The 114,946-nt window shown below is 62.9% G+C and carries 107 protein-coding genes, 2 tRNA genes, 1 pseudogene and 1 riboswitch (2 of these 111 cut by a window edge); of the genes and pseudogenes, 43 read left to right on the forward strand and 67 right to left on the reverse strand.

Annotated elements, in window-relative coordinates; genetic code table 11:
* From KR227_RS02465 to pth (KR227_RS02495), 7 genes are all read left to right on the forward strand, one after another.
* Positions 1-92: the 3' portion of a class II aldolase/adducin family protein gene (locus KR227_RS02465; RefSeq protein ID WP_218363556.1), read on the forward strand. The gene continues 559 nt to the left of window position 1, outside the view; only the last 92 of its 651 coding nucleotides appear in the window; its start codon lies beyond the left edge, outside the window; the stop codon is at positions 90-92.
* 427 nt (positions 93-519) lie between these two features.
* Positions 520-2,277 (forward strand): L-fucose isomerase, encoded by a 1,758-nt coding sequence (locus KR227_RS02470; RefSeq protein WP_218363557.1) that lies wholly within the window; start codon positions 520-522, stop codon positions 2,275-2,277.
* Between the two features lie 40 nt (positions 2,278-2,317).
* Positions 2,318-3,691, forward strand: a complete 1,374-nt coding sequence (locus tag KR227_RS02475) for a rhamnulokinase family protein (RefSeq protein WP_218363558.1) — start codon at positions 2,318-2,320, stop codon at positions 3,689-3,691.
* An 11-nt stretch (positions 3,692-3,702) separates the two neighbouring features.
* Positions 3,703-5,049, forward strand: coding sequence for an L-fucose:H+ symporter permease (fucP, locus tag KR227_RS02480; RefSeq protein WP_255549018.1), 1,347 nt, complete (start codon positions 3,703-3,705; stop codon positions 5,047-5,049).
* 66 nt (positions 5,050-5,115) lie between these two features.
* A complete protein-coding gene (locus KR227_RS02485; RefSeq protein ID WP_218363559.1) occupies positions 5,116-5,544 on the forward strand; it encodes an RbsD/FucU family protein in 429 nt (142 codons plus the stop codon).
* Between the two features lie 99 nt (positions 5,545-5,643).
* A complete protein-coding gene (locus tag KR227_RS02490; protein ID WP_255549078.1) occupies positions 5,644-6,639 on the forward strand; it encodes a LacI family DNA-binding transcriptional regulator in 996 nt (331 codons plus the stop codon).
* A gap of 66 nt (positions 6,640-6,705) precedes the next feature.
* Entirely contained in the window at positions 6,706-7,248 is a 543-nt protein-coding gene (gene pth, locus KR227_RS02495) for an aminoacyl-tRNA hydrolase (RefSeq protein ID WP_218363561.1), read from the forward strand.
* On the opposite strand, the gene KR227_RS02500 is transcribed toward pth (KR227_RS02495), so the two are convergent.
* Entirely contained in the window at positions 7,245-8,741 is a 1,497-nt protein-coding gene (locus KR227_RS02500) for an FtsX-like permease family protein (protein ID WP_218363562.1), read from the reverse strand. The two genes, pth (KR227_RS02495) and KR227_RS02500, sit on opposite strands and share 4 nt — an antisense overlap.
* The gene (locus KR227_RS02505) at positions 8,738-9,484 is read right to left on the reverse strand and encodes an ABC transporter ATP-binding protein (RefSeq protein ID WP_218363563.1); all 747 of its coding nucleotides are present in this window, start codon (positions 9,482-9,484) and stop codon (positions 8,738-8,740) included. The genes KR227_RS02500 and KR227_RS02505 overlap by 4 nt, the downstream gene beginning before the upstream one ends.
* A 130-nt stretch (positions 9,485-9,614) precedes the next feature.
* Between KR227_RS02505 and KR227_RS02510 the strand changes: the two genes are divergently transcribed.
* The 4 genes from KR227_RS02510 (at position 9,615) to KR227_RS02525 (ending at position 13,346) form a co-directional block, all read left to right on the forward strand.
* Positions 9,615-10,379: a sensor histidine kinase gene (locus tag KR227_RS02510; RefSeq protein ID WP_218363564.1), complete on the forward strand. Its 765-nt coding sequence runs from the start codon at positions 9,615-9,617 to the stop codon at positions 10,377-10,379.
* Positions 10,376-11,029 (forward strand): response regulator transcription factor, encoded by a 654-nt coding sequence (locus tag KR227_RS02515; RefSeq protein ID WP_218363565.1) that lies wholly within the window; start codon positions 10,376-10,378, stop codon positions 11,027-11,029. Before KR227_RS02510 ends, KR227_RS02515 begins: the two co-directional genes overlap by 4 nt.
* Positions 11,030-11,051: 22 nt before the next feature.
* Positions 11,052-11,552 carry a thiol peroxidase gene (gene tpx, locus KR227_RS02520; protein ID WP_151530087.1) on the forward strand — a complete coding sequence of 167 codons (501 nt, stop codon included), beginning with the start codon at positions 11,052-11,054 and terminating at the stop codon, positions 11,550-11,552.
* A 312-nt stretch (positions 11,553-11,864) separates the two neighbouring features.
* Positions 11,865-13,346, forward strand: a complete 1,482-nt coding sequence (locus KR227_RS02525) for a sodium/glutamate symporter (RefSeq protein ID WP_218363566.1) — start codon at positions 11,865-11,867, stop codon at positions 13,344-13,346.
* A gap of 101 nt (positions 13,347-13,447) precedes the next feature.
* On the opposite strand, the gene KR227_RS02530 is transcribed toward KR227_RS02525, so the two are convergent.
* The 3 genes from KR227_RS02530 to KR227_RS02540 form a co-directional block, all read right to left on the reverse strand.
* On the reverse strand, positions 13,448-14,902 hold the full coding sequence (locus tag KR227_RS02530) for a glyceraldehyde-3-phosphate dehydrogenase (protein ID WP_218363567.1): 1,455 nt from the start codon (positions 14,900-14,902) through the stop codon (positions 13,448-13,450).
* Positions 14,903-15,089: 187 nt separating this feature from the next.
* Positions 15,090-15,269 (reverse strand): hypothetical protein, encoded by a 180-nt coding sequence (locus tag KR227_RS02535; protein WP_151530084.1) that lies wholly within the window; start codon positions 15,267-15,269, stop codon positions 15,090-15,092.
* A 152-nt stretch (positions 15,270-15,421) separates the two neighbouring features.
* Entirely contained in the window at positions 15,422-16,423 is a 1,002-nt protein-coding gene (locus KR227_RS02540) for a nitronate monooxygenase (protein WP_218363568.1), read from the reverse strand.
* Between the two features lie 31 nt (positions 16,424-16,454).
* On the opposite strand from KR227_RS02540, the gene pth (KR227_RS02545) reads away from it, so the two are divergent.
* A complete protein-coding gene (pth, locus tag KR227_RS02545; RefSeq protein WP_370625139.1) occupies positions 16,455-17,120 on the forward strand; it encodes an aminoacyl-tRNA hydrolase in 666 nt (221 codons plus the stop codon).
* Positions 17,121-17,137: 17 nt separating this feature from the next.
* On the opposite strand, the gene KR227_RS02550 is transcribed toward pth (KR227_RS02545), so the two are convergent.
* Positions 17,138-18,088: a Sir2 family NAD-dependent protein deacetylase gene (locus KR227_RS02550; protein WP_218363570.1), complete on the reverse strand. Its 951-nt coding sequence runs from the start codon at positions 18,086-18,088 to the stop codon at positions 17,138-17,140.
* Here KR227_RS02550 and KR227_RS02555 point away from each other — a divergent pair.
* Positions 18,087-19,721 carry a peptide chain release factor 3 gene (locus KR227_RS02555; RefSeq protein WP_151548919.1) on the forward strand — a complete coding sequence of 545 codons (1,635 nt, stop codon included), beginning with the start codon at positions 18,087-18,089 and terminating at the stop codon, positions 19,719-19,721. The genes KR227_RS02550 and KR227_RS02555 overlap by 2 nt on opposite strands.
* 308 nt (positions 19,722-20,029) lie before the next feature.
* On the opposite strand, the gene KR227_RS02560 is transcribed toward KR227_RS02555, so the two are convergent.
* On the reverse strand, positions 20,030-20,644 hold the full coding sequence (locus KR227_RS02560) for a DUF4282 domain-containing protein (RefSeq protein WP_218363571.1): 615 nt from the start codon (positions 20,642-20,644) through the stop codon (positions 20,030-20,032).
* Positions 20,645-20,886: 242 nt separating this feature from the next.
* Between KR227_RS02560 and KR227_RS02565 the strand changes: the two genes are divergently transcribed.
* Together KR227_RS02565 and pnuC are read left to right on the forward strand one after the other, a co-directional pair.
* Positions 20,887-21,972, forward strand: coding sequence for a hypothetical protein (locus KR227_RS02565; protein ID WP_218363572.1), 1,086 nt, complete (start codon positions 20,887-20,889; stop codon positions 21,970-21,972).
* 36 nt (positions 21,973-22,008) lie between these two features.
* A riboswitch (FMN riboswitch) is annotated at positions 22,009-22,134 on the forward strand.
* A 149-nt stretch (positions 22,135-22,283) separates the two neighbouring features.
* Entirely contained in the window at positions 22,284-22,991 is a 708-nt protein-coding gene (gene pnuC, locus KR227_RS02570) for a nicotinamide riboside transporter PnuC (protein WP_218363573.1), read from the forward strand.
* A gap of 199 nt (positions 22,992-23,190) precedes the next feature.
* On the opposite strand, the gene KR227_RS02575 is transcribed toward pnuC, so the two are convergent.
* From KR227_RS02575 to KR227_RS02610, 8 genes are all read right to left on the reverse strand, one after another.
* Positions 23,191-23,496 carry a hypothetical protein gene (locus KR227_RS02575; protein WP_218363574.1) on the reverse strand — a complete coding sequence of 102 codons (306 nt, stop codon included), beginning with the start codon at positions 23,494-23,496 and terminating at the stop codon, positions 23,191-23,193.
* A gap of 272 nt (positions 23,497-23,768) precedes the next feature.
* A complete protein-coding gene (locus KR227_RS02580; RefSeq protein WP_218363575.1) occupies positions 23,769-24,857 on the reverse strand; it encodes a 3-hydroxyisobutyryl-CoA hydrolase in 1,089 nt (362 codons plus the stop codon).
* A gap of 181 nt (positions 24,858-25,038) precedes the next feature.
* Positions 25,039-25,950: a polyphosphate kinase 2 gene (gene ppk2, locus KR227_RS02585; protein ID WP_218363576.1), complete on the reverse strand. Its 912-nt coding sequence runs from the start codon at positions 25,948-25,950 to the stop codon at positions 25,039-25,041.
* 106 nt (positions 25,951-26,056) lie between these two features.
* Positions 26,057-26,383, reverse strand: a complete 327-nt coding sequence (locus KR227_RS02590) for a putative quinol monooxygenase (protein ID WP_151530073.1) — start codon at positions 26,381-26,383, stop codon at positions 26,057-26,059.
* A 41-nt stretch (positions 26,384-26,424) separates the two neighbouring features.
* The gene (locus KR227_RS02595; RefSeq protein WP_218363577.1) at positions 26,425-28,221 is read right to left on the reverse strand and encodes an ABC-F family ATP-binding cassette domain-containing protein; all 1,797 of its coding nucleotides are present in this window, start codon (positions 28,219-28,221) and stop codon (positions 26,425-26,427) included.
* A 64-nt stretch (positions 28,222-28,285) separates the two neighbouring features.
* Positions 28,286-29,233, reverse strand: coding sequence for a 4-(cytidine 5'-diphospho)-2-C-methyl-D-erythritol kinase (locus KR227_RS02600; protein ID WP_218363578.1), 948 nt, complete (start codon positions 29,231-29,233; stop codon positions 28,286-28,288).
* Positions 29,230-30,150 carry a 16S rRNA (adenine(1518)-N(6)/adenine(1519)-N(6))-dimethyltransferase RsmA gene (gene rsmA / locus KR227_RS02605; RefSeq protein WP_218363579.1) on the reverse strand — a complete coding sequence of 307 codons (921 nt, stop codon included), beginning with the start codon at positions 30,148-30,150 and terminating at the stop codon, positions 29,230-29,232. Before rsmA ends, KR227_RS02600 begins: the two co-directional genes overlap by 4 nt.
* A 143-nt stretch (positions 30,151-30,293) precedes the next feature.
* Positions 30,294-31,433: a resuscitation-promoting factor gene (locus tag KR227_RS02610; RefSeq protein WP_218363580.1), complete on the reverse strand. Its 1,140-nt coding sequence runs from the start codon at positions 31,431-31,433 to the stop codon at positions 30,294-30,296.
* A gap of 456 nt (positions 31,434-31,889) precedes the next feature.
* Between KR227_RS02610 and KR227_RS02615 the strand changes: the two genes are divergently transcribed.
* Positions 31,890-32,762: an HAD family hydrolase gene (locus KR227_RS02615; RefSeq protein ID WP_218363581.1), complete on the forward strand. Its 873-nt coding sequence runs from the start codon at positions 31,890-31,892 to the stop codon at positions 32,760-32,762.
* On the opposite strand, the gene KR227_RS02620 is transcribed toward KR227_RS02615, so the two are convergent.
* From KR227_RS02620 to rsmI, 5 genes and pseudogenes are all read right to left on the reverse strand, one after another.
* Positions 32,747-33,571 (reverse strand): TatD family hydrolase, encoded by an 825-nt coding sequence (locus KR227_RS02620; RefSeq protein ID WP_218363582.1) that lies wholly within the window; start codon positions 33,569-33,571, stop codon positions 32,747-32,749. The two genes, KR227_RS02615 and KR227_RS02620, sit on opposite strands and share 16 nt — an antisense overlap.
* A gap of 4 nt (positions 33,572-33,575) precedes the next feature.
* Positions 33,576-35,408 carry a methionine--tRNA ligase gene (gene metG, locus KR227_RS02625; RefSeq protein ID WP_218363583.1) on the reverse strand — a complete coding sequence of 611 codons (1,833 nt, stop codon included), beginning with the start codon at positions 35,406-35,408 and terminating at the stop codon, positions 33,576-33,578.
* 95 nt (positions 35,409-35,503) lie between these two features.
* A complete protein-coding gene (locus tag KR227_RS02630) occupies positions 35,504-36,766 on the reverse strand; it encodes an alpha/beta fold hydrolase (RefSeq protein WP_218363584.1) in 1,263 nt (420 codons plus the stop codon).
* A 123-nt stretch (positions 36,767-36,889) separates the two neighbouring features.
* A complete protein-coding gene (locus tag KR227_RS02635) occupies positions 36,890-38,770 on the reverse strand; it encodes a BCCT family transporter (RefSeq protein WP_218363585.1) in 1,881 nt (626 codons plus the stop codon).
* 321 nt (positions 38,771-39,091) lie between these two features.
* A pseudogene (gene rsmI, locus KR227_RS02640) lies at positions 39,092-39,967 on the reverse strand (16S rRNA (cytidine(1402)-2'-O)-methyltransferase); the annotation flags it as partial.
* Between the two features lie 140 nt (positions 39,968-40,107).
* Between rsmI and KR227_RS02645 the strand changes: the two are divergent.
* Entirely contained in the window at positions 40,108-41,778 is a 1,671-nt protein-coding gene (locus KR227_RS02645) for a dolichyl-phosphate-mannose--protein mannosyltransferase (RefSeq protein ID WP_218363587.1), read from the forward strand.
* Here the strand turns inward: KR227_RS02645 and KR227_RS02650 are convergent.
* The 18 genes from KR227_RS02650 to KR227_RS02735 form a co-directional block, all read right to left on the reverse strand.
* A complete protein-coding gene (locus KR227_RS02650; protein WP_255549019.1) occupies positions 41,775-42,488 on the reverse strand; it encodes a zf-HC2 domain-containing protein in 714 nt (237 codons plus the stop codon). The genes KR227_RS02645 and KR227_RS02650 overlap by 4 nt on opposite strands.
* A complete protein-coding gene (locus KR227_RS02655; RefSeq protein ID WP_218363588.1) occupies positions 42,485-42,889 on the reverse strand; it encodes a DoxX family protein in 405 nt (134 codons plus the stop codon). Before KR227_RS02655 ends, KR227_RS02650 begins: the two co-directional genes overlap by 4 nt.
* Before the next feature lie 106 nt (positions 42,890-42,995).
* Positions 42,996-43,775: a fructosamine kinase family protein gene (locus KR227_RS02660; RefSeq protein ID WP_218363589.1), complete on the reverse strand. Its 780-nt coding sequence runs from the start codon at positions 43,773-43,775 to the stop codon at positions 42,996-42,998.
* Between the two features lie 76 nt (positions 43,776-43,851).
* The gene (locus tag KR227_RS02665; protein WP_151530059.1) at positions 43,852-44,238 is read right to left on the reverse strand and encodes a hypothetical protein; all 387 of its coding nucleotides are present in this window, start codon (positions 44,236-44,238) and stop codon (positions 43,852-43,854) included.
* Between the two features lie 320 nt (positions 44,239-44,558).
* Positions 44,559-44,972, reverse strand: coding sequence for a hypothetical protein (locus KR227_RS02670; protein ID WP_218363590.1), 414 nt, complete (start codon positions 44,970-44,972; stop codon positions 44,559-44,561).
* Between the two features lie 11 nt (positions 44,973-44,983).
* On the reverse strand, positions 44,984-46,225 hold the full coding sequence (locus KR227_RS02675) for a Na/Pi symporter (RefSeq protein ID WP_255549020.1): 1,242 nt from the start codon (positions 46,223-46,225) through the stop codon (positions 44,984-44,986).
* 732 nt (positions 46,226-46,957) lie between these two features.
* Positions 46,958-47,242: a hypothetical protein gene (locus KR227_RS02680; RefSeq protein WP_218363592.1), complete on the reverse strand. Its 285-nt coding sequence runs from the start codon at positions 47,240-47,242 to the stop codon at positions 46,958-46,960.
* Positions 47,243-47,273: 31 nt separating this feature from the next.
* Entirely contained in the window at positions 47,274-47,486 is a 213-nt protein-coding gene (locus tag KR227_RS02685) for a hypothetical protein (protein WP_218363593.1), read from the reverse strand.
* 293 nt (positions 47,487-47,779) lie between these two features.
* Entirely contained in the window at positions 47,780-48,064 is a 285-nt protein-coding gene (locus KR227_RS02690) for a hypothetical protein (RefSeq protein WP_218363594.1), read from the reverse strand.
* A 31-nt stretch (positions 48,065-48,095) separates the two neighbouring features.
* Positions 48,096-48,308, reverse strand: coding sequence for a hypothetical protein (locus KR227_RS02695; RefSeq protein ID WP_218363593.1), 213 nt, complete (start codon positions 48,306-48,308; stop codon positions 48,096-48,098).
* A 288-nt stretch (positions 48,309-48,596) separates the two neighbouring features.
* Positions 48,597-48,800 carry a hypothetical protein gene (locus KR227_RS02700; RefSeq protein ID WP_218363595.1) on the reverse strand — a complete coding sequence of 68 codons (204 nt, stop codon included), beginning with the start codon at positions 48,798-48,800 and terminating at the stop codon, positions 48,597-48,599.
* Positions 48,801-48,912: 112 nt separating this feature from the next.
* Positions 48,913-49,125 (reverse strand): hypothetical protein, encoded by a 213-nt coding sequence (locus KR227_RS02705; protein ID WP_218363596.1) that lies wholly within the window; start codon positions 49,123-49,125, stop codon positions 48,913-48,915.
* A gap of 434 nt (positions 49,126-49,559) precedes the next feature.
* Positions 49,560-49,844, reverse strand: coding sequence for a hypothetical protein (locus tag KR227_RS02710; RefSeq protein ID WP_218363597.1), 285 nt, complete (start codon positions 49,842-49,844; stop codon positions 49,560-49,562).
* A 214-nt stretch (positions 49,845-50,058) separates the two neighbouring features.
* Positions 50,059-50,131, reverse strand: a tRNA-Ala gene (locus KR227_RS02715).
* A gap of 34 nt (positions 50,132-50,165) precedes the next feature.
* A complete protein-coding gene (gene glpR / locus KR227_RS02720; RefSeq protein ID WP_218363598.1) occupies positions 50,166-51,347 on the reverse strand; it encodes a gephyrin-like molybdotransferase receptor GlpR in 1,182 nt (393 codons plus the stop codon).
* Between the two features lie 208 nt (positions 51,348-51,555).
* Complete coding sequence (locus KR227_RS02725; protein WP_370625144.1) at positions 51,556-52,149, reverse strand: GNAT family N-acetyltransferase; 594 nt, start codon at positions 52,147-52,149, stop codon at positions 51,556-51,558.
* 145 nt (positions 52,150-52,294) lie between these two features.
* Positions 52,295-53,587 (reverse strand): gephyrin-like molybdotransferase Glp, encoded by a 1,293-nt coding sequence (glp, locus tag KR227_RS02730; RefSeq protein WP_151530054.1) that lies wholly within the window; start codon positions 53,585-53,587, stop codon positions 52,295-52,297.
* An 80-nt stretch (positions 53,588-53,667) separates the two neighbouring features.
* Positions 53,668-54,594, reverse strand: coding sequence for a UTP--glucose-1-phosphate uridylyltransferase (locus tag KR227_RS02735; RefSeq protein WP_218363599.1), 927 nt, complete (start codon positions 54,592-54,594; stop codon positions 53,668-53,670).
* An 81-nt stretch (positions 54,595-54,675) separates the two neighbouring features.
* Between KR227_RS02735 and KR227_RS02740 the strand changes: the two genes are divergently transcribed.
* The 3 genes from KR227_RS02740 (at position 54,676) to mscL (ending at position 56,814) form a co-directional block, all read left to right on the forward strand.
* Positions 54,676-55,278 carry a 5-formyltetrahydrofolate cyclo-ligase gene (locus KR227_RS02740; RefSeq protein WP_218363600.1) on the forward strand — a complete coding sequence of 201 codons (603 nt, stop codon included), beginning with the start codon at positions 54,676-54,678 and terminating at the stop codon, positions 55,276-55,278.
* A 68-nt stretch (positions 55,279-55,346) separates the two neighbouring features.
* Complete coding sequence (locus KR227_RS02745) at positions 55,347-56,111, forward strand: SAF domain-containing protein (protein WP_218363601.1); 765 nt, start codon at positions 55,347-55,349, stop codon at positions 56,109-56,111.
* A 190-nt stretch (positions 56,112-56,301) separates the two neighbouring features.
* Positions 56,302-56,814, forward strand: coding sequence for a large conductance mechanosensitive channel protein MscL (gene mscL / locus KR227_RS02750; RefSeq protein WP_218363602.1), 513 nt, complete (start codon positions 56,302-56,304; stop codon positions 56,812-56,814).
* A 100-nt stretch (positions 56,815-56,914) separates the two neighbouring features.
* Here the strand turns inward: mscL and KR227_RS02755 are convergent, their stop codons facing one another.
* The 7 genes from KR227_RS02755 to KR227_RS02785 form a co-directional block, all read right to left on the reverse strand.
* The gene (locus tag KR227_RS02755; protein ID WP_218363603.1) at positions 56,915-57,175 is read right to left on the reverse strand and encodes a hypothetical protein; all 261 of its coding nucleotides are present in this window, start codon (positions 57,173-57,175) and stop codon (positions 56,915-56,917) included.
* Positions 57,175-57,774, reverse strand: coding sequence for a molybdenum cofactor biosynthesis protein B (locus tag KR227_RS02760; RefSeq protein ID WP_151530048.1), 600 nt, complete (start codon positions 57,772-57,774; stop codon positions 57,175-57,177). The genes KR227_RS02755 and KR227_RS02760 overlap by 1 nt, the downstream gene beginning before the upstream one ends.
* Positions 57,775-57,819: 45 nt before the next feature.
* A complete protein-coding gene (locus tag KR227_RS02765) occupies positions 57,820-59,289 on the reverse strand; it encodes a S1C family serine protease (protein WP_218363604.1) in 1,470 nt (489 codons plus the stop codon).
* Positions 59,290-59,384: 95 nt separating this feature from the next.
* The gene (locus KR227_RS02770) at positions 59,385-60,938 is read right to left on the reverse strand and encodes an ATP-binding protein (RefSeq protein ID WP_370625145.1); all 1,554 of its coding nucleotides are present in this window, start codon (positions 60,936-60,938) and stop codon (positions 59,385-59,387) included.
* A 20-nt stretch (positions 60,939-60,958) separates the two neighbouring features.
* The gene (locus KR227_RS02775; protein WP_151548952.1) at positions 60,959-61,651 is read right to left on the reverse strand and encodes a response regulator transcription factor; all 693 of its coding nucleotides are present in this window, start codon (positions 61,649-61,651) and stop codon (positions 60,959-60,961) included.
* Between the two features lie 289 nt (positions 61,652-61,940).
* Positions 61,941-62,114, reverse strand: coding sequence for a 50S ribosomal protein L32 (rpmF, locus tag KR227_RS02780; protein WP_151530045.1), 174 nt, complete (start codon positions 62,112-62,114; stop codon positions 61,941-61,943).
* 15 nt (positions 62,115-62,129) lie between these two features.
* Positions 62,130-62,396 carry a type B 50S ribosomal protein L31 gene (locus tag KR227_RS02785; RefSeq protein ID WP_018019288.1) on the reverse strand — a complete coding sequence of 89 codons (267 nt, stop codon included), beginning with the start codon at positions 62,394-62,396 and terminating at the stop codon, positions 62,130-62,132.
* Between the two features lie 644 nt (positions 62,397-63,040).
* Between KR227_RS02785 and rpmB the strand changes: the two genes are divergently transcribed.
* From rpmB to KR227_RS02815, 6 genes are all read left to right on the forward strand, one after another.
* Positions 63,041-63,277 (forward strand): 50S ribosomal protein L28, encoded by a 237-nt coding sequence (gene rpmB, locus KR227_RS02790; protein ID WP_151530044.1) that lies wholly within the window; start codon positions 63,041-63,043, stop codon positions 63,275-63,277.
* A gap of 3 nt (positions 63,278-63,280) precedes the next feature.
* On the forward strand, positions 63,281-63,445 hold the full coding sequence (gene rpmG / locus KR227_RS02795) for a 50S ribosomal protein L33 (RefSeq protein WP_151530043.1): 165 nt from the start codon (positions 63,281-63,283) through the stop codon (positions 63,443-63,445).
* Between the two features lie 3 nt (positions 63,446-63,448).
* Complete coding sequence (gene rpsN, locus KR227_RS02800) at positions 63,449-63,754, forward strand: 30S ribosomal protein S14 (RefSeq protein ID WP_151530042.1); 306 nt, start codon at positions 63,449-63,451, stop codon at positions 63,752-63,754.
* Positions 63,755-63,767: 13 nt separating this feature from the next.
* On the forward strand, positions 63,768-64,013 hold the full coding sequence (rpsR, locus tag KR227_RS02805; RefSeq protein ID WP_026161376.1) for a 30S ribosomal protein S18: 246 nt from the start codon (positions 63,768-63,770) through the stop codon (positions 64,011-64,013).
* A 191-nt stretch (positions 64,014-64,204) separates the two neighbouring features.
* Positions 64,205-65,167 (forward strand): putative nucleotidyltransferase substrate binding domain-containing protein, encoded by a 963-nt coding sequence (locus KR227_RS10895; RefSeq protein WP_218363605.1) that lies wholly within the window; start codon positions 64,205-64,207, stop codon positions 65,165-65,167.
* Positions 65,167-65,838: a TetR/AcrR family transcriptional regulator gene (locus KR227_RS02815; RefSeq protein ID WP_151530040.1), complete on the forward strand. Its 672-nt coding sequence runs from the start codon at positions 65,167-65,169 to the stop codon at positions 65,836-65,838. The genes KR227_RS10895 and KR227_RS02815 overlap by 1 nt, the downstream gene beginning before the upstream one ends.
* On the opposite strand, the gene KR227_RS02820 is transcribed toward KR227_RS02815, so the two are convergent.
* From KR227_RS02820 to KR227_RS02835, 4 genes are all read right to left on the reverse strand, one after another.
* Positions 65,835-66,683, reverse strand: a complete 849-nt coding sequence (locus KR227_RS02820) for a CoA ester lyase (protein ID WP_218363606.1) — start codon at positions 66,681-66,683, stop codon at positions 65,835-65,837. The genes KR227_RS02815 and KR227_RS02820 overlap by 4 nt on opposite strands.
* A 93-nt stretch (positions 66,684-66,776) precedes the next feature.
* Positions 66,777-68,363 carry a bifunctional phosphoribosylaminoimidazolecarboxamide formyltransferase/IMP cyclohydrolase gene (gene purH, locus KR227_RS02825; RefSeq protein WP_218363607.1) on the reverse strand — a complete coding sequence of 529 codons (1,587 nt, stop codon included), beginning with the start codon at positions 68,361-68,363 and terminating at the stop codon, positions 66,777-66,779.
* An 82-nt stretch (positions 68,364-68,445) separates the two neighbouring features.
* Complete coding sequence (purN, locus tag KR227_RS02830; RefSeq protein WP_218363685.1) at positions 68,446-68,997, reverse strand: phosphoribosylglycinamide formyltransferase; 552 nt, start codon at positions 68,995-68,997, stop codon at positions 68,446-68,448.
* A 60-nt stretch (positions 68,998-69,057) separates the two neighbouring features.
* Entirely contained in the window at positions 69,058-70,587 is a 1,530-nt protein-coding gene (locus KR227_RS02835) for a DUF6350 family protein (protein WP_218363608.1), read from the reverse strand.
* Between the two features lie 470 nt (positions 70,588-71,057).
* Between KR227_RS02835 and KR227_RS02840 the strand changes: the two genes are divergently transcribed.
* Entirely contained in the window at positions 71,058-71,774 is a 717-nt protein-coding gene (locus KR227_RS02840; RefSeq protein ID WP_151548958.1) for a M23 family metallopeptidase, read from the forward strand.
* Between the two features lie 126 nt (positions 71,775-71,900).
* Here KR227_RS02840 and KR227_RS02845 read toward each other — a convergent pair whose 3' ends face one another.
* Positions 71,901-74,402: a UvrD-helicase domain-containing protein gene (locus KR227_RS02845; protein WP_255549022.1), complete on the reverse strand. Its 2,502-nt coding sequence runs from the start codon at positions 74,400-74,402 to the stop codon at positions 71,901-71,903.
* Positions 74,403-74,536: 134 nt separating this feature from the next.
* On the opposite strand from KR227_RS02845, the gene KR227_RS02850 reads away from it, so the two are divergent.
* Positions 74,537-74,836: a chorismate mutase gene (locus KR227_RS02850; RefSeq protein ID WP_151530035.1), complete on the forward strand. Its 300-nt coding sequence runs from the start codon at positions 74,537-74,539 to the stop codon at positions 74,834-74,836.
* A gap of 82 nt (positions 74,837-74,918) precedes the next feature.
* Here the strand turns inward: KR227_RS02850 and KR227_RS02855 are convergent, their stop codons facing one another.
* The gene (locus KR227_RS02855) at positions 74,919-76,400 is read right to left on the reverse strand and encodes an NAD-dependent succinate-semialdehyde dehydrogenase (protein ID WP_218363609.1); all 1,482 of its coding nucleotides are present in this window, start codon (positions 76,398-76,400) and stop codon (positions 74,919-74,921) included.
* Positions 76,401-76,639: 239 nt separating this feature from the next.
* On the opposite strand from KR227_RS02855, the gene KR227_RS02860 reads away from it, so the two are divergent.
* From KR227_RS02860 to KR227_RS02875, 4 genes are all read left to right on the forward strand, one after another.
* Positions 76,640-78,721: a fructose-specific PTS transporter subunit EIIC gene (locus tag KR227_RS02860; protein ID WP_218363610.1), complete on the forward strand. Its 2,082-nt coding sequence runs from the start codon at positions 76,640-76,642 to the stop codon at positions 78,719-78,721.
* A 170-nt stretch (positions 78,722-78,891) separates the two neighbouring features.
* A complete protein-coding gene (locus KR227_RS02865) occupies positions 78,892-79,614 on the forward strand; it encodes a DUF1707 domain-containing protein (protein WP_218363611.1) in 723 nt (240 codons plus the stop codon).
* A gap of 257 nt (positions 79,615-79,871) precedes the next feature.
* Positions 79,872-81,512, forward strand: a complete 1,641-nt coding sequence (pgi, locus tag KR227_RS02870; RefSeq protein WP_218363612.1) for a glucose-6-phosphate isomerase — start codon at positions 79,872-79,874, stop codon at positions 81,510-81,512.
* A 168-nt stretch (positions 81,513-81,680) separates the two neighbouring features.
* On the forward strand, positions 81,681-82,913 hold the full coding sequence (locus KR227_RS02875) for an MFS transporter (protein ID WP_218363613.1): 1,233 nt from the start codon (positions 81,681-81,683) through the stop codon (positions 82,911-82,913).
* On the opposite strand, the gene KR227_RS02880 is transcribed toward KR227_RS02875, so the two are convergent.
* Positions 82,910-83,737: a DNA-formamidopyrimidine glycosylase family protein gene (locus tag KR227_RS02880; protein ID WP_218363614.1), complete on the reverse strand. Its 828-nt coding sequence runs from the start codon at positions 83,735-83,737 to the stop codon at positions 82,910-82,912. The two genes, KR227_RS02875 and KR227_RS02880, sit on opposite strands and share 4 nt — an antisense overlap.
* Before the next feature lie 110 nt (positions 83,738-83,847).
* Positions 83,848-88,734, reverse strand: coding sequence for a DEAD/DEAH box helicase (locus tag KR227_RS02885; protein WP_218363615.1), 4,887 nt, complete (start codon positions 88,732-88,734; stop codon positions 83,848-83,850).
* 34 nt (positions 88,735-88,768) lie between these two features.
* Here KR227_RS02885 and KR227_RS02890 point away from each other — a divergent pair, with 34 nt between their 5' ends.
* The 4 genes from KR227_RS02890 to KR227_RS02905 all read left to right on the forward strand — a co-directional run bounded on the left by KR227_RS02890 (position 88,769) and on the right by KR227_RS02905 (position 91,253).
* Positions 88,769-89,527 (forward strand): 3'(2'),5'-bisphosphate nucleotidase CysQ, encoded by a 759-nt coding sequence (locus KR227_RS02890; protein ID WP_218363616.1) that lies wholly within the window; start codon positions 88,769-88,771, stop codon positions 89,525-89,527.
* Positions 89,528-89,632: 105 nt separating this feature from the next.
* Positions 89,633-90,433, forward strand: a complete 801-nt coding sequence (locus KR227_RS02895) for a thymidylate synthase (RefSeq protein ID WP_151530026.1) — start codon at positions 89,633-89,635, stop codon at positions 90,431-90,433.
* A 24-nt stretch (positions 90,434-90,457) separates the two neighbouring features.
* Entirely contained in the window at positions 90,458-90,961 is a 504-nt protein-coding gene (locus KR227_RS02900; RefSeq protein ID WP_218363617.1) for a dihydrofolate reductase, read from the forward strand.
* A gap of 46 nt (positions 90,962-91,007) precedes the next feature.
* Positions 91,008-91,253 carry a mycoredoxin gene (locus tag KR227_RS02905; RefSeq protein WP_218363618.1) on the forward strand — a complete coding sequence of 82 codons (246 nt, stop codon included), beginning with the start codon at positions 91,008-91,010 and terminating at the stop codon, positions 91,251-91,253.
* A 75-nt stretch (positions 91,254-91,328) separates the two neighbouring features.
* On the opposite strand, the gene cobF is transcribed toward KR227_RS02905, so the two are convergent.
* Both cobF and KR227_RS02915 read right to left on the reverse strand, forming a co-directional pair.
* Positions 91,329-92,081, reverse strand: a complete 753-nt coding sequence (gene cobF / locus KR227_RS02910; RefSeq protein ID WP_218363619.1) for a precorrin-6A synthase (deacetylating) — start codon at positions 92,079-92,081, stop codon at positions 91,329-91,331.
* A gap of 14 nt (positions 92,082-92,095) precedes the next feature.
* A complete protein-coding gene (locus KR227_RS02915; RefSeq protein WP_218363620.1) occupies positions 92,096-92,377 on the reverse strand; it encodes a hypothetical protein in 282 nt (93 codons plus the stop codon).
* Positions 92,378-92,764: 387 nt separating this feature from the next.
* Here KR227_RS02915 and KR227_RS02920 point away from each other — a divergent pair, with 387 nt between their 5' ends.
* The gene (locus KR227_RS02920; RefSeq protein WP_218363621.1) at positions 92,765-93,583 is read left to right on the forward strand and encodes a hypothetical protein; all 819 of its coding nucleotides are present in this window, start codon (positions 92,765-92,767) and stop codon (positions 93,581-93,583) included.
* 112 nt (positions 93,584-93,695) lie between these two features.
* Here the strand turns inward: KR227_RS02920 and KR227_RS02925 are convergent.
* From KR227_RS02925 to KR227_RS02955, 7 genes are all read right to left on the reverse strand, one after another.
* A tRNA-Arg gene (locus tag KR227_RS02925) sits at positions 93,696-93,768 on the reverse strand.
* 135 nt (positions 93,769-93,903) lie between these two features.
* Entirely contained in the window at positions 93,904-95,262 is a 1,359-nt protein-coding gene (locus KR227_RS02930; RefSeq protein WP_218363622.1) for a cation:proton antiporter, read from the reverse strand.
* Positions 95,263-95,420: 158 nt separating this feature from the next.
* Positions 95,421-96,266 carry a hypothetical protein gene (locus tag KR227_RS02935; RefSeq protein ID WP_218363623.1) on the reverse strand — a complete coding sequence of 282 codons (846 nt, stop codon included), beginning with the start codon at positions 96,264-96,266 and terminating at the stop codon, positions 95,421-95,423.
* A 149-nt stretch (positions 96,267-96,415) separates the two neighbouring features.
* Complete coding sequence (locus tag KR227_RS02940; RefSeq protein ID WP_218363624.1) at positions 96,416-98,080, reverse strand: cation acetate symporter; 1,665 nt, start codon at positions 98,078-98,080, stop codon at positions 96,416-96,418.
* A 15-nt stretch (positions 98,081-98,095) separates the two neighbouring features.
* Positions 98,096-98,455 carry a DUF485 domain-containing protein gene (locus KR227_RS02945; RefSeq protein WP_218363625.1) on the reverse strand — a complete coding sequence of 120 codons (360 nt, stop codon included), beginning with the start codon at positions 98,453-98,455 and terminating at the stop codon, positions 98,096-98,098.
* 333 nt (positions 98,456-98,788) lie between these two features.
* Positions 98,789-101,191: an HAD-IC family P-type ATPase gene (locus KR227_RS02950; RefSeq protein WP_218363626.1), complete on the reverse strand. Its 2,403-nt coding sequence runs from the start codon at positions 101,189-101,191 to the stop codon at positions 98,789-98,791.
* Positions 101,192-101,343: 152 nt separating this feature from the next.
* The gene (locus KR227_RS02955) at positions 101,344-102,192 is read right to left on the reverse strand and encodes an aldo/keto reductase (RefSeq protein ID WP_218363627.1); all 849 of its coding nucleotides are present in this window, start codon (positions 102,190-102,192) and stop codon (positions 101,344-101,346) included.
* A gap of 163 nt (positions 102,193-102,355) precedes the next feature.
* Between KR227_RS02955 and KR227_RS02960 the strand changes: the two genes are divergently transcribed.
* The 3 genes from KR227_RS02960 (at position 102,356) to KR227_RS02970 (ending at position 106,257) form a co-directional block, all read left to right on the forward strand.
* Positions 102,356-103,273 carry an ABC transporter ATP-binding protein gene (locus KR227_RS02960; protein WP_218363628.1) on the forward strand — a complete coding sequence of 306 codons (918 nt, stop codon included), beginning with the start codon at positions 102,356-102,358 and terminating at the stop codon, positions 103,271-103,273.
* Positions 103,270-104,436, forward strand: a complete 1,167-nt coding sequence (locus KR227_RS02965; RefSeq protein ID WP_218363629.1) for an ABC transporter permease — start codon at positions 103,270-103,272, stop codon at positions 104,434-104,436. The genes KR227_RS02960 and KR227_RS02965 overlap by 4 nt, the downstream gene beginning before the upstream one ends.
* A 285-nt stretch (positions 104,437-104,721) precedes the next feature.
* Positions 104,722-106,257, forward strand: a complete 1,536-nt coding sequence (locus KR227_RS02970; protein ID WP_218363630.1) for a carboxyl transferase domain-containing protein — start codon at positions 104,722-104,724, stop codon at positions 106,255-106,257.
* 106 nt (positions 106,258-106,363) lie between these two features.
* On the opposite strand, the gene fkpA is transcribed toward KR227_RS02970, so the two are convergent.
* Positions 106,364-106,723 carry an FKBP-type peptidyl-prolyl cis-trans isomerase FkpA gene (fkpA, locus tag KR227_RS02975; RefSeq protein WP_018019335.1) on the reverse strand — a complete coding sequence of 120 codons (360 nt, stop codon included), beginning with the start codon at positions 106,721-106,723 and terminating at the stop codon, positions 106,364-106,366.
* Between the two features lie 336 nt (positions 106,724-107,059).
* A complete protein-coding gene (locus KR227_RS02980; protein ID WP_192796203.1) occupies positions 107,060-108,361 on the reverse strand; it encodes a citrate synthase in 1,302 nt (433 codons plus the stop codon).
* Between the two features lie 945 nt (positions 108,362-109,306).
* On the opposite strand from KR227_RS02980, the gene serC reads away from it, so the two are divergent.
* From serC to KR227_RS02995, 3 genes are all read left to right on the forward strand, one after another.
* Positions 109,307-110,422 carry a phosphoserine transaminase gene (gene serC, locus KR227_RS02985; protein WP_218363631.1) on the forward strand — a complete coding sequence of 372 codons (1,116 nt, stop codon included), beginning with the start codon at positions 109,307-109,309 and terminating at the stop codon, positions 110,420-110,422.
* A gap of 129 nt (positions 110,423-110,551) precedes the next feature.
* Positions 110,552-111,451 carry a septation protein SepH gene (sepH, locus tag KR227_RS02990; RefSeq protein WP_218363632.1) on the forward strand — a complete coding sequence of 300 codons (900 nt, stop codon included), beginning with the start codon at positions 110,552-110,554 and terminating at the stop codon, positions 111,449-111,451.
* 6 nt (positions 111,452-111,457) lie between these two features.
* Positions 111,458-112,492 (forward strand): hypothetical protein, encoded by a 1,035-nt coding sequence (locus KR227_RS02995; RefSeq protein ID WP_218363633.1) that lies wholly within the window; start codon positions 111,458-111,460, stop codon positions 112,490-112,492.
* Here KR227_RS02995 and KR227_RS03000 read toward each other — a convergent pair.
* The 3 genes in view from KR227_RS03000 to KR227_RS03010 are tightly spaced (at most 19 nt apart) and all read right to left on the reverse strand, a layout consistent with a single transcriptional unit that may run on beyond the window.
* Positions 112,489-113,337 (reverse strand): RNA methyltransferase, encoded by an 849-nt coding sequence (locus KR227_RS03000; protein WP_218363634.1) that lies wholly within the window; start codon positions 113,335-113,337, stop codon positions 112,489-112,491. The two genes, KR227_RS02995 and KR227_RS03000, sit on opposite strands and share 4 nt — an antisense overlap.
* A 19-nt stretch (positions 113,338-113,356) precedes the next feature.
* Entirely contained in the window at positions 113,357-114,010 is a 654-nt protein-coding gene (locus KR227_RS03005) for a LysE family translocator (RefSeq protein WP_218363635.1), read from the reverse strand.
* A gap of 6 nt (positions 114,011-114,016) precedes the next feature.
* Positions 114,017-114,946: the 3' portion of an NCS2 family permease gene (locus KR227_RS03010; protein WP_218363636.1), read on the reverse strand. It continues 564 nt past the right edge of the window; only the last 930 of its 1,494 coding nucleotides appear in the window; its start codon lies off the right edge, out of view; it ends in the stop codon at positions 114,017-114,019.

A 114,946-nucleotide genomic window follows, 5' to 3' on the forward strand; every position in this document is an offset into this window, starting at 1 on the left:
GCGCCGCGGGAACCCCGCGCATCCTCACGCCCGAGCAAATGGAAGAGGCCAGCGCCGCCATCGCCACCTACGGCCAGCCGCACAAGCGCTAAGCCGCACAAACACTCAGCCAGAATACGAAGAGCCCACCATCGTCATGGTGGGCTCTTTTGCGCTGTCATGTGTGAGCGTTATCATGCCACACCCTCCTTCCCTGCTCCGCGCCGCCGGATAGCTACCCCCATTAGGCGGCCCCCTCCTCCAGCCTTTCCCATCCTCACGAGCCAGGGTGACGACCGTCTCAGCCGCCGTTACGCTGGGCGAACGCCACAAAACCCACCCCGTATGTGTGGGGCTAGCGGGAAAGATGCCGAAACCTCTTCCCCGCCTGTAGGGGCGATGTTAAGCTTTTGATAGCGCTAACATACGGGCATGAGACAGTGCCCACGGACCGATGGCTAGGCCCAATCGCCCCCACCGGCCACGGCGCTCCAGATCCCCCATACTGGGGTGACATTACCTCCCGAAGGAGAAGTACTCATGGTTCATCATCCGAAGATTGGCATCCGACCCACCATTGACGGCCGTCGTCGCGGAGTCCGCGAATCACTCGAAGATAAAACGATGTGGATGGCCCACGCTGCCGCCGATCTCATCACTAAGAATCTCCGTTACCTCGACGGCGAGCCCGTCGAGGTCGTCATCGCCGAAACCACCATCGGCCGCCCCGGCGAAGCAGCTGCCTGCGACGATCTTTTCGCTGGCCAGAACGTGATCGCCGAACTCACCGTGACCCCCGCCTGGTGCTATGTCACGGAAACCATGGACATGGATCCCAACCGTTTCCACGCCATCTGGGGCTATAACGGCACCGAGCGCCCCGGCGCCGTCACGCTGGCCGCAAATCTCGCTGCCTACGCTCAGTACGGCATTCCCGCATTCAGCATCTATGGTCACGACGTTCAAGATGCCGATGACACCGACATCCCGGAAGAAGTCTCTGACAAGATCCTGACCTTCTCTCGCGCAGCCGTTGCTGCGGGACAGATGCGCGGTAAGGGCTATCTGCAGATGGGCTCGACCTGCATGGGCATCGCTGGTTCCTCCATCGATCGCCACTTCTTCCAGGACTATCTCGGCATGCGCGTGGAGTCCGTGGACATGACTGAGTTCATTCGCCGCATCAACGAAGGCATCTTCGATCCCGAAGAGTATGAGAAGGCACGGGCATGGGTGCGTGAGAACGTCCAGATCGGCAAGGATTTCAACCCCGAGCCGCGCGACGATGCCGAAGAGCAGTGGGACTTCATCACCAAGATGGCCCTCATCGGCCGCGACATGATGGAGGGCAACCCCAAGCTCGCCGAGCTGGGCTTCGAGGAGGAAGCATGCGGCTTCAACGCCATCGCTTCCGGTTTCCAGGGCCAGCGTCAGTGGACCGACACCTACCCCAATGGTGACTTCATGGAGACCATGCTGAACACCACCTTCGACTGGAACGGCGCTCGCCGCCCGGTGGTGCTGGCCACGGAGAATGACACCCTCAATGGTGCCAGCATGCTCCTCAACTACCTGCTCACCAACCGCACGCAGATGTTCTCCGATGTGCGCACCTACTGGTCCCCCGAGGCCATCGAGCGCGTCACTGGTGAAAAGCCCACCGGCGGGGCCGCGAATGGCTTCCTGGACCTGCGTAACTCCGGCGCCACCACTCTCGACGCCACCGGCGTGATGAAGGACGCCGAGGGCAATCCGTGCACCAAGCCTTTCTGGGAAGTCACCGAAGAGGACCAGAAGGCTGTCATGGAGGCCACCACCTTCCATGCCGCAACCCACGAGTATTTCCGTGGCGGTGGATTCTCCACCCACTTCCGCACCGCTCCGAACATGCCTGTCACCATGATTCGTCTGAATCTGATCAAGGGTGTCGGCCCGGTGTTGCAGATCGCCGAGGGTGAGACCGTCACCCTGAGCGAAGAGGCCACCACCAAGATCGAGAACCGCACGGACCGCACCTGGCCCACCACGTTCTTCGCCCCGCGTCTGACGGGCAAGGGCGCATTCACCTCGGTGTATGACGTGATGGACAACTGGGGCGCGAACCACGGCGCCATCGGCTTCGGCCACTTCGGCAAGGAGCTGATCACTCTCGCCGCCATGCTCCGTATCCCAGTGAACATGCACAACGTGGACGATGCAGAGATCTTCCGCCCGCGCGCATGGGGTCTCCATGGAACCGCAGACAAGGAAAGCGCCGACTTCCGCGCCTGCGAAAACTATGGTCCCTTCTTTGCCTAATTGCGCAGTGCACTGAGCGACAAGAGATAAGGATCACATAATGTCACGGGTCATCAGGACTTTGGCAATCGACATGGGCTCGTCCTCCGTTCGTGGAATTGTTGGTGCATGGGACACAGATTCCAAGAAGCTGACAAGGTCGGAAGTGTTTCGTGCAGAACACCACGTCTGCACCGATGAGCAGGGAAACCTGTACTGGGACTTGGAGGCGCTGAAAGACGCAGCCACCCAGGCACTCCACGCGGCCGGAGATATCGACTCAGTTGCTGTCGATGGATGGGGAGTCGATTTCGTCGTCGTCGACGAGAACAATAATCCTCTGTCGCAGGCACGCTCCTATCGGGATAGTGCCGGCGCCCGAGGCCGAAGCCTGATGGCATCACGAATGCCGGAGGCGGAGCAGTACCACGCCTCCGGCGTTCTCCCCCAAGACATTAACTCTGTATATCGACTCGCACTGCAACCGCCCAGCACCGGCACGGTGATGTTCCTCCCGGACTTCATCGCCCGCTGCCTGCTCGATCAGCCCACCCAGGCGTGGGCGTCGCGAGGAATCGCCTCTACCTCGGGGCTTCTCGCGGCAAGTCATGAGGATTGGTCCGAGGAAATACTCGCCACAGCGGGTATCGACCGGCAACGACTCCCCTCTATCACCAGCGAGCGGCGCGTGATCGGCACCCGTTCCGATGGCGTGCGCGTCATCGCCGCTGGCTCTCATGACACCGCCTGTGCACTTTCATCGTTGTCTCGGGAATGTGGCTATCCCGAAGACGCCATGTTTATTTCCTGCGGATCATGGTCCGTTGTTGGCGCGCAAACCTCAGAAGCGGTGGTGACAGAGGAGGCCTACTCCCGAGGGGTCACCAATGAAGCCACCGCACGGGGCGATAACAGAGCCGAGCTCAACCTCACTGGGCTCTGGGTCGCTCAAGAGTGTCGGCGCGCCTGGGGAAATCCAAGTTACGAAGAACTCAACCGGCTGCTAGCGGACGCCTCAAATCCAGGCGCCATCATCGATGTATGCGACCCACGCTTCAGTGCCCCTGGAGACATGCCGGATCGCGTCGTGCAGGCAGCACGTGAACATAACGTCACCCTTTCGACACGAGGCGAGATCCTGCGCGTCGTATTTGATTCCATCGCCCGAGCTCAAGCAGATGCGATCCACACGCTTCGCACTCTGACCGGATCCACGGGGAAAACCTATGTCATGGGAGGCGGGGTAAAGAACCTCTTCCTCATGCAAAGGACAGCCGCCGCCCTCGGCGAAAGCATTCACGTGACGGATCCTGAGGCCACGGCCCTAGGAAACATCATCAACCAGCTCCTCACCCTGAACGTTCCCCCTGCAGACCTAGCGGAATGGGTTCGCAACGCTGGGGTGATCACCACCGTCTGCCCGACGGACGACTGAAAGAAAAGATCATGACTGACACTTCCGTTAGCAGTCCACAAACAACACCCCCGAAGAAGGAACGTAAAAAGTACCTGAACGATGGAATGCTCGTTCCTTTCATCCTTCTGGTGTCCTGCTTCGCAGCCTGGGGTATGTCCACCGACATGACCGCGCCTCTCGTCAAGGTATTTGGTTCGGTCTTCTCGATGTCGACGTTCCAATCCTCGCTCGTGCAGTTCTCCTACTACGGGGCCTACTTCCTGCTCGCCATTCCGGCGGCCTATATTAACTCCAAGTTGGGCTATAAGGGTGGCGTATGTATCGGCCTCTTCCTCGCTGCTGCCGGCGCCTTTGCGTTCTACCCCGCGAGCCTGAGCATGACCTTCGTGGCCTTCATCGGGGCCCTGTTCTCCCTCGCCGCCGGGCTGTCTATCCTCGAGACCTCTGCTAACCCGTTTGTTATCGCCATGGGTCCGGAAGAGACCTCGACGCGGCGCCTGAACTTCGCCCAATCCTTCAACCCCATCGGTTCTAACCTGGGTGTGCTGGTTGCGGCCATCATGATCCTGCCCAATATTCACGAGCACACGGCAGAAGAGCGAGCATCGCTGCCCCAAGAGGAACTCACCTCTATGGTCTCGGGCGAGCTCAAGGCCGTGATGATTCCCTTCGTGGGCCTCGCCATCCTGTACTTGGTGCTCGGCATTGCCATCGCGCTGGTCAAGATTCCTGATCGCTCTCGAAGCGCCGGAGACGACGCAGTCGCCCTTCCGGTACCGAGCTCGGGCCGCCTGGGCCGGTTGATCAGCAATCGCCGCTACTCCTTCGGTGTGGTTGCCCAGTTCTTCAACATTGGTGCCCAAACCTGTATCTGGACCTACGTCATCCACTACGCCACCAATGTCGTCGGCAAGACCAACGCGGAGTCGGGAATCTGGCTCCAGGTCTCCCTGATCTGCTTCCTCGTTGCCCGCTTCGTCATGACCGCCCTGATGGGCATCATCGACGCCCGCCGACTCTTGATCATCATGTGCTCCTTGGGTGTCGTGCTCACCTTGGTCGGTATTCTTACCGGGAACATCATCGGTTTGATCGCTATCGCTTCTCTCTCCGCCTGTATCTCCTTGCTATTCCCCACTATCTATGGCCAGGCACTCACCGGACTCGGAGAAGACACAAAATTCGGTTCGGCTGGACTCGTTATGGCCATCGTCGGTGGCGCTATTCTTCCCCCGGTACAAGGCCTGCTCGTCGATACTATCGGCACCGCCCACTCGTTCATTGTTGTTCTCGTCTGCTTCATTGTGGTGCTGTCCTACGGAGTATTTACGCTCCGCTTCAAGAACCCTGGCGAAACCGCGCCGGCTGCCGCATAGGAGGCTGAATACATAAGCACTCTCACGCCCCCTCATCGTCACCTCTTTTCACACTAAGGAGAACACATGCTCCGCAATATCCCGGAGAAGATTTCACCGGAACTCCTCTACACTCTGGCCCGCATGGGACATGGCGATCGCATCGTCATCGGAGATGGAAATTTCCCAGGCTACACCCTCAATTCCACGGTCATCCACGCAGATGGTCACACCGTGGCTGGCATGATGGACGCAATCCTCAAGCTCATGCCCTTGGATCCCTATAATCCGTGGCAGATCGGTCTCATGGAAACTGTGGGAGACGATCCAGAGCCTCCCGTATGGAGCGAATTCGCCGAGATCGCCGAACGCAGCTATCCGGGCCATACCGTGAAGCACTTTGAACGATTCGAGTTCTATGAGCAAGTAAAGAAGTGTTTCGCAGTTGTTGCGACCACGGACACCGCTCTCTACGGAAATATTATTCTCACGAAGGGAATTGTCATTCCAGAATAGATTCACGTATTTCGACAGACTGTATGGCGCCTAGGCCACCCGCATTCTCGGGTGTCCTGGGCGTCATGTACACTTACCGGCGTGCGTAAAAAGGCAGTTATGCAGGATGTGGCACAGTTAGCGGGGGTATCCACGCAAACTGTGTCTCGAGTGGTAAATAACCATTCTTCCGTGCGACCAGCCACCCGTGAACGCGTCTATGCCGCGATGCGCGAGCTCGACTACCGGCCCAACGCAGCGGCCCAAATGCTTGCCTCCGGCTCCTCCCGCTCCATCGGTGTCCTTTCTGTGGGCACGATGTCTCATGGATTGATCACCCTCTTTGCCGAGCTGCAGGCCCATGCCAAACATCGGGGATGGCATGTGCTCACCTCCTCCTCGGCCAATGCCGACTTCGCGGAGGCGCAATCCGCCCTTGACTATTTGCGCTCCCGGCAAGTGCTGGCGACGGTCATCCTCTTCCAGCATCGCAGCCTTCTACCGCTCTTCGAGCATTGGACGGGCGCGCCCGGGGTGATGATCAGCTCCGTCGACCACGGCATTGAGGGCATGTCCACCATCGGCATCGACCAAGTCTCCGGCCTCCACTCCGCCTTGGACCATTTGTGGGACCAAGGAATAACCGATACGGCCATGATTACCGGCGATCGGGAATATATCGACGCCCGGGAACGTATGGTCATCTACCAGCGCTATAGCCGTTTGAAGAAGCACTCCTTCTCGCTATTTGGCGGCAGGGGCTGGGGCGCCTGCGATGGCTATGCTGCCGCGCAGGAGATCCTCAACGTTGGCCTCCCCGAGGCCGTCATCGGCGGCAATGACAAAATCGCGGTCGGCTGCGCCCGCGCCTTCGCCGAGCACGGCTTCACCGCGGGCAAGGATTATAAGCTCATCGGCATTGACGATGATGAAGTCAGTTCCTACCTGACCCCTCCCCTGTCCTCTATTCGCCAGGACTTCGCCGAACTCGCTGGTGTGGTCATTGATGAACTCGCCGGGTTGATGGAGGGCAAGCCCCACCGCAAGCTCCTACTGCCCTCCCATTTCATTCCCCGCGCCTCATCGCTGCCGGAGGATGCGCCCGAGCTCGGCTAGGGCCCACAGCAGCTGATCCTAGGCCCGGAAACCGCTGCGGTATCGCTGCTACTAGGGTGAGGAACCATGGACAGTTTTATCGTGGTTGGGCTGGGAAACTCCGGCTCAAAATACGCCGAGACCCGCCACAATATCGGCTTCATGGTGGCCGATGAGTTGGCGGGCCGCGGGATGGCGTCGTCACGCTTTAGCGTGCATAAAAAATCCGGCACGCAGATCGCGGAGCTGCGCCTGGGCCAGCAGCGGCTCATCGTGGCCAAGCCACTGTGTGCGATGAACCTCAGCGGCCGGCCGGTGCAGGCCTTGGCGCGTTTCTTCTCGCTACCCCCGAGCAAGATCTTGGTGGTGCACGACGATATGGAGCTCGATTTTGGCCAGGTCGCGCACAAGATGGGCGGTGGCATGGCCGGCCATAATGGGCTGCGCTCGATCGCCCAAGCACTGGGAACTCAGGACTTTCCGCGCATTCGGGTGGGCATCGGGCGCCCGCCGGGTTCCCAGGCACCGGCGAGCTTTGTGCTCAAGCCCTTCAGTACCCGTGAGCGCCGCGAGCTGCCCTTTGTGTGCAGCGATGCAGCCGATCTGATCGAGCAGAGCGTCACTGGCTAGTCGGCGCGGCGCACCCGTTTCGCCCCGGCGAGCACTCGCGAACGCACCGGCAGAGTCACACTCAGTGCCACCACCATCACCACCGCACCGGCAACGACAATAGCGATCCATGAGGCGGGGTGTTCGAAAACGGTGGGATCGGTGTCAGTGAATTCCTGATAGCTGGAATAGGGCAAAAAGAGGATGCGGCCGAAGATGAAGGTCATCACACAGGTTCCCACGAGGGGGCCGAGCATCTCGAGCCACGAGACAGCCAGGCCGACGCGATTGGGCACGCCCATCTTGTGCAGCGCCAGGGTTTGGGGCGCGCGTTCGAACTCAGCGGAGCATTGATTCATCATCGCGGAAATACCGGCCAGAATGAAGGTGAAGGAGATGGTGAATATCACGCCGGTGGTGATGTCCCTATCAAACTCAGCAAACATCTGCGTGACTGCGTCTTGGATATTAGGGTCGCTGGGATTCTGAAAGGGTGCGGAGGCAAGAACCGCCACGATGAGCGAGACGGCTGCCACTCCGGAGACGCGTCGCCAGGCTTTCACCGGTTCCAGCGTTATCCGACGGGCCGGCCAGCTGACCAGCAGCCACGGGGCTCGGGCTAGCAGCCGCGATGCCAGCTGCATCACCAGCGGCATCACCAGATCCACGCTGAGCAGGAACACCACAATCACCGCCACAGATTTGGCGTATTGGGCCGGACCAGAACTCAGCCGCGGTGCGGGCGTGAGCAGGAACAATCCGATGGCGGCAATAAGCACGGCGATCCGCCAAAAGCGCAGGGCCCGCGGTGCGGAACGGCGCGATACTCCCAAGGGGGAAATATTGATCCGCACCAAACTCCACCAGGCCGAGAGCGTGACAAAACCTAGCAGCGCAATATCGAGCAGTGCATAAAGCCACAACGGCGCCAGGATTTCCTCATAGCGCACCGTGTCTCCTTGAAAGGACAGGCGCTGAAAGAATGGCAGCAGAAGCAATGTTCCGCCCGTGCCCAGCACCACACCCACCGCGGCCTGCACGAGGGTGTCGATTAGCCCCATGCGATTGACTTCCGCGCGGGAGAGCCCGAGCAGGCGGAAGCAGGCCAGTCGGCGTTCCCGCATCCGGGCCCCCAGCAGGGTGGCTGAGCTGGTAAGCGAGAGCACGGGGAAGATCAGCAGGGCGCAGGCGAAACCGGCCAGGAATACATAAAACCCGAGAAGCGTCGACATCGTGGGATCCGCAGCGATGGCGTGGACCGCGAGTTCGCGCGGGTGCTGTTCGCGGTAGACAAACATCCACGTGCCGGAGGCCACGATCATCACGATTGCGGTCACCGCGGTAAACGCTGCGATCGACAAGAGCGTCAAGAGCCCTGAGCCATCGCGCCGGCTCATGCGCGCAGAAAATACCTGGTAGGCAATCGAGCGCAGATTCGCCGCGCCACGATACACCCGCTGCGGCTGTGGGGCGCTGGTGGGCGCCGTGGAGGAGGCTGTGGTGGGGTTCATCATTGCCCCTCCCCGGCGCTGCGTCGCATAGCCGCGTGGGCGGTGGCGGTGCGGGTACGGGAGCCATCGATGGGCCGGTCCGTGTGTACCCGCCCATCGCGGATCTCGATGAGCCGGTCGCACCACTGCGCCACGTTGCTGTCGTGGGTCACCGTGAGCAGGGTGGAGCCGCTGCGCTCGACTAAAGCGGTGAGTAGCTGCATCACCTCATGTCCGGTGGCTTGGTCGAGGGCGCCGGTGGGCTCATCGGCGAAGATAATCGTCGGTTCGCCGGCGATGGCGCGGGCTACGGCCACGCGCTGGGCTTGGCCGCCGGAGATATTGCCGGGCAGCTTGCCGCCATGGCCGCTCATGCCCAGCTTCGCAAGCAATTCATCGGCCTGGCGCAGCGCCGCGCGGCGCGAGCTGCCGCGCAACTGTAGCGGCATGGCCACGTTTTCGCGGCTGCTGAGCTCGGGGATGAGCTGGCCGTCCTGGAATACGAAGCCGAAATCGTGCAGCCGGATGCGCGAACGCTCGGTGTCGCTGATGGTGGTGATATCACGCTGGTTGTAGATCACCGATCCCGCATCCGGTACCAGCACCCCGGCGAGGCAGTTCAGCAATGTCGATTTACCGGAGCCGGAGGGGCCCATCACGGCCACTGCCTCGCCGGCGCCGATCTCGAGGGAGATATCGTGGAGGACATGTTCCGCGCCGAAGCTCTTAGACAGGTTCTGCGCGCTGAGTAGTGAGTGTGTTGTCATATCTCTCATTCAAGGCTCTACGCTGGTCTTTCCCAATAACCTAGAGGCTAGTTTTCCACGTAGTCCTAGCACTACCCCCACCGGCCCCAGCACGGCGATGGCGGCCGGCGGCCCTTTTAGAATGGGAACCATGGCAGGTTTGTTTTCTCGATTCCGCATCCGGGCCGCTGGGCCTCGACGCGAGCGCGATGAGGAGATCCGCGAGCTCATTGATTCTCGTCGCACCATCGTGGATGCCTATGAGGTGGAGCGGCGGCGCATTGAGCGGGACCTGCACGATGGTGCCCAGCAGTCCTTCGTCGCGGCGGCGATGGCGTTGGGCGAGGCCGAGCTGGATCCCGCAGTGGAGAATAATCCGCAGCTGCGTGCTCTTTTAGAGCAGGCCCACCGCAATCTTGATGAGGGGCTGGCGGCCTTGCGGAGTACGGTGCGCGGGATTCATCCGCACATGCTCAGCGACGCCGGCTTGGTGGCCGCGGTGGAGGAGCTGCTGCAGTCGATGCCGCTGCGTTCCTCGCTGACCTGCCCGCATCCACTTCCCACCCTGCCGGAGGGGGTATTGGCCTGCGGGTATTTCTTTGTGTCTGAGGCGTTGAGCAATATCGGCAAATACGCCCCCGAGGCGCGGGTGGATGTGTTGCTCACGGTCGATTCCGGGCTGCGGATCTCGGTGCTCGATACCGGCCCGGGTGGCGCCCATATCGTCGCCGGTGGTGGCCTGCACGGTATCAAGGAACGTTTGGCGGCATTCGGGGGCACGATGGAGGTGAACTCGCCGCCGGGCGGGCCCACCCAGGTGGTGGCGGATGTGCCGCTGCTGCTACATCGCGGGGAGTCCGGCATCGTGCTCGGCACCCTCAGCTCTACAGCGGAGAGAAAGGATCGCTCGCTATGAATATTGTCTTGGCCGATGATTCCGGTCTGCTGCGCGAATCCTTGGCAGCCATGCTGGAACGCCAGGGCTTTCATGTGCTGGCGCAGTGCTCCTCTGCCGAGGAGATCATGCCGCTTATCGACGCCCACTCCGCGGAGATCAGCCTATTGGTCACGGATGTCCGCATGCCGCCGTCGATGAGCGATGACGGCCTGCACGCGGCCGTGGCGGTGCGGCAGCGCTACCCCGAGCTGGGCATCGTGGTCTGTTCCCAGTATGTGGCGCCGGCCTATGCCCGCACCGTGCTGGAGATGGCCGGTGGTGTGGCCGGCACCGGCTATGTGCTGAAGGATTCGGTGGGGCATGTCGCTGATTTCATCCGGACGCTACGCACGGTGGCTGCCGGTGGCATGGTGATTGATCCGCAGGTAGCCCAGGCCATGGTGCATTCCCAGCAGGGCATGAGTGATCTCACCGCCCGGGAAAGTGAGGTGCTGGCGCTCATGGCTCAGGGATTATCCAATCCGGAGATCGCGAGCCGTCTCGTGGTCTCAGGCGCGGCGGTGGCGAAACATATTGCCGCGATTTTTCAGAAGCTGGGGCTCTCCCCCGAGGAGGACAACCGCCGCGTCAAAGCGGTGCTGCGTTATCTCTCGGACGTCGGCGTCTGAGGTATTCGGGTACAAAGGAGACATGACTCTTCATACCGCTTTTAAAGGAAACCCCGTCACCGTCTCCGGCGAGCTGCCCGAGGTGGGCTCGCGTCTCGGCGAGTTCTCGCTGACGAATGACTCGCTCGAGACTGTCACCAATGCTGATTTCGCTGGGCGCCGCGTGGTGCTCAACATTTTCCCCTCGGTAGATACCGGCGTCTGCGCCGCTTCCGTGCGCCAGTTCAATGAGCTCGCCGCGGGTCTGGACAACACCGTGGTGGTCAATGTCTCCCGCGATCTGCCCTTCGCCTTGGCTCGCTTCTGCGGTGCCGAAGGCCTGGAGAACGTGCAGGTGGCCTCGGACTTCCGCCGTGGCTTCGGCGATAACCTCGGCCTGGTGCAAACCGATGGCCCGCTGGCCCAGCTGCTGGCTCGCGCCGTGATCGTCGTAGATGGCGAGGGCACCGTGCTGCACTCCCAGCTGGTAGAGGAGATCGCCACCGAACCGGACTATGAGGCTGCTCTCGCGGCGCTGCGCTAAGCACGCTTTCGGGGCAGTGCCCGCTTCTACCCGCCTTATTCCAGCCTGTCGTGCGTGGATGAGGCGGGTTTGTGTGTGCCCGGCTTCGCCGAGCACGGGATCACACTAGCCACGGTGTTCACCGATAGCGGCGCAGCCGCGGGCTGGAAAGCATGCACCACCTTGCAGGGACAACACCCCTGCATTCTCGGTGCCGTATCAGCTGTTCTATTTATTCCGCACAGCACAGGCTAATGTACTTCATTACTTCCCTGTTGTGTGCGGTGCGCCACATGTGCATCCCGGAAAATAGAAAAGGAGATCTCCTAAGCCATGACCCCCAACTCCGTTGGCTTTGCGCTCGTCGTGCTCTTAGTCGTGCTCTTCGTGGGCAAGGTCGTGCGTATGCGCGTTCGGTGGACGCAGAACCTCTTCCTGCCCAGCTCTATCATTGCTGGCACCCTCGCCCTGCTTCTCGGCCCCGAGGTGCTGGGCACGATCGCCAGCTGGTTTGGCGAGAATACCGCCACAGAGTATCTGCAGGCTGGTGGCCTCTTTGGCGAGGACATGCTCAGCGTATGGAAGACCCTGCCGGGGCTGTTGATCTCTGTCGTCTTCGCCACCCTCTTCTTGGGCCAAAAGCTGCCCAAGCCCAAAGAGGTCTATCACTTGGCCGGCCCGCAGCTCTCGGTGGGCGTGGCCTTCGCCTCTGGCCAGTATGTGGTGGGCATGCTGCTCGCCATGCTGGTGCTGGCTCCCCTGTTTGGGATGTCCCCCATGGCTGGTGCGCTCATCGAAATCGGCTTTGAGGGCGGACACGGCACCGCCGCCGGCATGATCGACGTCTTCCACGAGGTGGGCTTCCCCGAGGGCGGCGATCTCGCCGTGGCCGTGGCCACCGTGGGCCTGGTGGGCGGCATCGTGATCGGCGTGGGTGTGATCAACTGGGCTATCCGCACCGGCCGCACCACCATCGTCACCGAGGTCAAAGACCGCTCTCTCGAAGAGCAGCGTGGCCTCTTCCGCCGCGATGAGCAATACACCGCCGCGATGATGACCTCTCGCCCCTCCTCCATCGAGCCGATGTCCCTGCACGCCGCATTCATTGGGCTGTCCATCCTCATCGGTATCTGCATCCTCGAGTTCCTGCAGTGGGTGGAGCAGATGCTGTGGGCAGATAAGGTCGAGCTGCTGCGCTATGTGCCGCTCTTCCCGATCGCCATGATCGGCGGCATCATCGTGCAGATCCTGCTGAATAAAACCGGCTATGACTACCTGGTGGATTCCAATATGATGCTGCGCCTGCAGGGCCTGGCGCTGGATATGCTCATCGTGGCCGCACTCGCCACCATCTCCCTGCAGGCAATCGCCGATAACTTCTGGCCCTTCGTGCTGCTGTGCGTGGGCGGCATCATCATCAACGTCGTCATCTTGCTGTGGCTGGTGCCGCGCACCATCCCCTCCTACTGGCTCGAGCGCGGTATCGGCGACTTCGGCCAGTCCATGGGTGTCACCGCTACCGGCCTGATCCTCATGCGCATCGCCGACCCCGATGGCGAAAGCCCCGCCTTCGAGGCCTTCGGCTATAAGCAGCTGGTATTCGAGCCCTTCTTCGGCGGCGGCGTGATTACTGCGCTCGCTGTGCCGATCATCTACCAATTCGGCCCCGGCTGGATTCTGGGCCCCATGCTGGCGCTATTTATCGCCGCGGTGGCGTGGAGCTTGCTCTATTGGGCGAAGAAGAGCAAGGACCCACACGCCGAGAAGCTGGTACAGCGCAAGCAAGAATCTGGCTCTTCCCCCGAGCCGGTCTAAACCCCGTCACCGGCTGGGCTGCAGAGCCCGCCGAGTCGGCGTCGATAAGCGCCACAACGCCCCACCCGAAACCGAGGGTGGGGCGTTGCTTTCTGCAGGTATTAGTCCAGCTCAGAGAGCGCGCGACGCGGCGGATAGACGCGCGGCCGAGTGCCGGCGATCTCCTCCACGATGCGGATCACCTGGTTGGAGTAGCCGAACTCGTTGTCGTACCACACATAGAGCACCAGGTGATTGCCGGTGGCGATGGTGGCCAGACCATCGACGATACCGGCGTGGGTGGAGCCGATGAAGTCATTCGACACCACCTCAGGCGACTTGATGTAGTTGATCTGCTGGCGCAGCTCGGACTTCAGCGACACGGTGCGCAGGTAGTTATTCACCTCATCGGCGTCCACGTCCTTCTTCATGGTGAGGTTCAGCACCGCCATGGACACATCCGGGGTGGGCACGCGAATGGCATTGCCGGTGAGCTTGCCTTCCAGCTCCGGCAGGGCCTTCGCCACGGCCTTCGCCGCGCCGGTAGAGGTGAGCACCATGTTCAAGGTGGCGGCACGGCCGCGGCGCTCGCCCTTGTGGAAGTTATCGATCAGGTTTTGATCATTGGTGAAGGAGTGCACGGTCTCCACGTGACCGAACTCCACCCCATAGCGGTGGTCGATGGCCTTGAGCACCGGGGTGATGGCATTGGTGGTGCAGGACGCGGCGGAGAGCACCTCGTCCGAGTCCTCGATATCGGTGTGGTTGATGCCGTAGACGATGTTTTTGATATCGCCCTTACCCGGGGCGGTGAGCAGCACCTTGGATGCCCCCTTGGACTTGAGGTGCTGGGACAGCCCGGCGCGGTCACGCCACACACCGGTGTTGTCCACCACGATGGCGTCGTTGATGCCATAGGCGGTGTAGTCCACCTCTTCGGGGCTATTGGCGTAGATCATCTGGATGGGGGTGCCATTGGCCCAGATGATTTCCTTCTCCTCATCGATGGTGATCGATCCCTCGAAGGCGCCGTGGATGGAGTCGCGGCGCAGCAGCGAGGCGCGCTTGGCGATGTCATCCGCACACTTCTTGCGCACCACCACAGCGCGCAGGCGGGTGCCCCGCCCCTGGGCCTCGCGGGCGACGAGGATGCGGGCCAATAGCCGACCAATACGGCCGAAGCCATAGAGCACCACATCGCGCTGCACATCGGTGCCCTTATCACCGATCACATCGGCCAGCTGCTCCTCCAGGTAGGCACGCAGATCGCCACCATGCTTCTTGTGGCCGATGGCCAGGCGGGCAACGTCAATGGAGGCAGTGCCGAGATCCATCTCCAGCAAGGTCTGGAAGACAGGCAGGGTGTCTTCCAAGGGCAGCTCGCGCTCCACCACGCGGCGAGCATAGCGGTGCATCTTGATGATCTCGATGTCCGACGGATTCACCAGCAGACGGCCGAAGATTGAGGTGACCACATTCTTCTCGCGGTGTAGGCGGCCGATCAGTGGGATCATCTGCTCCGCGAGCTCGATACGCTTGCTCCAGTCGCTGGGGTTGGGGGTGTGGGCGTCGGTCATAGTGACGTTCTTATCCTCCGCTAGTGATGGGTGAATGGTTCAATGTCCACCTCAAACGGTAGCGAAGATGTGGTTTTCAGGGGGCCGTTTTCACCCCACTTTCTCACCTGTCGGGGGACTTTTATGTCTGTTCTCCCCCATCCGGTCACGCGGATGTGAGCCACCCCCTACTCGGCTGTGATCCGCGCTACCACTTACGCGCTTTGGCGATCGCCTTCTTCAGCGCCTTATCGTCCAAATCCAAGGCATTGGCCTTGCGCAGCCGATGGCACACCACCGGACACGAGCAGCAGCGCTTCTTGGAACGGCAACACTTCTTCTTCGTCTTGCCCTTCTCCAAATTGCGGCGAACCTTCTCCAGCTTCATCCTTGCCCCTCCTTCGCGCTCATCGATGCTTATCGACGCCACCTCGCGCCGCGTCCCCGCGATCCACAGACAGCCGGCCTGATTACCATAGCCTTAACTAGTGAAAGTCTAGCTGACCTAAGTGGCGTGGGGGCGGGAATCACCCAGCGTTCTTAGCGGCGGCTGGCGGCGGATGTCAGCTGCTGCACGATCTCGGCGGCAGGGGCCTCGAGGCAGTCGTTCACTCCTTCCCCAGCGAGGCAATAGGCCCAGGCTCGGCTCGCCTTCTGCCCCGCTGGGGCGGGAGCGAGATGCGGAAACACCGGCGGCATGGTGGCCGCAGCGTGTTCGTCCACCCCCGTGATCACCCCACGGGCCACTCGCCCAGTGAAGGCGCGCGTGGCAGCGGTGCGCAGCTGGCCCTCGCGCAGAATCGCACGATTGCTCTCGGAGGTGCCGGCTTCCTCGGCCAAGAGGAAGGCAGTGCCGCAGGACACCGCCACCACGCCCTCGAGTGCCAAGGCATCCGCCACAGCCTCTGGGGTACTCAGCCCGCCGGCGGCGATGAGCGGCAGCTCGCAGCCGGCCGCGACGGCGGCACAGAGCTCCGGCAGGCTCATGGTGGTGGGCTCATCCTCCTGCTTCCAGGTGCCGCGATGCCCGCCGGCGCTGGCTGCCTGCACGATCACCGCATCCGCTCCCACCAGCTGAGCCTGCCGGGCCTCATCGGGGCTGGTCACAGTCACCCACGCCTCAATCCCGCGCTCCTGGGCCTGCTGCACCTCCGCGGCAGAAAAGCAGCCAAACATGGAGCTCACCACCAGGGGCCGCGCCTCGAGCACGGCCGCGAATTTCTCCTCCCAGCCGAAGCTATAGTCCACCTCAGATGTCCAACGGCTGCCCAGCGCGGCGGCGCACTGCTCGTGGGAGTGGGTCTCGAGGTAGCGCGGCCGCGGATGCGGGGCGAAAAGATTGACTCCCACGTTGAGCCCGCCGGCGAGCTTCGCGGCAGTGGCCATATCCTCCCGCAAAGCCTCCACACTGGCGCGCCCCGCCGCGAGGAAACCGAGGTGCCCGGCATTCCACAGCGCCGCCGCCAGCTGTGGGGTCGATGGCCCACCCGCCATAGGGGCGGCAATAAGTGTGATTGTCCGATCCTGCAGGAGATGACTCATAGCTGTCGAGCCTATGTGCAAGAATCGATGCGTGCACCGATTTGAAAACCTCAGCGACTCCCTCCGCTCCTTCTTCGCTCGCCTCGGCTCGCGGACTCCCACCCCCACCACGAGCCTGCCCGAGCGCATCGACTACCTGATTCTGGGACTGGGCAACCCCGGTAGTAACTATGAGGCCACTCGGCACAACGTGGGCTACATGGCCATCGATGACATCTTGGCGCGCCGCGGCGATATCCTCACCCCGGTCGCCGGTGCCCCCTTGAGCATCGCCGCCCTGGAGCATGAGGGCCGCAGCATTGTGCTGGCCCGCTCGCATACCTATATGAATAACTCGGGCGAGGCGATCGAGGCTCTCCACCGCCACCTCGAGCTGGACGCCGAGCACGTGATCGTGATCCACGATGAGCTGGATCTTCCCGCCGGGACGGTGAAAATCAAACGCGGCGGCAATGAAAACGGCCACAACGGGCTGAAATCGCTCAGCGCCGCGTTGGGCACGCGGGACTATGTGCGGGTGCGCATCGGCATCGGCCGCCCACCGCAGAGCGAACCGGTAGCCATCCCCGTGTGGGTGCTCGGGCCTATCGATCCCTCCCCAGAGATGGAGCAGGCCATTGCTCGGGCCGCCGAGGGCGCCTGGCTAGCTGCTAGCGACTCGCTCAGCGCCGCGCAGAATACGACCAACCGGCGCTAGTCTCGCTGCCTCGCAGCTCAGGCCAACCCGGTGGCGTCGATCACCGCATCGAAGGCCTGCCGCACGTCGCTGCGCCATAACACCGCAGCGCGGGTATCGGCCCGCCCGGGCCCGCCATTAATCACCACTACCGGCTTCCCGGCGCGCTGCGCCTCGATGGCGAAACGATAGCCGCTCATCACCGCCAGAGAGGAGCCAGCCACCAGCAGGAAATCGGCCTCCTCCACGAGGGCATGGGCCGCCGCCTTCCGCTTCGGGTCCACCGGTTCGCCGAAGTAGATCACATGGGGTTTGAGCACCTGGGAACCACAGTAGGGGCAGCCCACTAGGTGAAAACTCGCAACGATCTCCTCATCAAGGGCAACATCGCCATCGGGGTTCACCGCACCGCGCCTAGCTTCGGCTTTTTCAATGTAGCCGGGATTGGCGGCATGCAGGCGGGCGTCGATAAGCGATCGTGGCATGATTGCCCCGCAGCTCAAGCACTCGATGCGGGAGAGATCGCCGTGGAGTTCCACCAGGCTTGTGCTGCCGGCGGCGCGGTGGAGGCCATCAACGTTTTGGGTAATCACCCCAGTGATCAGACCCGCAGCTTCTAGCTCCACCAGCTGATAGTGCACCGAGTTCGGCCGAGCTGCGGCCATGTGCCGCCACCCCACAAAGGCCCGCGCCCAGTAGCGGTGCAGGGCGGCGCGATCATAGCGAAACTCCTGATAGGTCATCGGCCGCGACCGGGCGAGCGAGCCCTGCGGCCCGCGATAATCCGGAATGCCAGAGGGCGTGGACACCCCCGCACCGGTGAGCACAGCGGCGCGCCCGCTGGCGAAGAGCTCCGCGATCTGTGCCACCGCCTCCGCAGGCGGGGTGGGCGGAGCCGTCTCATCCACTACGCGCTGAATCGAACGCACCGCAGAGGCATGTGTGCGAGCGATTGATTCAGACACCGAGGCGTTAAGATGAAACACCATGAGCAGAGTAGTTGACGAGGCCTCGCGCCGCAGAACCTTCGCCGTGATCGCACACCCCGACGCCGGTAAATCCACCCTGACCGAGGCGTTGGCGCTGCACGCGCACATGATCGCCGAAGCCGGCGCGGTGCACGGCAAGGCCGGGCGTAAAGCCACCGTCTCCGACTGGATGGATATGGAAAAGGAGCGCGGCATCTCTGTCGCCAGCTCCGCTCTGCAATTCGAGTACGCGCCCGAAGGCCACCAGGGCGAGCCCTACATGATTAACCTAGTGGACACCCCCGGCCACGCCGACTTCTCTGAGGACACCTACCGCGTGCTCACCGCCGTGGATGCCGCGGTGATGCTTATCGACGGCGCCAAGGGCCTCGAGCCCCAAACCCTCAAGCTCTTCCGCGTGTGTAAGGCCCGCGGCCTGCCCATTGTGACCGTGGTGAACAAATGGGACCGCGTGGGCAAAGAGCCGCTGGAATTGATGGATGAGATCGTGTCCGAGATCGGGCTGCAGCCTACCCCGCTGTTCTGGCCGGTGGGCGCCGCCGGTGATTTCCGGGGCCTGGCCCGCATCAACTCCGATGGCGAGGCGGAGGAATACATTCACTTCCTGCGCACCGCCGGCGGCTCCACCATTGCCCCCGAGGAGCACTACAGCCCCGAAGAAGCCGCCGCCAAAGAAGAGATGGCGTGGGAAACCGCCGCCGAGGAAGTCGAACTCATGGCCGCCGATGGCGCGGTGCATGACCCCGAGCTGTTCCTCGAGTGCACCACCTCCCCCACCATTTTCGCCTCGGCGATGCTCAACTTCGGTGTGCACCAGATCCTCGATGCCCTTTGCGCTCTGGCGCCGCAGCCCGCGCCCCGTTCCGCGGACCCGGCCGTGGTGGCCGCCGCAACCTCTGCCATCGACGATCACCGCGATCTGGACAGCGACTTCGCCGGCGTGGTCTTTAAGGTGCAGGCCGGCATGGATCGCAAGCACCGCGATACCCTCGCCTTCATGCGTGTGGTCTCCGGCGAGTTCGACCGCGGCATGCAAGTAACCCACGCCCAGTCTGGGCGCAGCTTCTCCACCAAGTACGCGCTCACCGTCTTCGGCCGCACCCGCGACACCGTGGACACCGCCTATCCCGGCGATATTGTCGGCCTCGTCAACGCCGGCTCGCTCGCCCCGGGTGACACCATCTACGCCGGCCGGAAAGTGCAATTCCCGCCCATGCCGCAGTTCGCCCCCGAGCACTTCCGCACCCTGCGGGCGAAAACCCTGGGCAAGTACAAGCAGTTCCGTAAAGCGCTGGAACAGCTGGACTCCGAGGGCGTGGTGCAGATCCTGAAAAACGAGGCCCGCGGCGACGCCGCCCCCATTATGGCTGCTGTCGGCCCCATGCAGTTCGAAGTGATGCAGGCCCGCATGGATGTGGAATACAACGTGGAAACCATCACCGAGCCGGTCCCCTACTCGGTGGCGCGACGCACCACCGCCGCCACCGCGCCCGAGCTGAATAAGCAGCGCGGCGTGGAGATCTTCACCCGCACCGACGGCGAACTCATCGCTCTCTTTGGCGACAAGTGGCGCCTGAGCTTCATTGAGAAGGAACACCCCGAGTTCGAGCTCTTCCCGCTGGTGGCGGACTAGCTCGACACCGAGGCTAGGGTGCAGGGGTGCTAGTGAGCCTTGCTCTCGTGCTTACCATCGCACCACTGCTCCGGCGGCACCGTCGCCTTTACTTGGGCGATATGCTCACCACACCCAGCCCACGTGGTCTTATGGCAGGTGGGACACGGCACAGGACGGCACATAGCAGTACTCCTTGATTCTCGGTAGAACTCTTTCTACCTGCGATAATACCCCTTGGCGGCGAGGTAAAAGACACAGATGAGGGCCGCTGCCTGATGGCAACGGCCCCCTTCTAGTCACAGCGCCCGCATGCGGGAGGTGCTGTTTTAGCGCCCCACGGTGGCTTCGCGCAGCGCAGAGGTGTTCTGAGCAGTGCGCACCAAGGCGATGTTCATCTCCAGCGCCAGGCGCACGCCCACGATTTGCAGCAGCGCCGGAATCCAGCCGAATAGCAGAGCGATGATAGCGAAGAAAGTCGCCATGGCGCCCACTTCCGAGTCGCCGACATCCGAGGCCACGAACAGCCAGATAAACACCCAGAACACATAGCCCAGAAGCGCCAGCACGATATTGACCAAGTGGATGGCCTTGGCAAACTTGATGGTGATGAAGCTCGAAAAGCTGAAATCAAACAGCGCCTGCAAGAAGTTCTTCGACTCCGCGCCTACGGCGTTGAGCTGAGGAAAGCCAGCGGAGTCTGAACCAGCCGCCGGCCCCTGCTGGGTGGCGTTGGACTGCTGGTTCCCAGCACTGGGGTAGAACGGGGCCGCACCCTGCTGGTTGGGCTGCTGGTTAGCCTGCGGGGTGGTGTACTGGGTATAAGGCTGGTCACTCTGCGGGGTGGCCTGCTGGTTGGTGTTCTCCGCCGAGAACGCGCCCGGATTCTCCTCGCCCTGGTTGTGCTCGCCCTGGTTGTCCTTGGGCGAATACTGGTCGTTCATGGATAGATGATCCCCTCTGATTCTCAGATCGAATGAATGCCTGCGCCGCGAATGCGCCGGTCATAGCGTATATATACGAGCGGTTAGGCTAACGAACATACACTGCGAGGTCAATCATTTCCCTGCGGCCTTCGCCCTCACGCGGGGGGCTGCGTTTCTGCTACCACGGCGGTGGTGGCGGGTGCGGGGTGGCGTCGATAAGCATCCCGCTCAGCGGCGGAAGCTAGGTAGAATGCGGGCTTGTGACTATCCCCGCACCACGCAGCATTGCTGAACTCCGCGCCGACGGCTACTTTCATCAAGCCTGTCTCGACGCCGCCTTCCTGCCCACTCTATCCACGGCGATGGCGGTGGAGGCCGGCGATACCGACGGCGAGAACGTGCAGATCCGGCTCAGTTTCTCTGGGCACCGCCCCACTGAGCTCACCGGTCAGCGCCTCGCCAAGATCCTGCCCACTGGGGTGTGGCAGTGGCTGCACCCGCGTATCGCAGAGGCGGCCGAGGAGTTCGCCATCCCTGAACTCGAGCACGAATGGGTGGCGCCCCGACCACCAGAGCTGGATCTTGAGACCGCAGCACGGCTGCTTGCAGACGATGCGGGCGACGATGCTCAGACCGACGATGCCACTGCACCGCACGCCTATCGCAGCCTCGCCACCGCGGAAGAACTCGCGGCCGCGATACGCACCCTCTTTTCCAATGACCCCGTACTCTTTTTGCCCACCGCCGATGGCGCCACCATCATGGCCACTGTTCCCGCTGCCGCTGCCGCAGATTGTCACCGCACCCTCTTTCACGCTGGCGCCTTCATGCCGGCGTCACCGGATATGGATCGCAGTATCGATGGGCTGGCTCGGCTATTCGAATGCGAGTATCGGCCCTGCGGCGCGGGCTGCTATGAGCTGCGGGTGGCTGGGCAGATCGTGGGGGTAAGCACCCGCGAGTCCATCGTCGTTGACTATGGCCACGGCATGAGCTTTGCCCAGGTGCTGCGCGACGCCCAACAGGTGCCAGCCAGCTACCCGCCCGCCACCGATCCTTCCGTGACTGCCCATCCGGCGATCGTCCAGATGGCACACACCAACGGCATCCCCGCGCTGCTGCGCATCGAGGGCGCCCAGTCCGCGACTCTGACTGCGGATATCCACCGCGCCCGGCGATGTGTGCTCTATCGCAGCGGGGCGATGCCGCCGCAACCGGCGGTACCACCTGGGATGCCACCGCAGGGCTCGGTGTCGCAGGGCTCGGTGCCGCAGGCCCCGCAGAACCCCGCGGGTGCCCCTCGCGGCGATGACACTACCCCCGTGTCCCAACCTCCATCGACCTAGTTTCTGTGCCCGCCCGCGCTCACGCGCTATAGTGAGAGGCGTTCTCAGGGCGGGGCGTAATTCCCCACCGGTGGTAATAGTCCACGAGCCGCAGCTTCGGCTGTAGCAGACTCGGTGAAACTCCGGGACCGACGGTAATAGTCCGGATGGAAGAGAACCTAGGCGCTGAGCGCGCCGCGCTAGGCGAGACTGCCACCCTGCTGTGGCCTGTAGTCTCGGGGGCGCGGTGGCTGCGATGCTGACCTATGTTGTGTTTCACCTGAGGATTTGTTTTCTGCTCAACCGAAACATGAAAGCGTGTAGGTCAGCGAATGAATCCTATAGTCGAGCTTCTTGATGCCACCGTCATCATCGGTGGTGCTCCTATTCTGTGGCGCGAAATCATCGGCAATGCTTTTGGTATTGGCTCCGCCATTTTTGGTTTGAAAAGGCGCGTATGGGCGTGGCCGGTGGGCATCATCGGCAATATCTTGCTCTTCACCGTCTTCCTCGGCGGCGTGTTCCACACACCGCAAAATCTTGATCTCTACGGCCAAGCGGCCCGCCAAGTGATGTTCTTGGTGGTCAGCGCCTATGGCTGGTACGGCTGGCAGCGCAACCTGAACAAGCGGGATCGCTCCTCCGATCAAGCCGCCGTGGAGCCACACTGGGCCACACCGCGGCAACGCCTCGCCATCCTCACCTTCATGGTGATCAGCACCGTCGTCTGCGCCCAGATTTTCTCCGCGCTTGGCTCGTGGGGGCCGTGGGCGGATGCGTGGATCTTCTCCGGCTCGCTTCTGGCCACCTTTGGCATGGCCAAGGGCTGGATCGAGTTTTGGCTGCTGTGGCTCAGCGTGGACATCGTCGGCGTACCGCTGCTGCTCGCCGCCGGCTACTACCCCTCGGCCGTGCTCTACCTCGCCTATGGCGGGTTCGTGGCGTGGGGATTCGTGGAATGGTCTCGCATGGAGCGTCGTCGCCGCAACCAAACCAGCGCGGCGTCCACCGAGGCAGAACTCAGCCACAGCGCAGCCTAACAGAGAACTGTTGGCCCTATTCGCGGCATGTGAGGGGTGCTTAACGCACAGTTAAGGCTTAGAGGAAGTCATCATCAACCGTAGAGAGTGATGGTCAGGTATCGGCAAGCAAAAATTGAGGAATCCGATGCTCCGTGGAGGAGTGGTCAGCGGACGCAGAAAATGAGCGTGACGTCCCTAGTGTGCCGAGCGACGACTCTTAATAGAGAAATTCGCCGCAGCTGGCGCACACTTGCTCCCCTTCTTCGTATATCATTCCACAGCAATAGGCTGGGGAGCTGTAGTTCCAAGCGTCAAGCTCGATGTAGCAATCTTTACAGATGTCACTCAGATAGGACGGGTCGCCTTCAGACAAAGTAATGTCGACCCCGATGAGGTCGTCGCTCTCTGTTCCGCAGTAATCACACGTTGTAACTTCGCTCTCGACAACTGACTCTTCTTCAGTTTCGCTATCGCTGTTCTTTCCGAATATCCGGCTAAAGAAACTCATGGCTTGTCCGTTCATGAAGCAAGGCTGTTTTGTTTACCTTAACATGCCTCTAGGGACTCCGGCGGGTTCTTCATGGACGTTCTCCTCATGGGGACAAGATTGAAACCGGCGGTTACCTGCCGCTTCTGTAGTGCCTATCAGCTGGCCAGTATCGTACTCACGTCCTAGGTTCGGGGAAGCCGCAGCCGGTGGCGGCCAGTGGCGACCAAAGGCGGCCCAGCGCATAGGACAACGCAGCCGGCCAGGCTCATGCGCACTCGGTCGGCTGCGTTGTTCTTCTGTAGCGGCTACTTCACGGCAGCGCGGTATTTCTCCACATCCACCTCGGCGGTCGTGGCCGGATCGAAGACGGCATCGCGGCCCTTATCCACCAGTACGGCACGCACGCCCTCGACAAAGTTCTTGTCCTCGCGCAGCACCTTGCCCACGGCGAACTCATTGGCCAGTGCCGCCTGCACATTCTCCACGCGCTCGTTGGCATCCATCAGCTCCATGGTGGCCACCAAAGACGCGGGGTTGGCTTGGGCCAGGTGGCCGCGGACGAGGTCTTGGAACTCCTCGCTGGGGCACTCCTGCAGCTTCGCTACTACCTCTTCCCACGAGGCAGCATCAAAGACCGTCTCGATATGCTCCATGAGCTCGGCCAGCTGGGATTCGCCCGCAAGCGGCTCGGCGAAACTATCGATCACCGCGTTCATGCCGTCGGCGTCCGCGGCCGATTCCAGCGCCTCGCGGAGCTGCTCGAACTTCTCCGAGGGCACATAGTCAGTGGCGAGACCCGACCACATCATGTCCTGCGGGCTCAGCCGCCAGGTGGTGAGCACGAGGAACTTGGCGAGCGGGAAGGAATGGGAGCCGGTGGCGTTGACCATGCGCTGGAAGGCGTAGGTGACGCCCACATCGGGGCAGAAACCGATCGCCATCTCCGGCATGGAGGCCCAAGAGCGCTCCGAAACCACGCGCCGGCTGCCGTGCACCGAGACGCCCAGGCCGCCGCCCATGACGATGCCATCAATGAGGGCGATATAGGGCTTGGGGAAGTCCACCACCGCCGCGTTCATGGCGTACTCGACGTCTAAGAAGCGATCTCCCACCTCGGGCTGGCCGGCAAGGATAGCCTCGCGGATCACCCGCACATCACCACCGGCACAGAAGGCCTTGGGGTTGTTGGAGTAGATCACTACTCCGGACACGGCATCATCCTCGCGCCACTCGTCGAGGGCGTCGTGAATGATCTGACACATCTCGGTGTCGAGGGAGTTGAGGCTCTTCGGGCGGTTGAGCTCTAAGAAGCCGACCGAGCCACGAACCTCTGCGATTACTGTTTTCTCTGCTGCGGCACACTGGGTGCCTGTAGTGGAATTTTCTGTAGTCATATACACAGTGTGTCACAAAATGCCAAATGATGTGGCGGCGAACACTAATTCTGGGCTACGCCCACAGCGTCCATAGCTGCGGGTTCTTCTCTCCCGCGGGTGTGTCGCGCAGGATGCAGAAAAACGCGCACCCTCCCCACTGGTGCGGGGAGAATGCGCGCGAGGCTGCGGCGGGTGGGCGCTATTTCTTGTCTTTCTTGTCTTTCTTGGACTTCTTCGACTTCTTGCTCTTCTTGTCCTTCTTCGAGCCGCCCTCGACCTTGCGCTTTTCCAGCTGCGCGGCCACATCCGGCACATAGCGGAAATCGGAGCGCGGCGGCCGGTCGTAGTTGGTTTCCGACTCTGGGCGCTCGGGGATCTCCGGCAGCTCGCGGTCGATCTTCTCATAGGGAATCGTGGACAGCAGATGGCTGATCACGTTGATGCGGGAGCGCTTCTTATCCTCGGATTCCACGGTGTACCACGGCGCGGAGGGGATGTCGGTGTGGATGAACATCTCATCCTTGGCGCGGGAGTAGTCCTCCCAGCGGGTGATGGATTGCAGATCCATCGGCGAGAGCTTCCAGCGGCGCAGCGGATCATTGCGGCGCGAGCGGAAGCGCTTCACCTGCTCCTCATCAGAGACGGAGAACCAGTACTTGCGCAGCATGATCCCGTCTTCCACCAGCAACCGCTCGAAGATGGGGGCCTGGTGCAGGAAGCGACGGTACTCTGCGGAGGTGCAAAAGCCCATCACGCGTTCCACGCCGGCGCGGTTGTACCACGAACGGTCAAAGATCACGATCTCACCGGCGGTGGGCAGGCGCTCAATATAGCGCTGGAAGTACCACTGGCCCTGCTCGCGGGAGTTCGGCGCGGGCAATGCCTCGATGCGGCAGGTACGCGGGTTGAGGTACTGGGTGATGCGCTTGATCGCGGAGCCCTTGCCGGCGGCGTCGCGGCCTTCCATGACGATCACCACGCGGGCACCGGTTTCCACCACCCACTGTTGCATGTCTACCAGTTCGGCTTGGAGGTGCTTCAGCTCTGCCTCATAGGCCTTTTTCGATAGCTTCGGCGGGTCAGTGAAATCCTGTGTGTCCTTCTTGCTCATGCTCACCAGAGTACCTGAAGAATCGCTGAAAAAATCAGCCTATTCAGCATTAAGGGGCCAGTCCACGCTGTGTGTCCTGGCCCCGTATGCCGATACGGTTCGGCTATTACTCCTCCACGGAGAATTCAGCCATCTTATCCCACTCGGTTTTGCCCTCGATGAGGGTGTTGATGATCTCCGGGGTCTTCACCAGCAGGCGCGGCATATCCACGCAGGCCTTCTGGAAGTGATCGGAGTTGACGTGCGGCTCCGCGGCATCGTCCTTGAAGCCCTCGATGAGGATATAGCTGTTCGGTTCGTCGGTGGAGCGGTACCACTCAAAGAAGAGATTGCCCTCCTCGGCGCGGGTGGCCTCGGTGAACTCGGCGACTTCCTGGCGGAAGGTCTCCACGTACTCGTCCTTGACGGTGAATTTCACATTGATCAAGATCATGGCCCCAGCCTACGAAAAAACCGCACCCACGGCCACCAGCGCTAGGCTTCCATCTGCTCGCCCAACTCTAGCCACTGCATTTCCAGCTCCTCGGCGCGAGCTGCCGCATCCTTGAGCTTGGCGTCCAGCTCGATCATCGCCTCCTGATCCACCGCCTGCGCCGCGGCGGCCATTTTTTCATTGAGGGAATCGATCTCCGCGCGCACCTTATCCAGCTTGCGCTCGGTGGCGGATAGCTTCTTTGACAGCTCCCGCCACTGCTTCTGATCCATCTTCTTTTCGCTTGACGACGCCTCCTTCGTGCCCACATTCAGTGGCCCCGAGCCTTCCGCCGCTGCCATCTCATCGCGGCGGGCGAGATACTGCTCAATTCCGCCCGGCAGGTTGGTGAGCGCACCATCGCCAAACAGCGCCCACGTGGAATCCGCGATGCGCTCAATCAAGTAGCGATCGTGGGAGATCACCACCAAGGTGCCCGGCCAAGAGTCCAACAAAGATTCCAACTCTTGCAGGGTATCGATATCGAGATCGTTGGTCGGCTCGTCGAGAAGCAGCACATTGGGCTCCGCCATGAGCACACGGGTCAGCTGTAGCCGCCGCCGCTCGCCGCCGGAGAGATCCTTGATCGGGGTGCGCTGACGCTTGGGGGAAAAGCCCAGGCGCTCCGCCAGCTGCGAGGCCGAGAGCTGTTTTTTGCCGAGTTCCACATAGCTGGCCACATCCTCCACCGCATCAAGCACGCGGCGCTCGGGATCGAGGTCATCTAATTCTTGGCGCAGCCAGCCCAGCCGCACCGTTGTGCCCTCGATGCGGCGCCCAGCATCAAGGTCATGCTCCCCCGCCAGCGCCCGCAGCAGGGTGGTTTTGCCCGAGCCATTCACCCCGACCAGGCCGATGCGCTCGCCCGGCGCGAGCCGCCAGGTGAGATCCTGCACCAGCACCCGGCCATCGGGGGTGGAGATTGTGGCGTCTTCGAGTTCGATGACCACTTTGCCTTGGCGGCGCTTGGAGAAGGCCATGAGCTCCACGGTGTCGCGCGGGGCCGGCACATCGGAAATCAGCGCCTCCGCGGCTTCAATCCGGTAGCGCGGCTTCGAGGTGCGGGCCGGTGCACCGCGACGCAGCCACGCCAGTTCCTTGCGGGCGAGGTTGCGGCGGCGCTGTTCCATCGCATCTGCCTGGCGGGCGCGCTCGGCGCGGGCGAAGGTCCAGTCGTTATAGCCTCCCTCATACACGTCCACGGTGCCGTCGTGGACCTCCCAGGTGTGGGTGGCCACGGTGTCGAGGAACCAGCGATCGTGGGTAACCACCACCACCGCGAGATTGCGCTGGAGCAGATGATCGGCCAACCAGCGCACGCCTTCCACGTCCAAGTGGTTGGTGGGCTCATCGAGCACCACCAGATCCAGCTCGCGCACCAGCGCCGCAGCCAGGTGGGTGCGACGACGCTCACCACCCGAGAGCGCGGAGACCGGGGTATCCAATCCGAGATCCACGATCCCGAGGCCCGAGAGCACGTCACGCACCTTGGCATTGGAGGCCCACTCATAGGTTTCTAGCCCCAGCTGCTCCAGCACGACCTCCCCCACGGTGCGGGTATCGTCCAGCTTGGCCCGCTGCGTCACCACGGCCAGGCGCAGCTCCTTATTGTGGGAGACCCGTCCCGAATCTGGGTCCAGCTGCCCGGAGAGGATCTCAATGAGGGTGGTTTTACCGCCTCCGTTCAGCCCCACCACGCCGATCCGATCGTGCGATTGCACGCCAAGGCTCACGGAGTCGAGCAGGGTCTTCATCCCGAAGCTCTGGGTGACATTTTCTAGGTTGATCAAATTAGCCACGTCGGCAGGTATGTCCTTCTCACTAGTCGGCGTCGAACGATGGGCGAACTACGGTAGATACGGCTTAAGACTCGAGTGTTTCTATACCGCGAGTCACGGTGTGGACGGCGAAGGCGTCGAAAACGGTGCCCGAATCGCGCAGCTCCTCAGCCACGGCCTCGGCCGCCTCGGCGCTCTCGCACAGAAATGCCGTGGTGGGCCCCGAGCCGGAAACGATACCGGCGAGTGCCCCCGCGGCCGTGCCGGCGGCGAGGGTGGCCCGCAGCGCCGGCATCAACGACAGCGCCGCCGGCTGCAAGTCATTGTGTAGCTGCCGCGCCACCGCGGCCGGATCGCCGCTGAGTAAAGCGGTAGCTAGGGCGCTGGTATCGGTGCTGGGCGCGCCGGCCTTGCCTGCCTGGCGCATCTCATCGAGCTTGCGAAATACCTCGGGGGTGCGCAGCCCCTGTTTCTGAATCCCCAGGGCCACGTGATAGGTGCCGCGGCTGAGCATCGGCACCAGCTGCTCCCCGCGGCCAGTGCCCAGCTGCGTGCCACCTACGAGGCTAAAGGGCACATCCGAGCCGAGCTCGGCGGCGATCTCTAGCACCCGCTCCTGTGGCAAGGGGGCGTAGCCCTGGAGCGCATGCAGCACGGCGGCAGCATCCGCGGAGCCGCCGGCCATGCCGCCAGCGGTGGGGATCCCTTTGTGGATGTGGATATCTATCACCGGCAGGGTGATCTCCGGGTTCTGTCTGCGTAGCTCCTGCAGATAGCGGGTGGCGGCGCCCACCACGAGATTGCTGGCGTCGAGCGGCACCGCGCTAGCGGCCAGGCCCGAGGCGCTCACCGCGCCCACATACTCGCTCAACCGCGCCGGCTCCGCAGCAGGGCTGAGCCGCACCACATTGTGGTTGGACAGGGATTGAAACACGCTCGTCAGCTCGTGGAACCCATCCTCGCGGACCTCCCCTACTCCGAGAAAGAGGTTGATCTTGGCGCAGGCCCGCACCGAGGTGCTCGCGAAGCTCATTCCGCGGCCTCCTCTCGGGCGGCTAGGGCGATATCGACGAACTCTCGCACCCCGAGGCGTTCGCCGCGCAATGTGGGATCGATGCCGGCGCGGCTAAGAATCGCCGCGCTGCGCTCGCCCGAGCCGAAATGCCCGGAGAGTGCGGCGCGCAGGGTTTTGCGGCGCTGGGCGAAGGCGGCATCCACGATGGGAAATACCTCCGCGGCACTCGCCTGCCAGGGCATGTTCTCGCGCTCATAGCAATCGATACGCACCAGCCCAGAGTCGATCTTCGGGGCCGGCCAGAACACGTTTTTGCCCACCAGCCCGGCGCGGCGCACCTGGCCGTAGTAGGCGGCCTTCACGCTGGGCACTCCATAGATTTTGCTGCCCGGCGCGGCGGCGAGCCGATCGGCCACTTCTTTTTGCACCATCACCAATACCCGCCGCAGGGAGGGAAACTCCGCCAGGATGTGCATGAGTACCGGCACGGAGACGTTATAGGGCAAGTTGGCCGCCAATACCGTCGGTGCCACGGCGCAGTCACTGCGCTGGAACTCCAAGGCATTGCGATTGTGCACGCTGAGGGTGGATGCGGCGGCACCGGCGCGGGCGGCGGCGGTGGCCGGTAGCTCTCCGGCGAGCCGCGGATCGATCTCCACGACCGTCACCGAGCGGGCCACCTCCAGCAATCCGAGAGTGAGCGAACCAAGCCCTGGGCCGATCTCGATCACATCGTCTGTGGCGGTGATCTCGGCGGCGGCGATGATCATCCGGACGGTGTTGGGATCGTGCAGGAAGTTCTGCCCCAGCTTCTTCGTCGGGCTCACATCGAGTTTCTCGGCGAGCTCGCGAATCTCCTTCGGGCCAAGCAGCTGGACGGCGCTGCCCTGCGGGGACACTCCCCCATCCTCGGCATGCGGCGGTGCGGTAGTCATAGTTTCTTCAGTGTAGTGGCTGATCGCGCGCCACCCATTACCGAGGCGGCGGAGATAGCACGAAGCGCCCACCACAGAGGGTGGGCGCAGCAGACAGCGGGCGCGAGCAGGTACTCGCCGGCCCGCCCGAGCGAGCAGGGTGCTTAGCGAATGCCCAGCTTGGCGGTGCAGGCGGGCCATGCGCCCCAGCCCTGCGCGGCCTGTACCCGCTGGGCCACGGCGATCTGCTGCTCGCGGGTAGCCTGGCCGGCGGTGGGGGCGTACTCGCCGCCGCCATAGGCCTGCCAGGTGGAGGGGGCGAACTGCAGGCCACCGGAGTAGCCATTACCGGTGTTGATGCTCCAGTTGCCACCGGACTCGCACTGGGCGAGCTGATCCCAGACGCTGCCGCCGGCCACGGCCGGAGCGGCCGGCTTCACGCCGCGCTTGATGGTGGCGGGAGTGGAGGGGCGCAGTTCCTTTGTCTTGATTGTCACCGAAGCCACCTCTTTGCCATTGACGAGGGTGACCTTGCGGGTGATCTCTCGCTCGCCCGGGGTGGCTTCGCGCTCCACTACTTCGCTGCCCTGTTCCAGGTTGGCATCATCGACGTAGACCGGATCGGCGGTGAAGGACTCGGTATCGGTCACTTCCTTTTCTTCCACCCGGGTGATGTCGATGGTCATTCCGCGCTTCAGCGGCGTATCGAGGGCGGGGCTTACCTCATCCTTATCGCCCAAGGTGATGCCGCGCTCCTTGAGCACATCCCCCACGGTGCGCTCGGCCACCTTGGAATAGGTCACGGAACCGCCATCGTTAATGGTGATGATCTTGGACTTCACCACATCCACAGTGAGCCCGTCGCGGGGAATCACGGTGGTGCCGTCGAGGGAGATGAGATCGGAGGGATCCACCATGCCGAGCTCGGCCAGCAGCTCATCCACAGTCAGCGCAGTGGAATCAACGGTCTTTTCTTCGCCGTCAATCACCAGCGCAACCTGCTTGGCGCTACGCACGGTGATCGCCTGATCATCAGTGATCGCACTCTCTGGGCTGGGGCTCACGAGATCACGGTCGGCGGCCGGAATATCAGCCTCATCCAGCGCGGCACCGACAGTATCGGAGGCGGTAGCGAGATTAATGGTCTCACCATTGAAATCAATGGTGACATCATTTTTGCTCACCGCATTGGCGGAGACCACACCACCGACCAGCAAGGTGGCCAACATGCCGCCGGTGGCGACACGGAGCGGAGTCGAGCTAGAGCCGGTGCCGTTAATGCGAGCCTTGGTGCGGTGTCCCATGAAAGCCAGTGTTCCCTTCACCCTTAAGGTGTCGTGTGGTTGTTGTGTCGTGGCGCTCAGGTGGGGAGATACATTTGGGTGTTTCTCCCCCGCTGGCGCAATGGATGTAACAGTACGGTAACAATTCTGTGATGTCTAGAGAACGCTGTCTCCAGAACGCGCGAGTCTTATATTCCAGACCATGCAGTTGAAGCGCCGTCCTCAGCATAACCACAGCCGTCACACCCGCCCCTGCCCTCTCAGCTGTGCCGGTTGTGCGAAGAATATTCCCCTCTGCACCGCCGTTGCGCCACCCCCGCTCGCTCGGAGTGTTCTTAGACACAGCCGACGCTCAGCCAGGTGGGCTGCACCGGGTGGGCGCGCGTTAGGATGAGAATTCTCCCCGTGCGCTCCGCTGCGAGCCCCCTGGGGGAAGAAATGCCGCCGTGAACGAGACACCCGTAGACGAAGGATCCTATGCTCAGCCCCACTGATATCCCCGCCGGCCTACTCCGCGAGCACAGCATCGCACTTGTCGTCGCCGATATGGATGGCACCCTGCTGGGCGATGATCACATGATCCCAGAAGGGTTCTGGCCGCTGCTGAACCGCCTGAACCGCGCTGGTATCAGCTTTGCCCCTGCCTCGGGGCGGCAATACGCCACCTTGCGCGAGCAGTTCGCCCACCCCGCCGCAGATAATCCGCCACGCAACTTCATTGCAGAAAATGGCACCAATGTGGTGCTCGATGGCACCACGGTCTCGAGCACCACGATCTCCCCAGATATCGTGCGCAAGGTGCTGGACACGATCTCTCAGCTGCGCGGCCGCGGCCACGATATCGGCATTGTGGCCTGCACCCCCGAGGTGGCCTATGTCGATCGCAGTGATGAGGCCTTTCTAGAGCAGACGCGGCGCTACTACGCATCGATGCAACACGTGGATGCAGTAGCCGAGCTCAACCCGGAGGAGATCATCAAGATCGCGGTATTCGGCTTCGACTCGGTGGAAGAGAGCATCTACCCGCATCTGTCCGAGTTCTACGAGCAGGCACAGGTGACCGTATCCGGCAAGCACTGGATCGACATCATGGCAGCTGAGGCCGATAAGGGCCACGGCCTGCGGGAACTCTGCGCCCAGCTGGGGATTACCCCCAGCCAGACCTTAGCCTTCGGCGACTATCTCAACGATCTCGAGCTGCTCCAGCAGGCCGGGGTCGCCGTGGCCATGGCCAATGCGCACCCGCGCATCGCCGAGAGTGCAGACTTTATCGCGCCCTCCAATAGCGAGCAGGGCGTGCTAAAGGTGCTCCGCACGCTACTCGACGCCCACGATCAGTCCGCGAGCTGATATACCCGCCGGAAATTCGCCGCCACTGCGGCGCTGAACTCCTCGAGCGCCATGCCGCGGGCCGTGGCGATGCATTGGGCGGTGTGGCCGATGAAGGCCGGCTCATTGCGGGCGCCGCGGAAAGGCTCGGGCGTCATATAGGGCGCATCGGTTTCATAGAGAATCTGCTCCATGGGCGCCAGGGCCGCCGCTTGGCGTAATTCCTCATTGCGTTTGAAGGTGACATTGCCGGCGAAGGAGAGCACATAGCCGCGCTCGATGGCCTCGCGGGCGACCTCCAGCGGCGAGGAAAAGCAGTGCAGAATCACCGTCTTAGGCTGCGGGGAGCTATCGAGCACCCGCAGCAACTCCGCATCGGCCTCGCGATTATGAATCATCAGCGCCTTGCCGCTGCTCACTGCGAGATCAATATGAAAGCGCAGCGCTTCCTCCTGCGCCTCCAGCGGGGCGCACCACTCTTCTTTGCCGATCCAATAGGTATCGAGCCCGGTCTCGCCGATGGAGACACACAGCGGATCGGCGGCCAGTTCGCGCAGCCGGGCGCGGGCGGCGTCGTCAAGCTCACGAGCCCGCGTGGGGTGAATGGCACACGCCGCCCACACCCGATCGAGCTGCTGTGCCACGGCCAAGGCTGCCTCGGCTTCCGCTAGGCCATCGCCGACGGTCACCATGGCCTCTACCCCGGCAGCGCGGGCGCGCTCGACCACCGCGGCCGGCTCATCGGGGCAGGAGGTGAGGTGGGTGTGGGCGTCGATAAGCCCCGTTGCCCCGGCGAGCGGGGTGGGCGTAGGTCGCTTCTTCTTTCCCATGGCTCTAGCCTGCCACCGGGGCCCAGGAGGGGCCCTCCTCGGCGAGGGCCGGGTCGAGCTTCTGGATCAGCGGCTTCGGCTTGGACAGCGGCGTGCCGGGCACGCACTCCACGCGCTGCCAGGCGGCCTGCTGCTGGGTGTAGTCGCCCATGATCACCGGGTAGGTCTTGTTCTTCTCCGGCAGGCCCACGCCCACCGGCTCCACCGGCATATCATCGGCTACCTCGCGCACCTGCGGGGTGGCGGCCCACTCGCCCTCGCGGCCCAGGGTCTCGTGCACCTTTTGGGCGGTATGCGGGATGAAAGGAGTAAGCATGGTGTTGCAGTCGGATACCACCTGCAGCGCGGTCCACAGCACGGTGGCGAGGCGCTCCCGCTGGGTCTCATCCTTCGCCAGCTTCCACGGCTCATTCTCCGCGATATAGGCATTGGCCTCGCCCACAATGTGCATCACCTGGTTGATCGCGGCCTTGAACTTGGAGTGCTCAAGGTTCTCCCCGGCCTCCACGAAAGCCCGCTCGGTTTGCTCCAAGAGCGCCTGCTCGGCGGCGGTGAGCTCACCCGGGGTGGGGATCTCGCCGAAGTTCTTATAGGCCATGGACACGGTGCGGTTGACCAGATTGCCCCAGCCATTCGCCAGCTCGTTGTTCACGCGGCGCACAAACTCATCCCAGGTGAAGTCGGTGTCATTATTCTCCGGGCCGGCCACGGCGATGAAATACCGCAGCGGATCGGGACCGAACTCCTCGAGGAAGTCCTTGACATAGATCACCACTCCCTTGGAGGAGGAGAACTTCGAGCCCGACATCGTCAAATACTCCGAGGAGACCACCTCGGTGGGCAGGTCGAGTTCCCCGAGCGGGCCGGCCTCCCCGCCCTTCGAGCCCTGGCCGCGATAGCCCAGCAGCTCCGCCGGCCAGATCTGGGAGTGGAAGGTGATGTTGTCTTTGCCCATGAAGTAATAGGACCGGGTCTCTGGGTTATTCCAGAACTCGCGCCACGCCTCCGGCTCGCCGATGCGATAGGCCCACTCGATGGAGGAGGACAAATACCCCACCACCGCGTCGAACCACACATAGAGCTTCTTGGCGTTGTTCTCTTCCCAGCCCTCGATGGGCACGGGCACGCCCCAGTCGATATCGCGGCTCATGGCGCGCGGGCGGATGTCCTTGAGCAGGTTCATCGAGAACTTCAGCACATTCGGGCGCCAGTCTTTGCGCTCAGTCAGCCACGTCTCCAGCGCCTCGGCGAGGGCAGGAAGATCGAGGAAGAAGTGCTCCGTCTCGCGGAACTCCGGGGTTTCCCCGTTGAGCTTGGACACCGGATTAATGAGATCCGCCGGGTCCAGCTGGTTACCGCAGTTATCGCACTGATCGCCGCGGGCGCCATCGCAGCCGCAGATCGGGCAGGTGCCCTCAATATAGCGGTCGGGCAGGGTGCGCCCCGTGGAGGGAGAAATTGCCCCCTGGGTGACTTCCTTGACCATATAGCCGTTGTCATAGAGCCCGCGGAAGAGCTCCTGCACCGTGGCGTAGTGGTTGCGGGTGGTGGTGCGGGTAAACAGGTCATAGGTCAGCCCCAGCCCGGCGAGATCCTGCACAATCTGGCGATTGTAGCGATCAGCGAGCTCCTGGACGGCCACGCCCTCCTTCTCCGCCTGCACAAGTAGCGGCGTGCCGTGCTCGTCCGTTCCCGAAATCATCAACACGTTGCGGCCACGCATTCGCTGGTAGCGCGCAAATACATCGGACGGTACGCCAAACCCTGCCACGTGACCGATGTGGCGGGGGCCATTGGCGTAGGGCCAAGCTACTGAGACGAGCACAGATTCAGACATGCCTACGAGCATAATTGATAGACAGCTAAGTCTAAGACTTAGGCGTCATTCGCTTATCGACGCCACCCTCACGCCCGCACCCACCGGCACGGCACTTAGCGCACCCGCTGGCCCGCGGCGAGCTCGAAGAGATGCCGCAGCACCGCCCCGTTCTGGCTCGTGCGCAATCCACCGTGCTCATATTCGCTGGTGATATAGAGTGCGACATTCTCCAGCAGCTCCCCGGTCTCGAGGGAGAAGTTCAGGGGCACGAAAACGTCATTGGCGTAGACCGCAGCTGCCCCCTGCACCCCGGCGTTCCGCAACGCCTCGGCATCGTAGAGCGTGGGCCACTCATGAGCGGCGAGGATCTCGGCCACCTCCGCCCACGGCTGGAAGGCGGGCACTGTCTCGGACCACTCCTGGAACACATGCTCGCCGAGCAAGAGCGTGGGATCCTCGCGGAACTCCTGCGGCAGACAGCGTTGCGCCGCCCAGTTGGTGGCCCCGCCATCGGCGTAGGAGGATTCGTGCAGCACATAGTAGAGCGGATTGCGGCCCCCATAGGGCAGCAGGCCAGCAAGATCATAGGCGAATTGGCTGGACTGGGGATCCAGCTGCAGGAGCTGATAGAGCTTCAGCCAACCGTCATCGGAGCCGAGCAGGTGCCCCAGCGAGCGCAGCCGAGTCTCAGAGACCACCTCGCCATTGGGCAGCACGATCTCCCCGGCACGGGCCGCCTCGAGCAGCTGGCGCATGGTCTCGCGCAGCTCGGGGAAGCGGCGATAGAACTCCTCCGAGTTGCGGCGCATCCGGCGATAGCATTCGGAATACACCTCATCCACGGAGTGACCCACCGCGGACAACCCGCCGGTGAAATAGCAGGTATCCAGCGACTCGGGGTGCGTGCTGAGGTAGTGCAAGGTGGTGAAACCACCGAAGGACTGCCCCAGGGTGCACCAGGTATCCACTTGGAGAATCTCGCGCAGGGCCTCCGCGTCGCGGACGATGCCATCGGCGCGCAAGTGAGTGAGGTATTCGGCCACCTCGGCGGCGCTATTGCCGGCAAGAATGCGCTCATCGACGGGGCTGGACTGACCGGTGCCGCGCTGATCCAGCATCACCACTTGATAGCGTTCGAGGGCCGTGGGCAGCCACGAGGGCTCGGCCGGCTGAGCCCAGGGGCGGGGTGCTTCCACTCCTGGGCCGCCTTGCAAGAACAGCAGATAAGGCTTGTCCTCGCCACCGGGGGCTGTGACCACGCGGGCGAAGACGTCGATGGTGCGCTCGTCTGCGGGGTCGGCGCTCAAAGGCTGGGTAAAGGTGATGTTGCTGAGAGTCAGCTCACCAAGGTGCTGGGTAGATATCGTATGGCTCATAGAGCCACAGTCTACTGACATGTCTGGACACCATCGTCCAGCCCGAGGCACCCGCCCGCGACACACAGAAAACCGCCCTCCCCTTTTTAAGGAGAAGGCGGTCAGAAGCCAGTGGCGAAAAGATTAGATCATCTTGCGCGCTTTGCGACGCACCTCGGAACGGCGCTGTTGCGCCTGCTTCCACTCGTTGTACACGCGGCGCTCGCGGGCCAGCTTCATAGCCCAGCGCTGCTGCTCCTTGTGATCCAAGTAGAGCTTGTCATTGCTCAGGTCCTTATGCAGGGCAACCATGAGCAGGATGATCACCACGAGGAAGGGCGAGGCAGCCACAATGGTGACGTTCTGCAGGTTCTGCAGCGAGTCCTGGCCATCGCCGATGAGCAGCAGGGTCAGGCCGATGCCGGCGGTGAGAATACCCCAGGCGGCAGAGACGAAGCGGTTGGCCTCGATCGCGCCGTTCTGGCTCAGCGAGCCCATCACGGTGGAGGCGGAGTCCGCCGAGGTGATGAAGAAGGTGGACAGCAGCACCATCGCTACGAAGCCGGCGATGAAGCCGCCCGGCAGCTGGTGCAGCAAGTCGAAGAGCTGGCGCTGGCTGTCGCCGTCACCCCAGATGGATTCACCGCGCTGCTCGAAGGTGATGGCGGTGCCACCGAAGATCGAGAACCACACAGCAGAGACTGCGGTGGGCACCAGCAGCACGCCGAGAATGAACTCACGCACGGTACGGCCGCGAGAAATGCGAGCCAAGAACATGCCCACGAAGGGGCTCCAGGAGATCCACCATGCCCAGTAGAAGATAGTCCAGCCGGAGACCCATGCCGCGGCCTCGGGGTTGCCGTTGTTGGCGGTGCGGGCGGCCATCTCGAAGAACTGGGAGAAGTAGGAGGACACCGAGGTGGGCAACATGTTGAGCACGTTGACTGTTGGCCCCATGGCGAACACGAAAATAGCGAGCAGTGCGGCCAGCACCATGTTGGCGTTGGAGATGTACTGAATGCCCTTGCCCACACCCGACATTGCGGAAATGATGAAGCAGACGGTCAGGATCAGCACGATCATCACCACGGTGGAGTTCTGCGGATCCTCGATCACGCCAGAAGCATCCAGGCCGGACTTGATCTGCAGCGCACCGATACCCAGAGACGCGGCGGTACCGAAAACGGTCGCGATCACCGCGAGGATGTCGATCATCTTGCCGATGATGCCGTTGGCACCGCGCTCACCGATCAACGGAATAAAGGCCGAAGACAGCAGCTGCTTCCGGCCAAGGCGGAAGGTGGAATAGGCGATAGCCAGGCCCACGATCGCATAAATCGCCCACGGGTGCAGGGTCCAGTGGAATAGCGTGGACGCAAACGCCGAGGAGGCTTGGTGGTCCGGGTGCCCGGGCACACCATTACGGAAGAAGGTCAGCGGCTCGGACGTACCGAAGAACATCAGGCCGATACCCATACCGGCCGCGAACATCATCGCGATCCAGCTGGGCGTGGAGAACTCCGGCGCGTCATCATCGGCGCCAAGGTTGATATTGCCGAACTTGCTCAGCGCCACGTACAGGATGAACGCAACAAACACGGTGCCGAAGAGCACGAAGGCCCAGCCGAGCTTGTCAATCACTTGCGCGAAGGCATCATTAGCGAAAGCTGCGAAGCTATCGGGCAGGGTCAGACCCCAGACCACGATAGCGATCACCACAGCCATCGAGGGGATGATAATGCCCCAGCTCAGTGGGGCATTTTTATCTTCATAAGCGCCGTAGTCATTAAACTGCTCGGCGGCTTCCTTGTAGTTATATTCGTCCTCGGAATCGAGAAGTGAGGCGAACTCGCCCGCGGCGGTCGTGCCGCTGGAGTCCTCAGTGCTTCCCGAGGTGCGTTCAGCCCCTGCGGAATTCGGGGCCGTAGTAGCCGACGCGTTTACCGCGTGGGCATCCGCACCGGATCCTTCGGTCTCGTCTGCGGCAGGAGTGCCTGCCGCGTCATTCTGGTCAGAAGTGCTCATGCTTCTAGCTTGGTGAAAATTCACCTCATTGCCAAAAGGAGAGAGCGCTCCGCTGGGCAGAAACTCGCAGCATAGGGGTTCTCCCCTCTCCTCAGAGCTAGCTCAGCATTGGCTTAGAAGCTCCACAGATAGCAGCTTTTCCCCTGTTCAGGGGTGAGTTTGACCATGCCTGAAGGACAACGTCGATAAGCGAAATGTCACAAGACGATAACAATTCGCTCAGACTGAGGTTGATCCACGCTCAGTTGTTGGCTCAAGCCCATTATTAGCACCCGCAGCCGAGCCTTCAGCCGCGGCGCTGGGCGCAGCCTTCATCGCATCGCGCTCGGCGATCACGGCATCATAGAGCTCGTTTTTGGACACCTTATGGCGCTGAGCCAGTTCCTTGGTCACGTTTTTCACCCGCTCTCCCGCGGCAACGCGCTGCACGGCTTGGGCTACCAGCTCCTCCATTGAGGTGTCCGCCGCCCCGGTCGCGCCGGCGATCACCACCGAAATCTCGCCCTTGACACCATTGCTCGCCCAGTCGGCAAGCTCCGCCAGACCGCCGCGTTTAACCTGCTCATAGGTCTTCGTCAGCTCCCGGCACACCGCCGCCTGCCGCTCGGGGCCGAGAATCTCCGCGGCTTCCTGAAGGGTTGCGGCGATACGATGCGGGGATTCAAAGAAGCACACCGCCCGCTCTTCTGTACGCAAACTAGCAAGCCAAGTGCGGCGGGCGCCCGCCTTGCGCGGGGCGAAACCATCGAAACAAAACTTGCCCACCGGCAGACCCGACAGAGCCAAGGCGGTGGGTACTGCCGAGGGGCCGGGCAGACAGGTCACCGCTATGCCCGCATCGTGAGCGGCCTGCACGAGGGGAAAACCGGGGTCGGATACCGCGGGCATGCCGGCGTCGGTGACCACCAGCACCGAGTGGGCCGCAGCGGCGGCAAGCAAGTCCTCCACCCGCGCGCTTTCATTGTGATCGAAATTAGAGATCACTTTGCCCTTGATCTCTACCCCCAGCGCCGCCGCGAGGGAGCGGGTGCGACGCGTGTCCTCGGCGGCGATAATGTCTGCCTGCGCCAAGGCAGCGACCAAGCGCGGCGAGGCATCGTAGATATTGCCCAGGGGCGTAGCCGCAATGATCACCCCGCGGGGCAGCGAGTCAGCATAGGTCGGTGGTGCAGGGTGACGCGCGGAGGAGATGCTCATGAGCTCTAGCTTCTCACATCCCCGCGCGCGCCGAGGAAGGCGTACTCTGCCGAGCGCGGCGGCACCGAGCGAGAGGAGTTCGCGGCAATCCCCTCAGCGCCCTTTAGTGGTGTCCGGCTCAACATTTAGACTAAGTAGCCATGAGTTCAGCTTCGGCGAGTGCGCATGGCGCTGTAGAGCCGCCCTCCGATTCCCCAGACCGGCCTCGTGCTGCGGCCCCGCTCCTCAATCGCGAACCCCATATGGGCTCGACCGCGGTGCGTCGACGTGCCTGGCGCGGCGGCTCGCTGAGCTCTGAGCTGGTGTGGCGCCGCTGTGACACCCTCATCTTCGTCATCATCGCGGCGTTGTCTTTTTTCACTCGCTTCATCGCCCTGAGCGCCCACACCGCCAGCGGCACCCCCGTGTTCGACGAGAAGCACTATGTGCCCCAGGCCTATGACCAACTGCGCAGCATCCACGGCCAGCTCGGGCTGCTCGCGGGCGGCGGAATCGAATCCAACCCGGGCTATGGGCTCGTGGTGCACCCGCCCTTGGGCAAGCGTCTCACCGCGCTGAGCGAGGCGATCTTTGGCTACTCCCCCTTGGGCTGGCGCGTGATGGCGGCCCTCTGCGGCAGCGCCCTGGTGCTCGTCATTATGCTGCTCGCCCGCCGTATCTCCCGCTCGTCTCGCGTGGCTCTCTTCGCCGGAATCATTGCGCTATGTGACGGCGTCCTCTTAGTTATTTCCCGCTTCGGCATGCTGGACATCTACCTGGTGTTCTTTGTCCTCTGCGCCTGCTACGCCTTTATCCGCGACCGCGAAGAAGTGACCACACGGGCCCTTCAGCCCGGCCCGGCACCGCTGCGCTTTGGGCTGCGCCCGTGGCTGCTTGCCTGCGGGCTGTTTTTTGGCTTAGCGCTGTCCGTGAAGTGGTCGGGGCTGTACTACATGGCCTTTTTCGGCGTCATCACCGTGTGGTGGGATGCGTGGGTGCGTGCTGGGGCCGGCGATAAGAAGGCCGTGACCCGAACACTATTTCGCGATGCCCCGAAGGCCTTTGTCTACCTCGTCATCCTCCCCGTGTCCTGCTATATCTTCAGCTGGCGCGGCTGGTTCGCCGCAGAGACCTCCTCTTTCCGGCATGCCGCCGAGGAGGGAAAAATTGAGGAGGGTGCATGGTATGCCTCGCTCCCCGATACCGTGGCGAGCTGGGTGTACTACCACGACAAGATGCTGAGCTTCCACTCCTCGCTCACCAACTCCAATGGCCACGAGCACCCGTGGGAGTCCAAGCCCTTGAGCTGGTTAGCCGCCCTGCGGCCGGTGCTCTTTTATTCCGACACCGATATCGCGTGCGGCGATTCCACCTGCCGGCGCATGATCTTTCTTTATGGCACGCCGATTATTTGGTGGCTCACCGTGCCCGTTCTCGTGTGGGCGATCGTGCAGTTCTTCCTGCGTGGCCGCGGCGCTTATCTCATGGTGCTGCTCGGCTTTAGCGCCGGCTATGTTCCGTGGCTCTTCTCCTATGATCGCCAAATGTATTTCTTCTACGCCGTGCCGCTCATCCCGTTCATCATCATCGGCTTAGCGTTGATCCTGAATCAGATGTGGGGCGCAGGCACCACACTGCGACGGCACCCCCTAGCCAGCTCGCATCCAATGGCGCGATTGCGGCTGCACACCTGGCATGTGGGCAGCGTGCTTGCCGTGAGCTATCTCGTTGCGACAGTAGTGTTCTTCGCCCTCTACTCCCCCATCTTCTACGGGATCCTGATCAGCGATGACTACTACTTCACCATCATGTGGCTGCGTAGCTGGCGTTAGCGGAGATCGGTGCTCTGCATCGGCATGGCGGATAGTTGCCGCCACGCCAATTCCAGCGCCACCAATCCTCGATCAGCGAGCCAGTAGCACAGCAGCACCACGGCGCTGAGCCCCACCAGTAGCAGCCAGTACACGCTGTCACGATCGATCGTGCCCAGCACCATATCGCGAGCGCCAAAGCCGAGGCTGAAGGTAAATAGCGCCCCGTAGACGGGTAAGAGGCCCATCGCGATGCGGGAGCGCCACACCGCGAATACGAGGCCGAAGGCCAGAGCAAACCGCACGGTGGCGCCTTCGACGAGCATCCGCGCGAGATAGGGATCAAGCTCGCTTGCCTCCCATGCCTGTTGCACGGAAGCGGCGGCGGCGAAGAGTTGGATGCCCCAGAACAGAAACGCCAGCGCGCAGATCACCAGCAGCACACGGCTGATGCCCACCCCGATTGCGCGGCGCGATGCTTGGCGACGCCGCTGCGGCTCCACCCCAGCGAGAATCATCTCCGAGAGATCGGGAGGGGTCACCCCCGCCCCATCGGAGTCGTCGGCAACACAAAAATTCAGGCTGCGCTTCAATGCCGCGGCCTCGTTGAGAAAGGCTCGGCAGTCACTGCACTGGGACAGGTGCGCATCGAGCGCGTCATCATTGATGCCGGTGGGTTCGCCGTCCAGACGGGCAGATAGCGCCGCCTGGACCTGTGCGCAGTCCATCATCTGGTGAGCACTCCGTCGATACTGGCCCGGCCCGAGCCGAAGACGATCACCATGATGAGAGCGGTGATGAGCAGCAGCACATATTCAAACCCGCCCGTGCCGACAAAGACGCCCGAGTCGAGGTGCACGAAATACAGGGCACCAGCCATGACCAGAGCTAATACGGCCGCGGCGATGGTGGTGAGAAAACCCACCACCAATAAGCCACCGCAGGCGAGCTCCGCCATCATGGTGATATAGGCGGAGAGCTTGGGCTGCGGCACGTGCATGGTGCTGAAGCTGCCGATGGTCTCATCCATGCCGTCGATCGCGACCTTCTGCCAGCCATGGGCGATGAAGAGGAAGCCGAGCACGGCGCGCAGGAGAAACAGCGCTGCGTCCCTCATTGCTGGTCTATCCATGGTTTCTAAGACTAACACCCCAGCGCGGCCACAACCGTCTTATAAAGCCGCGCGATCACAGCGCGCCGCTGTGTCCTCGCGGCGCGGACACTGCGGCGTATCCGCCTTAGTTTCCTAGTGACGTCACGGCGCGTGCCGCCGCGCCCAGCTCGCGGCCATAGGACGGGCCGTGGGTGGCCGCGTGGACGGCGAGCGGGTGCATCTGGTGCAGCGGAATGAGCTCCCGCCAGTTCTCCTCGAGCGCGGAGATGCTCTGGTAGCCCTGCACGATCTGATCGAAGAAGGGGGCACCGAATAGCGCCAACATGGCTATATCAGTCAGTGCGGCGCCACCGTGCGCGGCGGGATCGATAAGGATGGGGCCTTCTTCCGAGAAAAGCAGGTTACCGGCCCAGAGGTCGCCGTGGATGCGCGCCACCGGCGGGTTATAGTCACTAGCTTCGATGCGCTGGCAGGCGGCGAGCACGTCGCGATAGTCCTGCTCGGACAGCGTTCCCTGCTGCCGCGCGGTCTCGGCAAAGGGCAGCACGCGCTGCTGAGTGTAGAAGCTGCCCCACTGCTCAGAGGGCGTGCAGTCTTGGGGTTGGGTGCCGATGAAATTCTGTCCCCGAAACTCCTCGCCACCTGGGGCGGGTGGTGCACCATGCGCTGCTGCCCCAGCGCGGTGCATGAACGCGATCTGCCGGCCCGCCTCATACGCCGCCTCTGCGGTGGGGCGCACCTCGGTGACTCGGGCAGTCACGATGGCTGTTTCTGAGGCATCGAGCACCTCCACGATCGCGGCGGGCGCGCCTTCTTTGAGCCACCTCAGCCCGGCAGCTTCAGCTAGGGCCGCCCCGTGCTCGTTAGGTCTTTTGATGAATACATCGTCTCCGTAGGAGTCCATGTCTCCAGCATGCCAAAGATGCACGGCCGAGGTGTGGCGCGCTATCCCCGCCTCCACCTGGCAGCCACGAGTGAGACTAGTCAGTCTCCCCCTTGGATGGCTTGGGCGGCAAAGAGTTCAGCAAGGCGTCTTCCGCGGACACCCGCGGCTCCTCGCTGGATTCGCTGGATCGCTCGCGATCCCGCCGTAGTTCAGCGATTGAATCTTCTAGGAATTCCAGCACGGAACGCCACTGCACGGCGGTGCGCTGCATGTACTTGTCGAGCTCATCAGTAACAGCATGCTGATCAGCCTCGCGTAGTTCTTCTTCGGCGGCCTCAACTATGGCGCGCTCTGCCTGAGCTTGGGCCTTGCGTGAGCGCAATTCCGCCAATTCCTTGCGCAAACGGCTTACATATTCCTCAGCCTCGGCAAGTTTGACTTCCAGTCGAGCTTCCAGTTCGGTATCACTTCGTTCACTCATGGATCCGTCTTCCTCACAGCCACCGAGCAGGTGACCTCTCACTGCACGTCAGGCCGGTGCGGCGCATGGTGCCAGCACCAACCCTTATTACACAGTTTCGTTCCTGCTTTGATGTTTTTTATTCACTGGGAAAAGTGGGGTGCAACCAAGGATACTCCCTCGGTGCCTGATGAGCAGTCCTTCTGCCGAGGCATTCGGGACTGCACTCTCGATCGTGTTATTTCGCCGCCGCTATAGGTGGTCGTTTCCTCGCACCTACACCGACTCTTAAACGGCCAAACCCCAAGCGCTCGTCCATCGCTTGGGGTTTCCCTCAGGTATCAGGGCTCGTGCGTATCGTCATGGTCAACGGTGTCACTATCGGTGCGGGGCGCCGTCTGTACCGACGGTGCCTTCTCCGCGGTGCTGCTCTCAGCGCCACTAGCGGCGCTTGTCGACGCCGCCTCGTGGTCATCTGCCGCCGCATCCGCGTCCTCATGGCCAGCGCGCAACTCTGCAATAGCGTCTTCTAGGAACTCCAGCACGGTGTGCCAGTGCACGTGCGTCTGCCGTTCATACTCGTCGAGATGATTGACTGCCTCGTGCTGCATCTTCCGTTCCGCAACATCGTCAGGATCATCGGATTTCTTCACGAGAGCAGCGATGTCCTCGCGGATGCTCGCTGCATATTTTTCCGCTTCGACGAGCTTGGCTTTGAGCCTGGACTCAAGATCGGGCGCGCTATGTTCGGACATGAATCAACTCCCTAGAAGAGATTAGTAGCCAGGATCAGCAAGAAGGGGACTACGAGGAACACGCCCACGGTCCACACCACAGCCCAAATCTTTCGTTCTGCGGAGACCCGTGCCAGCATTTCCGCTCCCCGCGGAGGGAGTCCGCGAAGGAAGGGAAGGCCGAAGATAATCAGGGTGGCGAACACATTGAATAGCAAGTGCACGAAGGCGGCCTGCATCGCCAAGGTGCCCTCCGCGCCAGTGAAGCCGAAGGCGGCAATCAGCGCGGTGATGGTGGTTCCGATATTGGCGCCGATAGTAAAGGGGTAAATCTGTCGCAACGTGAAGGTGCCGGAGCCAGCCAGCGGCACTGCCAGAGAGGTGGTGGTGGAGGAAGACTGCACCATGATCGTCATCAGCGCGCCGGAGAAAATACCGGTGATGGGGCCACGTCCGATGGCGTTGTGCAGCACATCCTTGGCCTTACCCACCATGAGCACCTTGAGCAGCTTGCCGATGTTATTAATCACGGCAAGGATCAACACAACACCGAGCACAATGAGCAGAACGCCGGTCCACACATCGTTCAAGCCGAGGGAGCCAATACCCCCCTTGAACAGGTCCGCAAGCGGGGTCGTGATGGTCTTAACGAAGGAACCGATACCACTGAAGACTGCGGCAACGATGCCGCCATCCGAACCATCGGTGTGGGTAGCCATCCAATTGGAGCTCTTCTCCAATATGCCGAACATCAGCTCAAGCGGAAGCAGAATGAGCACGGCCATCAGGTTGAAGAAATCATGCACGGTGGCTGCGGCGAAGGCGCGTCGGAAAGCATCCTTATCTCGCGCCATACCCAAGCTGACCAAAGTATTGGTCATAGTGGTTCCGAGGTTGGCACCCATCAGCATGGGAATAGCCACCGCCATGGGTAATCCGCCGGCCACTAGGCCAACCACGATGGAGGTGGTGGTGGAGGAGGATTGGGTCAAGGCAGTGGCCAAAAGACCAATCATCAAGGCCACAATCGGGTTGGAGGCAAAGGAGAAGAGAGCCTCCGCCTGATCACCGGTGGCAATTTTAAAACCGGAGCCGATGACCTTCACGGCCGTGATCAGCACGTAAATTCCGAGGACCACGCCAATCCAGTCGCGGGCATTGGCTGCGGCCCCCTTCAGCGGAATGAAGGAGAGAGGACTGCGCGGGATAGCGACATCGCTCTGCACCGCTTCGGGAGTTTCCGTAGCGGTATGTTCACGACTCTTGGTCTGCATGTAGTTCACATATCTCCGTGTTGAGCATGGACGAGGATCTGCACAGAGTAGAAACAACCGACATAACGCCCTCAAGAACCAAAGGTGAACAAAGGATGAACACCCGGCAGGATCGAGGGTAAAGCACCTGATAGAAGGCTGAAAATAAATTTTCTGTGATCTTAGACGCACCCGCATCGCGGCCGGCTCTGCCTACCCCTTAAAGCACACCCGTGCCATTAGACTTTTCTCAACCCGCACCCCGCTCACGTGGCAAAAGCCCGCTCACACTCACACACTGGGCGACCTTCTCCACCCCATGCGGGGACAAACACACGACCCATGAGACAAATAAGCGTACCCTAAGAACTCCCGTTCAGTATGCAGAACCGTGGGCTCCCCCAGCTGACGCCTTCTCGGGTGTCTTTCCAGCTTCTTATGCGGCCTCGCGTCAGATATCTCTGTTTCAACGCGGTGCACAATCGTCGTTGCTGGCGCCACTGTGAACGGATAGCTGAACTGAACTCGCATGCTCAGCAAGCGACATCTTCCCAGATGTTCTCGCTCGCGTGGCCGGCAGAACTGTCATTCCTAGCCCCCGGGGAGGCGGCGATCAGTGTGCCTCCGTCCAACCGCCGATCCACAACCACGCACTGCGGGGCTCAGAGTCGCATAAGGAATCGAGTCCAGCTTCACCCGCCTAGGAAGCCAACACCACCACCCAAAAAGGACGTGGCGTACACGTGCGATGGACTAGTACAGCGTCATAGTGTTCGGATTGACGGACAGCAACTGAGCAAGGATGCGGAAACAGTATTCGCCCCTGAAAAGACCAAGGTTTTCCCGCACGATGGAAGGAATATAGTTATCCATCCCATATTCCTCCGCGATTTGGATATAAACCTTCACCGCGAAGGTGTAGTCACCGTCATCCGCGTGTTCCTGGACATACGCCATGTTTTTTGGAGATAGCTGAGGACCTATCGAAACAATGTAGTCGTACACGCTTTTCTGATCATCAAACTTCGGAAAATCCATCACATACCCTTCTCCCCTACCCCGGCTGAGCTTAGAGCAGGCCAGCACTACCCACAACAGGCAACCCCGAAGGTGCGCGCTGCTCAAACAACTCCACCAGCTTGTCAGCGAACGCCTGCATATCCTCAGCCGTGTCTCCCACAATCAAATCCGCCGACACACCAACCTTCGACGCAATCGCATCCCGAGTCGCAGACATAGCCTGAGCATGGGCCTGCTCCTTCTCCGCCTCCAGCAACTTCACACGCTCTTCAAGGCTCTGAGCACCTGCCAGCTGCTCACACGCAACTTGCTGCGCTCTACACAATGCCCAGCCGCCTCCTCAGTGCTTTCTGGGGCGTGATTAACAGAATCGCTATCCATGACTCCTCTTGGGAGTAGAAAACGGGCATAACACAACCCCACACCAGCAGTCCTTCAAGGACCGCCCAATGCGGGGTTAGTGGCCACGCTGAGACTCGAACCCAGCATCATCCAACTAGAGGAAGCCAACACCACCACGCGCAAAGAAGAACGTGGCGTACACGTGCGGATGGACTAGTACAGCGTCATAGTGTCCGGATCGACAGACAGCAACTGAGCAAGCGTGGGAAAGTCGTAGTCTCCTCTGAAGAGCCACAGGTTTTCCCGCACGGCGTAAGGGATGTAGTCGTCCATGCCGTAGTCTTTCGCGATTTGGATATAAACCTTCACCGCGAAGGTGTAGTCACCGTCATCCGCTTCCTCTTGAACCCAAGCCATTTTCTCTGGAGGAAGCTGAGGACCTACCGAAACAATGTAGTCGTACACGCTTTTCCGATCATCAAACTTCGGAAAATCCATCACATACCCTTCTCCCCTACCCCGGCTGAGCTTAGAGCAGGCCAGCACTACCCACAACAGGCAACCCCGAAGGTGCGCGCTGCTCAAACAACTCCACCAGCTTGTCAGCGAACGCCTGCATATCCTCAGCCGTGTCTCCCACAATCAAATCCGCCGACACACCAACCTTCGACGCAATCGCATCCCGAGTCGCAGACATAGCCTGAGCATGGGCCTGCTCCTTCTCCGCCTCCAGCAACTTCACACGCTCTTCAAGGCTCTGAGCACTTGCCAGCTGCTCACACGCAACTTGCTGCGCTCTACACAATGCCCAGCCGCCTCCTCAGTGCTTTCTGGGGTGTGAGCAACAGAATCGTTATTCATAACTCCTCCTGGGAGTAAAAAAATGGGCATAACACAACCCCACACCAGCCATCCCTCAAGGACCGCCCAATGCGGGGTTAGTGGCCACGCTGAGACTCGAACCCAGCATCACCCAACCAGGAAGCCAACACCACCACCCAAAAAGGACGTGGCGTACACGTGAGATGGACTAAAGCACCATCATGGTGTCCGGATCGACAGACAGCACCTGAGCAAGCGTGGGAAAGTCGTAGTCTCCTCTGAAGAGCCACAGGTTTTCCCGCACGGTGTAAGGGATGTAGTCGTCCATGCCGTAGTCTTTCGCGATAAGCATGTAGAGCTCTACGGCGAAGGTGTAGTCACCGTCATCGGCCTCTTCTTGAACCCGAGCCATTTTCTCTGGAGGAAGCTGAGGACCTACCGAAACAATGTAGTCGTACACACTCTTCTGATCATCAAACTTCGGAAAATCCATCACACACCCTTCTCCCCTACCCCGGCTGAGCTTAGAGCAGGCCAGCACTACCCACAACAGGCAACCCCGAAGGTGCGCGCTGCTCAAACAACTCCACCAGCTTGTCAGCGAACGCCTGCATATCCTCAGCCGTGTCTTCCACAATCAGATCCGCCGGCACACCAGCCTTCGACGCGATCGCATCCCGAGTCGCAGACATAGCCTGAGCATGGGCCTGCTCCTTCTCCGCCTCCAGCAACTTCACACGCTCTTCAAGGCTCTGAGTACTTGCCAGCTGCTCACACGCAACTTGTTGCGCTCTACACAATGCCCAGCCGCCTCTCGGCGCGTCTTTTCCAGCTCTTTACGCAGCTGCTCGACACACATCTCTGTCTCGCTCGACGTATCAGAACCAGCATCGCTCGCTGCACTGTTCTCGGATAGATGATCCGAACTCGAGTACTCAGCGGCAGAAGCAGCCTCCTCAGTGCTCTCTGGGGCGTGATTAACAGAATCGCTTTCCATGACTCCTCTTGGGAGTAGAAAACGGGCATAACACAACCCCACACCAGCAGTCCTTCAAGGACCGCCCAATGCGGGGTTAGTGGCCACGCTGAGACTCGAACCCAGCATCATCCAACTAGAGGAAGCCAACACCACCACGCGCAAAGAAGAACGTGGCGTACACGTGCGGATGGACTAGTACAGCGTCATAGTGTCCGGATCGACAGACAGCAACTGAGCAAGCATGCGGAAACCGTAATCGCCTTTGAAAAGCCGCAGGTTTTCCCGCACGGCGTAAGGGATGTAGTCGTCCATGCCATAATCTTGCGCCATGAGCATGTATTTAGTCACAGCGAAGGTGTAGTCACCATCATCGGCCTCTTCTTGAACCCGAGCCATATCCTCTGGAGAAAGCTGAGGACCTACCGAAACAATGTAGTCGTACACGCTTTTCCGATCATCAAACTTCGGAAAATCCATCACATACCCTTCTCCCCTACCCCGGCTGAGCTTAGAGCAGGACTGCGCTACCACGCGACGCGGAGACTACCATTTTATTCACAGGCCCAGGCTATAGGCTGCGATCAGCATACTCGTGCTCTACCGTCGATTCATCCACCACCACGAAAAGCCTTTACCCAGCCTTAACACAACAAAACCCCTAGTGGATAACCACTAGGGGAAATGTATTCTGTGGAGCCAAGGAGAATCGAACTCCCGACCTTCGCATTGCGAACGCGACGCTCTACCAACTGAGCTATGGCCCCATACTGCGTCGCAGCGGGTGAGAGCGAACGTGCTCTAACTTACGCGACGCGGCTGACCGCCATTGTAGGACGTTTCGTACTCATCGTAGTAATCGTCGTAGAAGTCGGCGCTGACATCCCTGGTGTCGAGATATTCGAAGTCAGGGCTCTCATCGTCCATGTCGAGGACCACAGCGCCGGGATGGCGCAGGCGCTCGGGCACACCCATCTCTTCGTCCCGGTCCGTGCGCACGCCAAGGCGGGCGCGGCGCAGATGGCGCAGTCGGTGCTGGCGGAGTTGTTGTTCGGCACGTACTTGTTTACGCAGGGCAGAGAGGTAGAGCACGGTCAAGAGCACTGCAGCGACGCTCCACAGCCAGGCCCAGCCCCCAGCAACGATGCCGAGCACAACGCCCAACAGGATTGCCACGCCCAAGCCGATCATGGTGCGCTGGCGGCGCTGGTAGCGGGCGTGGGCGAGATTGGCGTCGGCTTCGGGGTCGTACCAGCCGCGGCCGCGTCGAGAAGCAGCAAACTCACGATCCTCATCAGTGGCTTCTACCTCGTGCTCGACGGTGTCATCGGCAGGAGCTTCGGCCTCCGATACCTCGTCTGCGTCCTCATAGTGAGCTGCTGGGTGGAGCAGATCGGAGGGGCCGGTATAGGAGCTGTCGAACTCATAGGCGTCTTCGGCCACAGGAGTGTCCTGCTCAACCTCATCCGTCTCAGCCTCCGCAGCGGACTCCTCGGAGACGGACTCCGCGGCGGCAGGATCCTCTGCTGCTACAGTGTCGACGCTTAGCGCCTGCTCGTCCTCGTCGTTGGCGGTCGGCTCCGCATCGGAAGTGTCCTCGTCGGAGGTGTCCTCATCCGCCGCTGCATCCGCCTGGGTGTTGCGTGCTGGCTCCAGCTCTCGCACCACGTCGCCATCGACTTCATCCACCACAGGCTCTGCGGCCACGGTGGTGCGACGAGGAGAGTCATCAATCAGGATGTCTTCGGGATCAATTTCCTCTGCCTCCACAGCGGGCTGCGGGGTTTCGGGACGAATATCGCGACGCGACCAGCGGGGCCGGGTGGCGCGAGGCAGCTCGCCGGAGCCCCCCTCGTAGACCACGCGGGTTTCATCGAAGGCCTTGTTGGTGCGACGGATCGGCTTTTGACCTCGGAGTGCAAGAGGTGCAAGAACGAAAAGCCACACCACCACCATGACGGCGATCGCGACTGTACCTGACACTGTTTGAGGACCTTCCTAGCTGAGAATAAGCGTGGGAATCATCGGTGCACCACACAACGATGCGCGTGCACACACGGCGCACACGGACATCACCGATGCACGGAGAGGCGATCCCACTCTTGTCGGTACTTAACACTAGTTGTGAATGCTATTGGGGCTGAGACAGCCACGCCGAGTCAGCCCATTATTTATTCCGTCGCTGCGCTGTTTAGAGCACCCGGTGGAGGCGTCGTAGACGCTCTATCGCCGGCACCGCATAGTCGTTGCGCAGGATCGCCACGAGGCAATGGTCCTGCCAACGACCATTGATATGCAATGCCTCGCGCAGATATCCTTCCTCGCTAAAACCACAATGCTCGAGCACGGCAGCGGAGGCGGGATTGTGGGGAAGATAGGTGGCGGTCACCCTATTCAACTGCAGGTGGCCGAAGGCGTAGTCCACTCCGAGGGCACAGGCCACGGTGGCGATTCCTCGTCCGGTGTAGTCGCTATCCACCCAATAGCCAATCCAGCACTCGCTCAGCGCGCCCCGTTGAATATTGCCGAGAGTCACCTGCCCGACGAAGCGTCCATCGAGCTCGATCACCATGGGCACGATTTCGCCGTTCATGCCGGCCTCTTCCAATACGCGGAAGGTGTCCTTCCACGCGCGGGCGGAATGCGCCTGCTCCCATGTGCCCTCAACCGTTGGCTCGACCGGCTCAAGAAACTCGCGGTCCTTGATGCGCAAGGCACGCCAGCGTGGACCATCGCTATAGGTCACGGGGCGAAGCCGCAGCTCCTCGCCTCCAGGTAGGCGCACAGCGATGGTCGGCCGCGGCTCACAGCCAGTGGGCGCCACGTGCGCCCGCACGCTATGTCGAACGCGCGTGAACAAACCGAACATAGAGATCGTGTGGTCGTTGAGATCGAATACTGAGCCGCCGTGGAGTAATGATGCGTCTGTCCTAGCGGCCTTGGGCGAGGAAGATCACGTCCACGATATCCCCGGGGCGGATCTCGGTGACGTCTTCCGGAATACGAATGATGGCGTTCGCTTCGCTCAATCCGGCCAGCAGGTGCGCTGGGGCACCACCGGCGCCGGCGAGGCCTTCGACGAGATAGTCCTGGGTCTGGGCATCGCGCATCAGCCGCGCCCGCACAAAGCCGCGGCGGCCCGGGCGGGAATCCACGTGGTTGAGGGCTCGCGCCCGCACGAAACGACGCTGCGTACTGGTTTTGCCGAGGCTGCGGCGAATCCACGGACGGATGAAGGTCTCGAAAATCACCAGCGAGCTCACCGGGTTCGAGGGGGTCAAAAATACCGGCGTGCGCTCCTCGCCGAGCACACCAAAGCCCTGCACGGAACCTGGGTGCATGGCCACGCGGGTGGTGTCGATATCGCCGAGCTCGCGCAGTACGTCCTGGATAGTGCGGGAACTGGCACCACCGACAGCACCAGAGATCACAATCAGCTCCGAGCGCAGCGTTTGGCCTTCAATAATCTCCCGCAAGCGACGTGGTTCACCCGCGGCGATACCCACGCGATGCACCTCGGCGCCCGCTTCCTTTACTGCGGCGGCGAGGGCATAGGAGTTGATGTCATAGACCTGCCCGAGCCCTGGTTCGCGATCGATATCAACGAGCTCCGCACCAACGGAGATCACCGATACCCGCGGCCGCGGGTAGACCAGCACCTTGGAGCGCCCCACCGCCGCCAACAAACCGATCTGAGCGGGCGCGAGAGTCACCCCAGGGGCGACGGCCACGTCTCCGGGCTGGATGTCTTGGCCCACGCCGCGCACAAATTCGCCCGAGCGTACCGGGCGGGTGGCCACCACGCGCTTCGATCCACGATCGGACCACTCCAACGGGAGCACGGCGTCGGCAAGCGTAGGCAGGGGTGCACCAGTGTGCACGCGCACTGCTTGTTTGGGCTGGAGGCGCAGCGGCCGCTGGGAGCCGGCGGGGACCTCGCCCACCACGGGCATGGATGTTTCCGCCACGGGCTCAGGCGCGAGCTCCGGCACGTCCTCGCCGCCGCGTGCGGGGCGTCGGGAGAGCCCGCGCTCGCCGCCAACGTCCACGGCCCGCACCGCATAGCCATCGATTGCGGCCTGTGGGAAGCCCGGCAGCGGCTTGGTGGCCTTGATTTCTTCGGCGCACATCATGCCGAGGGCTTCCGCGATAGCGATCCGCACCGGTTCCGGGGTGGCCGCAAGCGTGGTTATTAGCTCGAGCTGTTTCTCAACCGATCTCACAAGCTCACTAACTCCTTCGGTATCGCGTGTACGGCCAGCGCGGCAGAGCTTATCCGCCCCGTGCTGTGTAAAGAATTATTCTAGCCGCGTCGTTTCTTAGATTCCCGCTCCGCAAGCATCTCTTTAATGGCGCGCTTGAGACCGGGACCGTACTCGGGGTGGTCGAGGCCAAAATCCACGCAGGCCCGGATAAATCCGCCTGGGTTACCCAGATCATGGCGCTTGCCTTCGTGAATCACGATGTGCACGGGGTGGCCTTGCTCAATGAGCAGCTCGATGGCATCGGTGAGCTGCAGCTCCCCGCCCTTTCCTGGGGGAATACGGCGCAGCGCATCAAAAATCGAGCGATCCAGCAAATAGCGGCCGGTCGCCACAAAGTTCGACGGCGCTTCATCGGCATCGGGCTTTTCCACCATGCCCACTACCTTGCGCACGCTGCCCTCGCCGCACTCCTCGACGTCGAAGACGCCATAGTTCGACACTTCATCGTGCGGCACCTCGAACGCGCACAGAACCGAGCCACCCCTCTCCGCGCGGACCTGAGCCATGTCCGCCATGACACCCATGGGCATCACGATGTCGTCGGGCAGCATCACGGCCACCACATCTTCGTCATCATCGAGGACCGACTCCGCCAAGCCCACTGCATGACCCAAGCCCAAGGGTTGATCCTGTTCCACAGGCACGGCGTCGATCAGGTTTTCCGCACGCTCCACCTTGCGCAGCTGATCCATTTTGCCGCGTTCGCGCAGCGTGTCCACCAGTTCGGGATAGGGCTCAAAATGTGCGAGCACATCGGATTTTTGTGGCGCAGTGATGATAGCCAATCGAGAAGCGCCCAGCTGGGAGGCCTCTTCAGCGATTAACTCGATACCGGGGGTGTCCACTACCGGCAGGAGTTCCTTGGGGACGCGCTTGGTTGCGGGCAGGAAGCGGGTGCCTAAACCCGCAGCCGGCACAACCACAGTCTTAACAGAGTGTTCGTGATTCTCGATTGGCACGGTCATAACTGTTAAGACTACCTACCCCTATCCTCACTTCCATGCTTTGACTCTCCCCTTAATTCCCCGCGTGCCTATGCTGGGGCTATGAGCGCAGAGTCCTCCCCCGCCGAGCATGCCCCAGAGAAAGCCCGTCTCCGTCGTGAGATGATCGCTCGACGCCGCGCACTGAGCACCGCCGCGCGCGAGGCGGCCAATGAAGCCCTGTGCACTCATGTGTCCAATCTCATGATGTCCATCGGTGCCCGGCGCGCCGCCGCCTATGTGCCGTTGGCTACCGAGCCAGGTGGCGACGCGCTCGTCCCGGTCCTCGCCTCGTGCCTCGAGCAGCTCTATCTGCCCATTTCCGAGCCGGAGGGGCAGTTGAGCTGGGCGGAGTTTCGCGGCTTCGAGCACACCCGCACCGGCCCCTATTCCATCCCAGAGCCCACCGGCCCGCGCCACCCGAGCAGTGTGTTGAGCGAGCTCGACGTGATGATTGTGCCGGCTTTGGCGGCTACCCCGCAGGGGTGTCGTTTGGGCAAAGGGGGCGGCTACTACGATCGCGCGCTGGCCTCCCGCGCGGCGCTTCGCCCCCTCGCCGCTGTGTTGCTTTTCGACGATAACCTGCTGCCGCAGCTGCCTACCGAGGATCACGACGCGCCTGTGGACATCATCATCACTCCCTCGGCGATCCGCAGCGTGGAATAGCACGCCGCTAGCTCACCCAGGACGAGAATGGGGAACCTGGTGCTAGCGCTGCTGCGTCTATTGCAGATATGAGCTCCTCTCTTGATTCTCGATTGCGTTCTTTTACTCAAGCCCTCCTCACCCCGAGCTATCATCGCGCCCGCCTGCTGCGCTGGTGTATCGCTGGGCTGTGCCTCGTGGTGGCCGCGGTGTCTGCGCTGGCGCCACTGCGTAGTAGCGATCCCGCCGCGGTGGTGCTCAGCCGCGATGTGGCCGCCGGTGAGGAGATCGCCTCTGCCGATCTCAGAGTGATCTCCGTTCCCGACCGGCTGCGCCCGGAGGGCGCCTATGCTGCGGTGGAGGAGGTCAGCGGCCAAGTAGCGGCCTCGGCGCTCCGTGCGGGAGAGATCCTGCACCCGGCGCGGGTGCTCGGCCCCGAGCTCACAGCGCAGCTCGCCATGGGTTCCCCGGGTATTCCCGATGCCACGATGGTGCCGATCACCGTGGCTGATCCCGCCGTGGCCGGTTTGCTCCAGCACGGCGATAGCATCAGCATTCTCACCTGGGCCGATAACCGCGAGGAGACGGTCACCATCGCCGAGCACGCGCGGGTGGCATTGACCCACCACCCAGCGGATACGGACGCGCAGCCAGGCACCATCCTGGTGGTGCTCTCCCAACCGGAGGCTCACGCGGTGGCCGCCGCGGCGCTGCACGGCCCTCTCACCGTCGTGATCACCGGAGCCCGCGCCGGTAGCAGTGTGGACAGGGGTGCGGACGCGGCCCATGCAGATGAACAGCACCTGGCGCCGCCACCTGCCTCCGCAGCGGATAACGCACCGCATAGCGGCTGATTGAGCAGCTGGGCTAAGATACTGCCTCGACTTTAAGGCGAGGCCTGAGCCCCTCCGAGTGTGCTGCACTCGGCGAGCTAAGACCACTCGCTAGAGGTCCTGTGTGTCGAGGCGACACTGCCGGTGGCAGGCGCTGGCCGACACCTGAGCTCGTGCCCACCCTCTCTCTTCATTTTTAAGGACGTTTTCCATGCTCAAGGGTTTCCGCGACTTCATCTTGCGGGGCAATGTGATCGATCTGGCCGTGGCGGTGGTGATTGGCTCCGCGTTCACCGCCTTGGTTACTGCCTTCTCCGATAACATCATCGAACCTGTGCTAGCGCTGTTTGGCTCCACCGATGTCAAGGGTCTGGCTTTCCAGCTCGATCACAATAAGCCCAGCACCGTCGTGAATGTGGGCAAGCTCATCACCGCGGCACTGAACTTCCTGATTATGGCGGGCGTGGTCTACTTCCTCTTCGTTGCACCGATGAATGAGTTCCGCGCCCTGCAGGCCGCCCGCAAGGGAGTCAAAGACGATGAGGAAGCGCCTGCTTCTGTAGAAGAGGAGCTGCTCGGCGAGATCCGCGATCTGCTCAAGGCCCAGGTCGCAGCCTCTGCCGACTCCCCCAGCGCGGCTGGCACCGCGGCTGACTCCGGGACCGCCAGTACGAGCACCGCTGGGCCGGACAGTTCGTCTGCGGAGAAGCCCTCACACTCTTAAGAGCTGCGCCTACGCGCGGACGTTCTTCCAGCACAACGCCGCCCCAGCCTGGCACCCTCATGGTGTTAGGCTGCGGCGGCGATTATTCTGCGCTTAGGCGCTAGTCCCCGTGATGCGGCGGGCGGTTCTGCGTCCAGAACTCGGCGCTGAGCCGCCCATCTGCGTCTATGGGCGCTCGTTCTTCCACGACGCCGTCGCTATCGACATCGACGGTGCGGTCGCGATCTCCGCGGGTATTTTCGGCTCCGGTGATGCGGCGATAGAAGTCAATCGAGTCCACGCTGCGATCAATATTCTCCGCATCGGAGAGACGACGGGCGCGGCGGCGCGGCCGCGATTTTCTCGACGGGGGTTGTGCCACTAGTCTTCTACACTCCAATTCTGCAGCTGCTCGATCACGTGATCCACCAGCGGCAAGAGCGTGGCCATGCCATCGCGAATCGCCGCCCGCGAGGGGGCGATATTAACCACCACGGTGGAACCAGACACCCCAGCCACGCCGCGGGAGACGCACGCATCCACGGCACCGCAGGCCAGCCCGGAGGAGCGTAGCGCCTGAGTAACGCCGTTGAGTTTCAGATCCAGCACCGCCTCGGTGGCTTCTGGGGCCTTATCGCGCGGGCCCACCCCAGTACCGCCGATGGTAATCACCAGATCGGCGCCACCGACCACGGCGGTTTCAATGGCGGTACGGATTGCGGATTCATCCGAACGCACCGACACGACCGCGTCGACCGCATAGTTGCCCTCTTCGAGCAGCTCGGTCACGAGGCGGTCGGTGTCTTTGCCGCTGGCGATGACGTGATCGGTCACCAACACCACGAGGGCGTGGTGCACGGTGCGCCGGCCAGCGACTTCTTCCCGTTCGGAGGCCTGCAGAAATTCTGCCGATGGTTCCTCGATGTCGGCGAGGCGTTGCGCAGCTCGATCAGCTGCGGAGTTGAAGTTATCGTCAACCATGTCGACCTTTTCTGATCGGGGAATCTACGAGTGCTGGCTATCAATCTACTCGTTCGGCAGCGTAACCTCGACCATTCGCGGATTCTCGCCATTGTCATCGACAATTTCCAGCTTGATCGTCGCCCCGAATTCTTGGGAGCGCACCGCTGTGATCAGCGCATCTGCACTGTCGATGGCGCGATCATCGACCCGCGAAATAATATCTCCGGGCTTCACTCCAGCGGCCTCGGCGGGGCTACCCGGCTCCACCTCGGCCACCACGGCGCCATAGGGCGAGGGGCTGCGCGATACCCGCGCCCCGATAATCGGCTGCTTCACCTTGCCGGTCTCCACCAACTGGTTGGCCAGCCGGCGCGTCTGGTTGGAAGGAATAGCGAAGCCGACACCAATGGAACCGGCGCTTCTGCCGCCCCCGGTGGAGGTGGTGGCAATCACCGAGTTCATTCCCACGAGGTTGCCCTGCATGTCCACCAGCGGGCCACCGGAGTTGCCGGGGTTGATCGCTGCGTCCGTTTGGATGGCGTCGATAAGCGAGGACTCGCCGGCGCGATTGCCTGCGGCCCGGATCGGGCGGTTCAGGGCGGAGACAATACCGCTGGTCACCGTGGCCTCGAGCCCGAGGGGCGAGCCGACGGCCACCACCTGCTGGCCTACCTTGAGATCATCGGAGTTACCGAAGGTCATCACGGTGAGATTGCGGGCGTTGCGCAGCTTAATCACGGCCACGTCGGTATCGGAATCACCGGCGATGAAATCGGCTTGATAGTGCTGGCCATCGTGCATCGTCACGACGATCGGGGAATTCTCGCTGCCGGCCACCACGTGGTTATTGGTCAGGATGAGCCCGTCTTCGGAGATCACCGAGCCCGAGCCTTCCGCGGTTTGGGTGGTAATCGACACCACGGCCGGCAGCACCCGGCTGGCGACGTCTTCCACGCTGCCCTCTGCGGCAGCGCCGGTGCGCTCCACGGGCTGTTCGGCGAGCGCGTTGACCCGATCCGAGCGCGGCGAGCTGCCCGTACCGGAATTAGCCACCACCAGGCCGGTGATGCTGCCGGCAGCGACAGCGCCCACAAGCATCATGGCCATCGCCGTGACAAAGCCGACCTGGCGCTTGGGTTTCTGCTGCGGCGCGGCGGGATCGCTATAGTCGCCCTCCGGCACCGCGTTCGGGCCGGGCTGTTGGGCGCCCGGCTGTGGCTGCGGGTTCTGCGGCTGCGGGTTCTGTGGCCCAGCCCACGGGGTGCCGGCCGCGTGCTGCGCCGGCTGTCCAGGCTGCGCGGGTTGTGCCGGCTGTGCAGGCTGCGCGGGCGCGCCCTGCTGCGGCGCCGGCTGATCGGCGGGCCCGAATTGCTGGGTAGGTTGGTCCTGCCAGCGGCCATAGGGGTTGGTGCTCGGGGACTGCCAGCCGGACTCGGCGCCGTGAGCCTGCGCGGACTCGGTGGATTCTGATCCGTTTTGCTGGCCCCACGAGGGAGACTCGGAGGGGCGGGGCGTGGTGTTATCTTCGTTCATAAATCCTTATTATTCACCTTGATTGTGGGGAATGACTGGCGAAGAATATCGCGCTTACTGACAGTTGTCTGTCAGTTTCCTTGGAAGCCCGCCGCCTAGTTTTCTCGGTTACGTTCCCACAGCGCGCCGAAGATTTCTTCGCGCGAGCCCTGCTGCGGAAATTCCTTTATGGGGCTTTCGCGCTTATCGACGTCGCCCTCCGCCGGCTCCATCTCTTCGTCTTGGGCCTCCGGATTGCTGGGCTCACCCGGCAGCTGCACGCGCATCAGCGCCCCGCCGCTCTCGGATTCCTCGGCGACGATCGTGCCGGCATGGCGTTCGATCACCTGCTTGACGATAGCCAGCCCCAGCCCGGAGCCGGGCATGGAGCGCGATTGCACCGAGCGGTAGAAACGCTGGAACACCTTCTCGCGATCTTCCACCGGAATACCTGGTCCGGAGTCCGCGAAGGTGAGCTCCACGAGATCCTCCCGCACCGGATTCATGGCGATGCGCACCACCCCATCGGAGGGCGACCATTTGGCCGCATTATCCATCAGGTTCAAGGTGGCGCGCCCCAGCGCGAAGGGATCACCGTAGAGGAACCAGTCGGTGGTCTGCATCTCAAATGCCACATCGGGGCGGCGTCGCTCCACGCGGGACAGCGACTCCTCCATGACCTCGGCGAGATCGACCAGCTCCACTACTTGTTGGGGGCCATCCTCGCGGGCCAAATCCACGAGATCACCAATCAGGGTGGACATCTCCTCGATCTGGGCGACCACATCGCGCTCCAGATCATTGCGGTCCTCCTCGCTGATCGCCGCCCCATTGCTGCGGGTGACCATCATCAACAGCTCGATATTGGTGCGCAGCGAAGTCAAGGGGGTTTTCAGCTCATGCCCGGCATCGGCCACCAGCTCCGCCTGGCGGATACGGGAGGCCTGCAGGGCCGCCAGCATGTCATTGAAGGAGCGGGTGAGCTGCGCCAGCTCGTCATCGCCGACCACGGGGATCGGGCGGAGATCGTCCGTGCGGGCCACATAGTCCACGGCCTGCTGGAGCCGGCCCACCGGGCGTAGACCGGTGCGGGCAATCACCATGCCGGTGGCAATGGCGATGAGCACGCCCACACCACCAATGGTGAGCAGCATCAACCCCAGGCTGGTGATAATGCGGTGGGTGTTTTCTAGGTCCTGGGCCAGAATCACCGTAGCGCCATAGTCATTGCGCACCGCCACCACGCGCTCATCGCCGTTATTGCGGCGGCTCAGCTGCTGGGCGCCATTAATCACCCTGATTTCGTCGAAAAGCTGAATCTGATCGCCTACCCCAGAATGCGAGCCGGGCGGGAAATACGCCACGCGCATGGAGGGGTTGTAGTTTTTAAAGCGCAGAATCTCGGCTTCGGGGTTGTAGATAAACACCGGATCGAGGCTCTTCGATAGCAGGGTTTCCGCTTTGCTCTCGAGCTCACGGTCGACCGAGTTCGTCATCGCGGTCGAGACCGTCCAGTAGGCGGCGATGGTCATGATTCCTACGGCGACGGCCACCATAAAGGCCGCGACCATAGACAAACGCCACCGCAGCGGGGAACGATTCCACCCGCCGAGGCGCCTATCCATTTCAGCATCGGTGCCCGAGTCGGCGATATCACCGTCCTCGGGCACTGATGTAGACTGCCGCAAAATCACGGTGCAGTCTCACGCAGCACGTAGCCGACACCCCTCACCGTGTGAATCAGGCGGGGCTCGCCATCGGCCTCGGTCTTGCGGCGCAGATAGCCGATGTAGACCTCGAGCGCATTGCCGGAGGTGGGGAAATCATAGCCCCATACTTCTTCGAAGATCGCGGAACGGCTGAGCACATGCGTCGCCCTCGAGAGCAGCAGCTCGAGCAGCGCGAACTCGGTGCGAGTGAGGCTGATCTGGCGCTGGCCACGGAACACATCACGGGTTTCGGGGTTCAGGCGCAGGTCGGAATAGACCAAATCGGCGGTGGTTTCTGGGCCGATGGCCTCGGCGGCGGCGCGGCGCAGCAAGGAACGCACCCGAGCCAGCAGTTCCTCGAGTGCAAAAGGCTTGGGCAGGTAGTCATCGGCACCCGCATCCAGACCGGCCACGCGGTCCGAGACACCATCGCGTGCGGTGAGCACCAGAATGGGACGATCATCGCCGCGGCTGCGCAAGGTGCGGCACACCTCGAGGCCATCGACGCGCGGCATCATCACGTCCAAGATCAGCAGATCGGGCTGCTCCTGTTCGGTGAGGTCCAGAGCGTCTTGGCCATCCTCGCCCATGACTACCTCATAGCCATTGAACGTCAGGGAGCGGCGCAGCGACTCGCGTACCGCTTGTTCGTCATCAACTACCAGAATTTTCATGAACTCTATTGTGCCCTATGTATCGCCAAACATACCTACGATGACGCCGATTTTAGACTCTTTACAGAAAGCTTTTTAGCGGCTGACAGCGAACCCACAGCTTTAGTGTGACCTGCCTCGCCGCTGCCCGCGCACACGCGCCCCACCCCTCCCCCACAACGCGGCGCAGTGCCGTGGCCGGGGTGGCACATAAACAAAACCCACCGCCGTCGCAGGCGATGGGTTCTGTGCTTATCTCAGCTGGGCGCCAGGCGCCGCAGCGGACATAGTTATCAGGTGTTTTTCGCGCTTAGAACTGCTCGAGGTCCACCAGGCCGAGCTTGGCGGCCTTCACCAGACGCTTCGGAATGCGGTAGGTCTGGCCGTCGATCTTGACTTCCTGGAGTGCCACGTTGTTGGCCTTCCACTGAGAGCGACGGGAACGAGTGTTGGCACGCGACATACGACGCTTTGGTACTGCCATGATGTATTCCCTCCTTTAGGCCTTCTTGTTGCGGCGAACTCGGTTGCCGTAACGACGTTGGAACTTCTCGACTCGACCAGCGGTGTCCATGACACGCTGAGCGCCGGTCCAGAACGGGTGAGACTCGCTGGTGACGTCAACGACGATAAGCGGGTACTCGTTGCCGTCCTCCCACTCGACGGTGCGAGAGCTACCGGCGGTGGAGCGGGTCAGGAACTTGTGGCCCGTACCAGCATCCTGGAAAACTACCCAGTGGTAGTCAGGGTGGATGTCCTTCTTCATAAACTTCGATTCCCTCAGGGTTGAACTTCAGGTCGGTCGCGCGCATCACGCCGGCATAGTCCTTGAAATGTATAAGTGACCAGCCACGGCGCACGTCGTGCCTGAGTTGGGTTTCTTTAGGTGTGCAGTTCTGCGCGGCAGCCACGGCCACCGAAACGATGGCTATGTGCTACTGAGCGCGGTTCGCTCATCGCCACCGCCCATGCCTCGCGCGCAGCGGACATAGGCGTGCACGATGGCACTCGAAACATCCTACACACCGGCATTGTTCCTGCAAAACTCCCCCAACCTCGCACGAGTTCCACGTCCCGGCTCTGCCGCGGGGTTGCGGCGGCGAGGGGATGGCGTCGATAAGCCACGCACAGGGCTCTACATATATAGAGCCTCCTGCGTAATGACATGTAATCCGCGCGCCACATCTACCCCACGCACCCCAGCAGTGGCCGGCGCGATAGCAAATGAGCAAGCGATTAGGGATTTCACGCGAAAACATGTATTGTTATCGCTTGCTGTTGTCGAAGTATTCGTTTACGCCCCGTCGACGTGGCTGTGAGCCGCGCCCCGATGCCTTTTTTATTTTTGAGGCCTTGTGCGAGCAGCGGCTCCAGAAGAGTCAGACGTGGGCGGCTAGGAGAAGGAAACCCATGTCGGCTATTTGCCAGGTAACGGGACGCAAGCCGAGTTTCGGCAAGTCCGTCTCGCACTCGCACCGACGCACTAACCGCCGTTGGAGCCCCAACGTGCAGCGTCGTCGTTTCTACGCCCCTTCTTTGGGTCGTACCGTAACTCTGAATGTGTCCACCAAGGGCCTGAAGATCATCGACCGCGATGGCATCGACGCCGTTGTTACTCGACTCATCGCACGTGGGGAGAAGATCTAACTTATGGCACGTAATGACATCCGCCCGATCATCAAGCTGAAGTCCACCGAGGGCACCGGCTACACCTATGTGACTCGGAAGAACAAGCGCAATAACCCCGATCGCATCACGCTGAAGAAGTATGATCCGATCGCCCGCAAGCACGTCGAATTCCGCGAGGAGCGATAATCTATGGCTAAGAAGTCTAAGATCGCCAAGAACGAGCAGCGCAAGGAAATCGTCGCCCGCTTTGCGGAGCGTCGCGCTGAGCTCAAGGCCATCATCAAGAACCCGAACACCTCTGACGAGGACCGTTTGGATGCGCAGTACGAGCTGAACCGTCAGCCCCGCGACGCCTCCCCGGTCCGCGTGCGTAACCGCGACGCCCACGATGGTCGTCCCCGCGGCTACCTCCGCAAGTTCGGCCTGTCCCGTGTCCGCGTTCGCGGCATGGCTCACCGTGGTGAGCTTCCGGGCGTCCGTAAGTCCAGCTGGTAATTAGGGAGTTTCAATGAAGCGTAATTTTAAGAAGGCGCGGATGGAACAGTCCCGCCGCCCCAAGAAGAACCCTCTGAAGGCTCTGGGTATCGAGAAGGTTGACTACAAGGAAGTCAACACTCTTCGTACCTTCATCTCTGACCGCGGCAAGATTCGTTCCCGCCGCGTCACCGGGCTCACCCCGCAGCAGCAGCGCCAGGTCGCTACCGCTGTGAAGAACGCCCGCGAGATGGCCCTCCTGCCGTTCACCAGCCGCTAAGCCGACTGGGACGCACTCTAATCGCTTACGCGATGACAGCGCACTGTTGCCGCTGGCATTCGTGACACGGCAAGAGTTTTCAGCAGTACAAGGCGCATATCTCCCACATTTCGGGAGTTATGCGCCTTTTGCTTATCTCCAGGCTTGGTAGTCTTTTGCTAACCGTCCACCTCGCACAAGAAAGCCCACCTGTGCCCACTTCACTGCATCCCTCCCTCCGCCAACTACTCGAGCAAGCGCCCCAGTGCCACAGCCTCGCCATGGCTCGTGACATCCTCGAGGAATCCCATATTCTGCTGCGCAACGCCATCTCCCACGAGGACAAGGTAGATGCGTGGTCGCTCACCCGGTGGTTCTCCGATGTGGTGCAGGCCGTGCTGCACTCCCCCGCGGTGTCGCAGCTCTGCGGTGGCGCCACCATCGTGGTCACCGGCGCCTTCGGCCGCGGCCATGGCCTGCCCACCTCGGGGGTGCAGTGGCTCAGCGTGCTCCGCGAGGGGCAGAGCAGTGACGACGCCGCCCTCGCCCACTTCTGCGAATCGTCCGGTCTGACCGTGCACGCCACCCCCGATAGCTTCACCCCCGCGGATAAGCAGGAATGGATCCGCCGGATCCACGCATCGGTCGAGCGCGGCGATGGCGAAGCCATGGGGCTTTTCGCAGATGCCGGTACCTGGGTGGCCGCCGAACTCGCGGCCGCGGTGGCCAGCGATGCGGAGCTGAGCACCCCGCTGCTCAGCCACGCCGCGAAGGTGCGCCCGCCGGCGATCGAAGTCATCGATGGCCTACCGAAGCGCGACCGCGTCGTGGATATGCACGCTGAACTGGTGGTACCGCTGGCCAAGCTGGCCCGGTGGGCGTCGATGCGCGCCGGCAGTACCGTGACGGAAACGGATCGCCGCATCGCCGCCGCGGAGGTGGCTGGTGTACTCAGCCATCACGAAGCCGCCTATGCTCGGGAGGCATGGACGGCGGCGATCACCCTCCAGCTGCACCGCTGGGCGGACCGCGCTGGCGGGCACGTCATGCGCTGGGATCTGCTCCCGCAGCTGGATCGTTCCGCCTTTGGCGCAGCGTCCCGACTACTATCGGATGTCTTTGCGGCCGTTGAGGCTCGCTATAATCAGGCGCACAGCGTCGAGGAGGGAAAATAATGGCCGGAGCAGTAGGACGTCCCCGCAAAAATAGCGATCGTCGGCGCGGCAACAATGCCCGAGAGGAAATCCTCGACGCCGCCGCCGAGTTGTTCACCACTAAAGGTTTTTCCACCACCTCCACCCACGAGATCGCGGACGCGGTGGGCATGCGCCAGGCGAGCCTGTACTACCACTTTCCTTCTAAGTCGGATATCTTTCTCACCCTGCTGAAGTCCACGGTGGAACCGTCGATGGTGGTGGCCGCGGAGCTTGGCGCCTCGGATATCACGCCCGAGATGCGCCTGTGGGCCCAGGTGGCCGCCGAGACGCGGCATTTGCTGTCCACGCGATGGAATGTGGGCAAGCTCTATCAGCTGCCGATGGCCGCCTCGGAAGAGTTCACGGAGTTCCACCGCCAGCGCGGGGATCTTTCCCAAATCTTCCGGGACCTCGCCGCGGAGATCGTCGGCCCCGATGATCCTCGCACCTTCCTGCCGCGGCATATCGCCCAGTCGGTGGTGGATATGCGCCCTAATGATGGCACCATCCCCTTCCCGCTGGCGATCGATAGCCTGCCCGAGCCAACGGTGATTCTGGCCGACGCCGCCCTGGCGGTGCTCAACGCCGAGCTGCCAGAGCGCCGCGAAGAAACGGCACTGGAGCTCATCACCAAGGTGCAGACCAGCTAGTCCGCGCTCTCCGTGGCCTCGCCGCTGCGCTCGAGAAGCCGATGCGCCAGGGTAATCAGCGGGGTATCCACCATTTCCCCATCGAGGGAAAACGCGCCTGGGTGTCGGCGGCTTTCCGCCGCGATGCGCCGGGCCCAGTCCAGCTGTGCCGCACTCGGGTGAAAGGCGCGGCGCACCGTCTCCACCTGGCTGGGGTGGATACAGGGATAGGCGGCAAAGCCCATGCGCGCCGAGTCGAGCGCCTCGGTGTAGAGCCCCTCGAGATCCGTGAAGTCTTGATACACCGCGTCGATGGCGAACTTGCCCGCCGCGGCGGCGTGAATAAGGGTATGGGAGCGCAGATAGTCCAGCGGCGCCCGATAGCGGCCGGGAAAGGGCTCATCGTCTTGCTGGCGCGAGCTCGCCCCGCCGAGGCCGATGGTGAAATCATCGGCGCCCCAATACAGGCCCACCACCCGCTCATCGCGGGCGATCTCGGCGGTATGCAGCAGCGCCTCGGGCAGCTCAATGATCGGCACAATATCGAGTCCGTCGAGCAGCGGGGAATCCGGCAGCGGGCCGGTGACCTTCGGGATGATCACCGAACGATACGGCGTCTCTGCGACGCAGCGAAGATCATCCTCGTGGTGCTCATCCTGCGGGCCCACCACCCGCACGAAGGTGCGTGCCGGGTCGAGATCGGACTCGCGAATGGTGGCGTAGGCACTCGCCCGATCCACCGTCCCAGCACCATCTTCTAAATCGAGGATCACCATATCCGCCCGCGCGGCGGCCTTGGGGATGATCTCTGGGCGATTAACGGGGGCGAAGAGCAAAGCGGGCCCTGCGAGATGGAAAGTGCTCATGCCAGATCAGTCTAGCTGTCACCGTCCTCCTCGCAGGGCCCGCTGCGCGTAGCCGCACCGCGACTGCGGCCATAGCCGCTCGCAGCGCCGGGTTTAGTGCGCGAAGTGGCGGGCGCCGGTGAAGTACATCGTCACGCCGGCCTTGGTGGCGGCCTCGATCACTTCATCATCGCGGATGGAGCCGCCGGGCTGCACCACGGCACGAACTCCAGCTTCAGAGAGCACCTCGAAGCCATCGGCGAAGGGGAAGAAGGCATCGGAGGCGGCCACCGCACCGCGGGCGCGCTCCTGCTCCCCTGCCAGGGTATTGGCGCGCTCGACCGCGAGCTTGGCGGCGTCCACGCGATTGACCTGCCCCATGCCCACACCCACGGTGGCACCATCGTGGGCGAGTAGGATGGCATTGGACTTGGTGGCGCGCACCGAGCGCCATGCGAACTCGAGATCGGCCAGGGTGTCCTCGTCCACGGCCTCACCGGCGGCGAGGGTCCAGCCGGCCGCGGTATCGCCCTCGGCCTGGAGGCGATCGCGCTGCTGCACGAGCAGACCACCGGAGATTTCACGGGTCTCATACTGCTGCTGCTCGGGGGCGGGGCAGAGCAGGATACGAATATTCTTCTTCTGCTGCAGGATCTCTACCGCACCGTCTTCATAGCCGGGGGCGATAATCGCCTCGGTGAAGATCCCAGAGACGGTTTCCGCCATCTCCTTGGATACGGCACGGTTGGCGGCAATGATGCCGCCGAAGGCAGACATCGGATCGCAGGCGTGGGCGCGGCGGTGGGCCTCCGCGATGGATTCCTCCGATACCGCGATACCGCAGGGGTTGGCGTGCTTGATGATCGCCACACAGGGACGCTCGTGGTCCCAGGCGGCGCGCCAGGCTGCGTCGCCATCGGTGTAGTTGTTGTAGCTCATCTGCTTGCCGTGCAGCTGGGTGGCGCGCGCCAGTCCCTCATGCTCGGCGTCGTTGAGATACAGGGCCGCGCTCTGGTGCGGGTTCTCGCCATAGCGCAGGGTTTCCTGCAGGGTATAGCTGGCGCCACGCCATGCGGGGAAGGTGTTGTCGGCATCGTCCTGCTGGTGCAGCTGCTCGCCCATCCAGGTGGCCACGGCCACGTCATAGGCGGCGGTGTGCCGGAACGCCTCGGCGGCGAGTTCGGTGCGCTCGGCCCGGCTAAAGCCGCCGCTGGAGAGCGCCTGGGAGATGGCGTCGTAATGCGCAGGCGAGGTGACCACGGCTACCGAGGGGTGATTCTTCGCGGCGGCACGCACCATGGAGGGACCGCCGATGTCGATCTGCTCCACGCAGGCGTCGAAGTCTGCGCCGGAGGCCACGGTCTCGCGGAAGGGGTAGAGATTCACCACCACCAGCTGGAAGGCCTCCACGCCCAGCTCCTCGAGCTGGGAGAGGTGATCGTCCTTGCGGGTGTCGGCGAGGATGCCTGCGTGCACCTTCGGGTGCAGCGTCTTAACCCGCCCCTCAAGACACTCGGGGAAGCCGGTAATGGCCTCCACGGGGGTCACGGGAACCCCGGCCTCCTCAATGCGGGCAGCGGTGGAGCCGGTGGAGACAATATCCACGCCGGCCTCGTGCAGATCACGCGCGAGAGACTCCAACCCAGTCTTGTCATACACGCTGATCAATGCGCGCTTAATAGTCTTGCGATCCTCGCTCATATGAGCTTGTTCCTAACCTTTCGCAGTATGTCTTTCGCCAACAATGGTCTCTGGTGCGCAGCGCCTGCCGTAGCGGCGCAGGCTAGCTGCGGGACAGAGTGTGCAGCACATCAACGATGGCCTGCCGCTCTACTACTTTGATGCGCTCATGCAGGCTGGCTTCGGTGTCATCGGCGTGCACCGCAACGGGGCGTTGCTCGATGATCTCGCCGGTGTCCACGCCCTCGTCAACGTAATGAACCGTCGATCCGGTGACTTTCACCCCGTAGTTCAGCGCATCCCGCACCGCGTGCGCGCCCGGGAATGCGGGCAGCAGCGCCGGGTGGGTATTAATGACCCGCCGCGGGAAACGCTCGAGAAACTCGGGGCTGAGGATGCGCATAAAGCCCGCTGAAACAACAAAATCTGGCTGCAGCGCCGCTACGGCCTGCGCCAGATCTCGGTTCCAGTGGTCTCGCTCCGCGCCGCCACGAAAGGGCACGAGCTCTGCCTGCACTCCAGCGGTGCGGGCCCGCTCCAGGGCCTGGCATTCACAATCCGCCACCAGTCCACATACGCGATACGCCTCATCCTGGGCGTCCATGATGGCCTGGGCAAGAGTGCCGGAGCCCGATGCCAGAATGACGATGCGCATGGGCTGCAGATCAGTGCTCGGGGTAGTGCTATGGGGTGAAGTCACGAACACATACTAACGCTAACGCGGTTCACTACTGTCTTCTTCCCCCTGCGATCGCTCAGTTTCGGCCTCCTCTACCCCCGTTTGGTTGTTCTCATCCGCACTTTCTGTGCTTTCGCTTGTCGACGCCATCTCGGCGTCATCCTCCCCCGCTGCCGGATCCGGGTCCTGCGGGTGCTCCTCGGCCGGGGCAGTCTCCTCTGCGGCAGCGCTCTCTGTGGGCTCCTCTTCTTCGCCCGAGTCCTCTTCCTCGTTCGGCTCCGCGCTCTCCTCTGCCGGGCTAGCGGCGTGCTCGTCGATGGCGGGGATGTCCGTGAGCTGTTCTTCGTAGTCTTCGTTGTGCTCCACATCGTCGAAACCGCCGACGAAGTCCGCTTCGTATTCCTCGGTTTCTTCGCTGTCCTCGCTGTACTCCTCCTCGGAGTCGGTCTCGCGGAATTCCTCCGGAACCGCGGCGGCGGCGCGATACGCCAGCAGGCGGTCTAGGCCCACCATGGCGATGCCGAGTACGAGCATCCACGCCGCACTCACACCGGCGAAGAGCGGCACATGCACGCCGATAGAGCCGTAGAGGCCCACCTGGCCGCTCAGCAGCCATGCCAGCACGGCGGCGATCGCGGCGGTCCAGAGCGCGGACAGCGCCACACACAGCCACGGACGCTCGGCGCGGGCGGGGATGCGCCAGCCGATCTCGAGGGCAATGAGCATGGGCACCAGCAGGAGCAGCCAAGCGTAGTCCCAGATCGAGGCCGGCCACGCTGTCAGCAGCGGCAGCGGGGGCATGGGCACGAGGGTGGCGTCGAAAAGGCTCACAAACCCCTCACCGAAGCGGGCTTCGCTTCCGCTGAGCACGGCCATGGCGGCGACCACGCCATTGACGGCGTAGAGCACGGAGACCCCCACCACCCCGAGGAAGCCGGAGCTGCCCTCGAAGGCGCTACGGATCTCGCCGAGCGCGGCATGGTGGGCGGCGATGCTCACGCCGACGACGAGCACAGCGACGGCGGCCATGGCGGTATGAAAACGCGTGGCCGCGTCGAAGCCGCTGAGCACTTCGCTGGGAACACCGTATTTCTTGCACAGTGCCCGCCACAAGCGCGGGCCCATGCCAAAGATCAAGGCCAGCAGGTGAATGGCGAGCACACGCCCCAGCAGGTTCGGCAGCTGCAGGGTGAACTCGGCCGGACGCAGCACGGCCCAGATCGCCACAGCAAACAGCAGCGGCACGAGCACGGTGGCGCCGGTGAGATAGGCAATGTCTACCACGCTCACCTTTTTATTCACGTTGTGCCGGATCAAGGCGGCCATGCCGGCGATCACCACCACCGGCCCCAGAAGCGGCATCGCGGAAAAGGTGACGGTCTCGGTGTGGAGCGCCGCCGTATGTGCCCCTGCCCACACATAGGCGGTGGCGTTCAGCAGATACCCCAGAGGCTCATTACTAAAGAGAATCGCGGCGAACGCCACCACCACACAGAGTGCGAGCACAATCACGTTGGCGATCACCGAGGCCCCGCCGAAGCGGAGCAGACGTGACCGCCACGTCACGGGAGCGGGCGCTTGCTCAGCTGCGCGCTGGCGACGTTCGGCGGTGCTGGCGCTAACCTTGACACGCCTCGATTGTCGCGTTTTCCTCGAGGAATGGCTCTGTGGCGACGTCGTTTTACTCACACGACCACTTTGCCATGAATCAGCGAAAGATAGGTCAAGCGACACTAGCAGCGCCCCTCACCCCCTCTCGGGTGGGAGGGGAAGAGTCACGCCTGTAACGTTCTCCCCCGTTGTCACGTATAGAAACATTTTTCACAACATGCTCGATTGTGCTTGACCAATTCGTTATAAAAGGCTAGCGTTACTACCTGTTGATAACGGGATGGTTACATTTTTGTACACTTCTAAGGATCTAACGATTCCGTACCTTCTGGATGTCCACATTCTCTGTATGCATCCAGCAGCGTCACGACAATCCAGATCCGCGGTTCCCCTCGGAACACTAGTTAGGCACAGAAAGAAGGCTCATGCAGACTCAGACTCGGGCACACGCCAAGCACCGCACCACTGCGATGAGCGCAACCGCTAAGGGACGCGTCGCCGCAGTGGCTTTTGCTACTGGCTCCGTCTCCATCGCGGGAGCCGGCGGCGCCGCCGTTGCCGCTACCACTGCTGATTCCCAGCCTGAGACCGCCGCTTTCGAGCTGGCCGCCGATCCGGCGACCACCATCCCCGATGCACAGCCGCAGATCCTCGCTATCGCCGAGTACAAGCCGGTGGAGGACCTGAGCAACCAGGTGCAGACCGCCCTGAAGTTCACCAAGGATCGCCTCGCCGCCGATGCTGCGGCCCGCGCCCCGAAGGCTGCCAAGCCGGCCGAGGGTACCTTCACCTCCCCCTTCGGTCCCCGCTGGGGCACCATGCACAACGGCATCGACATCGCCAATGCCGTGGGCACCTCCATCGTCGCCGTGCTGAATGGCACCGTGATCGATGCCGGCCCGGCCTCCGGTTTCGGCAACTGGGTGCGGGTGCTGCACGATGACGGCACCATCACCGTCTACGGCCACATGGAGACCGTCGAGGTCGCCGTGGGCCAGAAGGTAACCGCTGGGCAGCGTATCGCCGGCATGGGTTCCCGTGGTTTCTCCACCGGCTCCCACCTGCACTTCGAGGTTCACCCCGGTGGCGGCGGCCCCATCGATCCTGTGCCGTGGCTGGCCAACCTGGGCATCCACGTCTAAATAATCTTTAGAACATAAACATCAGCCCGCAGCGTGTGTGATCACGTTGCGGGCTGATGTCGTGCTGCACCTGCTGCGGGCGGACCCGCGGGTGAGGCGCCACCCGCCGCAGAGCGGGCCGGGTGCTTAGAGCTTCTCCATGGGCACACCGCCGAGCAGCATCAGGCGAACGGTGCCGCTCGAACCGAAGTCGATGGTGGCGGTGGCACGCACCCCCACCCCTTCCACGGCCACCACGGTTCCGAGGCCGTATTTATCGTGATTGACCCTATCGCCTGCCTGCAGCGAGAGATTCTTATTCAGATGGCGTTTCGGCGCGGGGCTGCTGGGGCGCGGGCTCGAGTGCTGGGGCGAGCCATAGCTGGAACCGGAGCCATAGCCCGAGCCGGACCACGAGCCGCCGCCCATTCCTGAGCCGCTGCCCCATGCGGAGCCGCTGCCCCATGCGGAGCTGGGCTGCGGTTCTTCTCGCTCCCACTCGATCAGCTCAGAGGGGATCTCGTTGAGGAAGCGCGAGGGCGGATTATTCATCGGCTTGCCCCAGGCCGAGCGCACCATGGCCCGGGTGAGGAAAAGCCGCTGCCGCGCGCGGGTGATACCCACATAGGCCAGACGCCGTTCCTCGGCGAGCTCGGACGGATCCCCGAGACTACGCATGTGGGGGAACTGCCCGTCCTCCCAGCCGATGAGAAAGACCATCGGGAACTCCAAACCCTTGGCGGTGTGCAGCGTCATGAGCGTCACGACACCCTCGTCGCCATCGGGCAGCTGATCGGCATCGGCCACCAAGGAGACGCGCTCGAGAAAAGCCTGGAGGCTACCCGGCGCGGGCTCGCCCTCCTCTACCTCGAGGGAGCCGCCGTCCATCTCCGCATAGGCCTTCTGGTTCATGACTTCGGAGGTGAACTCGCGGGCGACGGACACCAGCTCATTGAGGTTATCCAAGCGGGTCGCGTCCTGGGGATCATTGGATTTCTCGAGTTGGTGCTTATAGCCGGTGACGTCGAGAACCTCGGAGATGATATCGCCAATAGCGGGGATCTCCTCCTCGGCGAGGATCTCCTCCATCCGGGCGCGCAGCCCGTCCATCATCTCGTTGTAGCGGGCGATTGCATTGCGGCCCCGCCCGCCAAGCAGGTCAATCTTGCCATTGCCGGCGTCGATAAGCGCCTGGGAAAAGGGGATCTGGTTATTCGCGGCGTGCAGATCCACAAAGGCAAGCGCCCTGTCGCCGATACCGCGGCGCGGGGTGTTGATGATGCGCCGAATGGAGACGTCATCATCGGGGTTGTCCAAGACGCGCAGGTAGGCGACGATATCGCGGATCTCTTTGCGCTCATAAAACCGCGTGCCACCCACCACTCGATAGGTGATGCCACAGCGCATGAACGCGTCCTCGAGGGCACGTGAGGCGTTGTTGGTGCGATACATCACCGCCACCTCATCGGCGCTGTGTCCTTCATCGAGCAGGCGGTTGATTTCCGAGGCGATATAGGAGGCCTCGTCGTGCTCATTATCGGCGACATAGCCGATGATCTTCGGGCCGCTGCCCTCCGCGGTCCACAGCTTCTTCTCTCGGCGCCCCTCGTTTTGAGAGATCACCGCGTTCGCCGCGCTCAGAATATTCTGCGTGGAGCGATAATTCTGCTCCAGCAGCACGGAGCGGGCCTGCGGGAAGTCGCGCTCAAATTCCTCGATATTGCGGATGGTGGCGCCGCGGAAGGCATAAATCGACTGATCGGCATCGCCCACCACACACAACTCGGAGGGGTGCTCGCTCTCAGCGCCGACAAGTTCCGCAACAAGCGCATACTGGGCGTGGTTGGTGTCCTGGTACTCATCCACGAGGACGTGACGGAAACGGGAACGATAGTGCTGGGCCACCTCGGGGTGCTGGCGCAGAATCGCCACCATCTCGAAGATGAGATCATCGAAATCCACGGCATTAGCCTGCCGCAGCCGGCGATTATATTCCCGATACACCGCGGCATGGGTCTCCTCATAGGGGTTATGCGTCCGCTCCGCCGCGGCCGCCGCCTCCTCCGGGCGCAGCAACTCGTTTTTCCACGCAGAGATGGCATTGGCCACCTGGCGGGGCGGGAAACGCTTGGCGTCGAGCTGCATGTCCTTGGCCACCAGGCCGATCAAGCGGCGGGAATCATCGGCGTCATAAATGGTGAAGTTGGAATTCAGCCCCGGCACCAGATGCGCATTCTGCCGCAGCATCCGCACGCAGGTGGAGTGGAAGGTAGACACCCACATCTGTTGCGCCGCCGGGCCCACCAGCTCCAGCACCCGCTCGCGCATCTCGGCGGCGGCCTTATTAGTAAAGGTAATAGCCAGCACCTGCCACGGAGCGACGCCGCGCTCCGCCAGCAGATAGGCGATGCGGCGGGTCAGCACCGCGGTCTTGCCCGAGCCAGCGCCCGCCACAATCAGCAGCGGCGTGCCACTATGCAGCACAGCCTCGCGCTGCTGCGGATTCAGCCCCTCGACAATGGCCTCCGAGCGGGCCTGCGGCGGGCGCGACGCTGCCGCTTCGGCAGCGCCGGGAAAGGCCGCCACGCGGGCGGCGGGAGACACGGCGGAGGACTGGGTGCTACGCGGACTAAAGGGAGAATTCGACATAGTGTCTTCTAAACTACTCGTTCGCTCGGACACTGCTCAGCGATGCTCACCCAGGCGTTCGATAGCCGCCGCAATCGCAGGCATTATCCCAGCGCATACCCCGCGATGTGGTGGGGGTGTGGCACAATACTGCTATGAGTGATGCTGAAGATTTTGCTATTCGCATGCCGTCGGGCACTGATGATCCGCTCTCTGACGCCGAGATCCAGCAGTATCGCAAGGAAATCGATCGTCTCGACAAGGTCATTATCGAATCCATCCAGCGCCGCACCGCCATTTCCCAGGCCATTGGGAAAACCCGCATGGGCTCCGGCGGCACTCGCCTCGTCCATACCCGCGAGGTGTCCATCATTAATGAGTTCCGCGAGCAATTGGGCGAAGAGGGCCCGCAGCTGGCCGGTATTCTGCTGCGCCTCGGCCGCGGCAAGCTCTAGCCTCTCTCCCGACGCGAGGGCGGCACATCCCACCATGAGTTCATGATGTGGGTGCGCCGCCCTTGATCCGTGTGCGGTGGTTTTAGAGGCTGGCCTCCGGCAGTGCCATGAGCTTGGTTTCGAGATACTCGTCAATACCTTCGAAACCGCCTTCACGGCCCACACCGGACTGCTTCACTCCACCGAAGGGGGCGGAAGGATCAGAGATCGCGCCCTTGTTAATCGCCAGCATGCCCACCTGCATCGCCTCGCCCGCGCCGAGGGCGCGCTCGAGGTTCTCGGTGAATACATAGCCCGCGAGGCCGAAGAGGGTGTCATTGGCGAACTCGATGGCGTCGGCATCAGAGTTGGCCTTATAGATTGCCACCACGGGTCCGAAGATTTCCTCGCTGGCGATGCGCGCCGAGCGCGGCACATCGGCCAGCACGGTCGGCGGGAAATAGGAGCCCTTCTCTGGGAGATTCTCGTCCAGCTCGTAGACGCTGCCTCCGGCGAGCACCCGTGCGCCTTGGGCGATGGCGTCATTGACCAGTTCGGAGACGGTTTCTACTTGGTCATCACCAGAAAGCGGCCCCACGGTGACGCCCTCATCGGTGCCGCGCCCCACGGTGTAGGTGCCGATCAGCTCGGTGACGCGCTCGCAGAAGGCGTCGTATAGCTTCTCATGCACGATGAAGCGGTTCGCGGCGATGCACACCTGGCCAGCGCCGCGCATCTTCGCCACCTTCACGGCCTCCACGGCCTTGTCGAGATCAGCATCCTCACAGACGATGAAGGGGGCATTGCCGCCTAGCTCCAAGCTGGCGCCGAGAGTGTGCTCGGAGGCCTTCGCGTGGAGTGCCTGGCCCACCTCGGTGGAGCCGGTGAAAGTGAACTTGCGCAGGCGGGGATCCTCCAGCAGCGAGGACGCCGCCGAACCGGAGCCGGGAATGATATTGATGACGCCATCGGGCAGCCCCGCCTCCTTGAGAATGCGGGCCAGATACAGCATGGTCAGCGGGGTCTTCGAGGCCGGCTTGAGCACCATCGTGCACCCAGAGGCCAACACTGGGCCCATCTTGCGGGTGCCCATCGACAGCGGGAAGTTCCACGGGGTGATGGCCAGCACCGGACCCACCGGCTGCCGGATAGTGATGACGCGGCCACCACCAGCGGGAGTGATGCGGTAATCGCCGCTAATGCGGACGGCCTCCTCGGCGAACCAGCGGAAGAACTCCGCGCCATAGGCGACCTCGCCCCGCGAATCCGGGAGGGCGCGGCCCAGCTCGGCGGACATGATGTAGGCCAATTCCTCACTGTGCTCAGTGAGCAACTCGAATGCGCGGCGCAGAATCTCGGCGCGCTCGCGCGGGGCGGTGGCCGCCCACTCCTGCTGCACCGCGACGGCAGCATCCAGTGCTGCCACGGCATCCGCCTCGCCGGCCTTGGCCACCGTAGCCAGCACACTGCCATCCGAAGGATTTTCTACCTCGAAGGTCTCGCCGGAGCGGGCATCAACAAATTCACCATTAATAAAAAGCTGCGTGGGGCAATCAGCAATGACTGCGTCTAGATCAATACTCATAGCCACCACTATGCCCCCGAACCAGAAATGGCGCCACTACCCACTGCCCGCGCTGGTGAGGGTTAGGGGTGGGGGTTGGGCGGCATCGCCGGGGCGAGGCTGTGACGACGCAGCACACAGGCCCGCTGCACAGCCCGCCGAGCTAGCTGCCGGGGCAGACAGAGCGCCGCCGCTCACCGAGGTCGCTGGCCCTATTCGCCCGCCGAGAGGCGCACTCAACCGGTGTTATCCTACGTCTCATGAGAGATGCACGCGATAGGGGCACGCCACGAGTGCTGGCCATCACAGCCTGCCCCACCGGAATTGCCCACACCTACATGGCCGCCGAAAACCTCGAGGCCGCTGCCCACGAGATGGGAATCGAGCTGCGCGTGGAGACACACGGCTCGGTCGGGGTCGAGGGCGCCTTTAGCGCCGAGGAGATCGCCAATGCCGACGCCATTCTGATCTCCGCAGACACGGTGATCGACAAGCAGCGCTTCGCCGGAAAACGGCTACTGAGCACGTCTGTCGATGCCGCCATTAAGGATCCAGCCGCAGTGCTCAAGCGCGCCCAGTCTGCCCCAGTGTGGACGGCCGGCGGCGCCCAGGACGACAGCACCGACACCGCCAGCAGCGATGAGCCACTGCGCCGCCAGCTCTACCAAGCGCTGATGAATGGCGTATCGCACATGGTGCCCTTCGTGGTCACTGGCGGTTTGCTCATCGCCGTGTCGCTCTCCCTGGGCGGCGAACCCAGCCCCGAAGGCTTGGCCATTCCGGAGGACTCCTTCTGGTTCATGCTCAGCTCCATCGGCGCCCTCGCTTTTGGCTTGATGGTGCCGGTGCTCTCCGCCTATATCGCCTCCGGTATCGCCGGCCGCCCAGGCCTCGCCCCGGGCTTTATCACCGGCATGATTGCGGTGACGGGATCGCTCTATAACTCCGATGCCGGCGCCGGCTTCATCGGAGGCATCATCACCGGCTTCCTCTCCGGATATGTGGCCCTAGCGGTTAAGAAGATACCGGTGGGTAAATATGGTGCCGCGATCATGCCGGTGATCGTGATCCCCATCGCCACCACGCTCATCGTGGGCCTGCTCTTTGTCTACGTCCTGGGCGGACCGATCTCCTCGCTCTTTGCGGCGCTGACCACATGGTTGGCCTCGCTCGAAGGCGCCTCGGTGATTGTGCTCGGCGCCATTCTGGGAGCGATGATCGCCTTCGATATGGGTGGACCCTTTAATAAAACAGCCTTCCTCTTCGGCGGCGGCATGATTGCCAGTGGCAACGCTGCCCCGATGGGCATGGTGGCCGCGGCGATCGCGGTGCCGCCGCTGGCGGTCGGGCTGGCCACCCTGCTGCGCCGCAGCTGGTTCAATAACGCCGAGCGCGACTCCGGCATCGCCGCGCTATTCATGGGCTTCTTCGGTATCACCGAGGGCGCCATCCCCGTGGCCGCCGCGCGACCACTACAGGTCATCCCCGCCAATGTGGCCGGCGGCGCTGTCGCCGGTGCCGTCGCAGGCCTGCTGCATGTGGAGGACAACGTGATGCACGGCGGCCCCATTGTGGCGATACTCGGCGCGGTGGACAATACCCTCGGGTTCTTTATTGCCTTGGCTGCCGGTATCGCCGTCACCACTGGCCTGATAATCGTGCTCGTGGGCATTTCTCGACGCCAACAGCAGGACACCTCCCCTGCGGCCGAGACAGCCGCACCTGCAGAGCACACTACCGCCGCCCCGGCTCCCGCCACAGCTGGAGTCAGCGCGGCGGGAGCGGCTACCGCCGGAGCCGGCACCGCTGCTGCCGCAGCCACCGAGGACGCAGCCGGCGCGTCACCCGAGGCCGCCGAGACCACCACCGACACCGCCTCCGAGGCCGGGGAGCTCATCACCGCCTCCTTGGTTGCCCTCGACACCCTCGCCCCCGACAGCAGCCAAGAGGAGGTACTGCGCACTCTCGTGCACGCCGCGAGCGAACAGGACAGAATCACCCACCCCGAGCAGGTCATCGATGCGGCTCGTTCCCGCGAGGCCCACGCCTCCACCGCGGTGGGGCATCACGTGGCTATCCCCCATGCTCGATGCTCTGCGGTGGCGCGTCCCACCCTTGCTTTCGCCCGTATTCCCGAGCCGGGGATGCAGTGGGATGAGGATGCCGAGGATCGGGTTCGTATGGTCTTTTTCATTGCCGCTCCCGAGGATGCCGGCACAGAGCACCTGCGGATTTTGTCGAAGCTGGCCCGAGCCACGATGCGCGAAGATATCCGCGCCCAGCTGCTGCAGGCCACCACGGCAGAAGAAGCGGTGGCTGTGATTCGCAGCTGCATGCACTAGCGGCGCGCCCGCACCAGCGTGCAGCTACTTCCTCTCCCCCGCGCCGGCGACCACCGAAACTCTCCTCGGTCGCCGGCGCTGCTGTGCATGGTGCACCGGCATGTCTCAGCGCACCGGAAAGGCGCACCTGTTTCGCCCCTGAACAGGAAAAACTGGATTACACTGAAGTTATGACTTCCGAGTCCTCCTCGCATGATCGACAGCCGCCACGACTGCGTGCAAGCGACCACGATCGTTCCCGTGTCCTTGACTACCTCGCCCACGCCTATGCGGATGGGCGGCTCGACTATTCCGAGTTCGATGAGCGTTCCTCGGCTGCGTCCACCAGTCGTTTCATGGACGAGCTCAGCCCGCTCCTCGAGGATCTCGGCGGCACCCCAGAGCTGCCCGCTGCATCCCCCTCTCATGCTCTCTCGCCACGCCCGGATTCTGCCCAGTACGCGACGGAGCAGTGGGCACCACGGCCGGAGCAGCAGCGCGCCATCGCCCGCATCACTCGCCGCGTCGTGGGCGGGACGGGATCGAAATATTCTTTGAGTCTCTTCGGCGCCAACTCCTTTTCCGGTGGTAGCACCCTTGCCACCCGCCATGACGCTATCGTGCTATTTAGTGGCACTAGCCTCGATTTGCGCCACACCCAGCTGGAATCGAAGAACATCACCATCACCTTGAATGTGATGTTCGGCGGCTGCGACATCATCGTCCCCGAGGGCATGCGCGTGATTATGAACCCCGTGACCTTGTTCGGCGATAGCACAATAAAAGTCAAAGACGGCGTCCGCGTGGACCCCAGCGAGTTACCCTCCTCCGCCCCGTCTGTCACCATCAACGGGTTCGTGTTATTCAGCGGCTGCGATGTCATTATCGCCCCAGATAAGTACGCACAACCCTAAACGTGGTTTTTGGGTTCCCACGTTTCCCCCAGCCGAATGTCCGATTATGTTGGGACGTTCACCACAGCTAAGAAGCGCCACCTGCGCGCTTGCGCTGACACGTCCCGCACACCCCAGCACAACGGGCATAGTCTCGCTAGCATTACCCCTAGAGTGGCGAGCCGATGAGCCGCACCACGGAGCTTAGTGCTGCCGGCCCCTCATGACTCGCCCACACTTTCCCAAGATCCCATATATCAAGGAGCGTTAGAGAAAAAGTGTCGATGGATATTACCAAGACTGAGACCTGGAGCAAGCTGTCCGCTCATCACAATAAGCTGAGCGAGACCAGCCTCCGCGAGCTCTTCGCCGGCGATGCCGAGCGCGTCTCTAAACTCACCTTCTCTGCTGCTGACCTGCACGTGGATCTGTCCAAGAACGTGATTGATGATGACGCCCGCGAGCTGCTGGTGCAGCTGGCCCGCGAGGCAGGGCTGCCGGAGAAGATCGATGAGATGTTCTCCGGTTCGCACATCAACAACACTGAGGACCGCGCCGTGCTGCACACCGCGCTGCGCATGCCGGTGGAGGACTCCTTGGAGGTCGACGGCCAGGACGTGGCTGCGGACGTGCACGAGGTGCTCGGCCGGATGCGCGACTTCGCGCAGGCGCTGCGCTCGGGTTCGTGGCTCGGCCACACCGGCCACACCATTAAGACCGTGGTCAATATCGGTATCGGCGGCTCGGATCTGGGCCCGGCGATGGCCACCAAGGCGCTGCGCACCTACGCCACCGCCGGTATCAACGCCTACTTCGTCTCCAACGTGGACCCCGCGGACATGAGCGCCGTACTCGAGAAGGTGGACCCGGAGTCCACCCTGTTCATCGTGGCTTCGAAGACCTTCACCACGCAGGAGACTCTGGCCAATGCCCACGCCGCGAAGCGCTGGCTGCTGGAGAAGTTCGATGGCGATGAGTCGGCTGTGGCCAAGCACTTCGTCGCCGTGTCCACCAATGCCGAGAAGGTCGCCGAGTTCGGTATCGACACGGAGAACATGTTCGGCTTCTGGGATTGGGTTGGCGGCCGCTACTCGGTGGATTCCGCCATTGGTCTGTCGCTCATGGCCGTGATCGGGCCCATGGACTTCATGCGTTTCCTCGAGGGCTTCCACGCCATGGACACCCACTTCCGCACCACCCCGCTAGAGCAGAACGTGCCGGCCCTGATGGGTCTGCTCGGCGTGTGGTACACCGATTTCTTCGGCGCGGAAACCCACGCGGTTCTGCCCTACTCCGAGGATCTCTCCCGCTTCCCCGCCTATCTGCAGCAGCTCACCATGGAGTCCAATGGCAAGTCGGTGCGTCACGATGGCACCTCGGTGACCACCAACACCGGCGAGATTTATTGGGGCGAGCCCGGCACCAATGGCCAGCACGCCTTCTATCAGCTGATGCACCAGGGCACCCGCATCGTGCCGGCGGACTTCATTGGTTTCGCCCGCCCCAAGGAGGACCTGCCCACCGCCAGCGGCGAGGGCTCCATGCACGATCTGCTCATGGGCAACTTCTTCGCCCAGACCAAGGTGCTGGCCTTCGGCAAGACCTATGAGGAGCTGCTCGAAGAAGGCGTGCCCACCGAGCTCATCACCCACAAGCTCATGCCGGGTAACCGCCCCACCACCACCATTCTGGCGGAGGAGCTCACCCCCTTCACCCTTGGCGCCCTCATCGCGCTCTACGAGCACATCGTGTTCACTCAAGGCGTGATCTGGGACATCAACTCCTTTGACCAGTGGGGTGTGGAGCTGGGTAAGCAGCAGGCTAATGACCTTGCCCCGGCCGTGTCCGGTGAGCAGGAGCCCAACTCGGGCGATGCCTCCACCGACGCCCTGATCGCCTTCTACCGCTCCAAGCGCTAGCGCTTCCTCCCACCGCCTTTTCGCCCAGCCCGTGTGCGGCCTCGTGCTGCACACGCGCTGGGCAGCGGTGTCTTCAGCACCCGCAGCACGCGGGCGAGATACCACTAGCTGGGACGCGCTCTGGGCCTAGATTCCCGCGCGGTGACGCACAGGCGTAGTGTGTCTGCCGTGACTGACACCACGACACCCCAGCCGAATCGCCGGATAGCGTTCATCGCTGCAGCGGCTATTGTGTTGAGCTCTCTCAACCTTCGCGCCCTCGTCACCGCCCTGCCGCCGCTGCTGCCGCGTATCGACGCCAGCTTGGGTCTCAGCGGCGTGATTCTCGGTGTTATCGGCATGGCCCCCACCGTCACCTTCGCGCTGGCAGCGTTGTCCACACCGCGTATGTTGCGCCGCTTCACCTCCGCGCAGACCTTGTGTATCGCGATGCTCGCCACGGCCTGCGGCCAACTGCTGCGCGTGCTGGGGCCATCGACCCTGCTGCTACTGGCGGGAACATTTTTCGCGCTCTTTGCCATCGGCCTCACCAACGCGGTGATCCCGGTGGCGCTTCGTGCCTTCTTCCCGCGGCGCGTGCCGCAGCTATCGATCGTCTACATGGTGTGCATGCAGATCGGTATGATGAGCGCCCCCTTGCTCTCTGAGCCGCTGGCCGAGTCTCTCGATGGCCGCGGTGGCGTCGCGGGCTGGCAGTTCGCGCTCGGCGTGTGGATCATCCCCGCGCTGATCGCCGCCGCCGCGTGGTCGCCGCTGTGGGGCTTGGCTCGTAGCCGCGCCGCTGCTCAGGCGGCCGCGCGCCGCAGCTCCCTGCCGGTGCATCGCACCGCCGTGGGTCGCGGGCTGGTGGTGATGTTCGGCATGACGAGCTTCTCCACCTTCTCCTATATGCTCTTCATCCCCCAGATGTATCTGGACGGCGGCGCCAGCGTGCACTTCGCCGCGCTCATGCTGTCCTATTGGTCTGGCTTGGGCCTCGTGCTTTCTATCGCCGGGCCGTGGATCGCCGCCCGCCTCCGCGATCCCTTCCCCGTTTTGGCGTTTTTCCTGCTCTGCTTCATCGTGGGCAATGTGGGCATGGCGCTAAGCCCCATGTCGGCGCCGTGGCTGTGGATCACGCTGTCTGGGGTCGGGCCGCTGTCCTTCCCCACCGCACTCACGCTGGTGAATCTGCGCGCCCGCACCACCGCCGGCGCCACCGCGCTGTCGAGTTTCGGCCAGGGCGGCGGCTACACCATCGCCGCCGTGGGCCCGCTATTATTCGGCACGCTTCACGACGCCACCTCGAGCTGGATCGTGCCCGTGGGCATGACCGTGATCGCGACGGTGCTGGTCGCTATCGGCGCCTTCTTCGCCACCCGCCCCACCTATGTGGAGGCACAGCTCGGCGACGCCGCCTAATCCGCCCCCAGCAGTGGCTGGCAGCGGGGGCACCACCAGATGACACGCTCCAGCTCTCCTGCATCGCCGCCCTGGTCCACCCCGCCGAGAAAGCCCTTCTCAATGCGGCTGCCACAGCGGCGGCAGGGGCGGGCATAGCGGCCAAACACATAGGCGGTCTCGCCAACCCGGTTGATCCCCGTGCTCACCCGCTTGGTGGCGAGGCGATTGGCCCACATGAGGCGACGGGTTATGCGCACCACCGCGGCCACATCCACCTTCGCCACGGGCGTGGCGGGATGGAGGCCGGCGAGGAAGCAGATTTCGGCCCGGTACTCGTTGCCCACGCCCGCGAGATTGCGTTGATCCAGCAGGGCCGCGCCGATGGCGCGCTCCGGGCGGCGCAGAATCCTCGCGCAGGCCTCAGCCTCATCCCAATTCTCCCCCAGCACATCGGGCCCCAGATGCGCGATGGCCTGCGGGTACTCGGCGCTGCGTAGAACGTGCACCAGTCCCAGCTCGAAGCCCACCACCTCGATGGGGCGGGGATACTCGGGCGCGCCGTCGAGCTGCAGCACCACCCGCGCTTTCCAACCCGGCTTGGACCAGCGATCCCCGCTGAGGGTTATGCGCCACGTGCCCTCCATTTTCAGGTGGGTCTGCAGGATCTGCTGCCCAAAATCCATGAAGAGATACTTGCCATAGGGCCACACCTGCTGCACGGTCGAGCCGCTGAAATCGGTGGTGGCCCAGCGCGGCACCCGCAGCGAGGAGCCCACGACCTTCCGCCCCGTCATAAACTGCAAGCGGCGGCTGAGCTGAAATACTGAATCGCCCTCAGGCATGCTGTGCTCTCTTCCTCGTATCGCTCGGCGGCGACGCTCCCCACCAGGCACCTCGGATGCGTAGTGCGCTGCGTGGCAGTGTAGCAACCCCAGCCAGTGAAACCGGTGCCCTAGCGCCGCCGACCGCCGGCACCGAAGGGGCCTCGGCGCTCGCCCCCAGGGCCTGCAGAGGGGCGTCGAAAAGCATTCTTGTCCACCGCCTCCACGGCATCGGCCAACCCCCTGCCCCGCCGCTTCGTCTCCTCGGCGCTGTTGCGGCTGGAGCCGACGCGCACCCCCTTGGGCGTGATGCTCAGCCCCAGTGCGCGCACCGCCGGCAGCAGCGGCGACTCCCATACCGAGACCCCATTGATCTTTTCCACCACCACAGGTGTCACCGAGGTCAGCTGGGTGGCGTGCTGCACGGCGGCGTCGATATCGCGCAGCGCGGACTCCACATCCGCCACCTCCTGGGGAATCCGGAGGGTCTTGCCGCCGCGGCTGAGATAGCCCAGCAGGACTCCGCCCCGCAGCACCACCATGGCCCCCGCCGCGCGCGAGTAACCACTACCCGGCCACTCGAGGGCGGCCCCATAGGGATTGGCGGGATCCGCGGCGGCCACAAGATAGAGGGCATCCTCCCGGGTGGCGCGCACGCGATCCACCACCGCAGAGGTAGAAAACTGCGCCCCACCCAGACCATCGATGATGTAGCCGCGGGTGGCCTTTCCGGTTTCTGCAAAAGAGCGCAGCACCTTATAGGCCAGCGCGAAACCGCCGAGAACATTCTCCGCCTGGATCGAGCCGCGGGTGACCACCCCATAGCGATCCAGCCACGCCTCGCCATGCGCCACGGCGCGGGCAGTGGCCTCGGCCACCGGATCAGCGGGCCGGACGGCACGGGAGAAACGGCCCGGCACATCCACCGGCTGGCTGGCGTGCCCAGCGCGCCGGGCGTTGGCGCTCTGGGCGAAGCTGGTGCGCCCCATGCGCAGGCGCGAACGATTGGGGCGGCGGGTGGCGCGGTGCGCGGTTGCCCCTTTCGTGGAGGTGCCGGCGAGCCGGGCCCGCAGCGGGGCGAAGCTCTCGGGGCTCACCAGTGTTTTCTCCATCAGCGACCATAAGCTATCGCGTACCACCTCGGGGCTGTGCTCGGCTGGGGGCAGCGGCACTCCGAGTTCATCGGTGTAGCTCTCGAGGTAGCTCTGGAGTTCGCTGAAGAGGAAGGCACCGCCGGTGTCGAGGGCCTGCAGCAGCGCTGTCTCCGTGGTGGAGAGGGTGTGCTCGGTACCCTCCTCTAGCAGTTGTGGTGCATAGTCGGCGGGGATGAGGCTCACCCACGGGTCGCGGGCGCCGGCGAGGCCGCGGCACACCACGAGGACCTCGCCGTTTTGAGTAAGCTCGTCGAGATCCGTGGGGGTGTAGTTGCTCACCCGCAGCGGAAAGACGAGAGACTCCCAGGCGCTGGCGGGAAGAAATACCCCTGCCAGTTGCTCGCACACAGCGAACACACCATCGGCGCCGCGCAGCGTCGGATAGTCGCCGCAGGCGGCAAGGTTATGCCACTCGGGAAGGAAGGCGGCATAGGCCTGCTGGCTCACCGGCTCGATCTGGCTCTGCACCTTCGCCAGGGTGCGGGTGCGGAGTTTTTTCAATACCCCGCGATCGACGTATTCCTGCTCCTCGATCTCGGCGCGGTAGCGTCCTTCCACCGCGCCATTGCGGCTGGCGGCAGTGGCGGCCACGCTGATCCCTATACCTAAGGCGGTGGCGAGTTCCCGGGCGGTGAAGGGGCCGCGGCTGCGGGCGAAGCGGCGCACCAGCTGATCGAGGGCGTCGTCGATGATGTCCGGATCCGCACCGATCCCAGGCGGGACGGGGATGCCGAGGCCATCGCGCAATAGCGCGGCGTCGAGTGCCAGCGCCGCATGGGCCTGCCCTTGGATGCGCACCTCCATCACCTGCTGGCTGTGGGCGAGCTGGGTCCACGGCTCGGGGAAATCGGCGTGGCGCTGCAGCTCCGCCAGCGGGATGGGGCCGGTTTCGCGGAGCACGTCGATAAGCGCATCGGGGGTGCGGGCCCGCCAGCCCTCGGCGGTGTGCTGCAGCTGGGCGTGAACCTCGGAGATGATGTCTTGATCCAGCATCTCCCGCAGCTCCACTGTGCCGAGGAGGCTGGCCAGCAGCTCGGGGTCGAGGGATAGAGCGGCGGCGCGTTTCTCGGCGAGTGGAGTATCGCCTTCGTACATGAACGCGCCGGTGTAGTTGAACATGAGCGAGGAGGCGAAGGGGCTGGGCTGCTCCACGGTGACCTCGGCGATGCGCACCCGGTGCTGCTCTATATCGCCCATCAGGGCGGTGAGCGCGTCGAGGTCATAGACATCCTGCAGGCATTCGCGCACTGTCTCCAAGATGATGGGAAAGGAGGGGTATTTACGGGCCACGTCGAGCAGCTGGGCGGCGCGTTGGCGCTGCTGCCACAAGGGGGCGCGCTTGCCGGGGTTGCGGCGCGGCAGCAGCAACGCTCGGGCCGCGCATTCGCGGAAGCGGGAGGCAAACAGCGCCGAGTTGCCCACCTGTTCGGTGACCAGATCATTGATCTCGTCCTTATCGAAGCGAAAAAGCTCCGGCCCGGGATCGGTGTCCATGGCGGGTAGGCGCAGCACAATGCCATTATCGCCGGCCACGGCCTGGGCATCGATGCCGCTGTGCTCGGCGATGCGCGCCCCCACGGCCAAGGCCCACGCGGCATTGACGCCGCGACCATAGGGCGAGTGCAGCACCACGCGCCAGTCCCCGAGCTCGTCGGTGAAGCGTTCCACTAGCAGGGTGCGTTCATCGGGAACCATGCCGGTGGCCTGTTGCTGCTCGCGCACAAAGGCGCGCACATTATCGCGGGCCCACTGGTCGAGATCCGAGTTCTCCAGCACCTGCGGGTCATCGGCGACGCGGCGCAGAAACTCGCCGATCATCACCCCCAGCTCCGCGGGCCGGCCGGGGCTATCGCCGCCCCAGAAGGGCAGCCGGCCGGTGTGGCCGGGGGCGGGGGTCACCAGCACCTGATCGCGGGTGATCTCCTCGATGCGCCAGCTCGAGGCCCCCAGGGTGAACACGTCGCCCACGCGGGACTCGTAGACCATCTCCTCATCGAGCTCCCCCACGCGCCGTGGGCCGTGCTCGCCGCCGCCAGCTAAAAACACCCCAAACATGCCGCGGTCAGGAATGGTGCCGCCGCTGGTCACCGCTACCCGCTGCGCCCCTTGCCGGGCAGAGAGCAGGCCGCTGACGCGATCAAAGTTCACCCGCGGTTTGAGCTCGGCAAAATCCGTGGAGGGATAGACCCCGCTGACTAGGTCCACCACGGAGTCGAAGACGGTGCGGGCGAGATGGTGATAGGGATAGGCGCGGCGCACCATCTCATACCACTCATCCACGTGGATATCGCCGTTCACGGTGACGGCAATGGTCTGCTGTGCCAGCACGTCGAGGGGATTCTGTGGCACGCTCAGCGCCTCGATAAACCCGGCGCGCATCTTGTCGACCACCACGGCGGAGTCCACCAGATCACTGCGATGCGTGGGATAGAAGGTGGCGCGGGATACCGCGTTGACGCGGTGCCCTGCTCGGCCGACGCGCTGCAGCCCCGAGGCCACAGAGGGCGGGGATTGCACCTGGATCACGAGATCCACCGCGCCCATATCGATGCCGAGTTCCAGCGAGGAGGTGGCCACGACGCAGCGCAGCTCGCCGCTTTTCAGCGCCGCCTCGGTGTGGGCGCGTTCATCCTTGCTCACCGAGCCGTGGTGGGCGCGGGCGATGATCGCCTCGGCCTCACCGGCGATATCCGTGGACTTCATTAACTGGGCGGGATCGCGTCGGCGGGCGGCGCTGAGCGCCTCGGGCTGGTGCTGGGCGGCATAGAGCTCATTAATGCGGGAGGTCAGCCGCTCCGCGCTGCGCCGAGAATTGACGAATACCAAGGTGGAGCGGGCGGTCATCACCTGCTCATAGAGTTGTTCCTCGATGAAGGGCCAGATGCTTCCCTGCTGCGGCAAGGCCGATTCCACGGCGGCGTCGTCGAAGCTGGGCAGGCTCGGCGCGGACTGTTCATCGTTGTCGCTGCGCTGGCTGTGATCGTCGATAAGCGGAGAGGCGAGCCCCAAGGGATCGTCGATGGTGGCCTCCCCGATGCTTGAGCCGCGCTCCGGCACAGGAAGATCCGACATATCGGGCACCGGCACCCGCACGCTCAGATCCCATTCCTTGCTGCTGTGCGGTGCCACGATATCCACGTCGCGGTCGCCGCCGAGGAACTGGGCGACGGTATCAATGGGGCGCACCGTGGCCGATAAGCCGATGCGCTGCACTGGGCGCTCGCTCAGGGCCTCCAGCCGCTCGAGGGAGAGTGCCAGATGGCTGCCGCGTTTCGTGCCGGCGAGGGCGTGGATCTCGTCGATGATTACGGTCTCGACATCGCTGAGAATCGACGCCGCCTTCGAGGTGAGCATCAGATATAGGCTCTCGGGCGTGGTGATTAACACATCCGGGGCATTACGTACCTGCCGCGCCCGCTCGGCCTGCGGGGTATCGCCCGAGCGCACGCCCACGCTCACTCCGTGCAGCCGCACCCCATCGCGCTCGGCGGTCGTTTCAATTCCCGTCAAGGGCGCCCGCAGATTGTTCTGCACGTCCACTCCCAGCGCCTTCAGCGGGGAGATATAGAGCACGCGCACGCCCGTCTCGCTGACCTCCACCCGGCCCGGCGCGGGCACCCCCTGCAAAGGCAGCGCGTCTTCGCTGCGCTTATCGACGCTATCCTGCCGGCTCACCAGCGTGTTCAGTGCCCATAAGAAGGCAGAAAGTGTTTTACCCGAACCGGTGGGCGCCACCACGAGCGCATGGTGTCCTGCGGAAATAGACTCCCACGCGGCGGCCTGCACGGCGGTGGGAGCGGCGAAGACATCAGTAAACCAGCGCGCCACCACTGGGTGGAACTTCTGCAGGATCTGAGCGGTCATGTAACCATCAAACCAAACCATTAAGCTAAAGGGCATGACTGCGCACATTGATGATGCCATTTTGACCCACCGTCTCGCCCAAGGAACCGGAGAGATCCTCAAGGGCGTCCGTAATGTCGGCGTGCTGCGAGGCCGCAACCTCGGCGATGCCGGCGATGAGCTTGCCCAGAACTGGATCGCGCGTGTGCTCGAGCAGCACCGCCCCGAGGATGGAGTCCTCTCCGAAGAGGCCGCGGATAACCCCGCCCGTCTCGGCAAGGACCGCGTGTGGATCATCGATCCGCTCGACGGCACCAAGGAGTTCGCCACCGGCCGTCAGGACTGGGCGGTGCATATCGCGCTAGTGGAAAACGGCACTCCCATCCACGCCGCCGTCGGCCTGCCCGATCTGGGCGTGGTCTTCGACTCCTCCGATGTCAAGGCCGTGATGGGCCCGCGCCCCTACAACATCGTGCTGTCGAAGAACCGCCCGCCGAAGGTGGGCACCTTTGTGGCCGAGCAGATGGGCTGCAGCATCACCCCGATGGGTTCTGCCGGCGCGAAGGCGATGTCTGTGCTGCTCGGCGATGCCGACGCCTATATTCACGCCGGCGGCCAGTACGAGTGGGACTCCGCCGCGCCGGTGGGTGTGGCCCAGGCTGCCGGGCTGCACTGCTCGCGCCTCGATGGCTCCGAGCCCACCTACAACAACCGCGACACCTACATGCCGGACATGGTGATCTGCCGCCCCGACATCAAGGATGAGATTCTGCAGCTCGCCGCGCAGTATCTCGAGGAGAACGGCTCCTACTAATACCGCCCCACCCCGCGCCGCCGGCATTCTTAGCCCGCGCGGGGTGTGTCTTTTTCTCTAGCTCCCCGTCGGCGGTCTTTACCGCACTAGGTATGCTTAGCGGCTGTGAGTATCGAGACGCCTTATGAAGATCTTCTGCGCACTATTCTGCAGCAGGGCACCCGCAAGGATGACCGCACGGGCACGGGCACGATCAGCCTTTTTGCCCAGCAGATGCGGTTTAATCTGGCGGAGTCCTTTCCGCTGATCACCACGAAAAAAGTGCATATGAAATCCATCATTGGGGAGCTGCTGTGGTTCTTGCGCGGCGATTCCAATGTGGGCTTCTTGCACGAGCACGGGGTGAGTATCTGGGATGAGTGGGCCGATGAGAACGGCGATCTCGGCCCCATCTACGGCGTGCAGTGGCGCAGCTGGCCCACCCCCGATGGCCAGCACATCGATCAGATCTCGCGCGCTCTCGAGACGCTGCGCACCAACCCGGATTCCCGCCGCACCATCGTCAGCGCCTGGAATGTCTCGGAGCTCGATTCCATGGCCCTGCCGCCCTGCCACCTGCTCTTCCAGCTCTATGTGGCCGAGGGCCGGCTGTCCTGCCAGCTCTATCAGCGCAGCGCCGACATGTTCCTCGGCGTGCCCTTTAATATCGCCTCCTATTCCCTGCTCACCCACATGTTCGCCCAGCAGGCGGGACTCGAGGTGGGCGAGTTCGTATGGACCGGCGGCGACTGCCACATCTACACCAACCACCTCGAACAGGTGCGCACCCAGCTCGAACGCGAGCCCCGCCCCTACCCGCAGTTATCGCTACGCAAGGCGGAGTCGATGTTTGACTATGACTTCTCCGATATCGAGATCACCGGCTACGATCCGCACCCGGCTATTCGTGGCCAGGTGGCGGTCTAGCCCGCTGGGGAAAGGAGTAGGTGGATGATCGGCGCTATCTGGGCGCAGTCCCGCGACGGCGTGATCGGCGATGGCCACACCATGCCCTGGCATATTCCCGAGGATCTCGCCCATTTCAAGGAGATCACCTCCGGTCACCCCGTGCTCATGGGGCGCGCCACCTGGGAGTCCCTGCCGCCGGCGGTGCGCCCCCTGCCGGGGCGCCGCAACCTGGTGGTATCCACCCGCACGCCCGGGCCGTGGTCCGCCGGGGCCGAGGTGCTGCCCGATCTGCGCACTCTGCCCGAGTGCGACACCCTGTGGGTGATGGGCGGCGGCAGCATCTACGAGGCTCTTCTTGATCGCTGTGAGCGGATTGAGATGACGCTTGTCGACGCCACCCTCGCCGCCGAGCTCGGCGACGCTGCCGTGTATGCGCCCGCGCTGCCCGCAGATGTCGAGCTCGTCTCAGAAAGCGACTGGCACACCTCCCGCACAGGCACCCGCTACTGCTTCCGCAGCTATCGCCGGCGCGAGCCGCGCACGTGAGTTTTCTGGGTGCGCTGAGAGCCACGGGTGTGGCACAGTGGAGGCTATGGCTAACGTAACTTTGTACACCACGTCGTGGTGCCCTTTTTGTCAGCGCCTGAAGAAGGCTTTGAACCGTACCGAGACTCCTTTCGATGAGATCGATGTGGAGCAGGATTCCGAGGCTGCCGCATGGGTGGAGTCGGTCAACGATGGCAACCGCGTGGTTCCCACCGTGAAGTACTCCGATGGCTCTACCGCCACCAACCCGGCTGCATCCGAGGTGCGCGCGAAGCTCGAGGAGCTTAGCTAACTACCCACTCAGCACGAGCAAGAGGCTCCCACCAGTGATCTGGTGGGAGCCTCTTTGTGTGTTCTCTGCCCTGTATTAGGAGGCGGGCTCCTCGCGCAGCAGGTAGATATCCATAATCCAGCCGTGTTCGGCGCGGAGCTGCTTTTTCAGCTCCGCGATCTCGGCGCCGATCTCGCAGACCTTGCCGCGGCGCAGCACCTGCCAGTCCGTGGAGAGATACGCGCCCCAATAGATCACGGTGTTCTCCGTGTAGTTCTCCATCCAGGCCGCTCCCCCATCGAGCATCACCACACAGTTCGCACGGTCTGCCTCGCTGGTTTCTGGCAGCTTGCGGGCGGTGGTGACGTGGATGGCTTCACCGATGCGGTTCAGCAGCATCCCGTGGGCCGCGGTGAGGGCCTGAATAGCGGTGATACCTGGGTAGATCGATCGGGTATGGGGTGTGTGCAGCCGGTCCAAGATCCGCAGCGTGGAATCGTAGAGCGAGGGATCGCCCCAGACGAGGAAGGCGGCTGTGCCGCCGTTGGGGAGATGCTCGCCCAAGGCGGCGTCGATACGCTGCGCGCGCGCCTGGTGCCAGCGTTTCACCTCTGCTGCGTAGTTCTCGGGATGGCGGTCGCGGGGCGGATCGGCAATAGCGACGAGCTTCACCTGCGGCGCATGAGCCGCAATGATGCGCTCACGGACGGCCAAAAGCTCCGCCTTGTCCTCACCCTTATCAAGACTCAAGACGCAATCTGCGCTAGCAAGCGCCGCGATTGCGTCTTGGGTGATATGCCCGGGGCTACCGGCCCCTATCCCGATCACACAAATATGTGTGTCGTTCATAGTGGCAGTGATCTTTACTCGTCTTCTTCGTCGTGGGAGCCGAAGAGATCAGCCATCTCCTGCGGGTCCAAGCCGGTGTGCAGCTCGGAGAAGGAGGCCGAGAAAATCTGCTGCAGGTACAACTCACACGCAGCGGCGAGCTGCTTGGAGTCAAACTTGTTCAGCAGCAAGAGACGCTTAGAGGAGCCATCCTCAAGAATCTGATCTACGGCGAGAACCGGAACTTCGTGATCAATGACAGTGTGCACACGAATATCGCGGCGCTGAACGTCGGTAAACGTCGGTCGTGCAGACATGGGGAACCTACCTATACAGTCAAGAAAATCTGAATACATACAACAGTAGGCGTTCACTCATACTTATGCGCGTCTTTAGTGCAATACACCCCCGCTATGGGCCGTACAGGGTGCCGGGACAAGGATATATTCACCCCCAAAAGTGCGCAGGAACAGCGTTTTCCCCGCTGTCGACGGACCCCACAGGCAGCCCTAGCAATCCAGAATGCGTCCAGCCCGACATGCGGCACAAGCGGCTAGCACGCTCTATCGAAGCGGAAACACGGCCACTAAGCGGGAAGAACTATCGCCCTATTCTCCCGAAATGAGCACCTGGCAGCGATTAAAATAGGCCTGAGAATCCCAGCGGGAGCTGGGCCGAGGTAGTCCGCAAAGAAGGGAGCACACGTGCGTTCTCCGTCCCGCCGCAATAGAGGGGCAGCCATCACAGTCATTCTCGGAACCGCGGCCCTGGTGCTCGCAGGGTGCGGCGGCGCGGATGATGCCGCGCCCAGCGGCTCCACGAGCACCACCACGGTGACCGAAATCGAAACCGAAATCGCGGACGAGACTAGTGCTGATACGGAGCCGACCCCGCGCACCGAAGATGCCTACCTGCGCTATGAGGCGGGTCCCCACACCTCTGAGCTCTTTGCTAAAAGCGTGCGCGATGCCTTCGCTGCCCAATGGGTGCGTACGGGCAACACAGATGTGAGCGTGGAAGCCAACTCCTTCGTCACTGGAGACACCTACACCATGAAGTGCAGTGGCGAGCACATTGTTCACTGCACCGGCGGCAATAATGCGCACGTCTATCTCTACGACAAGACCGTGCCCGCCGGCGAAGAGGGCGCGCCCGCATACCCTGAGTTAGACGATAACGAACCCCAGACTATCAGCGGTGTGATCCGCGATCTCTCGGGCGATGAGTTCCTGGAGAAATACGGGGAGCTCTACCCCTTTGACTTTGGGGTCACCGGCCGAGTGCGCTATGTGGAACTGGATGAGCCCACAGTGCTGCGCGGCACCTACCCCTACAGAGAAGGCAAGACTAAGGAGGATCAGACATACCGAGTAGCCATCGGCTCGACCCCCGAGGATTCGGCCGGTAGCAGGTTGGCCGGCAGGGATGGCGAACACATCACCGAGGATGTCTCCCCGAGCCAGTGCTGGTGGCCTAACGATCCGAAACCTCCAGGATGGGCCCTGCGCTGCAGGTTCGACTAGCTAGCGAAGCCCCAGATACAGCACTATCCCCGATTCCTCGTCCGAATCGGGGATAGTGCGATGTGGGCCTAAAAGAGGGCCCTCATGTGCCAGGCGCGGCACGGTTTTTATGTGCCCCAGAGAGGAATCGAACCTCCGACACCGGCTTTAGGAGAGCCGTGCTCTATCCACTGAGCTACTAGGGCTGCTACACGACGCGCACATTCTTTGGCGAGGTGGCCACAGCGTGTGGGGCGTGTCGTGATTAGGCTACCGTAGCCGCGGGCTAGCGGTGAAATTTGGGGTTATGCAGCAGTGATACGTCGATAAGCGGGCGGCGGCTAGTCGGTGTCGATGGTCACTTCCTCCTCGGCGACCGTGCGGGACTGCGGCTTGCGGGCGGCGGGAGCACCCTGGCGGGCCTTTTCCTCCTGCTGCTTCTTGGACTCGAGATATTCGCGGTGCTCGTCCTCGGCGGCGGCCCGCTTAGTCTTTTGTTCCTTCGGCTCCTTCGGGGAATCCATCTCCGGCCAGTACTGGTGCACCAGATAGGCGGCGAGCGGGAAGGCGAGCACCGTGATCGCGCCGGCACAGACCAGAATGGATGCGAGCTCTTCGTCGATGAGATCGCGGTGCGCGGCCACCTCGGTGACGGCAACGATGATGGGCAGACCAGTGGCCGCGTAGAGTCCCAGTTCCACCTTGTCGCGGGGCTCCTTCAACCCGGAATCGGTATCGGTGAACACCTCGGTGAGGAACACCGGGATACCGCGGGCCACGAGGATCACGGCGACGAAGAGGAAGATCAGCCACCACCGGCCGGCCACAGCGGAGATATTGATGGCCATGCCGGAGGTAATGAAGAACACGGGGATGAAGAAGCCATAGCCCATCACGTTGAGGCGGGCTTCCACGGTCTTGTGGAATTTCTCCGGCACCAGCGAGCGCAGGATGATACCCGCGGAGAAGGCGCCAAGCACCACGTCGAGCTCGAATACCGCGGCCGCTGCCATGAGCATGGTCAATAGGGCCATCACCGAACGCATCACCGTCTGCGAGGTATTGCCGGCGCTCTCGTGGATCAGCGACCCCACCCGCGGCACCAGGGTTTTCACGGTGCGCGGGATGAAGGCGGTGATCAGCGCGATCGTCATGAAGATGAGGAGAATGATCAGGGTCAGGCCCATCGAACGCGCCGAGAGCAGCAGCGACATGGCGAAGATGGGGGCCATCTCACCCACCGCGCCGTGCACGAACACGGTCTTGCCCACCTTGGAGCTGTCCATGCCCACGGACTTCAGAATGGGCAGCAGCGTGCCGAGCGCCGTCGAAGACACCGCAATCGCGATCGTGACCGCCCACAGCGGGTTTTCGGGTTGGGCAATAAAGTAGACCACCACGAACGCCACGGTGATACTGATCAGCCACGTTCGCAGCGCCCACCGGCCGGTGCGCCCCTTCATCGTCTTCGGATCGATCTCCCAGCCGGCGAGCAGGAAGAGCAGCCCGAGGCCAAGCTCACGCAGCATACTCACGCCGCCATCATCGACGGCGAACTCCAGCACCTCTGGACCGATAATCACGCCGAATCCCAGCATGAACACCACGGCGGGGATGTGGTTCTTCGTCATAAACGCGAGGAACTGCGACGCCAGTGCGGCGAGCGTAATCCACATCGTCGACACAATGATTGTGGTCATGGGCTTAACTCCAGAATTGTTTCTTCAACGGTGATGCACGGGCGTACCGATAGCTCTCGGGCTCGAGGCTGCGGAATCCGCGTCCGAATGTCACAGGATATACAACCGACAGGGGTTTTCGCTTATCGACGCTTTCCCCCTGCCTCTCCCCCGCCCTGCTAGGTATCCGCGGATTGCTCGGGTACGAGCCCGGCGAGCTGTTGCTCGACGAGGTCGGTGAGATCCTCGGCGGAGCCGGCGATGGCCGCGGCAGCCACATAGTCCTCCCCGAAGCTAACCGAGGAGTGCAGCGTGCGGCTATTCGACCATCCCCATTTCGACCCCTCCGCACCGGGGAGGGTGCTGGTGCCGAAGTTCTGCTTATAGCCATCCGCGGCCACCGGCTTCGCTGTGCGCATGGCGCGCAGCAGCGGCGAGTTCGGATCCTCCTCGAGTTTCTGGGCGAGGAAGAAACACACGTCATAGGTGGAGGTCACGCTGTATCCCCACTTGGAGTTAGCGCGGGTGGACTGCAAGTCATAGCGGGTGGCGGTTGTGTCGATGGCCTCCGGATAGGACTCATAGAGCGCGGCGGCAATGCTATCGCTGGAATCGCGCACCATGGTCAGCGCCTGCTTTCTTTCCGTGGCGCTACCGTGGTCGAGCACATAATCCGCGATGTAGAGCTTGATCAGGCTGAGCGCGGGGCGCGCGAAGCGCTCATTGGCGGTGCCGTGGTGCTCGCCATCGGAGAGCCGCACGAAGCTCACCTGCGAACCGGCCGCATGGGTGCCGAATACATCATTGTCCAGCGGCAGTGGTGCCGGCTCCACGGGGTAGCGGTAGATAGGCGCCGTGGGCGCAGCTGGCGCGGTGGGCTCGGTGGCATAGTGCAGCGGCTCTGAGCTGCGTGCTGGCCCCACCGAGGGCAGCAGGAAGAGGGCGCCGACGAGAAAGAACGCTGGTGCAAGCACCAGCGTGGGCAACCACGATGCGGGGCCTGAGCCGTGGGAAGTCGACGACATGGGGGACATTCTAAGAAACCCCAGCGCATACCTACAAATACTGCGGACATGACGACAGCCCCGCCGCGAGCACGGACGGTGCTCAGCGCGGGGCTGCGAATCAGCGGTGTGCCGGTAGGCCTCGTGTCACCGAGGCTGCGGCGGGAATCTTAGTGATCCACTGGGGCTTCGACGCCCACACCGGTGAGGGAACGAACTTCCATCTCTGCCTGGAGGTCTTCCATATTGTCCGACTTACCCAAGTAGGTGCCGATGATGCCGGCGAGGAAGGCGGCCGGGATGGAGACCAGACCCGGGCTCGTCAGCGGGAACCACGACCAGTCTGCATCGGGGAACATTGCGCTCGGGGCACCGGAGACCGCCGGGGAGAAGAAGATCAGTACCAGCGTGGTAATCAGACCGGTGTAGATGGAGGCGCAGGCACCCACGGTGTTGAAGCGCTTCCAGTACAGCGAGTACAGGATGGTCGGCAGGTTCGCCGAGGCGGCGACCGCGAAGGCCAGGGAGACCAGGAAGGCCACGTTCTGGTTCATCGCGAGGATACCCAGCACGATGGACAGGGCACCGATGACCACCACGGTGATACGAGAGACGCGCACCTGCTCAGCCTCGGTGGATTCACCATTGCGGATCACCGAGTGATAGATATCGTGCGCCACCGAAGCGGAGGCGGTAATAGCCAGACCAGCGACCACGGCCAGCACGGTAGCGAAGGCCACAGCGGCGATGGCGGCCATGAACAGCGGGCCAGCCAGCTCCAGTGCCAGCAGCGGTGCGGCGGCGTTGGCGCCACCCGGAGCATTGAGGATCCGGTCCGGACCCACCAGTGCGGCAGCGGCGTAGCCGAGCACCAGAGTCATCAGGTAGAAGGAACCGATGAGCACGATAGCCCAGGTCACGGACTTACGAGCTTCCCGTGCGGTCGGCACGGTGTAGAAGCGCATGAGCACGTGCGGCAGACCAGCGGTACCCAGCACCAGCGCCAGGCCCAAGGAGAGGAAGTCCAGCTTGGTGGTGATGGAGCCACCGTACTTCAGACCCGGATCCAAGATCGCGCTGGCTTCATAGCCCTTCGAGGCGAGAAGATCCGAGCTAGCGTGGGCCGCAACAGCGGAATCGAAGAGATCGGACAGACCGCCCTTGATGTTGAAGAAGATGAGCACCGTCATGATGCCCACGCCGCTCACCAGCAGCACGGCCTTAATCATCTGCACGTAGGTGGTGCCCTTCATACCGCCGATAAGCACGTAGGCGATCATGATGATGCCCACCACGGCAACCACAACGGCCTGGGCCGTGGGGTCATGGATATCGAGAAGGACGGACACCAGAGAACCGGCGCCTGCCATCTGAGCGATGAGATAAAACAGCGACACGAACATGGTGCCGAAGGCTGCGGCGAGGCGCACGGGACGCTGGCGCAGACGGAAAGAGAGCACATCGGCCATGGTGAAGCGGCCGGTGTTACGCAGTGGCTCGGCCACCAGCAGCAGGGCGATCAGCCATGCCACGAAGAAGCCGATGGAATAGAGGAAGCCGTCGTAGCCGGAGATCGCGATCGCGCCCACGATACCGAGGAAGGATGCGGCGGAGAGGTAGTCGCCGGCGATGGCGAGACCGTTCTGGGTACCGGAGAAGCTCGCGCCACCGGTGTAGAAGTCGCTGGCTTCCTTCGTGGTTCGACCGGCCTTCACCACCACGGTCATGGTGACCACGATGAAGAGTGCGAAGATTCCGATGTTCAGAATCGGGTTGCCAGTACTAGTTGCTTCTGCTGCGAGATTGGACTCGCTCGCTAAATAAGTGATGTTCATATAATCTTCGCCTCCTTAGCCTTCCATGAGTTGACGGATATGAGCGGCCTTCGGCTCGATGTTCTTATTCGCGTAGCGCACGTAAATCCACGTGATCAAGAACGTGGTGAAGAACTGAAGTGCGCCGAGAACGATGCCGAGGTTCACCGCTCCATACACCTTCACGGCCAAGAGATCGGGAGCATAGGTGGCCAGCAGCACAAAGGCGACGTACCACACGAGGAAGGCCACGGACATGGGAAAGGCGAAGGACCGGAAGGTAGAGCGCAGCTCTTGGAACTCCGGGTTCTTCTGCATCTCGCGGAACTCCTGCGCGGTGGGTTCGTGCTTTCTCCGAGGCTGTTGAGCCTCCGGTGGTGGTGCAGTATTAGTCATGCTTTTTCCTATCTAGCGTCTAGCGCAAGCGGTGATGAAGCTCGGTGCTTTCTTTCAGCGCTCTCTCAGATTTGAACGCCCTAGCAAACAAATTACCTAGCTCACATTGCAATGTGTGACCTACGAAGCACTTTTTGCCCACAAATCTTTCGACCATCGCCCCCAACCCCTTATCACCTGCACCAAGAAAGGTCCTACCACCACCCCCGAAAAGGCAGGCAGGACCCCTTTGCCAAGTTTGTGAATCTGAGCACTATGAGCTTCGCTAGCTTTTCACCCGCACACAACGAGGCTGCCGCATGCGCGACAGCCTCAGGAAGATGTGATCTTTTTTCAGCTTGTGCTCGTGTGCTGCAGTTCTGGGCTGCGATCGTGCTGTGTGTCCCGGCGCGCGGCCGCCTGATTCACCCGCCACAGCAGCTCCACCAGCACGGCCCCGGCAACGCCGACCGCCACGGATTGCAGGAATAGTGGCGAGAGATGGGCGTCGAGAAGCAAAATATGGGCGCTGAAGGGCACGGCAAAAAGCGCCACATAGGCCAAACCGGAGACCCCGATGAGCAGCATCTTCCACCAGTTCAGCGGGCGTGAGACCACCACGAGAACCCACCAGGCCATGATGAGCAGGGCGGCCAGCGCCGCGGTGGCCTCGTGCTGATCCACCCCAGAGCCATGCGGCGAAGAAGAAATCAGCATCCACCACAGGGAGACTCCCAGCCCGATGACCACCCCGGAGGGCATGGCCAGACGCAGCACCCGGCTCACGAAGCCGGGCCGGGCGCGCTCGTGGTTGGGCGCCAGGGAGAGGATGAAGGCGGGAATACCAATGGTGAACCAGCCGATCATGGTCACATGGATGGGTTGGAAGGGGTACACAACGCCGAATATGCCGGTGACCAGCGCCAAGATCACGGAGTAGACCGTTTTTGTGAGGAAGAGATTGGCCACGCGCTCGATATTGCCAATCACCCGGCGCCCCTCGGCCACCACATGCGGCAGCGTGGAAAAGCGATTATCCAGCAATACCAGCTGGGCCACCGAGCGGGCCGCCGGCGATCCCGACCCCATGGCGATACCAATGGAGGCTTCCTTCAACGCCAGCACATCGTTCACGCCATCGCCCGTCATCGCGACCGTATGCCCGGACTCCTTGAGCGCGAGTACCATCTGCTTTTTCATCTCTGGAGTCACCCGGCCGAATACGCGGCCGCGCTCCACCGCCGCCCGAAACTCCTCGGGATCGCGGGGAAGCTCGCGGGCATCGATGGCCTCGGTCGAGATACCCAGGGACCGGGCCACCGCCCCCACCGATACCGCGTTATCGCCGGAGATGATCTTCAGCTGCACCTTTTCTTTGGCGAAGTAATCGAGGGTGGCGCGGGCCTCGGGGCGAATCACCTGCTCCAGAATCACCAAGGCATGCGGCTCGAACTCCGCCTCCGATTTCCTCCCGAGCAAGAGCACGCGCTGGCCGAGCTGCATATGCTCATCGGCTGCGCGCGACTCCGGCGCCAGCACATCGGGTGCTCCCAGCAGCCAGCACTCGCCGGAGGCCAGCTCCACACCCGAGTACTTCTTGGTGGAATCGAAAGCGATATGCTCACTCACCTGCGGCAGCGAGCTGGGCTCTCCCGGCGCGTCGGCGCGGGAGTGCTGCAGCGCCTCGGCGATGGCCTGCATGGTGTCATTGGGGCGTTTATCAGCCTTGGCCATCGCGAGCAGCGTGGCCTCATACTCGGCCGCGGGGCGGCGTCGTCTAGCATCCGCCACCACATCAAGGCCGGTATAGCCCATGCGGTTTTCCGTGAGCGTGCCGGTTTTATCCGCGCACACCACATCCACTCGCGCCAACCCTTCGATGGCGGGCAGCTCATTCACTAGCGCTTGGCGCTTGCCTAGGCGCACCACGCCGACGGCAAAGGCGATCGACGTCATCAGCACGAGCCCCTCGGGCACCATCGGCACCAACGCCGCCACCATCGCCAACAGGGACTCGCGTAATGGATTGCCGGTGCGCACCAGCTGGGTGTAGATCGCGAGCAGCCCCGTAGGAATAAGCAGCCAGGTAATGATCCGCAGGATCTTGTTGATCCCGTTTTGCAGCTCGGAGTCGGTGAGGGTGAAACGCCCGGCGTCACGGATCAGCTTGGTGGCATAGGCATCCTCGCCGATGCCGGTGGCCTGGAAGGTGCCAAAGCCCGCGGCCACAAAGGAGCCGGAGTAGAGCGGATCGCCCACGGATTTCTTGATCGGCTCGGACTCGCCGGTGAGCATCGATTCATTGATCTCCAGCCCCTCGGAGCTGCGCACCACGCCGTCCACCACCAGCTGATCGCCGGCACCAATATCGATGAGATCGTCGAGCACAATAGAATCGCGCGGGATCTCGGCCGTAGCCCCATCGCGGATCACCTTCGGGTCCTCTTCGCCGAGGATCGTCAGCCGGTCCAAGGTGCGCTTGGCCCGCAGCTCCTGAATGATGCCAATGCTCGAGTTGGCGATAATGAGCAGACCGAAGGCGCCATTAATAAAGGACCCCGTGGTCGCCACGATGACGAAGAGCACCCCGAGGATGGCGTTGATCCGGGTGAACACATTGGAATAAATAATGTCGCGGGTGCGCCGGCCGGTGCGCCGCAGCGTCACGTTCACCTGGCCGCGCTCGCGCCGCTCGGCCACCTGCGCCGAGGTCAAGCCTGCAGCGGGCGTGATTGCCCGTGTGGTGTCTACCTCCATGAGCTCCGTAGTCTACCCCCTGTGCTCAGCGTAACTGCTCTGCGTGAGGGCCCAAGACGGGGATTCACAGCGCTTTCCCAGCTGCGCCCTTGTCGCCCCTCCTGCCAGCAGCGAAGCGGCGCTGCGCCCGGCTGGAGGCAGGGCCGTGGCGCTTAGCTGAACACGCGGGGATCGGGCCCCACACGGCCGGCACCTTCGCCTTGATCCATGGCGGTGATCCGCCGCAGTTCCTCCTCGCTGAGGGTGAAGGAGAAGACATCCATATTCTCCCGAATCCGCTCGGGCGTGCGCGAGCGCGGGATCACGATGCGGTCCTGCTGCAGGCTCCAGCGCAGCGCCACCTGGGCAGGGCTGACCCCATGGTGCTCGGCGATCTCTCCCAAGATGGGATGGCTGAGGATCTCGCCCTGGCCCAGCGGCGACCAGCATTCAGTAACAATGCCGTGGTGGTGGTGATAGTCCACGAGCTGGCGCTGCGAAAACCCGGGGTGGAGTTCGATCTGATTGATCGCAGGAGTAATGCCGGTATCGGCGATGATCCTGTCGAGAGTCTCCTCATAGAAGTTGCAGACGCCCACGGTCTGTACCCTTCCCAGCCCTTGGAGCTGGGCAATCGCCTCGAAGCTGGCGCGGTAGGTATCCGTATCCGGGCAGGGCCAGTGCACCATGTACATATCGAGATAGTCGAGGCCGAGACGCTGCAGACTCTGGTTGAAGGCCTCCCCCGTTTCCTCAAATCCCTGCTGGTTATTCCACACCTTCGACACCACGAAGAGCTCATCGCGATCCACATCGCCGGCGGCAATCGCTGCGCGCAGGGCGGCGCCGACGGCCTCCTCATTCTTATAGATCGCCGCACAATCAAAGTGGCGATACCCTGCCTCGATGGCAGTGCGGATGACCGTCTCGCATTCATCCGGGTCGATCTTCCACAAGCCCAGACCGAGCTGCGGGATAGGGGTGGCGTCGTTGAGGGTGATGGCGGGAACGCAAGTAGACATAGTTCCCATTGTGCCCCTGCCCAGCGCTCAGGGCTATAGCCACCACCGAGGGGTCCACCATGATAGGTGTCCCACACAAGTATTAAGGTAGGCCTACATGATTGTTGGAACATATGTCCATGTGTGACTTCACACCACGGCTATGAGGAAAGAACACCAGAGTATGCACGACACCACACTCCACATAGATGGATTGACCAAGCGCTATGGCGATGTCGTAGCGCTGGAGGACATGAGTTTTTCCGTCGCCCCCGGCGAGATCTACGGTTTTGTCGGCTCCAATGGCGCGGGCAAAACCACCACGATGCGCATCGCCCTTGGCGTGCTCAGCGCCGATTCTGGCGAGGTGCACCTAGGCTCACGGACCGTCGACGACGCCCTGCGCCGCAGCTTTGGCTACATGCCCGAGGAACGCGGGCTCTACCCCAAGCAAAAAGTGGCGGAACAGTTGCACTATTTCGCACGGCTGCACGGGCTCGATGCTGCCGCCGCCAAGCGCAATACCGCCGAGCTGCTCGAGCGGCTGGGTCTCAGCGACCGCGCGAAGGACAAATTGGAGCAGCTGTCTTTGGGCAATCAGCAACGGGTGCAGCTCGCCGCGGCGCTGGTCTTTGACCCGCAGGTGCTGATCCTCGACGAGCCTTTTAGCGGCCTCGACCCCGTGGCCGTTGAGGTGATGTCCAACTCGCTGCGGGAACGCGCCCAGCAGGGCATTCCGGTGGTGTTTTCCTCGCACCAGCTGGATCTGGTGCAGCGTTTATGCGATCGCGTGGGCATTATCAGCGGCGGCCGCATGATGGCGCAAGGGAGCGTCGATGAGCTGCGGCAGTCCGGGCCGGTGCTCTATGAGATCACCACCCCAGCCACCACCGCATGGTGGGAAGCACTCGCCGGTGTGGAGTTCGTGGAACGCCACCAGGACACGGTTGTGCTGTCGATCTCCGAGGAGGCCACGCACGGCCCTGGCGGCTTCGATGATCAGGAGCTGCTCCGGGCGGCGCTGGCCGCCGGCCCCGTGCACCACTTTGGCCGTCGCCTGCCCTCTCTCACCGCGCTCTTCCAGGAGGTTGTGTCGCAATGAATTCCTATTCCTCTTTCTCCACGATCGGCCTCGTGATCAGGCGCGAGGCCGCGAAGCTGCTGAAGTCGAAGAGCCTTTGGGTCATGCTCGGCGTGATGCTCGCTATTTCGGTGGTGGGCGGAGTTGTGGGCTATATCAATTCCGACGATGAGGACACCGCCTCTGATTCTCCGGTGGTTGCCGTGCTGGGCGAAGATCCCAGTATCCCCGACCGCGCCAGCGCCGAGGAGGCGCTGCGGGCCTCCGATGAAGAGGAGAATGCCCCGCGTCTTGATGCCGTGGTGGTGCCCGCGGAGTCCGGCCCGGAGTTGCTCTACACTGGGGAGCTTCCCGCCGGGCTGCTGGAGCAGCTTAATGCCACTCGCGCCGAGGCGTTTTTAGAATCCCAAGGCGTCGACCCCGCAGCCATGGCGGCCACCCAGCTCATCCCGGTGCAGGTGAGCGGCGGCGATGCGGGATTCTTCGGCGATCCCGACACCTTGGGTAATCGGGTGGTCGCGCTCGTAGGCGTGTTTCTTCTCGTCCTCGCTATTTTGATGTTTGCCGCCATGATCGGCAGCGCCGTGATGGAGGAGAAAACCTCGCGCGTCATCGAGATCATTTTGGCCACGGTGCGCCCCCTCGATTTCCTCTGGGGCAAGGTGCTGGGGATCGGGCTCGTCGCCTTCGGCATGGTCACGGTGCTCTTTTCCGCCGGTATCGGCGCCGTGTGGGCCGCGGGGCTGATGGATGATCTCGACTTCGACATCGCCATCATTCCTATCCTCGTGCTCTTCTTCATCCTCGGTTTCATCCTCTTCGGCCTGCTCTACGCCGCCGCAGGATCGCTGGTATCGAGTATGGAGGACTATCAATCGGCCCAGCTGCCCGTGCTGCTGCTGGCCTTGGCTATGACGTACACCCCCATGTTCGGCTTTTCCAAGCTGGATAGCACGTTTATGGAGATCGCGACATGGATTCCGCCCTTCTCGGTGGGCCTTGCCCCGCTGCAATACGCCGCGGGTAATATCTCCGCGCTGCAGCTGGCCGCCTGCGCCCTAGTGTTGGTGCTCACCACCTTCGCCGTCAGCTGGCTCACCTCCCGTATCTACCGCAACTCGGTGTTGCACTCCGGCAGCGCCATCTCGTGGCTCAGTGCGGTGAAAAACCTGCGTTCGGCCTAGCCGGCACACGCTTATCGACGCCGACCTCCCCGCCTCGTCGCGGTGGCGGTCGGCGTTATTCGCATGCGGCGGGCACACCCAGGGGGTGTGATCATTGTGGCCACCAGCTACGGCCCTCTCAGCGCCCGCCGTGGATACTGCGTGCACAGCCTCGATGCTGCCACCGCGGCCCCACACAGCCTGCTGCCACCACACCCGCACGTGGGTGTAACTCGGCGGCCTAGCGCAGGATTTTTTGCATCATTGGGCCCCGCTTTGGGGTGTGTGCGGATAAGCTCACCCAGTATGGGACATACGAGCGCGCAGCAGCTGATTGATGAAGTACTCGACCCGGATTCTTTCCAGAATTGGGGCACCACGCCGAATTACGGCGATATCGACGAAGCCTATAAGGATTCGCTGGCGCGGGCCCGCGAGAAATCCGGGGTGGACGAGGCCGTGATCATCGGCGAGGGCAGGGTCGCCGGCCATCGCGTGGCCTGCGTGCTCGGAGAGTTCCGCTTCCTCGGCGGCTCGATCGGCGCCGCCACGGCTCGCCGCATCATCGACGGCATTCACCGCGCCACCGCGGAAAATCTGCCGCTGCTGATCTCCCCTTCCTCCGGTGGCACCCGCATGCAGGAAGGCACCCCCGCATTCTCTTTGATGGTCTCCATCACCACCGCTGTGTATCGCCACAAGGACAAGCACCTGCCCTTCTTGGTGTATCTGCGCAATCCCACCACCGGCGGCGTGATGGCCTCCTGGGGTTCGGCCGGTAACCTCACCTTCGCCGAGCCAGGGGCACTCCTCGGTTTCCTCGGTCCGCGGGTGGTCGAGCTGACCACCGGCAAGCCCATGCCGCCTGGGGTACAGACTGGGGAGAACCTCGCCACCCACGGGGTGATCGACGGCGTGATTAACCCCGCGGAACTCCGCGCGAGCGTGATCAAGCTCGTCACCACCCTCACCCCTGATCCGCAGCAGCACGCCCCCGCCCGCCCGGACTATCTCATCACCGCCGAGCAGGGCTATGAACCGGAGCATTCGGCTTGGGATTCGATTGTGGCTACCCGCCGCAGCGATCGCCCCGGCCTGCGGGATGTGCTCGCGGTGCTCTCCGATAGCTATATCGAGCTCAATGGCACCGGCGATGGCCGCCACTCCCCTGCCGTGCAGGTAGGCATCGCCACGCTCGGCGGCCGCCCCGTGGTGATCATGGGCCAAGACCGGCACGCCCAGCCGCCGCACGCCGTCAGCGAGCTCGGCCCCGCAGCGCTGCGCTTCGCCCGTCGCGGCATCCAGCTGGCGCATGAGCTCAATATTCCCTTGATTTCCTTCATCGACACTCCCGGCGCGGAGCTCTCCCGCGAAGCCGAGGAGGCGGGTATGGCTGGCTCCATCTCCCGAACCTTGAATGAGCTGGTCAGCGTGGACGTGCCCACGGTGTCCGTGATTCTGGGCCAGGGCTGTGGCGGCGGCGCGCTGGCGATGCTGCCCTCTGATGCGGTGATCAGCGCCGAGCATGGCTGGCTCTCCCCGCTACCGCCCGAAGGAGCCTCGGCGATCATCTACCGCGATGTGCACCACGCGGCTGAGATGATGGATGCCCAAGACGTCAGCGCGGTGTGTCTGATGAACGCCGGTATTGTCTCCGGCATTGTTCCCGAGGGGCCAGATGGTGCCGCTAGCGGGGACGCCGCCGACAACCCCGAGGAGTTCATCACCCGCATCTTGGAGGCGGTGGATTACACGCTGTGGAATCTGGAGCACAACGTGAAGCTGGTTGGCCGCGAGCACCGCTTCCAAGGCTATGAGAAGCTGGCCGAGATGCAGCCTTAAACTCGGCGCAGGCGAACGCACACAAACACCGCCGCGGATACCCTCTCCCCGCAAGGAGAGAACAGTATCCGCGGCGGTGTTGTACTCTTTCGTGCCGTGGCGGTGATTAGCCGACAGAGAGCAGGTCAATCACGAACACCAAGGTGCGGCCGGAGAGCGGGTGACCGCCACCGGCGGGGCCATAGGCGGCCTCCGGCGGGATGGTGAGCTGGCGACGGCCGCCCACCTTCATCCCGGGGATGCCCTCCTGCCAGCCGGCGATGAGGCCGGACAGCGGAAATTCGATAGCCTGGCCACGATCCCACGAGGAGTCGAACTCCTCACCGGTCTCGAAATCGACGCCCACGTAGTGAACCTCCACCAGGCCGCCCGGCTGAGCCTCATCGCCATCGCCGACCACGAGGTCCTCGATCACGATGTCCTCAGGTGCAGGCCCCTGTTGAACGTCAATCTGTGGCTTGTCCATGAATTCACTCCTGTTACATATGTATGTGCACTCGCGCCCCAGACACACGCGCCGCACCCGACGGTGCGTGCCCGCGTGAGCGGTGGGGCGGCAGGCCGCGCACAATGAGTGGCCTCGCCCCCGCTTGCATGCCAGCAGCGGGCGGATGACCGCACGCCTGATGGCAGCCTCTCGGGCTGGGTTACGCACCCAGTGTACCTAAGAAATAACTCAACCCCGAATAATTTCTTGCCGTGGACGCGCCCCGCGGCGCCCTCCCGCGAGCATGAGAAACCGCCGCCCCTCGGGTGAAGGACGGCGGTGACTGGCGCTTATATAGCGCGGTAATGCGGGTTATTAGCCGCGCTCAGAGCGGGGCACGAACTCACGCAGCGGCTGGCCGGTGTAGACCTGACGCGGGCGGTAGATCTTGGAAGCCGGGTTCTCCACGAGCTCGCGGTACTGGGCGATCCAGCCGGGCAGACGGCCCATGGCAAAGAGCACGGTGAAGAAGTCCGTCGGGAAGCCCATGGCGCGGTAGATGAGGCCGGTGTAGAAGTCCACGTTCGGGTAGAGCTTGCGGGAGATGAAGTAATCGTCGTTGAGGGCGATCTCCTCCAGCTTCATGGCCAGCTCCAGTGCCTCGTCGCCGCCGGTCTTCTCCAGCAGCTCGTGGGCGGTGTCCTTGATGATGGCGGCGCGCGGGTCGTAGTTCTTGTACACGCGGTGGCCGAAGCCCATCAGGCGGACGCCCTTTTCCTTGTTCTTCACGCGGTTCATGAAGTCGGTAGCGTCGCCGCCATTGTTCTCCTTGATGTCATCGAGCATCTCGAGAACAGCCTGGTTGGCGCCGCCGTGCAGCGGGCCGGACAGGGCGTTGATACCAGCGGCCACGGAGACGAACATATTGGACTGCGCGGAAGCCACCATACGCACGGTGGAGGTGGAGCAGTTCTGCTCGTGATCGGCGTGCAGGATCAGCAGCTGATCCAGGGCCTTGACCATGAGCGGATCGATCTCGTAGGGCTCGGTGGGGAAGCCGAACATCATGCGCAGGAAGTTAGCGCGGGCGTTGAGGGAGTTGTCCGGGTACATATACGGCTGGCCGTGGCGGGCGCGGTGGGCATAGGCAGCCAGCATCGGCACCTTAGCCATCAGGCGCACGGTGGCCTTATCGAGGTGATCCTCGTTCAGCGGGTCGAGCTCGTCCTGATAATAGGTGGAGAGGATGTTAAGGGAGGAGGCCAGCACTGCCATCGGGTGGGCGTTGCGCGGGAAGACGTTAAATTGCGCCTTGAAGTCCTCGTCCAGCAGGGTGTGGTGACGAATGTCGTCATTGAACTTAGCCAGCTGCTCCCGGGTGGGAAGCTCGCCGTGAATCAGCAGGTAGGACACCTCGTTGAAGGTGGCCTTGGCGGCCAGATCCTCGATGGCGTAGCCGCGGTAGCGCAGAATGCCCTCGGCGCCATCGATGTAGGTGATGTCAGAGGCGGTGGAACCGGTAGACACATAGCCCGGGTCATAGGTGACCAGGCCGGTCTCCTGCAGCATCTTGCCGAGAACAACACCGTCGTTGCCCTCGGTGGCCTTGATGATGTCCATCTCGAATTCACCACCGGGGTAGTGAAGAACGGCCTTTTCCTTGTTTTCTGTAGCCACAGTATCCCTTTCAATTAAGTTGATATATCGCACCGGCCGCGATCGATAATGGGCGCTGGCTCTCTCCTCTATTTGGAGGTTAAAGAGTGATGCTCGGCGTGTGCGGATAATTGTCGACGCTCGGAACCGAGCATCCTCCGCCTCATGCGAGACCGCGACCACATCGACACGTGAGCTTTACTACCCACGGCCGAAAGTGCTCCTGTACGTCACACTATACGTTTTTGACTGCATGCGTGCCCGCGCTTGCCCATCCCTCACACCCGCCCCACCTCCGCATAGGGGCAGAGACCGAGCAGCCATGGGGATCGACCCACATAGTCACGCATCCGCGGCGAGGACCATAGCCTCGCCCGAATCGCATGGGCCGCCCAAGGGACTCCCCTGAGTCGGCGTGCTGCTCTCATGGCGCTGCTAGGTCGGCATTTATGGCCCTGCAGAGAACTGGGGGCAGCGCTCTCGCTACTGGGAAGCGTCGCTGACACACATGTCCGGTACTGGCCCATAGCCGCTGTTCAGCAGCTATTTCTCGCACCGACGGCAACAGTCTACCAGCGTCTGTGACGCGGACAACAAATTCTCCCTCGCAGCAGCCGCGCCGCCACCCCGACACACCCGCGCCGTACTGGGCAGATGGCCGTCCTACCATGCGGCACTGCCCCCTTTTCTCAGCTGAATCATCCACCGACGCCTCCCCCTAGCGCTACCCCCGCGCAGCGTGATCTCGTACCACAGGCCGTGGGGAGCGCGCATCGGGTGCCCCTCGTTCTCTGCCCGATAGAACACCCCCGCCGCAGGTGTCTGCACGTCACCCCCTTTTGTGAAAGCCCTGCCCGCCGCCGTCACTGGTTGGTTAATCTAAACAGACAGAGCGCGCCCCGCGCTGCAGTTTTATTGTGTTTTCCCGGTGCCCATCGTGGCAGTCATTTAAGGATCAAAATATTTATGTCTGAGGCCTTTCCTACTCTTCCCGCTGAACTGATCCCCGCCGATGGCCGTTTTGGCTGTGGCCCCTCCAAGGTGCGCCCCGAGCAATTGCGCGCCATCGTCGATGGCGGCAGCAGCATTGTGGGTACGTCCCACCGCCAGCCCGGCGTGAAGGACGTGGTGGGTGATGTCCGCACCGGCTTGGCGGAGTTGTTCTCCCTGCCGGAGGGCTATGAGATTGTGCTCTCCCTCGGCGGCGCCACCGCCTTCTGGGATGCCGCCACCTTCGGCCTCATCGAGCAGCGCTCGGGACACTTCACCTGCGGCGAGTTCTCCGGCAAGTTTGCCGCTGCTGCCGCCGCCGCGCCGTGGCTGGAGCAGCCCGCCATCGTGGAATCCGAGCCGGGCGATACCCCGGAGGTGCAGGCCATCGACGGCGTCGACGTGCTGGCCTGGGCACACAACGAAACCTCCACTGGCGCGATGATGCCGGTGACCCGCCCCGATACCGACGCCCTCATTGCCATCGACGCCACCTCCGGCGCCGGCGGTTTGCCCGTGGATATCGCCGAGGCCGATGTCTACTACTTCTCCCCGCAGAAGTGCTTCGCCTCCGACGGCGGGCTGTGGCTGGCCGCCATGAGCCCCCGCGCGCTGGAGCGCATCGAGAAGATTAACGCCTCCGATCGCTTCATCCCCGCCTTTTTGAATCTGCAGACCGCGGTGAACAATTCGCGCAAGAACCAGACCTATAACACCCCGGCCGTGGCCAGCTTGCTCATGCTGCGCAACCAGGTGCAGTGGATGAATGAACAAGGCGGCTTGGACGCCATGGTGGCGCGCACCACCGCCAGCTCCCGCATCCTCTATGACTGGGCCGAGTCCCGCCCCGAAGCCACCCCGTATGTCGCTACCCCGGAGAAACGTTCGCTGGTGGTCGGCACCATCGACTTCGATGAGAGTGTGGACGCCGCCCAGCTGGCAAAGACGCTGCGCGCTAATGGCATCGTGGATGTGGAGCCCTACCGCAAGCTGGGACGCAATCAGCTGCGCATCGGCATGTTCCCCGCCATCGACTCGGCAGACATCACGCTGCTGACCAAGGCCATCGATTATGTCCTCGATGCCCGCTAGCCGCTCAACTAATCCCCTCTAGCAGCGCATAAAGCTAGAGAACACGCGCACGTGAGTGATCCACCACGTGCGCGTTTTCCATTAAGGTTGGACGTGTTAGTTAGTCCCACAACGACGCAGGGAGCGTGCATGCGCGAGCTAGAACTCAACGCAGCGGAGTCCAATCGGAACTCGCTCGTTTTTCACCTCGACGAGGAACAGGTGTTCTTGGCCGTGAGCGATGAGCTGCGCACACAGCTTATCGACGCCCTCTCCTCGTCCGAGCCCACCCCAGCTGCCCCTCCCGCTCCCGCCCCGCCGGCGGAGGCGCCCGAGGAGTCGGCGTCGACAAGCGTCGATCCCCGTTTGACTACCCCGCTGCGCATGCGACCGCGGGAAATTCAGGAACGGGTGCGCGCTGGGGCGACGATAGCGCAGCTCGCGGAAGAAAATGATGTCACCGAATCCCGCATCGAGCCCTATGCGCACCCCGTGCTGCTCGAGCGCGGCCGGATCGCGGAGATGGCCAAGCAGGCGCACCCGGTGCGCGATGATGGCCCCGCCAAGCTCACCCTCTGGGAAGTGCTGGCCACCGCCTTCGCGGCCCGCGGCAACAATGTCAGCGACGCCGCCTGGGATGCCTATCGCGACCCCTCTGGGCAGTGGATTATCACCGTGACGTGGACGGTAGGCCGCAGCACCAATGTGGCCGAGTATTCCTATCTCAATCACATGACCTCCTCGCCTACCGCGGTGGCGCGCAACCAGCTGGCCTCGGAGCTGATTAATCCGGAATTTTCGCAGCCCAACCGCGCCCTGAGCTCGGTGCGCGATACGGAGGAGGACGCGGACTACGATGATCCCGCCGACTTCGCTGATGCCGAAGAGTTCCGCGGCCCCGAGCGCAGCGCCGACGGCGAGGGCGAGGATTTCTTGCAGCATCCGCCGGAGGAGCAGGCCCCGAAGCGGCGCCGCCGCAAGGCCAAGACACCCCACTGGGAAGATGTTCTTTTGGGCGTGCGCTCGAATACGAAACGACCGAGGAGCTAAGGCGCCATGCAGCGGCCCGCAGTAGTGACGTTTTTCTTCGTCAACACCGAAACCCCCGCCGAGGTCATCGCCACCGAGCCCCGGGCGAATCGCGGCTTCGGCCGCAAATACCTCGCCCAAATGAATCCCCGCTGGCCCATCACCCCGATCGGGCAGTTCTCCTTGAACCGCTCCACGGATGTGTCCGAAAACGAGTTTTATATCGCCGGCTTTCCCGGGTTGTCGTTGGTACAAACCTATCTGCCCGATGTGCGCAGAATCTCCGATATCGACCCCGCTCTGCGCTCCTCGCTGCCGGCACGAGACCTGATCGTCACTGCTTATAACCGCGAGCGCGGCTATGGTGCTTTCGCCTACTGGCGCGGCGACACCCTGCTCCGGGCTTTTGCTGCCCGGCGCGACCGCGTCTACGAGGACGAGGGCATCCCCCAGCCCTTCGAACGCCCCTTCTGGGCGGGCGAGCGTAGCGAGAATGTGGGCGGTATCGCCTTGCCCTTCGAGCCGATCGATCTGGTGGCGGCGGCCACCCGCGAGTGGCTGGGCATCTACACGGGCGGGCCGGATGTGAATGTGGTGGGCTATGCCACCGATGGCCGGCCCGAGCCCAAGGTGGAGCCCGCTCCGCCGAGCTCCCGCAGCATCGCCGATATTGTCTCGGCGGCCTCGTCGAAGCTGGGGCTGGGCGCAGCCGATCGGGATTATGACGACTACGCTCTCGATTCCACCCAGACCGAGGAGCGCTCCACCGGCGAAGAGCTGGGCGCGGTCGTGCGCTCTGGCTGGTCGTGGATGCGCAAGGCCGGCTCCACGGTGCGCGATGTTGCCGGGACGGTGGGCGAACAGCTCTCGGATAAACTGCGCCACACCGACCGGCCCCGCAGCAGCGGAACATCGCAGCTGCCGCGCTCCCGCTCGACGGCGACGCGACGGACACACGACACCGAGTCCTCCCAGCCGCCGCGCCGCGATGAGCGCACCCAGCCACCGGCCGAGAACACGGAGGCCGCCTCCGATAGTCCCCTCATCGAGGACGAATCCTAAGACAGGCTGCGGGCCCGCTCGTAGAGTGCCACGGCTGCGGCGGTGGCCACGTTGAGCGAGTCCGTGCCCGCAGCCATGGGAATACGGGCGCGGATATCGGTGGCGCGCATCGCGTGTTCTGTCAGCCCCGGGCCCTCGGCGCCGATGAGTAGCGCCACCTTCTCATAGGCTTGGCCCGTCTCATCCACGAGGGCGTCCTTGAGCAGCGCCGCCTCCGGGTTGGGGGTGAGCGACACAATGTGGAATCCGGCCGCGCGCACCTGCTCGAGGCTGCGCTGCCACGTGGTGTATCCGCCCTCGAGATGAGCGAAGGGCAGGCGCAGCACATGCCCCATGGAGACGCGCACCACGCGCCGGTAGAGCGGATCGGCACAGCCGGCGCCAAAGAGCACCCCATCCACACCGAGCCCAGCGGCGTTGCGGAAGAGGGAACCGATATTTTCGTGGTCCCCCACTCCCTCGGCGATGACGAGGGTTCGCGCGCTACCGATCACCTGCTCCACGGCCAGAGGCTCGGGCCGATCCGCAGCTGCCAATAGCCCCCGGTGGAGATCAAAGCCCGCCACCTCGGCGAGGGTGTCGCGGGTGGTGGCGTAGACCGGAATATCCCGGCGCGCGATCTCCTCCTGCACCCCGGGGAGAGCGAGGAAATTCGATAGCTTGGGCTCGAAGCCCACAATGGAGCGCACGGGGAAACGTGAATGCAGCAGCCGCTCGCTCACGAGATTGCCTTCGGCGATCACCAATCCCTTGCCGCCGCGCGCATCGGGGCGGCGGTCGGAGGAATTGAGATCGCGGTAGTCAGCGAAACGGGGATCTGCGCTGGAATCGAGAAAAATGGCCACGCTGTCCCATCCTAGTGGGCTAGGCGCCGCCGATAGTCAGCAGCTTATACAGCGCCGGCAGGGCGACGCTGGCCCCGATGAGCACGAAGACGGTACCGGAGACCATATCGATCTGGGGACTATAGCCCAGCATGGAGCGACTGATCCGCGGCGTGGAGAGCACGAAGGCGATACTGAGGAACCAGATGAGGGCCGATAGCCCCACCGCCCCGATGTAGATGAGCTGCACTCCCATGCTGGCGCCCACCGGCAAAAACTGGCTGAGCACGGCGGCCATGAAGAGCACAATCTTCGGGTTGGAGAGGTTGGTGGCCAGCCCAGTGAGATAGGCGCGGCGCATCTTCACCGGAGCCACCACGAGCTCGGGCGGCTGGGGCGCGGTGCCACGTGCTAGCCACCCGGCGCGGGCAATGGTGGCGCCCAGATACATGAGATAGCCGCCGCCCACGAGCTGCAGCGCTTCGAGCAGATCGGGGAAGCGCTGCAGCAGCTGCGCCATGCCGGCGACTGTCAGGGCCGTCCAGAAGGTGGCGCCGGTGACAATACCCAGTGCTGCGGCCAGCGCCCGCTGCCGGCTGCGGCTCGCCAGGCGCAGGATCAGCAGCGTATCCGGCCCCGGCGAGACCATGCCGATGGTGTTGGCCACCAAGAAGGGAAGAAGCGATCCGAGCATGACCCGCTAATGTACGGCCGCGAGGATGGGATCGATGGCGAAGTAGACCAAGAACAGCGCGGAGATCAGCCACAGCAGCCAGTGCACCTGCTTAGCCCTGCCGGAGGCCACGGCCATGGCGGTATAGGCCACAAAGCCCACGCCAATGCCATTGGCGATCGAGTAGGTAAAGGGCATGGCCACGATGGTGAGGAAGGCCGGCAGTGCGATATGGAACTCGGTGAAGTCGATCTCGCGAATCTGTCCCATCATCAGGGCACCGACGATCACCAGCACGGGCGCGGCGGCCTCGATCGGCACGACCTCATAGAGCGGGGTAAGAAACATCGCCAGCAGGAACATGATGCCGGTGACCACATTGGCCAGCCCGGTGCGGGCGCCATCGGCGATACCGGCGGCGGAGTCGATGTAGACGGTATTCGAGGAGGCGGAGCAGCCGCCGCCCACGACGGCGCCGACGCCCTCCACCACCAGCGCCCGCTTCATATCGGGCAGGTTGCCGTTCTCATCGCTCAGGCCCGCTTGGCGGCCCAGTGCCGTCATGGTGCCCATGGCGTCGAAGAAGTTCGCCAGCACCAGGGTGAACACCAGCAGGGACGCCGAGAGCGCGCCGATCTGGGCGAAGGCGCCGAAGAGATCCACGGCGCCTACCAGGGACAGATCCGGGGTGGAGCCGATGGATTCCGGCAGGGTGGGCACAGCCAGCGACCAGCCGGTGGGATTGGGCTTGCCGTCCACGAAGGAGGGGCCGGAGCCGGTGAAAGACTCCACAATCATGGCGATGATCGTGGTGGAGACGATGCCGATAAACAGCCCGCCACGCACATTGCGCGCCACCAGCACGCCACAGATGAGCAGGCCGAGGACAAAGACGAAGGTGGGCCAGGACGCAATCGAGCCGTCGATGCCGAGGGTCACCGGCACGGTTGTTCCCGC

This window comes from Corynebacterium sp. TAE3-ERU30 (assembly GCF_019209925.1).
In the GTDB taxonomy this organism is placed as follows: Bacteria; Actinomycetota; Actinomycetes; order Mycobacteriales; family Mycobacteriaceae; genus Corynebacterium; species Corynebacterium megadyptis.

Excerpts from the sequence above, each read along its gene's own strand:
- KR227_RS02700 (WP_218363595.1), bottom strand. The coding sequence starts at position 48,800 with ATGGCTCGGGTTCAAGAAGAGGCCGATGACGGTGACTACACCTTCGCC.
- rsmA (WP_218363579.1), bottom strand. The coding sequence starts at position 30,150 with ATGACTACCGCACCGCCGCATGCCGAGGATGGGGGAGTGTCCCCGCAG.
- mscL (WP_218363602.1), top strand. The coding sequence starts at position 56,302 with ATGCTCAAGGGTTTCCGCGACTTCATCTTGCGGGGCAATGTGATCGAT.
- KR227_RS02575 (WP_218363574.1), bottom strand. The coding sequence starts at position 23,496 with ATGAACGGACAAGCCATGAGTTTCTTTAGCCGGATATTCGGAAAGAAC.
- KR227_RS02950 (WP_218363626.1), bottom strand. The coding sequence starts at position 101,191 with ATGGAGGTAGACACCACACGGGCAATCACGCCCGCTGCAGGCTTGACC.
- KR227_RS02515 (WP_218363565.1), top strand. The coding sequence starts at position 10,376 with ATGAATATTGTCTTGGCCGATGATTCCGGTCTGCTGCGCGAATCCTTG.
- KR227_RS02785 (WP_018019288.1), bottom strand. The coding sequence starts at position 62,396 with ATGAAGAAGGACATCCACCCTGACTACCACTGGGTAGTTTTCCAGGAT.
- KR227_RS02915 (WP_218363620.1), bottom strand. The coding sequence starts at position 92,377 with ATGTCTGCACGACCGACGTTTACCGACGTTCAGCGCCGCGATATTCGT.
- sepH (WP_218363632.1), top strand. The coding sequence starts at position 110,552 with ATGCGCGAGCTAGAACTCAACGCAGCGGAGTCCAATCGGAACTCGCTC.
- fkpA (WP_018019335.1), bottom strand. The coding sequence starts at position 106,723 with ATGGACAAGCCACAGATTGACGTTCAACAGGGGCCTGCACCTGAGGAC.
- KR227_RS02820 (WP_218363606.1), bottom strand. The coding sequence starts at position 66,683 with ATGAGCACTTTCCATCTCGCAGGGCCCGCTTTGCTCTTCGCCCCCGTT.
- KR227_RS02970 (WP_218363630.1), top strand. The coding sequence starts at position 104,722 with ATGGGACATACGAGCGCGCAGCAGCTGATTGATGAAGTACTCGACCCG.
- KR227_RS02765 (WP_218363604.1), bottom strand. The coding sequence starts at position 59,289 with ATGAACGAAGATAACACCACGCCCCGCCCCTCCGAGTCTCCCTCGTGG.
- rpmF (WP_151530045.1), bottom strand. The coding sequence starts at position 62,114 with ATGGCAGTACCAAAGCGTCGTATGTCGCGTGCCAACACTCGTTCCCGT.
- KR227_RS02890 (WP_218363616.1), top strand. The coding sequence starts at position 88,769 with ATGACTGCGCACATTGATGATGCCATTTTGACCCACCGTCTCGCCCAA.
- KR227_RS02905 (WP_218363618.1), top strand. The coding sequence starts at position 91,008 with ATGGCTAACGTAACTTTGTACACCACGTCGTGGTGCCCTTTTTGTCAG.
- KR227_RS02645 (WP_218363587.1), top strand. The coding sequence starts at position 40,108 with ATGAGTTCAGCTTCGGCGAGTGCGCATGGCGCTGTAGAGCCGCCCTCC.
- fucP (WP_255549018.1), top strand. The coding sequence starts at position 3,703 with ATGACTGACACTTCCGTTAGCAGTCCACAAACAACACCCCCGAAGAAG.
- KR227_RS02760 (WP_151530048.1), bottom strand. The coding sequence starts at position 57,774 with ATGGTTGACGATAACTTCAACTCCGCAGCTGATCGAGCTGCGCAACGC.
- rpsR (WP_026161376.1), top strand. The coding sequence starts at position 63,768 with ATGAAGCGTAATTTTAAGAAGGCGCGGATGGAACAGTCCCGCCGCCCC.
- KR227_RS02965 (WP_218363629.1), top strand. The coding sequence starts at position 103,270 with ATGAATTCCTATTCCTCTTTCTCCACGATCGGCCTCGTGATCAGGCGC.
- KR227_RS02560 (WP_218363571.1), bottom strand. The coding sequence starts at position 20,644 with ATGAACGACCAGTATTCGCCCAAGGACAACCAGGGCGAGCACAACCAG.
- KR227_RS02775 (WP_151548952.1), bottom strand. The coding sequence starts at position 61,651 with ATGAAAATTCTGGTAGTTGATGACGAACAAGCGGTACGCGAGTCGCTG.
- KR227_RS02580 (WP_218363575.1), bottom strand. The coding sequence starts at position 24,857 with ATGACTACAGAAAATTCCACTACAGGCACCCAGTGTGCCGCAGCAGAG.
- KR227_RS02500 (WP_218363562.1), bottom strand. The coding sequence starts at position 8,741 with ATGATGAACCCCACCACAGCCTCCTCCACGGCGCCCACCAGCGCCCCA.
- KR227_RS02690 (WP_218363594.1), bottom strand. The coding sequence starts at position 48,064 with ATGGATTTTCCGAAGTTTGATGATCGGAAAAGCGTGTACGACTACATT.
- KR227_RS02550 (WP_218363570.1), bottom strand. The coding sequence starts at position 18,088 with ATGGTGTTTCATCTTAACGCCTCGGTGTCTGAATCAATCGCTCGCACA.
- serC (WP_218363631.1), top strand. The coding sequence starts at position 109,307 with ATGTCTGAGGCCTTTCCTACTCTTCCCGCTGAACTGATCCCCGCCGAT.
- rpmB (WP_151530044.1), top strand. The coding sequence starts at position 63,041 with ATGTCGGCTATTTGCCAGGTAACGGGACGCAAGCCGAGTTTCGGCAAG.
- purN (WP_218363685.1), bottom strand. The coding sequence starts at position 68,997 with ATGCGCATCGTCATTCTGGCATCGGGCTCCGGCACTCTTGCCCAGGCC.
- metG (WP_218363583.1), bottom strand. The coding sequence starts at position 35,408 with ATGTCTGAATCTGTGCTCGTCTCAGTAGCTTGGCCCTACGCCAATGGC.
- KR227_RS02540 (WP_218363568.1), bottom strand. The coding sequence starts at position 16,423 with ATGAGTCATCTCCTGCAGGATCGGACAATCACACTTATTGCCGCCCCT.
- KR227_RS02960 (WP_218363628.1), top strand. The coding sequence starts at position 102,356 with ATGCACGACACCACACTCCACATAGATGGATTGACCAAGCGCTATGGC.
- KR227_RS02865 (WP_218363611.1), top strand. The coding sequence starts at position 78,892 with ATGACTTCCGAGTCCTCCTCGCATGATCGACAGCCGCCACGACTGCGT.
- KR227_RS02745 (WP_218363601.1), top strand. The coding sequence starts at position 55,347 with ATGAGCTCCTCTCTTGATTCTCGATTGCGTTCTTTTACTCAAGCCCTC.
- KR227_RS02955 (WP_218363627.1), bottom strand. The coding sequence starts at position 102,192 with ATGTCTACTTGCGTTCCCGCCATCACCCTCAACGACGCCACCCCTATC.
- KR227_RS02630 (WP_218363584.1), bottom strand. The coding sequence starts at position 36,766 with ATGAGCCATACGATATCTACCCAGCACCTTGGTGAGCTGACTCTCAGC.
- KR227_RS02840 (WP_151548958.1), top strand. The coding sequence starts at position 71,058 with ATGCAGACTCAGACTCGGGCACACGCCAAGCACCGCACCACTGCGATG.
- cobF (WP_218363619.1), bottom strand. The coding sequence starts at position 92,081 with ATGAACGACACACATATTTGTGTGATCGGGATAGGGGCCGGTAGCCCC.
- KR227_RS02675 (WP_255549020.1), bottom strand. The coding sequence starts at position 46,225 with ATGCAGACCAAGAGTCGTGAACATACCGCTACGGAAACTCCCGAAGCG.
- KR227_RS02530 (WP_218363567.1), bottom strand. The coding sequence starts at position 14,902 with ATGACCGACGCCCACACCCCCAACCCCAGCGACTGGAGCAAGCGTATC.
- KR227_RS02880 (WP_218363614.1), bottom strand. The coding sequence starts at position 83,737 with ATGCCTGAGGGCGATTCAGTATTTCAGCTCAGCCGCCGCTTGCAGTTT.
- KR227_RS02590 (WP_151530073.1), bottom strand. The coding sequence starts at position 26,383 with ATGATCTTGATCAATGTGAAATTCACCGTCAAGGACGAGTACGTGGAG.
- KR227_RS02735 (WP_218363599.1), bottom strand. The coding sequence starts at position 54,594 with ATGACCGTGCCAATCGAGAATCACGAACACTCTGTTAAGACTGTGGTT.
- KR227_RS02665 (WP_151530059.1), bottom strand. The coding sequence starts at position 44,238 with ATGAGTGAACGAAGTGATACCGAACTGGAAGCTCGACTGGAAGTCAAA.
- KR227_RS02655 (WP_218363588.1), bottom strand. The coding sequence starts at position 42,889 with ATGGATAGACCAGCAATGAGGGACGCAGCGCTGTTTCTCCTGCGCGCC.
- KR227_RS02900 (WP_218363617.1), top strand. The coding sequence starts at position 90,458 with ATGATCGGCGCTATCTGGGCGCAGTCCCGCGACGGCGTGATCGGCGAT.
- KR227_RS02855 (WP_218363609.1), bottom strand. The coding sequence starts at position 76,400 with ATGAGTATTGATCTAGACGCAGTCATTGCTGATTGCCCCACGCAGCTT.
- KR227_RS02850 (WP_151530035.1), top strand. The coding sequence starts at position 74,537 with ATGAGTGATGCTGAAGATTTTGCTATTCGCATGCCGTCGGGCACTGAT.
- KR227_RS02505 (WP_218363563.1), bottom strand. The coding sequence starts at position 9,484 with ATGACAACACACTCACTACTCAGCGCGCAGAACCTGTCTAAGAGCTTC.
- pth (WP_218363561.1), top strand. The coding sequence starts at position 6,706 with ATGGACAGTTTTATCGTGGTTGGGCTGGGAAACTCCGGCTCAAAATAC.
- KR227_RS02610 (WP_218363580.1), bottom strand. The coding sequence starts at position 31,433 with ATGGGACACCGCACCAAGGCTCGCATTAACGGCACCGGCTCTAGCTCG.
- ppk2 (WP_218363576.1), bottom strand. The coding sequence starts at position 25,950 with ATGAGCAAGAAGGACACACAGGATTTCACTGACCCGCCGAAGCTATCG.
- KR227_RS02935 (WP_218363623.1), bottom strand. The coding sequence starts at position 96,266 with ATGTCGTCGACTTCCCACGGCTCAGGCCCCGCATCGTGGTTGCCCACG.
- KR227_RS02535 (WP_151530084.1), bottom strand. The coding sequence starts at position 15,269 with ATGAAGCTGGAGAAGGTTCGCCGCAATTTGGAGAAGGGCAAGACGAAG.
- purH (WP_218363607.1), bottom strand. The coding sequence starts at position 68,363 with ATGAGCGAGGATCGCAAGACTATTAAGCGCGCATTGATCAGCGTGTAT.
- KR227_RS02815 (WP_151530040.1), top strand. The coding sequence starts at position 65,167 with ATGGCCGGAGCAGTAGGACGTCCCCGCAAAAATAGCGATCGTCGGCGC.
- KR227_RS02740 (WP_218363600.1), top strand. The coding sequence starts at position 54,676 with ATGAGCGCAGAGTCCTCCCCCGCCGAGCATGCCCCAGAGAAAGCCCGT.
- KR227_RS02555 (WP_151548919.1), top strand. The coding sequence starts at position 18,087 with ATGAGCAGAGTAGTTGACGAGGCCTCGCGCCGCAGAACCTTCGCCGTG.
- KR227_RS02525 (WP_218363566.1), top strand. The coding sequence starts at position 11,865 with ATGACCCCCAACTCCGTTGGCTTTGCGCTCGTCGTGCTCTTAGTCGTG.
- KR227_RS02490 (WP_255549078.1), top strand. The coding sequence starts at position 5,644 with ATGCAGGATGTGGCACAGTTAGCGGGGGTATCCACGCAAACTGTGTCT.
- KR227_RS02470 (WP_218363557.1), top strand. The coding sequence starts at position 520 with ATGGTTCATCATCCGAAGATTGGCATCCGACCCACCATTGACGGCCGT.
- KR227_RS02885 (WP_218363615.1), bottom strand. The coding sequence starts at position 88,734 with ATGACCGCTCAGATCCTGCAGAAGTTCCACCCAGTGGTGGCGCGCTGG.
- KR227_RS02680 (WP_218363592.1), bottom strand. The coding sequence starts at position 47,242 with ATGGATTTTCCGAAGTTTGATGATCAGAAAAGCGTGTACGACTACATT.
- KR227_RS02945 (WP_218363625.1), bottom strand. The coding sequence starts at position 98,455 with ATGACTAATACTGCACCACCACCGGAGGCTCAACAGCCTCGGAGAAAG.
- KR227_RS02600 (WP_218363578.1), bottom strand. The coding sequence starts at position 29,233 with ATGAGCTTCGCGAGCACCTCGGTGCGGGCCTGCGCCAAGATCAACCTC.
- KR227_RS02670 (WP_218363590.1), bottom strand. The coding sequence starts at position 44,972 with ATGTCCGAACATAGCGCGCCCGATCTTGAGTCCAGGCTCAAAGCCAAG.
- KR227_RS02475 (WP_218363558.1), top strand. The coding sequence starts at position 2,318 with ATGTCACGGGTCATCAGGACTTTGGCAATCGACATGGGCTCGTCCTCC.
- KR227_RS02650 (WP_255549019.1), bottom strand. The coding sequence starts at position 42,488 with ATGATGGACTGCGCACAGGTCCAGGCGGCGCTATCTGCCCGTCTGGAC.
- KR227_RS02710 (WP_218363597.1), bottom strand. The coding sequence starts at position 49,844 with ATGGATTTTCCGAAGTTTGATGATCGGAAAAGCGTGTACGACTACATT.
- pnuC (WP_218363573.1), top strand. The coding sequence starts at position 22,284 with ATGAATCCTATAGTCGAGCTTCTTGATGCCACCGTCATCATCGGTGGT.
- KR227_RS02940 (WP_218363624.1), bottom strand. The coding sequence starts at position 98,080 with ATGAACATCACTTATTTAGCGAGCGAGTCCAATCTCGCAGCAGAAGCA.
- KR227_RS02845 (WP_255549022.1), bottom strand. The coding sequence starts at position 74,402 with ATGTCGAATTCTCCCTTTAGTCCGCGTAGCACCCAGTCCTCCGCCGTG.
- KR227_RS03005 (WP_218363635.1), bottom strand. The coding sequence starts at position 114,010 with ATGCTCGGATCGCTTCTTCCCTTCTTGGTGGCCAACACCATCGGCATG.
- KR227_RS02930 (WP_218363622.1), bottom strand. The coding sequence starts at position 95,262 with ATGACCACAATCATTGTGTCGACGATGTGGATTACGCTCGCCGCACTG.
- KR227_RS02635 (WP_218363585.1), bottom strand. The coding sequence starts at position 38,770 with ATGAGCACTTCTGACCAGAATGACGCGGCAGGCACTCCTGCCGCAGAC.
- KR227_RS02995 (WP_218363633.1), top strand. The coding sequence starts at position 111,458 with ATGCAGCGGCCCGCAGTAGTGACGTTTTTCTTCGTCAACACCGAAACC.
- KR227_RS02615 (WP_218363581.1), top strand. The coding sequence starts at position 31,890 with ATGCTCAGCCCCACTGATATCCCCGCCGGCCTACTCCGCGAGCACAGC.
- KR227_RS02485 (WP_218363559.1), top strand. The coding sequence starts at position 5,116 with ATGCTCCGCAATATCCCGGAGAAGATTTCACCGGAACTCCTCTACACT.
- KR227_RS02860 (WP_218363610.1), top strand. The coding sequence starts at position 76,640 with ATGAGAGATGCACGCGATAGGGGCACGCCACGAGTGCTGGCCATCACA.
- rpmG (WP_151530043.1), top strand. The coding sequence starts at position 63,281 with ATGGCACGTAATGACATCCGCCCGATCATCAAGCTGAAGTCCACCGAG.
- rpsN (WP_151530042.1), top strand. The coding sequence starts at position 63,449 with ATGGCTAAGAAGTCTAAGATCGCCAAGAACGAGCAGCGCAAGGAAATC.
- KR227_RS02620 (WP_218363582.1), bottom strand. The coding sequence starts at position 33,571 with ATGGGAAAGAAGAAGCGACCTACGCCCACCCCGCTCGCCGGGGCAACG.
- tpx (WP_151530087.1), top strand. The coding sequence starts at position 11,052 with ATGACTCTTCATACCGCTTTTAAAGGAAACCCCGTCACCGTCTCCGGC.
- KR227_RS02660 (WP_218363589.1), bottom strand. The coding sequence starts at position 43,775 with ATGGACTCCTACGGAGACGATGTATTCATCAAAAGACCTAACGAGCAC.
- KR227_RS02510 (WP_218363564.1), top strand. The coding sequence starts at position 9,615 with ATGGCAGGTTTGTTTTCTCGATTCCGCATCCGGGCCGCTGGGCCTCGA.